Source organism: Pseudomonas aegrilactucae (genome assembly GCF_019168305.1).
GTDB classification, from domain to species: domain Bacteria; phylum Pseudomonadota; class Gammaproteobacteria; order Pseudomonadales; family Pseudomonadaceae; genus Aquipseudomonas; species Aquipseudomonas aegrilactucae.
Window position 1 is genome coordinate 1 of sequence record NZ_JAHTBI010000049.1, and the last position, 97,256, is coordinate 97,256.

A 97,256-nucleotide genomic window follows, 5' to 3' on the forward strand; every position below is an offset into this window, starting at 1 on the left:
GGGTTTATGGATCGCATACTGTGAAACAGCACACTCTGTGGCCGACCACGCTGTTCATAGGCCATGTCCAAGGCCTTGATCACCAGGTCCGCATCGGGCTTCGCTGAAAACGCCCAGCCCACCACGCGGCGGGCGAATAGATCGATGACGGCAGCCAAATAGTGCCAGCGACCTTGAGCCCAGATATAAGTGATGTCACCGCACCAAACTTCGTTTGGTGCCGATACGGTGAACGCTCGATCCAGCACGTTCGGGATATCTGGTCGCTCGACCGTCGCCTTTTTGTAGGCATGTGAACCGGGTTGCTTACTGATTAGCTTCATTTCGCTCATCAACTTGCGCACCTTGAAGCGCCCAATTTCTATGCCGTCCTCGCGCATCATGAACATGATGTTTCGGCTGCCCGCCGCGCTGCGGCTTTGGGTGAACAGTTCGTTCACTCGACTGCGTAAAACCAGCCGCTCAACGTCGGGAATTCGACGCTTGCGGCAGTACGCGTAATAGCAGGATCGGGTGACTTCAAATACCGAGCACAACAGATCAACAGGCTCTTCAGAGCGGAGCTGATCGATTAACGCGAACGCTCGTGTTCCTCGGCCATCAAGAGCGCGGTGGCCTTTTTTAGGATCGATTTTTCCCGCTCCAACCGATTGATTCGGGCTTCTAATTCCTGGATTTTTTGCTGCTCGGGCGTCAGCGCCTTGCTGGTCGGAGTGATACCGCCTCGCTCTTGCTGGAGCTGGTTGACCCATCGACGCAGGGCCGACTCCACCAGCCCAAGTGAACGGGCGGCATCGATATGGCTATAGCCCTGGTCGAGCACCAGGCTGGCAGCTTCGCGCTTGAATTCTGGGGTAAAGGTACGACGTTGCTTGGTCATCAGACACCTCTCTATGGCGAGCATTCTCGCCTAAATGGGTGTCCGGAATCATTAGACCACTACAGTTTGCGACATCTCTTTTCGTACAGAACCTAGGGCTCAAATCGCGTGCCACAGGCATGACACATCCAGGTACGGCGCCAGGCTTCCAACTTGTCATATTGCGCGACATTGAATCGCCAGTGACGAACAAAACCGATCACACCGATGGCGATGAATGCCACGCCGATGAAGAATCGGCTCCAATCAACCCCCCATGACGTGTTCATGAGTTTGAGGCCGTCGTAAAGAATGATGGAACCCACGCCTGCAAGAATCACCGGGCCAAGCAAACGCTTGCCAGGGGGAGGGGAGACACTGGCGGCCAAGTGGGTCTGGTGTCTACCGGTCGTCTCTACCGTCACATTGTGCCCGAATCCGGATTGCGCCTGATGGGTTGCTCTAATCTGAGAAGTACCGGCTGCATGGATAACGGACAGAAGCTGGACATTCTGACCGTGACAGTGTGGGCAGGCGATAGCATTTTGACTTACCACAATCCATTCCTTTGAAATGACAGAGGGCGCATTCTAAAGCACCTCTGAACATCCATGCACTTGGTGGCATTTTGCCCGCGTCGCCTCGACGGCCACGTTTTCTTTTCCGACTTCAACCAAGTCGCCTGGATGAGTTGAGGCACCAGCTACGCTGAAGCTTGAAGCTAGGAGTCCTGACATGGCAGATAAATATGTTGGAAAAATCGTTGGCGTTGGCACAGATAACCTGGAGTACGTGATCAACGTCTACCAGGACGAGGTCGTGGAGCGCTCTTCAAGCGGAATGGTTCGACATGAAGGAATAAAGCACTTCGAAGTACGATCGGGTGGTGACGTGAAGCGGATTTCGGAAACGGTGTACGAGATCGTGGCTACGGGTGTGAGGATCACTGTTCATGAAGGTGAAAACTGAGGACGCCTGCCTTCCATGCGCGCGCGTGGCGTGCAGCGCCGCAGGTGTTGATGGTCGGGGAAGAAGCAACCTCTTCCCCGAACCCTCACTTGCTACGCAGCAACCGCACGCTTCACATCAAGCTTGAAGGTCTCGAGCGTCTTCCCGCTCTGCAGGTCTTCCAGCACGATCTGCACATCGGTGTAGTACTCGATCTCCACCGTTTCCGTGGTGGTGATCACGGTTTGGAGGCCGCCTGCGTTCATGACGCTGTTGATGTTCATGCCATAGAAATGATGCCCTTTGTAGGTCGGGTTGTAGTTGACGGCGGCGTCACCCGAAAGGGTGATCTGGTACACCACTTTCACCTTGAGCTTGCCTTTGCTCGCAGACAGCGTTGCCTTGACAGCCTGGCCTGGCTGGAGGGTAGTGTTTACACCGGCACTGGAGCCCAGCTCCACAGTCTCGCTTTGCGATCCGCCTTTTTGCCAGGCTTGGGTGTAGTTCAGGGACGTCGAACCTGATATGCCCGTTCCCAGAAAGCCAATGGAGTAGTCAATCGATTGACCTACTTCAACAGATGAGGTGTCTGACCAATTGCTCTCTGACGTTACAGAAACATTCTGTGTGATGCCGCAGTTGAATTCGGCGGGCACTGATGAGTTGTTTTTGAAAGTGTTGGTATTGAGCATGACAGGGACAGTGTTGTCGCCAATGACGTCTGCGCTTCTGACAGAGAATCGGCTTTGAACTTCTGGCCAGTTGTAAGTTTTATACAGATCACCCCACGGGGTAGGGCTGCGCACGTACGCATCGTTCGGTGATTTGCCCATATAAGCGGCAACAGCCCTCTTCAGCGAGGCATCCTGGATATTGAATGTATTTCGCTCTGGATCGGTGATGATGTGCTGTACTTCGCCCGAAGCAGTAACAGTCGATGCACCTTCAGATGGCCCAGCGGTGATGCTAATCGAAATAGCCATGCTTACTTCCCTGTAGTGGTGTATTGATCAAGGCAGCACTGTTAGCCGCCCCTCGAGCATAGGCCAGAAGTCTATAGGTGCAAGAATAATTTACAGGGTGGATGATGTTGCACGTAACTAAATGTTTTTCCGGGCTGAATGCTCACAAGTAGTCTTTTTTATTGCACGGGATTTGTAGGCTTGCGCTTACGTTTATTGGTGTTCAAGTCGTATTTTTAAAGCGTATTAACGTTTCGCAGCACCCAAGGCGGGCAACGCAGTAGCTTCGCGACACAAGCTGTCCGCTGCCGCCCTCGCTTGTATCCGCCTGCTCGGCTGCCAGTCCGTGAGTACGCCGCGCCGTCCGCCGCTACATTGAGTCTGCGGGACACGTTGTCTTCGGCTGTCCTTTTCCTATCCTGTACGCGATACGGCGCAAGAAAAGTACAAAGACTTCGAGGGTTCTGTTAAATCGGTCAGGGGCATGTGCATCAGGGCCTATATGGAATCGGTGCCTCAAAGCCCTGCCAAAGAGTTCGTCATGCGGTCTATGGCGTGCTGTTGGCTCTGATCGCGGTAGGCACGTGGCGCTCGACGTTATCACGCGCAAAGAAAAGCCCGCTGGGGAGGGCGGGCTGAAAGTTTCAAAAGGAGTGAGTGAACTATGCACGTACGTTCGTGAAAGGTTTGTGAAAGCGTGTGTGCTCGGGATCGATGGGTGACAGCAATACCGTCGAGAACGCGATAATCAAGGGCCCTGGCGCGATCTATCAGGGGTGATGGCTGATTGATGTCAATGTCCCCTCCAAGGCGTGCACTTAAAATCGACGCAATTATCGATTGGCGTTGCGTGCCGAGGAGCTGCGGGAATGTTTGGTGGAAAATGGCGGGAGCAGGTCAGCGCACAAGCGCGTGAGCTGGACGATCTGCGACAGCACAATCAGGCCCTGTTGCGGGAAAACCAGCAACTGGCCGAGTTGCTGGCCCAGACCCAGGGTGAGCAGGCCCAACTCAACAGCTACAGCCGTTATCAATGCGAGTTGCACAGCAAGCTGGGCATGTTCGACGAGTCGATGAAGCAGACCCGCGAAGGCGTGGTCAGCCAGGCCGAAACCCTGCGTGGCGAAGTCGATCACCTCAAGTCCAACAGCGGCGTGTTCAGCCAGACATCCGAACTACTGTCCTCGTTCTCTACCTCGCTCACGCACATGGCGGGGCAGGGCGTAAGCAGCGTCGAGAGCGTCACCCACCTGCAGGCGCGCGTCAGCGAGATCAGCAGTATCGTGGGCCTGATCAAGGCCATCTCCGATCAGACCAACCTGCTGGCGCTCAACGCCGCCATCGAAGCGGCGCGCGCCGGTGAGCAGGGTCGCGGGTTTGCGGTGGTGGCCGATGAGGTGCGCGCCCTGGCCCAGCGTACCCATCAGGCCACCCAGGACATCAGCGTGCTGGTGGACGCGATCAATGTCGACACCACGGCGGCCAGCACCTCGATCGGCAACCTGTCCAGCGAGGCCACGCGCTTGGCCGGTGACGTGTCGTCGTCGGCGCAGACCCTGGATGAGCTGGTGGTGATGGGCGATCACATGACTGCGCTGATCGAGAGCATGGCGCTCAGCTCGTTCTGCGAGGCGGTCAAGCTTGATCACTTGCTGTTCAAGTTGATGGTGTACCTGCGGCTGTTCAATCAGGACACCAACCTTGAACTGGCGGACCACAAGCATTGCCGCCTGGGCAAGTGGTATCTGATGCCGGAAACCCAGCAGATCTATCAGCACGACCGCGCCTTCGCTCAGCTCGACGACCCGCACCGCCTCTGTCACGAATCGGCCAGCCAGGCGCTGCAGCAGGCGCAGCGCAGCGAATGGAGTGGCGTGGTGGCTTCGCTCGACGCCATGGAGACGGCCAGCCTGAAGGTCAATCAGGTGCTGGTAACACTCGCCCACCGTGGGGGCTGACCCTGCGTACTCCCCAGCCTTCGGGGCACGCTGGTGATATGATCCCGCCATCTCAAGGGTCACGGAGTGCCAAATGAACGAGGGAATGGATGAGCGCGACGTGGTTCGTCGCTGGTGCGCCGTCTGTGCGGTCATCATCGCGCTATTCGGCACAGGCGTGGCACTGTATGTCTTCACCGGCCCTGCAGGCATGTTCTCCGGGCTTCGTCCTGTACTGGCGGCGATCGTGCTGGCGCTCACCAACCTGTTATGCCTGCCCTTGGTCCTGGGTTACTGGATAGCGGCGTTTCGGCCCAAGGGTGCACGCACCTTGCTCATCCTTCAGGGGGGCGGGATGGGTGTGTTTCTGGTCTGGTACGGATTCATGCTTACTTGAAACAGGAACGTCCGGCACCCGGCCGGACGTTCCTGTGCTGCGCGCAGCGACTCAGTGGCGGCGATGCTTGCGTTTGCGCTTGTGCTTGCTGCCGGAGTCATGTCGGCTGTCATCGGCCAGGTGGTTGCCGACCGCACCGCCAGCAGCGCCGCCCAGGCCTGCGCCGATGGTCGAGCCGGTGGAGCCGCCCAGCTTGTTGCCGATCAGCGAACCGCCTGCCGAACCGATGCCGCCACCCAGTGCGGCCTCGGTGCGATTGCCTTTGCGTGCGCCGACGGCGCTGCCTGCCGCGCCACCCAGGCCGGCGCCGATCGCGGCACCGGTGCTGCCACCGATCTGCTGGCCGACGACGTTGCCCAGTGCGCCACCAAGCCCGCCACCGATGGCAGTAGTGCCGTCACCGGCCATGGCAGTCAGGGGCAGCAGGATACCTAGAGCGAGGGTAGGCAAGGTGAAACGCATGGTGTGAACCTCAAGAAAGGGGGGGCAGCCGGTAGTGGGGCAGGGGGGCGAACTCAGCGGTAGTCGCCGCGATAGCGATCATTGCGCCCGCGGTCATCACGCTCGTGACGGTGGTCGCGGTCGCGCGCATGGCGATGATCACGGTCGCGATCACGCCAGCCGCCATCGTCACGTTCGTGATGGTGGTAGCAGCCGGCGGTGGCCAGCATCAGCGCCACCAGGGCGCACTGCGAGAGACGAGTCAGCACGTTCATGTCATTGATCCGCAAGGTGGTTTTACTATGGCGCAAGTATGACCACGGCTTTTTGGTTTGGTTTCCGTTGAGGTCATTTTAAGAACCGATGCCTGCTACCTTGTACGGAATCACCGCTAAACTTGTACAAGGAAATATTTAGGTGCAAGTATTGTGAAGGTAGCGTCGTAGCCCCAACCTGGGATGCGGCCCAAGGAGCACGGCATGCGCCCCACACCGTTCGCGTTATGCAGGCTGTTGCTGCTGTGCACACTGGCAGGCGGGCAGGCCGTGGGCGCCTGGCAGGAGGCATTGCCCGACGCTCGCCTGATCGGCAGTGGCGAGCTCAAGGTCTGGGGCTTGAGCCTCTACAGTGCGCGGCTGTGGAGCGCTGGCCCCGGTTTTGATCAAAAGAAGCCCTTTGCGCTGGAAATCACCTATCACCGCGCGGTCAGCCGCGAACGTCTGGTCAGTATCAGCCTCGAAGAAATCCAGCGCCTGTCGGGCGACAGCGTGTCGACGGCGCAGCTTCGCCAGTGGCAGGCGCAGATGCAGCAGGCGTTTGTGGATGTGCAGGCGGGCGAGCGCATTACCGGCGTCTACCTGCCAGGCCAGGGTTGTCGGTTCTATGTGGGGCAGCGCTTGCAGCACACGGTGCGTGACGAGGCATTTGCGCGTGCGTTCTTCGCCCTCTGGCTGGACCCGCGCAGCCGCAACCCTGAACTGCGTCAGCAATTACTTGGAGGCTCCTCATGAAGCGTTGGTGCATGCTGCTGTGCCTGGTGCTGGCCGGTTGCGGGAATGTCGAGGTTGAGACCTATCGCAATCAATCCCCCGCGTTCGACCTGCGTCAGTACTTCAATGGCCGGGTCGATGGCTGGGGCATCGTGCAGAAACGTTCGGGCGAGGTGATCAAGCGTTTTCACGTGGTGATCGATGGGCGCAGCGACGGTGAAAACGTGGTGCTGGAGGAGCATTTCACCTACAGCGATGGTACCCGCCAGGAACGGACCTGGACCATCCGTCCGGAGGGGCCGGGGCGCTGGCGCGGCAATGCGGGCGATGTGGTGGAAGAGGCCCGCGGGCAAAGTGCAGGCTTTGCGCTGCGCTGGCAGTACGTGCTGAGTGTGCCGGTGGACGGCAAGACCTGGGATATTCGCTTCGACGACTGGATGTACCTGCTGGATGAAAACACCCTGGCCAACCGCTCCTACATGACCAAGTTCGGTTTCGAGGTCGGCCAGGTCACGCTGTTTTTCCGCAAGCAGGTGCAATGAGTCCTCCCAGTTGATGCAGCAATGGCAGCAGCAGCGCCCACACTGCGGCGAGGATCAGCAGGCTGGGCCAGGTACCCAGTGGCAGCCCCACGCCCGCCAGATTCACCCCTCCCCAATACGACAGCGGCCCGCCCAGCGCACCGCTCAGGCTGGCCAGCCACCACGGGCGGGCGCTCCAGGCCAGGCTGTGGCGCAAGGTGCTGGCAAACAGCGGCCACAGCAATGCCAGCCACCCTGGCAGCAGGTAGCGCGGGCCTGCAAAGTCGAATACGCCCAGGATCAGCAGCAGGCTGTCGGTCAGCCAGCCACACAGGCTCACCGCCATGATCAGGCGAAGCTCGCCCGGCTGCGCCAGCCATGTCAGGTGGCTCACCAGGCAGGCGGCGGCCAGCCACAGCAGCCAGGGATGATGCGCGCCCAGCACGCAGGCAAGCCAGCCCAGCTGAAACAGCAGCGCATTGCCCAGCAGGCGTGCCGCGCGTGCGCGTTGCACGATCAGCCCAGTTGACCCAGTAACGGCGCGGGGCGTGCCTCGGACTTGGCCAGCAGCAACTGCGCGGTACCGATAGCGCGCTCCATGAAGCCGCCTTCGCAGTAGCACAGGTAGAACTCCCACAGCCGATAGAAGCTGTCGTCATAGCCCAGTGCCTGCAGGGGCTGGCGTGCCTTCTGCAGGTTGTGGTGCCAGCAGCGCAGGGTGCGCGCGTAGTGCAGGCCGAAGTCCTCCATGTGGTGCAGATTCAGGTCGGTGTCACGCCCCAGTACGTGCAGCAGTACGCTGACCGAGGGCAGGGCGCCGCCGGGGAAGATATAGCGTTGGATGAAGTCCACCGAGCGGCAGGCCTGGGCGTAGCGTTGCTCGCGGATGGTGATGCTCTGCAGCAGCATCAGCCCGTCGGGTTTGAGCAGCCGCGCACATTGCTTGAAGTAGGTGCTCAGGTAGCGGTGGCCCACCGCCTCGATCATCTCGATGGACACCAGCTTGTCGAACTGCCCTTCTAGGTCGCGATAGTCTTCCAGCAGCAGGGTGATGCGGTCCTGCAGGCCCTCGGCCTCGACGCGCTGGCGTGCGTAGGCGTACTGTTCGGCCGACACGGTGGTGGTGGTCACACGGCAGCCGTAATGGCGCGCCGCATACATGGCCAGGCCGCCCCAGCCGGTGCCGATCTCCAGCAGGTGGTCGGTGGCGCTCAGGTCGAGTTTCTGGCAGATGCGCTGCAGCTTGTACTGCTGCGCCTGTTCCAGGCTGTCCTCGGGGGTGCGAAACATGGCGGCCGAGTACATCATGCTCGGGTCCAGCAACTGCTCGAACAGCGTGTTGCCCAGGTCATAGTGCGCGGCGATGTTGCGCCGCGAGCCGCGCCGGGTATTGCGGTTGAGCCAGTGCGCCGCGTACAGCAGCGGTCGTCCCAGGCGCGCCAGGCCGCCCTCCAGGCCATCCAGCACGTCCAGGTTGCTGACCAGTACGCGCACCACCGCGGTAAGGTCGGGGCTGGTCCAGTAGCCCTGGATATAGGCTTCGCCTGCGCCGATGGAGCCATTGGTCGCGATCATGGCCCAGACGGCCTCGTCGACAATCTGGATCTGCCCTTGCACCGGCGCTCCGGCGCTGCCGAAGTGGTGCACGCACGCGGGTTCGATCACCACCAGTGCGCCGTGACGCAGGTGGTTGAGCCGGCCCATCACGGCGCGCTTGAGCAGTGCCAGGCCGATGCCGGTTCTGGGCGCGGCGGTGCTTTTGGCCGGGACGGCCTCAGGGCTTTTCATGGGTTGGTTCCTTAGCTGTCGGTCGTCCGGTGATCGGTTTGGCCAGGCGCCACGCGCCATGGGCGGGGAAGTGGTTGAACAGGCGGTGGCGCTTGAGCAGCAGGCGCAGGGCCTGCCAATAGATGGCCAGCAACGTCTTGCCGGTCATCCACGGGAAACTCAGCAGGTAGCGGTAGAGGGTGTGGCGGCTCAGCTCGATGCGGTTCAGTTGCAACGTGGCGCTGAACACGCGATGGTCCGCCTGCCAGTCCTCCATGCGCACACGCAGGCGTTCGGCGGGCGCGCTGAAATGCATCCGGTATTCAAGGTCCGGCGGCAGAAAGGGCGAGACGTGGAACGCCTTGGCCACACTGAAATGCCAGGGCGCGGCGGCCGTAGCGGGCAGCACGTAGTGATAACGTTGCCGCCAGGGTGTGTTGGTCACTTCGCAGAGGATCGCCGCCAGCCGGCCATCGCCCTCGAAACAGTAGAAGAAGCTCACCGGGTTGAACGACAGCCCCCAGCTGCGGGGTTGGGTCAGCACGCACACCGGGCCCGACGGACGCTGCCCCAGGGCCTGCTCGACCTGATCGCCGACCGCCTCCTTGAGCGCTTTGCCCTTGCCGGTGAGCGAGGGCAGGTAATCCTGTTCGCGAAAGGCGAAGGGTTGGTAACGACCGCTGCCGGCCAGCACGGAAAGCGCCGACAGCTGGGCCTGTTCGTCCAGGTCCAGGTACAGCAGGCCCATGCGGTAGGCAAAGCCGTGGCCGCCCTTGGCATGCCGACGATGGCTCACCCAGCCCTGGTAGAGGGCGCTGTTCACAGCTGCTCACCGAACGCGGCTGCGACGCGCAGTGCGCTGGTCACGCCATCCTCGTGGAAGCCATTGCCCCAGTAGGCGCCGCAATAATAGGTGTGCTGCACGCCGTACAACTCGTCCTGGCGCGCCTGGGCGCGCACGCCGGCAAGGCTGAATTGCGGGTGTGCATAGGTGTAGCGGCCCAGAATCCTGGCCGGATCGATCGCGTCGGTCTGGTTGAGGCTGACGCAAAAGGTCTGCGGTGCGTCGATGCCTTGCAGGATGTTCATGTTGTAGGTCACCGCCGCCGGTTGCGTGCTCAGCCCTCCCAGGCGGTAGTTCCAGCTGGCCCAGGCCAGCGGCCGGCGCGGCAGCAACCGGGTATCGGTGTGCAGTACCACGTCGTTGTCGGCGTAGGCCAATGCCCCCAGGATTTCCCGTTCTGCGGCGCTGGGGTCGTGCAGCACAAGCAAGGCCTGGTCGCTGTGGCAGGCGAACACCACCTTGTCGTAACGCTCCATGCCGGCGCGGCTGAATACACTGACACCGTCAGCGTCGCGGCTTACGCCCAGTACCGGGCAATTGAGGCGAATCGCCTCGGCGAACGGGGCGCACAGCGGAGCCACATAGCTGCGCGATCCACCCCGCACCACGCGCCATTGCGGCCGGTTGTTGACCGACAGCAGGCCATGGTGTTTGAAGAAACGCACAAAAAACTGCAACGGGAACCCCAGCATCTGTGCCAGTGGCATCGACCAGATGGCCGCGCCCATCGGCACGATGTAGTGGTCGATGAAGCGCTGGCCATAGCGGTTCATGTGCAGGTAATCGCCCAGTGTCAGCACATCGCTGACGCGCGCCTGCTCAAGGTCGCGCAGCGCCTGGCGGTTGAAGCGCAGGATGTCGTACAGCATGCCCCAGAACGGCGGTGACAGCAGGTTGCGGCGCTGTGCGAACAGGCTGTTGAGGGTGTTGCCGTTGTATTCGTGGGCGGTGGCCGGGTCGTGTACCGAGAAGCTCATTTCAGTCGGGTCCGAGGCCACGCCCAGGTGCTCGAGCAAGCGGATGAAGTTCGGATACGTCCAGTCGTTGAATACGATGAAGCCGGTGTCGACGGCGTAATGCTGCTCACCCAGTTGAACGTCGACGGTGTGGGTGTGGCCGCCGAGGCGGTCGCTGGCCTCGTACAGCGTGATGCTGTGCTGGCGTTGCAACAGGTGGGCACAGGTGAGCCCGGAAACACCGCTCCCTATGATCGCGATCTTCATGGGGTCTATTCCTTGCTCGGTGAGCGTGACATGCGCTTGACCAGGGCCAGTTGCAGGCGCTGGGGCAGCCAGGCGGCAAGGCGCAGGCTGGCGATGAACACGCGGGGGAAGGCGATTTCGAAAGGCCGGCAGTCCAGCCGCTGGGCAATATGGCGCGCCGCTTTTTCGGCCGGCCAGCGCATGGGCATGGCGAAGTCGTTGCGCTGCGTCAGCGGGGTGTCGACAAAGCCCGGGCTGACCAGGGTGACGGCGATGCCGTCTTGGGCCAGGTCGATGCGCAGTGACTCGAACAGGTAGCGCACGGCAGCCTTGGACGCGCCATAGGCGCCTGCGCGGGGGAGCGCCAGGAAGGTCACGGCACTGGCCACGGCCACCAGATGCGGTTGCTCACCGCGGCGCAGCAGAGGCAGTGCGGCTTCCACGCAGTAGCTGGCGCTGAACAGGTTGGACGCCATCACGCGCTCGACCATGGCGGCTTCGAACGCCTGGCTGTCCAGGTATTCGCAGTTGCCGGCATTGAGAATCACCTGGTCGAGCGCGCCCCAGGCCTGCTCGATGTGTTCACCCATGGCCCGCACTTGCCCGGCGTCGCGCAAATCACCGGCCAGAACCAGTACCTGGCCGGCGTAGCGTTGCGACAGTGCCTGCAGGGCCTGTGCGTTGCGTGCACTCACTGCGACGCGGTGCCCCTGGGACAGCAGCACCTCGGCCAGTGCCGCGCCGATCCCGCTGCTTGCGCCAGTCAGCCAGATGCGCTTCATGCCAGCCTGCGCTTGAGCCAGCGAATAGCGCTGCCCATCAATGGCATCTGCTCGTACAGCAGCGCGCCAGCGTCGAAGTAGTCGTGGTGCAGGTAGACCTTGTCCCGCCACATCAGGCAGGAACAGCCGCGCACCTGAATCGGTTGCCCCCCGTTCAGTCGCGGGTGGCGATAGTGCATCGTCCAGCGCAGGTAGCCCAGCCCCTGGCCGACCTGGTCGTAGCCATGGAAATCGAAATGCAGGGCCTGGACGTTGGCGTACAGTTGGTCAAAGTAGGTACGCAGGGCACTCAGGCCCTGTACCTGATGCAGTGGGTCGCGAAACTGGATATCGTCGCTGTACAGCTCGCCGAGGCGCTCGAGATTGCTCGCGTCGAGCTCGCTGAACCGCTGTGCAAAGCGTTCTAGGTAATCTGACATGACCTGCACCCATGACCCTATTGGTCATTTAATTGTACATAATGTTGTATTTGTACAAGATATTTGCAGGTTAGAGGGAAATTTGTACAAGTCAATGCGCGCTCGCGGATTTCGCATGCGCCGAGGAGGATAGAGGCAGGAATGTCAGGCAGCAGAAATCGCCTGGATGGCTTCAGGGCAAGTCGGGCGATTGATCAGATGAAGTGCGAGGGAGGGTGCAAGGGGGATGGTGCCTCGAACCGGAGTCGAACCGGTACACCTTTCGGCGGCGCATTTTAAGTGCGATGTGTCTACCAATTTCACCATCGAGGCGGTGCAGCAGACTGCCGATTAGACATGAAAAGACAGAACAAATCAATAGCTTAAGCCCTTGGCCTGGGCCTCGACGCGGGCTGCTCATTTGGTCATGTAGCGTCTCAGCCATCGGCGTGGGATAAACACCGAGACCACGGCCAGCAGGGCTGCCAGCAGGCTGCAGGCCAGCAGCGCAGCCAGCCCCAGGCGATGCTCGAGCAGGCCACCGATCACGGCCCCGCAAAACATGCCGGCCCAGGGCACCAGTTGCACACGCCAGCCCGGGCGGCGTTCGCCCAGCAACCAGCGCCCCAGGCCGCGGCCAAAGCGAGACAGGGCGCCGGTGACGTAGGTTAGCCCGATGGGCAGCCCGTTGACCTCTTCGACCGCGGCATTGAGCATGCCCATGGCAATGATCGCGGCAAACAGCGCGGCCAGTTGCGCGTGGCTGTCGACCAGGCCTGCCGTCAACAGCAGGGCTGCGGCCAGCAGCAGCAAGGGCCAGGCGCGCCGGGCGCTGAGCCAGGCGACGATAACGCCCAGGGCATTGCCGGCGATAAAAGCGCCGATCAGCAGCGCCAGCCGTAGCGCCAGGGCCCAGTGGCCGTCGCCCAGGGCCACGGCCATGCGCGTGGTATTGCCGCTCATGAATGAGACAAAATCGCCGGTGGCGAGAAAGCCGATCGCATCGGTCATGCCGGCCAGTACCGACAGCGCGGCGACAAAGAACAGCCCGACCTGGCCGCGGCGTTTGTAGACCAGGGTGGACAGTGGGCCCCGATAGCCGTGGGTGCGCTCTGGCAGCATGTGCTGGGCTACGGCTCGAGGCTGCTGGCGACGCAGCGCAACTCGTCGATCGACGCCTGCAGGCCGCTGATGCTGCGCTGGATGTCCAGGGCATCCTGGCTGTGTACCGAGTGCTGCAGGTAGCGCGCGTGCCCGGCCAACTCCAACGCCACCCGTTCAAGGTCCGCAGCGGTGTGCTGCAAGTCGTCGTGAATGCCTTTCATCCGCAGGTCTGTGGTCAAAATCGTTCCCTCTTGTAATACACCTGGCGACTATAACAAGTTGAATTCCAGGCGGGGGAAGGAAAAGGCGTGCTCAACTGTCGGAACGCTTGCGCCTCTCGCGGGTCAACCGATTTGCCAGCGTTGACACGACGACACCGCTGAGCCACTGTTCTGCGCGTCATGGATCCAATGTGCGTCACGCCCGTCGTACCCGCACAGCCAGTTTGGTTCTTTCAGGGAATTGCCCGAGTTCCAGACTGTCTACCCTTCTATCGTCTTCTGCCGTGCCTGTGGTGTGTCATGGAATCTTCCGAGCGCTCCGACCTTCACTCCCTGCACGTCAGCCGCTATGAGCAACTGGTGCGCACGGTGGCGGACTACGCCATCTACATGCTTGACCTGGACGGTCATGTGGTGTCGTGGAATGTGGGCGCCGAACGCATCAAGGGTTACAGCGCCGATGAGGTCATCGGTCGGCATTTTTCGATGTTTTTCACCCCTCAGGATTGCGCCGACGGTCGGCCGGCGTGGCTGCTCAATCGCGCCTTGAGCACCGGCGGGGTGCAGGATGAAGGCTGGCGTCAGCGCAAGGACGGCACGCAGTTCTGGGCGCTGGCAGCGCTGGATGTCATTCGCGACGAGCAAGGCGCTGTCGTGGGGCTGGCAAAAATCACCCGCGACATCACCGACCGCCGCGAGGCGGCTCTGCAGCTGGATGCAATGCGCGCGCAGCTGTTCCAGGCGCAGAAGCTCGAAGCACTGGGCCAGTTGACCGGTGGCATGGCCCATGACTTCAACAACCTGCTGACCATTATCATCGGCTCGGCCAGGCTGGCCATGAATTCCAAGGACCCGCAGCGCACCCAGCGCCTGCTGCAGCATATCGTCGAGGCCGGCGAGCGGGGCAGCCAGGTGACGCAACAACTGCTGGGCTTTGCCCGACGCAAGGCACTCAGTGTCAGCCGGGTAAATGTCGAGGAACTGATCAGTTCCAGCCAGGCGTTGCTGTCGCAGGCGCTACCCGATGGCGTCGAGCTGGTCGTGCAGGTTGAACCCGACCTGTGCGCCGTCGAGGTGGATGCCAGCCAGTTGCAGATGGTGCTGCTCAACCTGATCTTCAATGCCCGCGACGCTATAGACAGCCCCGGGCGCATCGAGCTGCACGCGCGTAATCACCGGTTGCAGGGCGAGTGGGAAGGGCTGCAGGGCGATTTCGTGCTGATCAGCGTCAGCGACACCGGTCGTGGCATCGACCCCGCGGTGTTGCCGCGGATCTTCGAGCCGTTCTTCACCACCAAGGGCTTTGGCAAAGGCACCGGGCTCGGGCTGAGCCAGGTGTATGGTTTCGCCAGGCAGAGCGATGGCTGCATCAGGGTCGACAGCGAGCCGGGGCGCGGTACGTGCATGACCTTATGCCTGCCGATCGTGCCGAGCGCCGATTCCTACAACCAACATAACGGGTGATTGCATCGTGGAGCAGCTCAAACGTCTGGCAACGGGTATCGAGGGTCTGGATGAGCTGCTCAGGGGCGGCCTGATCGCAGGCTCATCCTATATCGTTCAGGGGCGCCCCGGTTCGGGCAAGACCATCATGGCCAACCAGTTGGCCTTCAACCATGTTGCCAGCGGGGGGCGGGTGCTGGTGGCGACGCTGTTGAGCGAGTCCCACGAGCGCCTGTTCCAGTACCTGTCGACCCTGAGTTTTTTCGAGGCCAGCACCATCGGCAACCAGATCCAGTTCCTGAGTGCATTCGACACGCTCGACAGCGAAGGGCTGGAAGCCGTGGTCAAGCTGCTGCGCGGTGAAATCGGCCGGCACAGTGCCACCTTGCTGATTATCGATGGCCTGCTCACCGCCCGCTCACGGGCCGAAACCGTGCTCGATACGAAAAAATTCATCGCTGAGTTGCAAGGCCATGCCGCCTTTGCCGGCTGTACCTTGCTGCTGCTCACCAGCTCGCGGCTGGACGAAAGCAGCCCCGAGCACACCATGGTCGATGGCGTGATCGAGCTTGGCGAGGACCTGCATGGTTCGCGTTCGGTGCGGCGTATCCAGTTGCTCAAGACGCGCGGTAGCGCCGCGCTTTCAGGGCGACACGAGTGTGAGATCACTGATCAGGGCTTGAAGGTCTACCCGCGCCTGGAGTCTCTCTACAGTCGCCCATCGAACCTGGGCAGTGAAGTGCTGACTCGTGTCGGCTCCGGCCTTGCCAGCCTCGACAGGCTGCTGGGCGGTGGCTTTCCCGGTGCCTCGGTGTCGCTGGTGATGGGGCCTTCAGGTATCGGCAAGACGTCCCTGGGGCTGAGCTTCCTGACCGGGGCCACGGCCGACGCGCCAGGCCTGCATTTCGGCTTTTACGAAACGCCGCAGCGCCTGCGCATCAAGGCGCAGGCCATTGGCATCGACCTGCCGGCGCTGGAGCGCAGTGGTGCGGTGCACCTGGCCTGGCAACCCACTACCGAGGGGCTGCTCGATGGCGTGGGCGCGCGGCTGCTGCAGCAGGTGCGTAAACACCGTATCAAGCGGGTGGTGATCGACAGCCTTGGCGCGATTGCCCGCGTCGCCACCAGCCAGGCGCGGCTCAACGAGTTCTTTCGGGCCCTGATGGGTGAATTGCGCGCCGCCGATGTAACGGTGCTGGCAACCTGGGAGATGCGTGACCTGTTCGGCTCCGAAATCAATGCCCCGGCCCCCGAGTTGTCGAGCATTGTCGACAACCTGATGCTGATGCGATTCGTCGAGATGGACTCGGCGCTCAAGCGCCTGCTGTCGATTCTCAAGGTGCGCGACAGCGACTACGACCCGGCCTTGCTGGAACTGGTGATCAGCTCGAGCGGCATTGACCTGAACAAGGCGTTTGGCCAGAGCACGGCGGTGATGTCGGGCACCCCATCGCCGGTGGACAAGTCATGAGCGCCGCAGGTCGGCTGCCATGAGCAGGATTCTGTTGGTGGATGACGAGTATCTGATTAGCGATATCCTGGGCTTTGCCCTGGAGGATGCGGGGTACGATGTCGAGAAAGCATCCAATGGCAAAAAGGCACTGCAACTGCTGAAGGAAGACCAGACGCTGCTGAAGGAAAACAAGGTGGTGCTGGTTATCACCGATTACATGATGCCGGTGATGAATGGGGAGGAGCTTGCCACTCAGGTTCGCGACGATGCCACCTTGAAGCACTTGCCGATTATTCTCATGAGTGGGGCGCAGGCTGACATTGGCAAGGACAAGCCGGCGTTGTTCAACGAGGTCGTTGCCAAGCCGTTCGATCTGAATGCGATGGTGGACACGGTCAGGAAGTTAATCGGTCCACCGCAGACGCCCCTGCAGACACCTGACCTGCACTAAGTCGGTGGTCAGAGACCAAGCGCATCCGTGCGACTCGATTCGGATTCATTTACCGCGGCTCGTCTCCTTTCTCCGGTGCCGGGCTACCAGCCTGGATACGCTTGTAGATCTCTTCACGGTGCACCTGTACATCTTTGGGCGCATCGATACCGATCCTCACTTGCATCCCCTTGACCCCTAGAATGGTGACCTTGATGTCATCATTGATGACGATGCTTTCGCCAACTTTGCGGGTGAGTATCAGCATGTACTTCTCCTTGGTAACTTGAATTGCCTGGCAGGCGGTCGCTGCACAGGCCGGGTGCGCGCGGTGGCACAGCCCTCTTTCCCTTTATTAAAGACGCATTCGGTGGAAAATAATTCCCCGATTACAAGATTCTGTTTTGGGTCTTTAGTCGCAGGTTCCGACTGGGCAGATGGGCATTTACGCACAACCGGTAATGCCCATGGACGCAAGCATAGGGGGCTTGAACGCATATGGGAAATTTCTCTGCTTGATGGGGTATATGTCTTTTGTCTATTGACCGATTGCATTGAAAAAGTAGGGTTATTTATAGTGCAAGTTAATGGTTATTGTTCGTATTCTCGCGTTGGAGCGCCATCAGAAAGCGCGCCAATGCCACTTCGGCCAGCTCCATGCGCTGGCGCGGGCGTGGCCGGGGCAACAGTGCCAGTTCGCCCAGCACGAAGCGTTCGAGCAATGCCGGGTGAATGTAGCTGCGCCGGCACACTGCGGGCGTGTTGCCCAGGCGGCGGGCAACCTGCTTGACCATGTCGACGATCTGCCGACGGGCTTCGGTTTCCGGCTGCCATTGCAGCTCGCGTAGCAGGTCCAGCGCCAGCGCGCTGCCGGCCCAGGTGCGGTAGTCCTTGGCGGTGAAGTCGGCACCGGTGAGTTGCTGCAGGTAGCCGTTGATATCTGCCGAGCCGATGGCATGGCACTGGCCTTCGGCGTCCTGCCACTGGAACAGGTGCTGGCCGGGCAGTTCCAGGCAGCGTTTGATGATGCGGGCCAGGCGCCTGTCCTTCAAGGTCACCTGATGCTCGATGCCGCTCTTGCCGCGAAAGCGAAAGCGGATCGCGCTGCCTTCGACCTGCACATGCCGGTTGCGCAGGGTGGTCAGCCCGTAGGAGCGATTGTCGCGGGCATACTGGCGGTTGCCTACGCGAATCAGCGTGGTGTCGAGCAGGCTGACCACCAGCGCCATGACTTTCTCGCGATCAAGGCCCGGGCGCGCCAGGTGTTCGTCAAGTTGCTTGCGCAGGCGGGGCAGGCGTTCGGCAAAGTCGAGCATACGTGCGTACTTGTGGCTGTCGCGTGATTCGCGCCAGTCGCGATGGTAGCGGTACTGCTTGCGCCCGCGCGCGTCCCGGCCGGTGGCCTGCAGATGGCCTTGCGGGTCGGCACAGATCCACACCTCGGTATAGGCCGGTGGAATCGCCAGCGCCTTGATGCGTGCCAGCGTAGTCGGGTCGGTGACCTTGTGTCCGCTGGCGTCAAGATAGGCAAAGTGTTTGCGCAGGCGGCGTCGGTGAAACCCTGGCTGTGTGTCGTCCACGTAGTGCAGGCTGCTGGGCAGTGCTGGCAGGTCGTCGATCATGCTGGGCGCTTGCGAGTGGGCTCTGACGTTGGACCGCAGCGGCCCGCGCAAGTTAGCCCAGCAACGCCACGGATTTGATCTGCGCCCACAGCTGCTGCCCCGGGTGCAACTGCAACTGATCGCACGAATAACGCGTGACCCTGGCCAGCAAGGCGGTGCCGTCGGCGTCCAGGCTGACCATCATCTGGGCCGGGTTGTCGCTGGTGCGCAGCCCGCACACCTGCACTGGCAAGCGATTGAGAATGCTCGTGCGGCTGTCCTCGACCAGGCTCAGGCTGACGTCGCGTGCCTGGACCTTGACCCGCAGGCGCTCACCCGGCGCCACCGCCTCGTGGGTCAGGCGCAGTGTCAACGCGCTGCCGGGCAGGTGCAGGTCGAGCAACTGATAGGCGCTGTCGTAGTCGCCTACACGGCCTTCGATGACCACCCCGGCATCTTCCTGCAGGGCCAGCGGCAGGTCGAGTCGGGCCAGGGTCTGGCTGATCGGGCCGCTGGCCTGCACCGTGCCCTGTTCGAGCACCACCAGGTGGTCGGCCAGGCGCGCCACTTCCTCCTGTGCGTGGCTGACATAGATCAGCGGGATCTGCAGTTCGTCATGCAGGCGTTCGAGGTACGGCAGGATCTCGCGCTTGCGCGGCCCGTCGAGGGCGGCCAGCGGCTCGTCCATCAGCAGCACCCGCGGGCTGGTCAGCAACGCACGGGCAATGCCTACGCGCTGGCGCTCGCCACCGGACAATGTGTCGGGCCGGCGTTCGAGCAGGTGACGGATACCCAGCAGTTCGCACGCGTGCTCCAGGCCGACCTGGCGTTGCGCAGCGGGGATGCGCCGCCAGCCGAAGGTCAGGTTGGCCTGCACATTCAGGTGCGGGAACAGGCTGGCTTCCTGAAACACATAGCCGATCGGGCGCTGGTGCGGCGGCATGAAGTACTGGCGTGCGGAGTCTTGCCATACCTCGCCATTGACCTCGATGTAAGCCTTGTCGGCACGTTCCAGGCCTGCCAGGCAGCGCAGGCAGGTGGTCTTGCCCGAGCCTGAATGGCCGAACAGGGCGCTCACGCCCCGCCCGGGCAGTTGCAGGTCGACGTCCAGCCGGAAATCGCTGAAGGCCACCTGCAGGCGCGCCTGGATCCCTGTACTCATCGATCAGCTCCAGCCCGGCTTGCCGCGCCGGCTGGCGTACAGCGCCAGCAGCACGAGGAACGAGAACACCAGCATGGCGCCGGCCAGCCAGTGCGCCTGCAGGTATTCCATGGCTTCGACATGGTCGAAGATCTGTACCGACACCACGCGGGTCTTGTCGGGAATGTTGCCGCCAATCATCAACACCACACCGAACTCGCCGACGGTGTGGGCAAAACCCAGGATGCTGGCGGTGATGAAGCCGGGGCGTGCCAGTGGCAGCACCACGCTGAAAAAAGTGTCCCAGGGGCTGGCCCGCAAGGTGGCCGCGACTTCCAGCGGGCGCTCGCCGATGGCACTGAAGGCATTTTGCAGGGGCTGCACCACAAACGGCATGGAGTACACCACCGAGCCGATCACCAGGCCGCTGAAGCTGAACACCACGGTGCCCAGGCCCAGCGCCTGGGTAGCCTGGCCGATCCAGCCATGCGGGCCGAGGGCCAGCAGCAGATAGAAGCCGATGACCGTCGGTGGCAGCACCAGCGGCAGTGCCACGAGCGCGCCGATCGGCCCGCGCAGCCAGGAGCGCGTGCGCGCCAGCCACCAGGCGATCGGGGTGCCTATCAGCAGCAGGATCAACGTGGTCAGCGACGCCAGCTTGAACGTCAGCCAGATGGCGTCGAGGTCGCTGGCGTCCAGGGGCATCAGCGTTCGTAGCCGTACGACTTGATCACGGCGGCGGCTTTGGGGCCCTTGAGGTAGTCAACCAGTGCCTTGGCCGCTTTGCTGTCCTTGCCCTTTTCGAGGATCACCGCGTCCTGCTTGATCGGGTCGTGCAGGTTGGCCGGCACGATCCACGCCGAGCCGTTGCTGACCTTGCCGTCCTTGTAGATCTGCGAGAGGGCGACAAAACCCAGTTCGGCATTGCCAGTGGAGACGAACTGGAACGCCTGGGTGATGTTCTGCCCTTCGACGATCTTGGCCCTGGTCGCCTCGGTCAACTTCAGCTTGTCCAGCACTTGAGTCGCTGCCAGGCCGTAAGGCGCAGCCTTGGGGTTGGCGATCGACAGGTGCTGGTACTGGTTCTTCTTCAGGACTTGGCCCTTGTCATCGACATAGCCTTCTTTGGGCGACCACAGCGCCAGGGTGCCGATGGCGTAGGTGAAGCGCGAGCCCTTGACGGTGTCGCCTTCGTTCTCGAGCTTTTCGGGCGTGCTGGCGTCGGCCGACAGGAACACCTCGAACGGCGCGCCATGCTTGATTTGCGCGTAGAACTGCCCGGTGGCGCCGAAGGACGCAACCAGCGTGTGGCCGGTATCTTTCTCGAAGTCCTGGGCAATGGCCTGGATCGGCGCGGTGAAGTTGGCCGCGACGGCGACCTGGACCTCATCGGCCCATGCGCTGTTGAGTGTCAGCAGGCTGAACAGGGCGGTCAAGGCAAAGCGAGGGGCGCGCATACTCATCAAACAGCTCCATGGGCGTGGGATAATCGTTATGTACTGGAATATATAGCGATTGCCCGACAAACGGGAAGAGCTGTTTCAGCGCGCCAGCAGCGCAAGGGTAGTTTGAGCCAGGTGCCGGGTCAGCTCGGCGGCCGGCAGCTCGCGGCCCAGGCGCAGGGCCTGGCCTGACCAGAGATTGCTGAAATCGCTGTTGCCCTGGGGTTCACTGATTGCGCGGATCGGCATCAAGGCTCCGCCCGCCAGGGGGAACGCCGGCGCCAGCGGGCTCATCGGCCCCAGCTCGCGCATGATCCGGGTGCTGATGCCGCGCGCCGGGCGCCCGGTAAACAGGTTGGTCAGGGCGGTTTCGCTGGCCTGGGCGCTGCGCAGTGCCTGGCGGTGCGCGGACGAGATCTTCGCCTCCGGGCAGAACAGGTAGGCGGTACCCAGTTGCACCGCCGAGGCACCCAGCGCGAAGGCGGCGGCAATGCCACGTGCATCGCCGATGCCGCCGGCCGCGATCACCGGCAGGCGGACCGCATCGGCGACCTGCGGTACCAGTGCCAGGGTGCCGATCTGGGTATTGAGGTCGTCGCTCAGGAACATGCCGCGATGGCCACCTGCCTCGTAGCCCATGGCGATGATCGCATCGCAGCCATGCTGCTCCAGCCATACGGCTTCGGCTACCGTGGTGGCGCTGGACAGTACCTTGGCACCGCTGGCCTTGACCCGTGCCAGCAGGTCGGGGTGTGGCAGGCCGAAGTGAAAGCTGACCACGGCGGGCCTGAATGCTTCGATCAGCGCGCAACCGGCTTCGTCGAACGGCGCACGGTTGGACACCGGCGTGGCGGCGTCGACGTCTGCGCCGACTTGCTCGTAGTAGGGGCGCAATGCCTGCTTCCAGCGCGCGGCACGCTCGGCATCCGCGGCTGGCGGCTGGTGGCAGAAGAAATTCACGTTCAGCGGGCCACGGCTTGCCTGCTGGAAGGCTTCCAGCTCCAGGCGCAGTTGCTCGGCGTTGAGCATCGCGCCGGGCAGCGCACCCAGGCCACCTGCATTGCTCACGGCGATGGCCATGGCCGAACCGCTGGCACCCGCCATGGGCGCCTGCAGGATCGGCACCTCGATGCCCAGCAGGTCAAGGATTCGGTGGTCCGGCCATTGGCTCATCGGGGTGCTCCTGTGCGGTGTGCGTGGGGTTACAGCGCCTTGCTGACCTTGATGTCGGTGATCTTGTCGAGATCATCGCCGTGCAGCTTGCGCAGGGCGTCGTTGACCTGTTCAGGGGTATCGCTGCTCAGTTGCGCGAAGTCGAAACGACGCTCGCCGTCGAGTTTGTACTTGATGACGTACTTGGTGGTCTGGCTCATGGCTTATCTCAGTTTCGACGACGAGCGGCGGATGATCTTGACGGTATGGGTGAAGGTCGGCTTGGTCACGGCTGACAGTGCGCGCGGGCCCACGGTATCGATAGTGATGTTCCAGAATCCGTCGCTGGGCACGGTGATCTTCGCCGGGAAGTCGACAAAGGCGCCGCCGTGGTACGTGTGCCGGCCGCCGTTCTTGAAGCTGCGGAAGTTGGCATCGTTCATCAGCCGGATATTGCAGCGCTGGGAGCAGTGGATGACGACAATATCGTCTTCATTGAGGTGCTCGCGCTGGTGTACGAATTTCATGTCGCTCTCCGCAAGGGATCTTTTGGCAAATCAAAACGATAGCACGATGTCGGTTACACTGTCGGCCTTAGTGCCTGGCCAAGGATAAAACTGCCAATCAAGGGAGCAAAACGGCCCTGGCACGGTCAGATGATCTTTATGGAGGGGTAGCGATGAAATGGGTTGTACCAGCGCTGGCAGTTGCGCTGACCGGTTGTGCCAATGTCGCCGACATCGAACAGAGCCCGGAGACCATGAGCGTGATCTCGGGCAAGTCGCCGCGCGAGTTTGCCAGCTGCGTTCAGGAGCGCCTGGCCGACAGCCGCGGGCCGCTGACCATCGAGGAGCAGGGCAACGGGCTGCGCGTGATCGTGCCGCAGAAACTGTCCGACAAGTCGCCCGCGGCGGTGCTGGAGATCAGCCAGCGCTCCAGCGGCAGTGCCATCAAGGTGCATGAGCGGTTGAGCAATTTTCCGTTGCGCCCAGGCGATGTGAAGGGCGCTGCTACCTGGTGTATTTCCAAGTAGTGGTCTGACGCTGCGTAACGATTCAGGGAGTTTTCCTACATTTTTCACCGTCGAGCCCGCGTTGTCGTGCTGGACGAATAGGCCTACTATTCGTGGGCTTATGCGTTATAAGCCTAAGCTTATAGCTGGAAAAATGGAGCCCCGTGATGATCCCACTGGATCGAGTCCTGCTGAGCAGCCTGCTGGTTTTCGTCGCGCAGCTCGCTACGGCCGCCGATGGCCAGAAAATCTTCACCCAGGGTGGGCAAAATCCTGCCGCCCTGGCGTGCATGGGTTGCCATGGCCCGGACGGGCTGGGGCTGGCGGCTGCCGGCTTCCCGCGCCTGGCCGGCCTGCCCGCGGCCTACCTGAGCAAACAGCTCGCAGACTTTCGTGACGGCAGCCGCAGGCAGCCGATCATGCAGCCGCTGGCCCAGGCCCTGAGCGACGCCGAGATCAGTGCGATCAGCGCGACCCTTGCCGCCATGCCGGTTGCAGCTACCCCCGATGCCCGTCGCCAGCAGATGGCAACCGACCCTGTGCAGTCCCTGGCGCTTTACGGTGACTGGAGCCGTGGCATCCCAGGCTGCGTACAGTGTCATGGGCCGGGCGGTGTCGGCGTCGGTGAACATTTCCCGCCGCTGGCTCACCAGCCGGCCGGGTACCTGGCCGGCCAACTCAACGCCTGGCGTGACGGCAGCCGTCGCAACGACCCCAATCAGCTGATGGTGGGCATCGCCAAGGCCTTGAGTGAGGATGAGGTCAATGGCGTGGCCGAGTACTTCTCCAGGCAGGAGGTGGCCCAATGATCCGCCTGTTGTCTATCGCCATGGCCATGAGCGTTGGCTATGCCCCGGCGGCGCCTGTCGCGATGGAAGATCAGTCTCAGCTCAAGGTTGCGCCCCAGGGTACGCCCGCACGTTTCAGGCCCCCGGCCGAGCGCGAGCTGCCAGACAATGCTTACGGAAAAATGGTGCGCGAAGGCTATGCGCTGTTCGTCGACACCCGGCGTCTGGCGCCTGACTATGTGGGTAACGGCCTCAATTGCAGCAACTGCCACCTGGATCAGGGCCGCCTGGCGCACTCGGCGCCGCTGTGGGCGGCTTACCCGATGTACCCGGCCTATCGAAGGAAGAACAACAAGGTCAACACCTTTGCCGAGCGTATCCAGGGCTGTTTCCAGTTCAGCATGAACGGCACGCCACCGGCCGCCGACAGCCCTGAGATGACGGCCTTGTCGGTGTATGCCTACTGGTTGGCGAGCAAGGCACCACTGGGCGTAGAGAGCCCCGGACGTGGCTACCCGGAGGTTGACCGGCCTGCGCAAGGGTACGACCTCAAGCGTGGCGCGCAGCTCTACCAGCAGCAGTGTGCGATCTGCCATGGTGACAATGGCCAGGGTCAGAAGGTAGCCCAGGACTACGTGATGCCGCCTCTGTGGGGCAAGGATTCGTACAACTGGGGCGCCGGGATGCACCGGATCAACACGGCAGCCTCGTTCATCAAGCACAATATGCCACTGGGCAAGCCTGGCAGCCTGAGCGACCAGCAAGCCTGGGACGTGGCCGCCTACGTCAATGCCCATGAACGGCCTCAAGACCCGCGCCTGGTGGACGGGTCGGTGGAAAAGACCCGGCTCAGGTTCCACGCCGACGATGGCGTGAACCTGTACGGGCAGACGATTGACGGGGTGCTGATCGGGCAGGGCACTGCGCCCTGAGGTGAGCGCCGTTCGGCAGAGGGAGGGGCCTGCAATGGCATTATTTGCAGGTTGCGGGAACTAACTACACTGAGTTTTCTCTATCATCCAATCGGCCAAGCTCGGGCGGGGCATTGTAAGGTGACCGCCGCCTGATTAGACTGCGCCGAATTCGTACAGCACAGCCCTTGTTAAGGACGTTTATGATCAAGAAATGCTTGTTCCCGGCAGCCGGTTACGGCACCCGCTTCCTGCCAGCAACCAAAGCCATGCCCAAGGAAATGCTGCCAGTGGTGAACAAGCCACTGATCCAGTACGGCGTTGAAGAAGCGCTGGACGCTGGGTTGAACGAAATCTCCATCGTCACCGGTCGCGGCAAGCGCGCACTGGAAGACCATTTTGACATCAGCTACGAGCTGGAAAACCAGATCAAGGGCACCGACAAGGAAAAGTACCTGGTCGGTATCCGCAAGCTGCTCGACGAGTGCTCGTTCTCCTACACCCGTCAGACCGAAATGAAAGGCCTGGGCCACGCGATCCTGACCGGCCGCCCATTGATCGGCGATGAGCCGTTTGCCGTGGTGCTGGCGGATGACCTGTGCGTCAACCTCGAAGGCGATGGCGTGCTCAAGCAGATGGTAAAGCTGTACAAGCAGTACCGCTGCACCATCGTGGCGATCATGGAAGTGGATCCACAGGAAACCAGCAAGTACGGTGTGATCGCCGGTGACCTGATTGGCGATGACCTGTACCGTGTGCGTAACATGGTCGAGAAGCCAAAGCCTGAAGATGCTCCGTCGAACCTGGCGATCATCGGCCGCTACATCATGACCCCGGACATCTTCAAGCTGATCGAAGAGACCGAGCCGGGCAAGGGCGGTGAGATCCAGATCACCGACGCACTGATGAAGCAGGCCCAGGATGGCTGCGTGATTGCCTACAAGTTCAAGGGCAAGCGTTTCGACTGCGGCGGCGCCGAGGGTTACATCGACGCGACCAACTTCTGCTTCGAGAACTTCTACAAGACTGGCAAGGCTTACTGAGTTCGCTCAGCCTGTCGCGTCACAAAGCCACCTTCGGGTGGCTTTTTTGTTGTGCGCCAGGCATGGCGCGTTGCGCGTTAGCGCAACCCGTTTGGCTGTGGTGGCTGAATGGGTGACTTGGAGGTGAAAGCCCTCTACACACCCGGCAAGGGGAAGTGTTAGCCAGAGGCAAGGGTGTCGCAGGCGACTGCGAATCTGAAGGAAGCCCGAGGCAAAATGCTGGCCTGACGAACAGGAAGCGGATTAGGCGGCGCAGCGGGGTGAGGCGGGAACAATCGCTAAAGCCCGATACTTGCACGGAACGCTGTGACGTAAACCGTACGCACGGTGGTGTGAGAGGACGGCGGGTGTGAACCCGCCTCCTACTCGATTATGGCCGTGCCCGGCGTTATGCTGGCGGCCTGCCAAGGAGACTGATAATGGCCTACGATTTTGATCTGTTCGTGATTGGCGCCGGTTCCGGCGGTGTGCGCGCTGCGCGCTTCGCTGCCGGCTTCGGGGCAAACGTGGCGGTGGTCGAAAGCCGCTACCTGGGCGGTACCTGCGTCAATGTCGGTTGCGTACCGAAAAAGCTGCTGGTGTACGGCGCGCATTTTGCCGATGACTTCGAGCAGGCGGCAGGCTACGGCTGGTCGCTGGAAGACGCGCAGTTCGACTGGGGGCAACTGATCGCCAACAAGAACCGCGAGATCGAGCGGCTCAACGGCATCTACCGCAACCTGCTGGTCAACAGTGGCGTGACCCTGCTCGAAGGCCACGGTCGCCTCACCGGGCCTCATGAGGTGGAGGTCGACGGCACGCGCTACAGCGCCAGGAACATCCTCATCGCCACTGGTGGCTGGCCGCAGATCCCGGAGATCCCCGGGCGCGAGCTGGCGATCAGTTCCAACGAGGCGTTCTACCTCAAGACATTGCCCAAGCGGGTACTGGTGGTGGGCGGCGGCTACATCGCGGTGGAGTTTGCCGGGATCTTCCAGGGTCTGGGGGCTGCGACCACCTTGCTCTACCGTGGCGACCTGTTCCTGCGTGGCTTTGATGGTGCAGTGCGTACGCACCTGAAGGAAGAGCTGGAAAAACGCGGCCTGGACCTGCAGTTCAACAGTGATATCCAGCGCATCGACCAGCAGGCCGATGGCAGCCTTAAGGCCACCCTCAAGGATGGACGCGAGCTGGTTGCAGATTGTGTGTTCTACGCCACCGGGCGTCGGCCGATGCTCGACAACCTGGGGCTGGAAAACACCGAGGTGCAGTTGGACACGCGCGGCTTTGTGCAGGTCAACGACCAGTACCAGACCGACGAGCCGTCGATCCTGGCCATTGGTGACGTGATTGGCCGGGTGCAGCTTACGCCGGTGGCACTGGCCGAAGGCATGGCCGTGGCCCGTCGGCTGTTCAAGCCGGAGCAGTACCGCCCGGTGGACTACCAGAACATCCCGACCGCTGTGTTCAGCCAGCCGCCGATCGGCACTGTGGGGTTGACCGAAGAGCAGGCCCTGGAGGCGGGGCACAAGGTGCAGGTCTTCGAAAGCCGTTTCCGGCCGATGAAGCTGACCCTGACCGAGGTGCAGGAAAAGACCCTGATGAAGCTGGTGGTCGATGCCGACACCGACCGCGTGCTGGGTTGCCACATGGTCGGCCCGGATGCGGGCGAGATCATCCAGGGCCTGGGCATCGCGCTCAAGGCCGGGGCCACCAAGCAGCAGTTCGACGAGACCATTGGCGTGCACCCGACAGCGGCCGAAGAGTTCGTGACCCTGCGTACGCCTACGCGCTAAGCGGTGTACCCATCGCGGGTCAAGCCCGTTCCCACCGTGTGTGGGGGCGGGCTTGACCCGCGATTGCATCAACATAAATCTTCTATCGATACTTGGCTTTATAGCCAAAACCAATCATCAGCATCAGCTTTGCCAATGAGCGCTATCGGCGATGAATGGTTAGGATTCTCCCATCAAGTTTTTCAACCCCTGAAGGAGAGTCACAGATGCCTATCATCAACAGCCAGGTCAAACCGTTCAACGCTACCGCCTACCACAATGGTGAATTCGTTCCAGTTTCCGACGCAGACCTGAAAGGCAAATGGTCCGTGGTGTTCTTCTACCCGGCCGACTTCACTTTCGTCTGCCCGACCGAGCTGGGCGACCTGGCCGACAACTACGCCGAATTCAAGAAGCTGGGCGTGGAAATCTACGGCGTCTCGACCGACACCCACTTCACCCACAAAGCCTGGCACGACACCTCGGACACCATCGGCAAGATCCAGTACCCGCTGATCGGCGACCCGACCCACGTTATCGCGCGCAACTTCGATGTGCTGATCGAAGAAGCCGGTCTGGCCGATCGCGGCACCTTCGTGATCAACCCGGAAGGTCAGATCAAGATCGTCGAACTCAACGACGGTGGTGTGGGTCGTGACGCCAGCGAGCTGCTGCGCAAGGTCAAGGCTGCCCAGTACGTCGCTGCTCACCCAGGCGAAGTCTGCCCGGCCAAGTGGAAAGAAGGCGAAGCCACTCTGGCGCCATCGCTGGATCTGGTCGGCAAGATCTAAGACCGTGAACCTGTCGAGGGCGGGCCACCGCACCTGATGGTTGTCCCGCCCCGCAAAACGCCCGGGCGAATCTGCCCGGGCGTTGTTTTTTCTACCGTTTGAAAAAAGGAATCGCCCGTATGTTGGACGCCACGCTTAAAGCTCAGTTGAAAACCTACCTGGAGCGGGTCACTCAGCCGATCGAGATCGTTGCCTCCCTGGACGACGGTGCGAAGTCCCGCGAACTGCACGACCTGCTGCGGGAAATCGCCAGCCTGTCGAACCTGATTACCCTGCGCGAGGACGGCGTCGATGCGCGTCGCCCGTCGTTCTCGCTCAACCGCCCCGGCGCCGATATCAGCCTGCGCTTTGCCGGCATCCCCATGGGGCACGAATTCACCTCGCTGGTACTGGCGCTGCTGCAAGTCGGCGGTCATCCCTCCAAGGCGAGCGCCGAGCTGATCGAACAGATCGCCGGGCTCAAGGGTGAGTTCAACTTCGAAACCTACTTCTCGCTGTCGTGCCAGAACTGCCCGGACGTGGTCCAGGCGTTGAACCTGATGGCGGTGCTCAACCCCAATGTGCGCCATGTTGCCATCGACGGCGCGTTGTTCCAGGCTGAGGTCGAGGCACGCCAGGTGATGGCGGTGCCCAGCGTCTACCTCAATGGCGCGGTGTTCGGTCAGGGCCGCATGGGCCTGGAAGAGATCGTCGCCAAGCTCGACACCGGCACCCGCGAGCGCCAGGCCGAGAAACTCAATGCCAAGGATGCTTTCGACGTGCTGGTGGTCGGCGGTGGCCCTGCCGGCGCGGCAGCGGCGATCTATGCTGCACGCAAAGGCATCCGTACCGGCGTGGCGGCCGAACGCTTCGGCGGCCAGGTGCTCGACACCATGGCCATCGAGAACTTCATTTCGGTGCAGGAAACCGAAGGGCCGAAGTTGGCCATGGCGCTGGAAGAGCACGTCAAGCAGTACGACGTCGACATCATGAACCTGCAGCGCGCCGATGCGCTGGTGCCTGGCCTGGACGGCGCCCTGCACGAAGTACGCCTGGCCAGTGGCGCCACCCTCAAGGCCAGGACCGTGATCCTGGCCACCGGTGCGCGCTGGCGTGAAATGAACGTACCCGGTGAAAAAGAGTACCGCAGCCGTGGGGTGGCGTACTGCCCGCACTGCGATGGGCCGCTGTTCAAGGGCAAGCGCACCGCCGTGATCGGCGGGGGCAACTCGGGGGTCGAGGCCGCCATCGACCTGGCCGGCATTGTCGCCCATGTGACGCTGATCGAGTTCGACAGTCAGTTGCGTGCCGATGCGGTACTGCAGCGCAAGCTGCACAGCCTGCCTAACGTGACGGTGATCACCCGTGCGCTGACCACCGAGGTGCTGGGCGATGGCCAGAAGGTCAGCGGGCTGCGTTACAAGGACCGCAGCACCGATACGCTGCATGACATCGGGCTGGAAGGCATCTTTGTGCAGATCGGCCTGTTGCCCAACACCGACTGGCTCAAGGGTACGGTGGAGCTGTCGCCGCGTGGCGAGATCATTGTCGATGCACGTGGCCAGACCAACGTGCCAGGTGTGTTCGCAGCGGGTGACGTGACCACGGTGCCGTACAAGCAGATCGTGATTGCGGTAGGTGAGGGCGCCAAGGCGTCGCTGGCGGCGTTCGACCACTTGATCCGTACCTCGGCGCCGGCCTGACGAAGCGTCGTCGGCTGTACAAGCCGGCGTTGCCGGCGAATGGCCGCACAGCAACCCGAAAGCCCTGACAGGTCAACCTGTCAGGGCTTTTTCATTGCTTATTCAAATAATGAACCGCCTTTGTCCAGCTGCTGGTCAACCAGTGACTTGCCGAGCGCGATCGACGCGCGCTGGGCGTTTTCCAGGTCAGCCAGAAACAGGGGGGCGTGAGCGCAGAGTCGTCGGGTGCTGTGCTTTTCAGGGCTGGTGATGCGACAGCCTACCTCGAACGGCAGGGGGATGCCGGCATGCGGCACGACGTTGGCGGTGACGGTGTAGTTGCGATGGACACATTGAAGGGATTGCATGAGCACTACCTCGCTGTGGTTGCTTCAACCGGTAACGGGTCCGGTATAGCACATCGAGGCGGCGAAGGGGCACGCGCCGACGAGCGCGCACCCTGCGCCAGGCTTCAGAGTTCAGTCGGCTGAATGATCTCGACCCAGTAATCGTCCGGGTCCTTGATGAATGCCAGGTGCTTCATGCGGCCATCGCTCAAGCGTTTCTGGAAGGTGACGCCCAGTTGCTCGAAGCGCTCGCAGGCTGCGCGAATGTCCGGCACCGCGATGCAGATGTGGCCAAAGCCGCGCGGGTCGGTGTTGCCGTTGTGGTAGGCGAAGGCCGGGTCGTTTTCGGTGCCGTGGTTATGGGTCAGCTCGAGGATGCCCGGGATCGACTTCATCCACTCGGTACGTTTGGCCGCGTCGGCCGGGATCTGCGCCTTGTCGACCAGTGCCAGGAAGTACAGGCTGAACTCGGCTTCGGCAAAATCACGCTTTTCCACCAGGCTGAAGCCCAGTACACGGGTGTAGAAATCCAGGGACTTGGCGACGTCCTTGACCCGCAGCATGGTGTGGTTGAACACGAAGTTGTGGGTCGCGGCATCCGGTTGCGCGGTGACGCCGGGAAGGGTGTCGAAATCTTGCAGGCTCATGGGCACTCCGCAGATAGGGCTGACGATCGGCACGCCAGCAAAACAGTAGAGGGCAATGATACGGAACTGAAGCGATTGCGCAAACGATTTGCGCCCCGTCGGCCGAGCCAGACGGGGCGCAAGAATTAGAAGCCCGCCGAAGCGGGCGTATGGGGCGCTAATCCTTTAGCAGCCTTTATCCTGAGCCAGCCGATGTGAAAAAAGTGTGAAGTTATTGTCAGTGTTTCAACCAGCTGTCAACGGTCTGCGCACCGTACTCCTGTTTCCAGGCCTTGAGCCCATGGTGGTTGCCGCCCTTGGTTTCGATACGCTCGCCGGTGTGCGGGTTTTCATAGACTTTGACCACCCGCGCACGGCGCGTCTTGGGCACGCTCTGCGGGCGTCGAGCGCTAGCGCCAGGGTCGAGAATATCGATGATTTCGCGCAGGCCCTTGTCGTACTTTTTCATCAGGGCGACAAGTTTCTGCTCGAATTCGATTTCACGCTTGAGGCCGGAATCTTTTTTCAGTGCCTCCAGTTGTAAGAGCTGTTCCTGAAGGGCTTTTTCAGCAGCACGAAACTCTGCAAGTCTGGACACTGTCGTTTCTCCTGGTGGTCGGTAGTGGTCGCGTGCGGGCCGACATTGCGAATGCCGTTATGCCCGTCGCGGTCACCGATAGGTAACTACTACACAGTGACAGGAGTGTAGCCAATACCCCCGGCTGAAACATCACTCTTTTATAACCATGTACTACGGAACTTTCTTACTTGTACATGCTCCTCCCACTACAGCATTAATACGGGCACTCGACAGCAACTACGAGGAACTCGCTCGCGACATGAACGAGCGCCGGGAAATCGTCAGCTACAACTTCGCGCTGCTGTAGCGGTACGCTTTGCCAGGCGCGTGCCAACCGGTCGACAATGGCCCCGCGCACGCTGGAGGACTACTGCGATGAAACACCTGCTGTTGATCGGGATCGGGCCGGGCAACCCCCGGCAGATCACCCTGGAAGCCATCGATGGCCTGAACCGTGCCGACGTGTTCTTCGTGCTTGACAAGGGGGCGGCCAAGGATGACCTGCTCAGGGTGCGCAAGGAGGTGCTCGAGCGCCACGTGGCGCGGCCTTGCCGTGTGGTGCAGGTCCAGGACCCGCAGCGCGATGGCCGCGCGGTGGACTACGTGGGCGCTGTGCACCACTGGCACTCCCAGCGGGCCGCGCTGTACGGTCGCCTGCTGCATGATGAGCTGGCGGACGGGCAGTGCGGCGCGTTTCTGTTGTGGGGCGAGCCTGGGCTGTATGACAGCACGCTGCGCATTCTTGAGCGGGTCGTACCACAGGCGTTCAGCCTGGAGGTCATTCCCGGTATCAGCAGTGTGCAGGCGCTGGCTGCCCGCCACTGTATTCCCCTCAATCGAATTGGCGAGCCGTTGACGATCCTGCCCGGTCGACGGCTGGCCGAGGCGTCGCGTATCGACAATCTGGTGGTGATGCTCGATGGCCATTGTGCGTTTGCCGACCTGGACGACCCGCAATTGCACATCTACTGGGGGGCCTATCTGGGCACCGCCGACGAGATACTGATCCAGGGGCCGCTGCAGGCGGTCAAGGCGCAGATCCTTGCGCAGCGCGAGCAGGCCCGTGCGCGCAAGGGGTGGATCATGGACACGTACCTGCTGCGTCGCCGGTAAGGCGGTTCTTGGCCTCGATCCACTGCGCCATGTACTGGGTGCTCTTGTGCTGATGGTGGCGCAACATGGCCCCGGTGAAGTTGTACAGGCGCTGTTCGGCCAGGTGCTCCAGCGTGTGCTCCATGCGTTCGACCAGCGCGCTGCCATGCCAGCGCCGGTCGTAGCGCGCCGTGAGCAACTGGCGCGCGTCGCGCTGGGCCTGTTCCCAGCGCGGTTGCTCGCTGTACAGGCGCGCGGCCGCATCGGCCAGGCCTTCGGCGGTGTCGGCGACAAGGCCAGGCCAGGGCAGGGTGCCATGCATCGCTTCGGCGCCGATCGGCGTGGTGACGCTGGGCGTGCCGCAGAGCATGGCGTCGGTGAGCTTGCCCTTGATGCCAGCGCCGAAGCGCAGCGGGGCCAGGCACACGCGGGCCTCGCTCATCACCTGCAGTGCGTCTTCGGCCCAGTTCATCACATGGAAACCCTCGGCGGCGTTATGCAGCGCGGTGGCCTTGGGCGGTGTGTAGGCGCCGTAGATGTGCAACTGCGCCTTGGGCAGACGACGACGGATCATCGGCCACAGGCTGTGCTTCATCCACAGCACCGCGTCCCAGTTGGGCGCATGGCGGAAGTTGCCGATGCTCAAGAAGTGCTGGCGCTGTTCGAACCCCTTGAAGTCACCCGTGGGCGGCTCCAGCATCAGCGGGCACCAGTGCAGCAGCGCGTCGGGCACGCCGAAGCCGTTGACCAGCAGGTCGATCTCGACATCCGAGATCATCAGGCTCAGGTCGCTGCGGTAGATCGACGCCAGTTCGCGCTGGGCCAGGTCGGCACTGGCCATCTGACGATACAGGTCGGGCCCCGAGGTGGTGAACAGCGCGCGAAAGTCATTGCTGTCCAGGCCTTCGGCCAGGCGTCGGCGCAGCAGTTGCTGGCGTGCGTCGCGCAGGCTTTGCAGGTCGGAGGTTTCGAGCACGCGCAGGGCGCCGGGGCAGTGCTTCTCCACGCGCCAGCCGAACTGCTCTTCCATCATGAAACGGTCGAACAGCACCACATCGGGCGCCAGTTGCGTGATGAAGTGGTCGAAGCTGCTGTTGTTCAGCGCGATGGCCTGTTCGGTGATGCCCAGGCTTGCCAGGTCGGCCTTGTGCTCGCCAACGGCTGCCGGGCTGCTGAACGTGATGCGCCAGCCGCGCTCAAGGAAGCTTTCCAGCAACTGCATCATGTGCCCGCCGGCGGCCGAGGAGCGGGGTTCGGGCCAGACGTAGCCGATGACCAGGACGTGTAGGGCGGGTGCGTGCATGGGTGCGGGGGCCTTTGGGCGCAAAAGGGCGTATTAAACCAGAATCCTCTCTGCCTGTTCGGGTGCCTTCGCCGCAAGGCCGGCGGCTACAGGATCGCTTTGATCTTGTCGCGCAACTGATCGATGCTGAACGGCTTGCCGATTGAATGCATGCCGTCAGGCACATCAAGGGTGTCGGCATAGCCACTGGCAAACAGGATCGGCAGCAACGGGCGCAGTTCGCGGGCCTTGACGGCCAGCTCCGTTCCTTTCATGTCCGGCAAGCCAACATCGGTCATCATCAGGGCCAGGCGTTGCGTCGGCGTACCCAGCACGTCGAGCGCTTCTTCGGCATCCTTGGCCTGTACCACGGTGTAACCCAGTTCTTCGAGCACATCCACCATCAGCATGCGCACAATGGCGTCGTCTTCGACGACCAGAAGAGGGTCATGACTTGGCATGGCGTTAATCCTGTAAAAATGGGTGACACATTATCTGTAAGCAGCGCGCGGCTCGAAGTTCCCTGCACCGCAAAAAAACACGCCAGCCCAACAGCATAGCGGGCGTACGCATTCGAGGGAACGTTTGGTGCATCCCTGCCTCAAATACTGGCGCAATGCCGGCCAAGGCCTGCCGAGCAGGATAAACTCGGGGATGAACTGGCGGAAAACTGCAACAGTCACTCGAAAATCCGTCACACTCTTTCGTTCGTTTACTTGCTCGGGCCCTTTGAAATGAGTCAACCAGCCTCGACCGATCAGCAGAGCTTTCGCAAGCTGCTGAGCCGCAATATCGGCCTGCCCCTGGGCGTCGGTCTGATCAGTGCGGTGGTATTCGTCGCCGTGATTGCCTACCTGCTTTCGGTGATCCAGTGGGTTGCCCACACTGATCGGGTGATCAATAACGCCAACGAGGCGGTCAAGCTTTCCATTGACATGGAAACCGGCATGCGCGGTTACCTGCTGACCGGCGAAGAGCACTTTCTGGACCCCTATGAAGTGGCCAAGCCTCGGATTCAGGCCGAGCTGGAAACCCTCAAGCAACTGGTCGCCGACAACCCGCAGCAGGTCGATCGGCTGAGCCGTCTGCAAGCGCTGCAGGCTGCCTGGAACAATTTCGGCAAGGAAATGATCGCGCTGCGCCGCGCCAACTCCGACTACCGCACGCCTATCCAGCTGGGCCAGGGCAAGCGCCTGACCGACGAGATCCGCAAGGAATTCGACGCCTTCGTCGCGATGGAGCAGCAACTGCGCATCGCGCGCAACGCGCAGGTCAGCAACACCACGCTGCTGTCCATTTCGCTGTACCTGGCGTTCGTGGTGCTGCTCAGCGCGCTGCTGGCCTATATCGGTCGGCGTGATCTGCTCAACCTGTCCAGCAATTACGCCGCCAATCTCCAGGCCCAGCAGCGTGCCACCGAGCGCCTGGAGCAGCAGGCCTGGCTGCGGGCCGGGCAAACCCGTCTGGCCGAGCAGGTGCTGGGCCAACTGACCCTGCCCATGCTGGGCAACAACATCCTGCAGTTCTTTGCTCACCACCTGGGCAGCGTGGTAGCGGCGGTGTATGTGCGTGACGAGCATGGCAGCCTGCTACGGGTCGCCAGCTATGGCTTCTCCCGTGAACAACAGGCCCAGGAGCAACGGGTGGGCGCCCAGGAGGGCATTCTCGCGCAGGCCGTCATGCAGGGCCGCCTGATGCGCCTGGACGACGTGCCGGCCGACTACTTCAAGGTCAGCTCCGGGCTGGGCGAGGGTACCCCGCGCACGGTGCTGATCATCCCGGCGGTCAACGACGGGCAGGTCAATGGCGTGATCGAACTGGGCTTTTTGCGCGCCGTGCAGCCGCGCGACGCCGAGTTCCTGGAGCGCGTGGCCGACAACCTCGGTACCTCGATCGAAAGCGCGCGCTACCGCCAGCGCCTGCAGGAAGTGCTGGCCGAGACCCAGCAGCTCAACGAAGAGTTGCAGGTACAGCAGGAAGAGCTCAAGACCGCCAACGAAGAGCTCGAAGAGCAGTCGCGGGTACTCAAGGAGTCCCAGGCCCACCTGGAAACCCAGCAGGCCGAACTCGAACAGACCAACGAGCAACTGGCCGAGCGCACCGACGCGCTGGCCGAACAGCGTGACGCCGTCAACCTGAAGAACGCCGAACTGAACCAGGCGCAGCGCGAACTCGAAGCACGCGCCGAAGAGCTGCAACGCTCCAGCAAGTACAAGTCCGAGTTCCTCGCCAACATGTCCCATGAGCTGCGCACGCCGCTCAACAGTTCGCTGATCCTGGCCAAGCTGCTGGCCGAGAACCCGCAGGACAACCTCACGAGCGAGCAGGTCAAGTTCGCCGAGTCGATCTACTCGGCCGGCAACGACCTGCTCAACCTGATCAACGATATTCTCGACATTGCCAAGGTCGAGGCCGGCAAGCTTGATGTGCGCGCCGAAACCACCCACATCAGCCGCCTGGCCGACGGCCTGCGCACGATGTTCGAACCGCTGGCCCAGCAGAAGCGCCTGAGCTTCAATGTCACGATCCAGCCGCAGGTGCCCCCCACCCTGTACACCGACCGTCAGCGCCTGGAGCAGATCCTCAAGAACCTGCTGTCCAACGCGCTGAAATTCACCGAGCAGGGTCAGGTCGACCTGACCATCAGCCATCAGGTTGGCACCGGCATCGTGTTCTCGGTGCGCGACAGCGGCATCGGCATTGCCGCCGACCAGCAACAGAGCATCTTCGAAGCCTTCCACCAGGCCGATGGCACCACGAACCGTCGCTACGGCGGTACCGGCCTTGGGCTGTCCATCTCGCGTGACCTGGCGCAGTTGCTGGGCGGCCAGATCAGCGTCGACAGCAGCCTGGGGCAGGGCAGTGTGTTCAGCCTGGTCCTGCCGCAACTGTACGAGCCGATCGTGCACCAGCAACCGTTGGCGATGGCCGTGCGTGCGCCCGCGCCGCTGCCCGTTGCACCGCCGGTGCCTGCACTGCCAGCGCTGGAGGCACCGGGCAGGGTGCCTGCGTTCGCCGACGATCGCCAACTGGCCCCCTTCAGCAATCGCTGCATCCTGGTCATCGAGGACGAACCCAACTTCGCGCGCATTCTCTTCGACCTCGCCCATGAGCTGGGTTACAGCTGTCTGGTTGCCCAGGCGGCCGACGAGGGCTTCGAACTGGCGGCCAGCTACATCCCCGATGCGATCCTGCTGGACATGCGCCTGCCCGACCATTCCGGGCTCACCGTGCTGCAACGGCTCAAGGAACAGGCCAGTACCCGGCATATTCCGGTGCATATCATTTCGGTCGAGGACCGTGTCGAGGCGGCCATGCACATGGGCGCGATCGGCTACGCGGTCAAGCCCGCCAGCCGTGAAGAGCTCAAGGCGGTGTTTGCACGCCTGGAAGACAAGCTGACGCAGAAGCTCAAGCACATCCTGCTGGTGGAGGACGACGACCTGCAGCGCGAAAGCATTGCGCGCCTGATCGGCGACGAAGACATCCAGATCACCGCCGTGGGCATGGCCCAGGAGGCGCTGGACCTGCTGCGCGAAAATATCTACGACTGCATGATCATCGACCTCAAGCTGCCCGACATGCTCGGTAACGAGCTGCTCAAGCGCATGACTGCCGACGACATCCGTTCTTTCCCGCCGGTGATCGTCTATACCGGGCGCAACCTGACCCGCGACGAAGAAGCCGACCTGCTCAAGTACTCGCGCTCGATCATCATCAAGGGCGCACGCTCCCCGGAGCGCCTGCTCGACGAAGTCACGCTGTTCCTGCACAAAGTCGAGTCGACGCTGTCCCATGAGCGTCAGCGCATGCTCAAGACCGCGCGCAGCCGCGACAAGGTGTTCGAGGGGCGCAAGGTGCTGTTGGTGGACGACGATGTGCGTAACATCTTCGCCCTCACCAGTGCGCTTGAGCACAAGGGCGCCATCGTGGAAATCGGGCGCAACGGCCGCGAGGCACTCGAGAAGCTCGAGCAGATCAGCGACATCGATCTGGTGCTGATGGACGTGATGATGCCCGAGATGGACGGCTATGAAGCCACCCGCCTGATCCGCAAGGACCCGCGCTGGCGCAAGCTGCCGATCATCGCGGTCACCGCCAAGGCCATGAAGGATGACCAGGAACGTTGCCTGCAGGCGGGTGCCAACGACTACCTGGCCAAACCGATAGAGCTGGACCGGCTGTTCTCGTTGATTCGGGTATGGCTGCCGCAACTGGAGCGAATTTGAGTATCGAGCGCAACACCGACATTGAGATCCGGCTGCTGATCGAGGCGATCTACCTCAAGTACAGCTATGATTTTCGCGATTATTCCGGCGCTTCGATCAAGCGCCGGGTGCTGCATGCCGTGCGCCAGTTCGATTGCGCCACGGTATCGGCGCTGCAGGAGCGGGTGCTGCACGACCCGAGCGTGTTCATGCAGCTGCTGCAGTACCTGACCATTCCGGTCAGCGAGATGTTTCGCGATCCGGGGCATTTCCTGGCGTTGCGCCAGGAGGTGGTGCCGCATTTGCGCACCTGGCCGTCGATCAAGATCTGGATCGCCGGCTGCAGCACCGGCGAAGAGGTCTACTCGATGGCGATCCTGCTACGCGAGGAAGGCCTGCTCGAGCGCACCATCATCTACGCCACCGACATCAACCCAAGTTCGCTGGAAAAGGCCAAGCAGGGTATCTACTCGATGCAGAGCATGCGCGACTACACCGAGAACTATCAGAAGGCCGGTGGGCGCCGGGCGTTCAGCGACTACTACACCGCCGCCTATGGCAACGCGATCATCGACAGCAGCCTGCGCGAGAACGTGACCTTCGCCGACCACAGCCTGGCCACCGACAGCGTGTTCTCCGAGACCCAGCTGGTGTCGTGCCGCAACGTGCTCATCTATTTCAACAAGACCCTGCAGGACCGGGCCTTCGGGTTGTTTCACGAGTCGCTGTGCCATCGCGGCTTCCTGGTACTGGGCAGCAAGGAAACCCTGGACTTTTCCGCGTACGCCGATCGATTCGATGCATTGGTCAAGCCTGAACGGATCTACCGCAAATCATGAGCGGCGTCGACGCGATTGTGCTCGGGGCCTCGGCGGGTGGAGTTTCGGCCCTGCTTGCAGTGTTTGCCGGCCTGCCGGCCGACTTTGCCATCCCGTTGCTGTGTGTGCTGCACTTGCCGGACGACCGGCACAGCCAGTTGGCCGAGGTGTTCAGCCGGCGCCTGCAGCGTCCGGTACAGGAAGCCCGGGACAAGGAAAGCATCGTGCAGGGGATGATCTACGTGGCCGGGCCGGGTTATCACCTGTCGGTAGAGCGCGACCGCAGCCTGTCATTGAGCCAGGAAGATCGTGTGCATTTTTCCCGGCCATCGATCGACTTTCTTTTCGAGTCGGCGGCCGACGTCTACGGCACGGGTCTGGCGGGCGTGCTGCTGACCGGTGCCAACGAGGACGGCGCGCGCGGTTTGGCGCAGATCAAGCAAGGCGGCGGCATCACCATCGTGCAAGACCCCCACGAAGCACAGGTTGCGGTCATGCCTGAAGCGGCGCTGGCGCTGCATCGCCCCGACCACATACTCCCTTTGAACGGCATCGGGCAATTGCTCGCCAAGCTGGAACCACGTGCATGCTAAGCCATATCCAAGCAAACCTGCTGATCGTTGACGACCTGCCAGAGAACCTGCTGGCACTGGAGGCGCTGATCAAGGCCCCGGACCGCAGCGTGTACAAGGCGCAGTCGGCCGACGAAGCCCTGTCATTGCTGCTTGAGCACGAGTTCGCCCTGGCCATCCTGGACGTGCAGATGCCCGGCATGAACGGTTTCGAGCTGGCCGAGATGATGCGCGGCACCGAAAAGACCAAGAACATTCCCATCGTCTTCGTCAGCGCCGCAGGGCGCGAGATGAACTACGCGTTCAAGGGCTACGAGAGCGGCGCAGTGGACTTCCTGCACAAGCCGCTGGACACCCATGCGGTGAAGAGCAAGGTGGCAGTGTTCATCGACCTCTATCGCCAGCGCAAGGCCCTTGGTCAGCAACTCGACGCTCTGCAGCAGAGCCGTCAGGAACAGGAATTGCTGCTGGCGCAGTTGCAGGTCACGCGTGGGGAGCTGGAACATGCGGTACGCATGCGTGACGACTTCATGTCGATCGTCTCGCACGAGGTGCGCACGCCGCTCAACGGGTTGATCCTGGAGACCCAGCTACGCAAGCTGCACCTGGCGCGCAACAATGCCGATGCCTTTACCCTGGACAAGATGCATGCCATGGTCGAGCGCGACGAGCGCCAGATCAACAGCCTGATCCGCCTGATCGAAGACATGCTCGACGTTTCGCGCATTCGCACCGGCAAGCTGTCGATTCGCCCCGCCTCCTTCGATTTGGGTCAACTGGTGGCCGGGCTGGTGGAGAACTTCGCCGCGCAGGCGGCGGCGGTCGACTCGAGCATCAGTCTGCAGGCGGGACCTGCGCTGGTCGGGTACTGGGACGAATTTCGCATCGAGCAGGTGATTGCCAACCTGCTGACCAATGCCCTGCGCTACGGCGCCAAGAGCCCGGTGCAGGTGCGCGTGTTCCAAGAGCAGGGCATGGCCTGTGTGCAGGTGCGCGACCAGGGCATCGGTATCAGTGCCGAGAACCAGCAGCGCATCTTCCAGCAGTTCGAGCGTGTCTCGTCCAGCCAGAGCAGCGCAGGCCTGGGCCTTGGCTTGTATATTTCCGAGCAGATCGTGCTGGCCCACGGCGGCAGCATTGCCGTGCACAGTGCCGAAGGCGAAGGCGCAACGTTCGTCGTGCGCCTGCCGTTGGTGCGTCATGTCCAGGAAAGTGATGTGCAGCAGGCAACCTCTGCGTAAGCCTGGGGTCGTAAGACGATCCTATTCCGAACAAATACGAGTTGAAGGCGTTGGCATGAGTGAAGATGCGCAAGATGTAGTGCTGGTCGTCGAGGACGACGAGAGCATTCGCATGATCCTTAGGGACTATCTTCAAGGCGAGGGCTACCACGTGCTGGTGGCCGAAGATGGCGAGCAGGCATTCAAGATACTGGCCAGCAAGCCGCACCTGGACCTTATCGTCACCGACTTTCGCTTGCCCGGCGGCATTTCCGGGGTGCAGATTGCCGAGCCTGCGGTCAAGCTGCGCCCTGACCTGAAGGTGATTTTCATCAGTGGCTACCCGGCGGAGATACTCGAGTCTGGCAGCCCGATTGCGCGCAAGGCGCCGATCCTGGCCAAGCCCTTCGACCTGTACACGCTGGGTGAGCAGATACAGGAAATGTTGAAGTAGCGCGCTTCAGGCCACTGCGTTCAGCGCGCCCACATGCAGGGTCCGCTCGATGGCGCCCAGCAGCATGTTTTCCATCATTGCCAGGCGCTGCGGCTGCGCCAGCGGCGACGCCTGCAGCCATCCCGGCAGGCTGTTGAGCAGCGTAGCGATCACGTGGGCTGCCGCTTCGCGGCTGGCCGACGGCAGCGCCGCCTGCGGTGCAATCAATTGCAGCAGGCGGGTTTCATAGTGCTGGCGCAGGTCGGCGATGTGGGCCTGCTGCGCCTCGCTCAGGCAGCACAGGTCGCGCTCGGCCAGGCGAAATTGCAAGGGGCGCTCGGCATGCAGCGCCCAGTGCGCCTGGATCACCCGTGACAGCGTGTTGGCCTGGGCACTCGTGCGTGCAGGGGGGGGCAGGCTCGCCAGCAGTTCCTCGAACAGCTCCTCGATCAAATCGAACAGCAGGTGCTGCTTGCTCGGGAAGTGGTGATACAGCGACCCTGCCGTCAACCCCAGGTGGCTGGCCAGCTCGCGCATGCTGACCTGGCCGAACCCCTTGACCGCAAAGAGCTCCAGTGCCTTGTCCCGGCGTTCCTCGAAGTTGGCGCAAGTCACTGGCATGTTCAAGCCTCAGTAGGTGAAGAAACCACGGCCGCTCTTGCGTCCCAGGTAGCCGGCAGCAACCATTTCCTTGAGCAGCGCGGCAGGGCGGTACTTGCTGTCGTTGAAGCCGTCGTGGAACGACTCGATGATCGCCAGCAGGGTGTCCAGGCCAATCAGGTCGGCCAGGGCCAGCGGGCCGATCGGCTGGTTGCAGCCCAGGCGCATGCCGGTGTCGATGTCTTCGGCGCTGGCCAGGCCTTCCTGCAGCACCATGATCGCTTCGTTGATCATCGGTACCAGGATGCGGTTGACCACGAAGCCTGGGCGGTTGCCGGCGCTGATGGCGGTCTTGCCGACCCGTTCGGTCAGGGCCTGGGCCGCGGCATGGGTGGCGTCGCTGGTCTGCAGGCCACGGATGATCTCGACCAGCGCCATCATCGGTACCGGGTTGAAGAAATGCACGCCGATGAAGCGTTCGGGCTGGCTGACCGAGGCGCCGAGCTGGGTGATCGACAGCGACGAGGTATTGGTGGCGATCACGCAGGCATCACTGACGCTGGCGGCGACCTGTTGCAGGATCTTGACCTTCAGGTCGAGGTTTTCGGTGGCGGCCTCGATCACCAGTTGCGCGCCCTTGAGGCGCGTATAGTCGGTGCTGGTGGTGATGCGCGTGAGCGCCGCTTCGGCCTGTGCGGCCTGCAGGGTCTGCTTGCCGACCTGGCGCTCGAGGTTCTTGCGCAGGGTCGCCAGGCCACGCTCAAGTGCGGCCTCGGACACGTCGATCAGGGTAACCTGGTAGCCCGCCACTGCGCACACCTGGGCAATCCCGTTGCCCATGGTGCCGGCGCCGATGACGGCGATGTTTTCGATAGTCACTGGGTAGGCTCCCGCTCAAACGCGTTCGAAGACGACGGCGATCCCCTGACCGCCGCCAATGCACATGGTGGCCAGCGCATAGCGGCCCTGGATACGCTGCAATTCATGAATGGCCTTGGTGGCGATGATCGCTCCGGTGGCACCCACTGGGTGCCCGAGGGAAATGCCCGAGCCGTTCGGGTTGACCTTTTCGGGGTCAAAGCCCAGTTCTTGTGAAACGGCGCAGGCCTGGGCAGCGAAGGCCTCGTTGGACTCGATCACGTCCAGGTCGGCAACGCTCAGGCCGGCCTTTTCCAGCACCTTGCGGGTGGCTGGTACCGGGCCCAGGCCCATCAGCTCGGGTTCCACGCCGGCATGCGCGTAGGCCACCAGGCGCGCCAGTGGGCGCAGGCCCAGGCGCTTGACCAGGTCGCCGGTCGCCAGCACCAGGGCGCCGGCACCGTCGTTCAGGCCGCTGGCATTGCCGGCGGTGACGGTACCGTCTTTCTTGAAGGCGGCTTTCATGCCGGCCAGTTGTTCGGCGCTGACGTCGCCGCGCACGTGTTCGTCCACCGCGAAGCGTACCGGGCCTTTGCGGCCGGGAATCTCGATCGGCACGATCTGGCTGTCGAAGCGGCCTTCGGCGATGGCGCGGGCGGCGCGCTGCTGGCTGGTCAGGGCCACGGCGTCCTGCATCTGGCGCGTGATGCCGTTGCGTTCGGCAACGTTCTCGGCGGTGATGCCCATGTGAAAGCCGGCGAACGGGTCTTGCAGAATGCCGAGCATGTAGTCGACCCCGTGCAGGTCACCCATTCGCGCACCCCAGCGGGCCTGGGGCAGCAGGTAGGGACCGCGGCTCATGGATTCGGCGCCGGCGGCGAGCACGGCTTCAGCGTCGCCCAGCAGCAGGCTTTGCGCGGCCGAGACGATGGCTTGCAGGCCCGAACCGCACAGGCGGTTGACGTTGAAGGCCGGGGTTTCCCTGGGGATGCCGGCATTCATCGCAGCGACACGGCCCAGGTAGGCGTCACGCGGTTCGGTGGGGATCACGTTGCCCATCACCACGTGGCCTATCTGCTCGGGGGCGATACCGGAGCGCTCGATGGCGGCGCGGGTCACCTGGGTGGCGAGGTCGGCCAGGGGCAGGTCCTTGAGGGCACCGCCGAAGGTGCCGATGGCCGAACGAACGGCGCTGACTACATAGATCTCTTGGGTGTTCATGTGCGACTCCAGTGTGCGAAAGCGTGGCGGGGCGTTGTGCGGCTCTGCCAGAATGGCGCCCAGGCCACGCTCGGGATGGGTTCGAGTCTAGGCAAAGGGCGCGCCTTGGCCTATGCCCTAACTGCCCAGCGGCACTGGCACTTTTTGCCATATTTCTACGCTTCATAGCGGAATCAGTCATGCGGGAAAACGATTCGGTCGCGGTCTACTTCGTCCACACCATGTTGCATGCCCTGCGCGATCAGCCGGCGCGGGCTGCGGCGTTGCTGGTGCAGGCGGGGATCGACCCGGGGGTGATGCAGGTGGCGGGCGCGCGGGTGCCGGCCAAGGCCTTTGCGCGGCTGTGGCTGTTGCTCATCGAGGCGCTGGACGACGAATTTTTCAACCTTGACGGGCATGGCATGCCACCGGGCAGTTTTGCCTTGATCTGCCGTGGCCTGATCCAGGAGCCGACGCTGGAGAAGGCGCTGCGCCAGTGCCTGAACAACTTCGGGCTGTTCCTGCGCGAAGTGCGTGGGCGGTTGACGGTGCGCGGGCAGCGCGCGGTGATCAGCCTGGAGTCGCGCATCGAGGATGCGCAGACGCGGGTGTACGCCGAAGAGACCTTCCTGGTGCTGGTGGTCAGCCTGTTGTGCTGGCTGGGCGGGCGACGCATTGCGATCGACCGGACCGAGCTGCGTGATACGCGCGCGGCGCTGGACGACGATGTGCTGCTGTGGGGGCCGAACCTGCACTTGGGGAGTGGGCGCACCGAAGTCGAGTTTGCGGCCGACTTTCTGCGTTTGCCGGTGGTGCAGGACCTGGGCGCGTTGAAGACGTTCTTGCGCAGTGCGCCGCAATGGCTGGTGGTGCGCTATCGCAACCAGAACGGCCTGGCGGCGCGGGTGTACCGCGAGTTGCGTGCTCGCCAGTACGGGCAGTGGCCGACCTTGCCGGCGATGGCGGCGGGCGAGGGCCTGAGCGCGAGCAGTTTTCGCCGGCAGTTGGAGCGTGAGGGGTGTTCGTTCCAGCAGATCAAGGACGAGGTACGTCGTGCGTTGGCGTTCGAGCGCTTGCGTGGCAGCGTGTTGAGCGTGGCGCAGATAGCCGAGCAGACGGGTTTCCAGGAGCCCAGTGCATTTCACCGGGCGTTCAAGAAGTGGACGGGTGAGAGCCCGGGGAGTTACCGGGCGCGGTTGCATCATGGCGTCAGATCGCCGTAGCACCTCGCTGTTCACACAACCCCTGCAGCAGATCACGCAACGCCAATCCATCCTCATCCAATGCAGGCCGTGCATACAGCGCCAATTCCAACCCCGCCACCGGAGCAAAGCCTTCGCCCACATCCAGCACCCGATGCCCGGTTCCCACGCTGCGGCTGGGGATCAGGCTGACCCCAAGCCCCGCGCTCACCGCCGCACTAAGGCTTGTAAGGCTGGTAGTCGAGTAGCTGATGCGCCAGCTGCGCCCGACGGCCTCCAGCGCATTGATCATTTCCTGCCGATACAGCGCCCCCACCGGGAACACCACCAGCGGCACCGGCTCCACCACCTGCGCCAGCGCAGCGCTGCACACCCATGACAGCGGCTCGCTCCAGCGCGCATGGCAGTCGCGCTCCGCGCCCCATTGCTTGACCAGCAGCAGGTCAAGCTCGCCATTGCGGTACAGGCGCAGCAACGGGTTGCTCAGCCCGCTTTCGACCTCCAGGCGCAGCCGCGGGCGCTGCCCGATAAACTGGCTCAGCGGCTCGGTCAGCACTTCGCCGGCCAGGTCTTCCGGCACGCCCAGGCGCAACGCCCGCTCCGGTTGCACGGGGCTCAAGGCCTGGCGCGCTTCCTCATCCAGGCGCAGCAGGCGCCGGGCAAAACCCAGCAGGCGCTCGCCGTCTTCAGTCGGCCAGATCTGGCGCTGGCTGCGGTCCAGCAAGCGCACGCCCAAGCCTTGCTCCAGGCGAATGATCTGCTGGCTGATGGTGGATTGGGTCAGGTGCAGGCGCTCAGCCGCACGGGTGAAGTTGCCGGTTTCGACCACGTTGACAAAGCTGCGCAACAACACGGGATCTAGCATTCGATTACCCACTGGCATGCATGAAATCAATTAATTTCATGCTACACCGCACGCTCGGGATAATCGCCCCTTGATTCAGCCCAGCCAACCTGACGGGAGCGCCTGCTCATGGCCAACGAACAATTCATGCAGCAAGCCCTGGCACTGGCCAGGGACTCCATTGCAACCGGCGGTCGCCCATTCGCGGCGGTGCTGGTGCAGCAAGGGCGGGTGATTGCCGAAGCCGTCAACCAGATCCACCTCACCCAGGACCCCACCGCCCATGCCGAGTTGCAGGCGATTCGCCTTGCCAGCCAGGTGCTCGGCAGCCCACGGCTGGACGGGTGCGAGATCTACGCTACCGGTCACCCTTGCCCCATGTGCCTGGCGGCCATGCACCTGTGCGGCATCGAGCGCGCCTGGTTTGCCTACAGCAACGAAGAGGCCGAGCCCTATGGCCTGTCCACCGCCGCCGTGTACACGCAGATGGCGCGCCCGCCCCAGCAACAGTCCTTGCCACTGCAACGGCTCAAGCCAGCAGGCGAGGGCGACCTGTATGCCGCCTGGCAACAGGTGCACACATGAAGCACGAACAGAGCCGTGGTGCATTGCTGCTGTTGCTGGTGATCGCCATGGCGCTGAACCTGCGGCCGATCCTTACCAGCATCGGCCCGTTGCTCGAAGACATCCGGCGCAGCACCGGGTTGGGCTATCAACAGGCCGCACTGCTCACGGCCTTGCCGGTGCTGTGCATGGGCCTGGTACCGCTGCTGCACCCCTGGCTGCGGCGCTGGTTGAGCGAGCAGGGGGCGATGCTGATCGGGCTGGCCGCCATTGCACTGGCCTGTGGCTGGCGCCTGGTGCTCGACTCGGGCCCGGCACTGGTGGCAAGCGCGGCGCTGGCCGGCCTTGGCGTGGCGTGTATCCAGGCGTTGATGCCGGGGCTGGTCAACCGCTGGTTCCCGCAGCGCCTGGCGATGGCGATGGGGGTGTACTCGGCCGCGCTGATGAGTGGCGGCGGGGTCGCGGCAGTCGTCGGCCCGCGAGTGGCCGAACAGTTTTCACGCTGGCAGGCCGGGCTCGGTGTATGGCTGCTGCCCGCGTTGCTGGCTTTTGCCGTGTGGTGTTGGGTGAGGCCGCGCCTGGAGGCAGCAAGCGGGCGCGGCGGCGTCAGCGGGCACCTGTTCGGCAGTCGGCGGGCGTGGTTGCTGGCGGTATATTTCGGCCTGATCAATGGGGGTTACACCAGCATGGTGGCGTGGCTGCCGGCCTATTATCAGCAGGTGGGCGGCACGGCCCAGGGCGGTGGTGAACTGGTCGGGCTGATGACCCTCTTCCAGGTGGCAGGGGCGCTGGGTTTGCCGTTGCTGTTGCGCCGCCTGGCAGACCGGCGGCCGGGCCTGTGGCTGGCGCTGTCGGTGCAGTTGCTGGGGTTTGTCGGCTTGCTGCTGGCGCCTGCGGTGTCGGCCGTGTGGGTAGCGTTGATCGGCTTCGGCCTGGGGGCCTGCTTCAGTCTGAGCCTGACCCTGACCCTGGAGCACCTGAAGAGCCCGGCCAGCGCCGGTGCGCTGGCAGCGTTCGTACAAGGCGTGGGCTTCATCATCACCGGTATCGTGCCCTACGTGACCGGCTGGCTGCGTGACGTCAGCGGTGATTTCCAGGCCTCCTGGCTGCTGCTGAGCGTCACCGTGGTGATGATGCTGCTGGTCACCTGTCGCTTCGCGCCCGGCGGTTATACCAAGGCGATGGCTGGTGTTGATCCCTCGGGGCAACGGGTCGGCACAGGTGGCGCCACCGGAGTACGGTCGGTACCTGACGCTGGCCAAGGTGTGCAGTGATCGCGGTTGATCGACAGGTGTGCCTGGGGGGGCCGGCAGTGCTAGCCTTGCAGGGTCATCCGCACCGGATCTGCCCATGGCCGCGCACAAGCACAGCATTCGTCAACGCAATGTCGACAGCATTCTTCTGGCGGCGGAGCGGGTCTTTGCCGAAAAGGGCTTCGCTGGCACGGCCATGGCCGACATCGCCGAGGCTGCGCAGTTGCCGCGCAGCAACGTGCACTACTACTTCAGCACCAAGACCGAGTTGTACCAGGCGGTGCTGCTCGGGCTGCTGGAGGTGTGGAAGCAGGATGCGCTGTGCTTCGAACTGTATGACGACCCGCGCATCGTGCTCAGCGCCTATATCCGCGCCAAGATGAACCACTCCTGGACCCGGCCCTACGGTTCCAAGGTGTGGGCCGACGAGATCATCCATGGTGCACCGCACCTGGGCGCAACGCTGGATGAGAGCCTGTACGGCTGGGCCAAGCTCAAGGAACACAAGATTCGCCAGTGGGTGGAGCAGGGGCGCATCCTGCCGGTAGAGCCTTCGGGGCTGCTGTACATGATCTGGGCGTCGACCCAGCACTATGCCGATTTCAGCCACCAGGTGAACCTGCTCAATGCCCACCAGCCCTTGAGCGAGCCGCAGTTCGAGCGCGCGCTGCAGACGGTGACCAGTGTGATCCTGCGTGGGATCGGCCTGGCGCCCTGACGGCTGGCGCAGGCCTGGCCCGGGTCTAGAGCCTGGTGTACTGCATGCTCCAACGCGCCCGATGCGCCTCGCCCTCGCGCAACAGCACCAACCCCGGTCGCCCTGGCAGGTGGTGGGCATTGACCGGGTGGCTCACCGGCTCGAAGCAGAAGAACGGCTGCCCCGGCGGGCAGAACAGCAGGTAATAGCCAAACCCTTCGGCCCGGCAGTCCAGGTGATAGCCGGCATCTTCCTGTTCGATCCGGCACACCCCATCCCAGCCCACGAATGCGTTGTCCACCCGCTCGTCTGGCAGCCCATTGCCCTGGCGCAGGTCCCATTCGGCCGGCAGCTCACTCAGCTGTGTCGATAGCTGTTGCTCATCGCACAGCCATACCTGGCTGGCCTGGGCCGTTACCCGCGTGGCAGGCGTGCGCACAAAGTAAGGGTGCAGCCCCAGGCCGTGCCAGGCCGGCTGCGCATCACGGTGCGTCACGCTCAGCTCGATGCTCAGGCAGCCTTCCTCCAGGCGAATGTGCTGCTCGGCGTTATAGGCAAAGGGCAGCTGGCTTTCCAGGCGCAGCCGTACTGCCTGATCGCTCTGTGCGACCACCTGCCAGGGCTGCTGCCAGGCACTGCCATGCACCGCCAGCGGCGAACCGTCGGTATTGGCCGGCAACGCCATCCAGCCCTCGGGTGTGTCGAAGCCGCCCGAGGCGATCCGGTTGGACCATGGCACCAGCGGGTAGCAGCCCAGTTGCCGTGGCGAGGTTGCCGGCAACGTGGCAGGGCGCAACAGCGCGCGTTCATCGTTCAGCGTGGTCCAGCTCACCAGGCTGCCACCCAGCTCGGGGGCCACAACCACCCGAGTTAGACGGTCCTGAAGCGTTACAGCAGTTTCCATGGCAAGCTTCCTTTACGATATTTACAGATAATTGACCTATAAATCGGCACGTTTCATGTAGATAGAAGTGTTGTCGTACAACTTCGTAAGCTATAGTGGCTGTTCATCCGTAAACCGAGACAACAGTTCGCTATGGACAACCAGATCGTCCAACCCCGTGTTCGTAGAAAGCATCGCAGCCTTGGCCAGGAGCTGGTCACCGAGCTTTCACGGCGCATTCGTGACGGTGAGCTCAAGCGCGGCGCAAAGCTGCCCACCGAGTCACAGATCATGGAAGAACAGGGCGTCAGCCGCACCGTGGTGCGCGAGGCTATCTCCCGCTTGCAGGCCGCCGGCCTGGTGGAAACCCGCCATGGCATCGGCACCTTCGTGCTCGATACCCCTAGCCCGAGCGGCTTTCGGATCGACCCGGCAACCATCGTCACCCTGCGTGACGTACTGGCGATTCTGGAGCTGCGCATCAGCCTTGAAGTCGAGTCTGCCGGCCTTGCGTCTGCGCGGCGCACCGACGAACAGTTGAAGCTGATGCGCGAAGCCCTCGATGCCCTCGAAAGCGGCACGGCCAATGCCAACGATGCGGTAGCGGCCGACTTCCAGTTCCACCAGCAGATCGCCCTGGCCACGGGCAATCGCTACTTCACCGACATCATGCTGCACCTGGGCACCAGCATCATTCCGCGTACGCGGGTCAACTCGGCGCGCCTGACCCATGATGACCAGCAGCATTACGCGGAGCGCCTGAGCCGCGAACATGAAGACATCTACCAGGCCATCGCCCGGCAGGACGCCGAATCGGCGCGTGCCGCCATGCGCCTGCACCTGACCAACAGCCGTGAGCGCCTGCGCCAGGCCTACGAAGAAGCCGAAGCGCAAGCGCTGCACGGCTGATTCGGGTACGGCTGGCTGCGCCCTGCAGCCAGCCGTCATGGCTCAGGCCCGCGCCAGCGGTTCGGCCAGGCCCTTGACCCCCGGGTTCAGCGCGAACACCCCGCCGGCCAATGGCTGATCGGCCAGGTCCACGCCTTGCGGGCGGATCGAGGTCACGAACAGCGTGTCCAGTTGCGGGCCACCAAAGGCGCACATGGTCGGCTTTTTCACCGGCAGTTCCAGGGTGCGGTCCAGCTTGCCTTCGGGGGTGAAGCGCAGCACCAGGCCGGAATCGATCGCGCAGATCCAGTAGCAGCCTTCGGCATCCACGGTGGCGCCATCAGGCCGGCCGGGGTGGTTGTTCATGTCGACGAACACCCGGCGGTTGTGCGGCGTGCCGCTGTCGATGTCGTAGTCGAAGGCCCAGATCAGTTGCACGCCAGGGTGCGAATCGGAGACATACATCGTCTTGCCGTCGGGGCTGAACGCCATGCCGTTGGGCACGGTCAGGTCGTGCAGTTGGGCCTGCAAGGGCAGTACCGGGCCGCCAGGCTGCGGGTCGTAGCGGTACAGCGCACCGACCTTTTCGGCCCCCATGTTGGTTTGCATGGTGCCGGCCCAGAAGCGCCCCTGGCGGTCGCAGCGACCGTCGTTGAAGCGCATTTTCTCGCGGGCGTGTTCGACGCTGGCGCATTGCTCTGCACGCAGGCGGCCATCGGCCTGGGGGGTGAGCTGGAAGAGGCCGGTTTCCTGGGCGCCCAGCCAGTGGCCTTGCGGGCTGCGGGCGATGCAGGCGAGCATTTCGTCGGCCTGCCAGGACGTGGTCTGGCCATCGAGTTGCCAGCGGTGCAGGCGGCCGGCGGGGATATCGACCCAGTACAGGGCGTTTTCTTGAGGGTGCCATACCGGGCTTTCGCCGGTGGCATTGCGTGCGTCGACGATGAGTTCGGCGGTCATGAAAAGGTCTCGGTAGGAGCCGGCCTTGCCGGCGAAGAGGGCGGCGCTGTATCAGATGGGGCTTGGCGTGTGCTTCGCCGGCAAGGTGGGTTCCTGCAGGAACCTGCCTTGCCGGCATTCATGGCTCAATCACCAAATGGCCCGGCCGCGCAGAACGCGCCGCCTTGCAGCACGGCATTCGGGTCATCTGCCGCAGGCTTGGGCAACTGCTCCATCTGGGCACGGAAGCGCTCCGAGCTGTCCTGTGGCTGGAACCCCAGGTGCGCCGCGTAGCGGTTGTTCCACCACAGGTCGCGGTTGGCCGACACGCCGTAGACCACGGTATGCCCGACGTTTTCGGCGAGCAGTGAGCGCTCCACCAGGTGTGCCAGGTCCGGGTAGCTCAGCCAGGTGGACAGCATGCGCAGGTTGCGCGGCTCGGGGAACGAGGAGCCAATGCGCAGGCTCACGGTTTCGATGCCATAGCGGTGGAAGTAGAACGTTGCCAGGTCTTCGCCGTAGGACTTGGACAGCCCGTAGTAGCAGTCCGGGCGGCGCGGGGAGTGCGCATCGATCTGTTCGCTCTGCGGGTAGAACCCGGTGACGTGGTTGGAGCTGGCGAAGATCACCCGCTTGATCCCGTGTTTGCGCGCCGCTTCATAGATATGGAAGGTGCCGCTGATGTTGGCTTCGAGAATCTCTTCGAACGAGCGCTCGGTGGAAATCCCGCCCAGGTGCACGATCACGTCCACATCCTGAGCCAGGGCCAGCACGCCGGCCTTGTCGGCCAGGTTGCAGGTGATCACTTCTTCGTGGTCGCCAGCCGGTGGCGCCATCGGGCTGATGTCGGAGACCCGTACAACATTGGCGTGCGCCTGCAACGCTTCGCGCAGAATCTGCCCAAGGCCCCCGGCGGCGCCGGTCAGCAGCAGGCGGTTGAAGGGTTTGCTCGGGGTGGCGGAGGAGTGTGGTGTCGTCATGGCGGGCGCCTTCAGTTAGAGTTCCGTTATGTGTCGTCAGATGACAAAACCGGGCCGTCTTGAGGACGGCCCGGTTGCTCGGCATTACATGAAGTTGTACTGGATCCCAAGGCGCCAGCGAGCCTGGCGGTCATCAGTGGTGGAGTTGACCTTGACGTCGCCTACCTCCATGAACGGTGCCCACTGCTTGTTGATCTTGTACTTGACGATCATGTTCTGCTCGTAGTCGCTCTTCTTGTTGTCGTAGCGGATGTAGTCGGTATCGAAGTAGATGTACTGGTACTCGAAGGCCCACGGGCCTTTGGGGGTGAAGCCCAGCCAGCCTTCGAGGCGAGTGGTGTTCTGGTTGTCCTTGGCGCGGTCGTCCTTGCTGTGGTCGATCACATCGCGGTCCAGCCGCTTGGCGTCGTGACGCACGCGGGTGGCAACGTACCAGGTGTCGTTGATCTTGTAGTTGTACTTAAGACCGAACTTGTAGCTGGTGGAGTCTTTCCCGCTGTCCATCTGGAACGCCGGGGTCAGCGTCGACTTGGGGCTCAACTTGTAGTTGTAGTCCACGGTGAATTCATGGCCGTTGTTGACCAGGTTGTCATAGGCGACGTCTTCGCGGTCACCCGCGGTCTTGTACTTGATCTCGGCCCCGAAACCCAGGCCGCTGTCCATCCGGTAGTTCATCTTGATGCGGTCGGAGTGGATGCTGTCGTCTTCGGTGAAGCCGTGACGGTAGTTGATGCTGGCCGAGTCTGCGCAGGCATAGAAGGACAGGCCGAGGGTGCTGATGGCAATGAGGCTGCGGAGTGTAGTGTTCATGCGATCTTCTTTTTTTGTTTTTGTTGGGGTCGTTATGAAGCGTGCTGCCAGGGACGGTTGCGGGTAGAGGAGGGCTCCTTGGGGATCAATTTCGACGTACGTTATCGTACAACATTGGGGCTGTCTACGATTTATTCGCACGGTTGTAGGATGATTCTTATAAAGCGCTCAAGAACGGGCTTTGTAGCAGTATTCACGCGGCTTATCTCATGCCAAAAGCTCTCGCAATGCCGCAAAACAAGGGCTTTAGAGGTGCCTGACGAAAGGTTTGCAGGGGGAGCTTTTCAAGTGTTGTACGATGACGTATGATCGATTCCAGAGCGTGACACACCCGCCACAAATCCAATAAGAAGGCTCAGACGTCCATGATCATCACTGCTGTTAACGTCCAGGTTTTTTCCTACCCCACCCGCCGCGCTGTAGACAGTGCCGGCCATGCCCACCCGGGCGACGTCACTCAGGCCAAGATGGCCTTGCTGCGCATCAAGACTGAATGCGGCAACGAAGGTTTTGCCTTCGGTGCGCCTGAGCTGATCCGTCCTTATGTGCTGGACGGCTTTGTGCGCAAGGTGCTGGTTGGCGCCAATGCCTTCGATCGCGAGAAGATCTGGCACGACCTGGTGCACTGGCAGCGCGGTAGCGCCAGCCAGTTGACCGACCGTGCCCTGGCGCTTGTCGAGCAAGCCCTGTGGGATTGGGCCGGGCGCAAGCTGAACGTGCCGGTGCACAAGCTGATCGGCGGCTACCGTGACAAGGTGCCGGCCTACGGTTCGACCATGTGCGGCGACGAGCTGCCTGGCGGCCTGTCCACCCCGGAAGAGTACGGTCGCTTCGCCGAGACCCTGGTAAAGCGCGGCTACAAGGCCATCAAACTGCACACCTGGATGCCACCGGTCTCCTTCGCGCCCAGCGTGAGCATGGATATCAAGGCGTGCGCCGCCGTGCGTGAAGCGGTCGGTCCGGACATCGCGCTGATGCTCGATGGTTACCACTGGTACAGCCGCACCGAAGCCCTGACCATCGGTCGTGCGCTGGAGAAGCTGGACTTCGCCTGGTTCGAAGAGCCGATGATGGAAGACTCGGCCGAATCCTACGCCTGGCTGGCTCGCGAGCTGCAAATCCCGGTGCTGGGCCCGGAAACCCTCGCCGGCAAGCACCTGAGCCGTGCCAGCTGGGTCAAGAACGATGTGTGCGACATCCTGCGTGCCGGGGTGGCCGGTGTCGGCGGTATCGCACCGTGCCTGAAAGTGGCGCACATGGCCGAGTCGTTCGGCATGGATTGCGAGATTCACGGCAACGGCGCCGCCAACCTGGCGGTGGTCGGTGCGATCAAGAACTGCACCTGGTACGAGCGCGGCCTGCTGCACCCGTACCTGAACTACGACGAAGTGCCGGCCTACCTCAAGCGCCTGGTCGATCCGATGGACGAAGACGGTTTCGTGCACCTGTCGGACCTGCCAGGCCTGGGCGAGGAAATCGACTTCGACTTCGTCGAGACCAATACGCTGCACAGCTTCTGATTCGTGCATGGCGGCACGCGCCATAGCGTGCCGCCCGAGAGTCCAATAACTATAAAAAGGCTATCTCACATGAGCGTTCTCCCCAAACTCTGGGCGGGGGTCTTTGCTGCATCGCTGGCAATGACCTCGGTACCTGCCGCTTTCGCCAAAACCCCGGCCGACCAGCTGATCGTCGGCATGAGCATGATCAACCTGCTGTCCCTCGACCCGGCCGCTGCCACCGGGCTGGATGTCTCTGAGGTCAATGCCAACCTGTACGACATGCTGCTGGTGCAGGATGTGAAGCAACCTGACAGGCTGGTGCCTGCCCTGGCCGAAAGCTGGACCGTCAGCGATGACCGCAAGACCCTGACCTTCAACCTGCGCAAGGGCGTGAAGTTCCATTCTGGTAATGATTTGAGCGCCGAAGACGTGGCCTGGTCGCTGCAGCGCGTGATCAAGCTCAACCTGGCCCTGGCCTCCACCTGGAAAGCGTACGGCTTCACCGCCGGCAACGTCGCCCAGCACATGCGTGCCACCGACGAATACACCTTCGTGGTCGAGCTGCCGCGCGTGACCGACCCGATGCTGGTGCTCAACACCCTCGCAACCTCCCCAAGCGCTTTCATCCTTGACCGCAAAGTGGTGCAGCAGCACCAGAAAGGCGATGACATGGGCGGCGCCTGGCTGACCACTCACGCCGCTGGCAGCGGTCCGTTCGTGCTGCAGGACTGGCGCGCCAACGACGTGATCCTGATGAACCGCTTCGACGGTTACTGGGATGGCCCGGCCAAGCTCAAGCGCATCGTCATGCGCAACATGACCGAGTCGCAATCGCTGCGCCTGATGGTTGAACGTGGCGACCTGGACCTGGCCAAGGGCATGGCAGCACCGGATATCGAAGCGCTGGAAAAATCGGACAAGGTCAAGGCCCAGACCGTACAGCGCGGCACCCTCTACTACGTCGCCCTGAGCGTCAAGAACAAGCCATACGACGATGCGCGCGTGCGCAAGGCCGTGCGGTCGCTGATCGATTACCAGGGCATCAACAACACCGTGATGCCGCACTACGGCCAGATCAACCAGCGCCCGTTGCCGTTGGGCCTGCCGGCGCGTCTGGACGATCCGGGCTATACCCTGAACGTGGCCGAAGCGAAAAAACTGCTGGCCGAGGCCGGTTACCCCAACGGCTTCAAGACCACCATTCGCGTGCTCACCGAACCACCGTTCATCAACATCGCCTCCAGCCTGCAGTCGACCCTGGCCCAGGCGGGCATCCAGGCCACCATCGTCACCGGTACCGGCAACCAGGTCTACGGTGCCATGCGTGAACGCACCTTCGACATCCTGGTCGGGCGTGGCGGCGGCGGTGCCGAGCGCCACCCGCATTCGAGCCTGCGTACCCTGGTGTACAACCCGGACAACCGCGACGAGGCCAAGCTGAGCAACTTCCAGGGCTGGCGTACCTCGTTCTACAGCCCCGAGTTGAACAGCCTGATCGAACAGGCCGAAGTCGAACCCGACAAGGCCGTGCAGCTGGCCCAGTACCAGCAGATCCAGAAAACCCTGGACGAGCAGGTGGGGGCGATCCTGCCGGTATCGCAAATGACCGACACCGTGGTGCTGTACCACGATGTCCAGAATTACCAGGGCCACACCGCGGCCACCACCCGTTACAAAGACGTCTACAAGTCGCGTTGAGCGGGCGAGGGGCGTACGCGCCCCTCACGCCTCGGTGATTGGTGAACGCTTTTTCAGGAGCCTGTTATGTTTCTTTCGACTGCCTCTGTGCTGGGCACCCGCGTGTCTGGCACTGCCCGCCGGGCCGGCACGGTCCTGGTGACCCTGCTTGGTCTGCTGGCGCTGACCTTCTTCATTGGTCGGGTGATGCCGCTGGACCCGGTGCTGGCCGTGGTCGGTCCGGACGCCGACAGCTCCACCTACGACCAGGTGTACCGGGCCATGGGCCTGGACAAGCCGATCTGGACCCAGTTCGGCCTGTACCTGAACGACTTGCTGCACGGTGACTTCGGCAACGCGCTGCTCACCGGCCACCCGGTGCTTGAAGACATCAAGCGCGTGTTCCCGGCAACCATCGAACTGGCCACCCTGGCGATTCTGTTCGGCATCCTCATCGGCCTGCCGCTGGGTGTGGTCGCGGCCAGCAACCAGGGCCGCGTGGGCGACCATGTGGCACGGGTGATCACCCTGTTCGGTTATTCCACACCGATCTTCTGGGTCGGCATGATGGGCCTGCTGGTGTTCTACGCCTGGCTGGGCTGGGCGGGCGGGGCAGGGCGTATCGACCTGGCCTACGACGGCATGGTGCCGGACGTCACCGGCCTGCTGCTGATCGACTCGGCACTGGCACGCGACTGGGACGCCTTCTCCAGCGCACTGCGCCACATCGTGCTGCCGTCGTTGATCCTGGGCCTGAACTCGGTGGCCTACATCAGCCGCATGACCCGCAGCTTCATGCTCGAGCAGCTGTCCCAGGAATACATCATCACCGCACGGGTAAAAGGCCTGTCGCGGCGCCAGGTGGTCTGGGGCCATGCCTTTCGCAACATCCTCGTGCAGTTGCTGACCGTGGTGGCCCTGGCCTACGGCTCGCTGCTCGAAGGCGCGGTACTGATCGAGACGGTGTTTGCCTGGCCTGGCTTTGGTCAGTACCTGACCAGCAGCCTGATGCTTGGCGACATGAATGCGGTGATGGGTTGTGTACTGGTGATCGGCCTGATCTTCGTCGCACTCAACCTGATCAGCGATGCCCTGTACAAAGTGTTCGACCCACGGACCCGCTGAGCCACGATGGCCGGCATGAGCACAATCAATAACTATAAAAAGAAGGATGCCCACATGAAGACTGTATTCCCGACACTGCGCATGAGCCTGCTGGGCGCCATCCTGGCGCTGAGCCCGATGGCCGCGGTCAATGCCAAGACCCCCGTTGATCAACTGATCATCGGCATGAGCATGGTCAACCTGTTCTCCATCGACCCGGCCAACGCCCCGGGCCTGGATGCCTCCGGGGTCAACGCCAACCTCTACGACACCCTGATCAAGCGCGACAACGGCAACCCGGAAAAACACCTGCCGCAACTGGCCGAACGCTGGGACATCAGCGAAGACGGCAAGCAGATCACCTTCCACCTGCGCAGCGACGTCAAGTTCCACTCCGGCAACGCCCTGACCGCCGAAGACGTGGCCTGGTCGCTGTACCGCGTGATGAAGCTCAACTTCGGCCTGGCCACCACCTGGAAGGCCTACGGCTACAGCGTCGAGAACATCCAGGGCCTGATCCGCGCCACCGACGCCCACACCCTGGTCGTCGACCTGCCGCAGCCGACCGACCCGCTGCTGGTCATCGACTCGCTGGCGATCTCGCCCAGTGCGGTCATCGTCGACCGCCAGGAAGCCCTCAAGCATGAGAAGAACGGTGACCTGGGCGCCGCCTGGCTGGTCACCAACGAGGCTGGCAGCGGCCCGTTCACCCTGGCCAAATGGACCGCCAACGACTCGCTGGTGATGAACCGTTTCGACGGCTACTGGGGCGACAAGGCGAAGATGAAGCGCGTGCTGGTGCGCCACATGACCGAGTCGCAGTCGCTGCGCCTGATGCTTGAGCGCGGTGACCTGGACCTGGCCTACGGCATTGCCGGGCCCGACATCAAGGCCATCGAAGGCTCGGACAAGCTGCAGATCCAGGCGCTGCAGCGCGGCACCATGTACTACGTGGCCATGAGCATGAAGCAGCCGGAATTCGCCAACAAGAAAGTGCGCGAAGCGGTACGCAACCTGATCGACTACAAAGGCCTGGACGAGCAGGTCATGCCGCACTACGGCAAGCTCAACCAGCAGCCGATGCAGCTCGGCCTGGAGGCTCGCCTGCCCGATCCTGGCTACAAGATGGACGTGGACAAGGCCAAGGCGCTGCTGACCGAAGCCGGTTACCCGAACGGTTTCAAGACCACCATCCGCACCTTGTCCGAGTCGCCGTTCATCGAGATCGCTTCGCGCATGCAGGCCACCCTCAAGCAAGGCGGCATCGATGCGCAGATCATCCAGGGCACCGGCAACCAGGTGTATGGCGCGATGCGCGCACGCAACTTCGAGATGATCGTGGCGCGTGGCGCCGAGCGTTATCCGCACCCGTACTTCAGCCTGCGCACCTTCGCCTACAACCCCGACAACAGCGACAACGCCGGCCTGCCCAACTTCCAGGGCTGGCGCGCGTCGTTCTTCAGTCGCCAGCTCAATGACCTGATCGATCGGGTAGGGGTGGAGCGTGATGCGTCCAAGCGCCTGAGCATGTACCACGAGGCCCAGAAGCTGTACGACGAGCAAGCCGGCCCGATCATGATCGTGTCGCAGATGACCGACACCGCGGTCAGCTCGGTCGATGTCAAGGGCTTCACCGGCGATGACGCCGAGGCGACCCGTTACCTGGGCGTCTACAAGCAACGCTGAACACCGTCGGGGGGGCCTGCGGGCGCCCCCGGTGGCCATGATTTCACACCGAGAGCATGCCGATGATAGCCAACATGTCTTCTACCGAATCTACCGCCAAGCGGCAGGCCGACACCACGCCGGCATCCAGCCTCGAGGCCTTGTACAAGAGCAGCCTGCGGGTGCTGCGCCACCTGCTGCGCAACCCGATGACCCTGGCGGGGTTGCTGGTGGCGTTGCTGCTGATCGTGGTGGCGGCCTTCGCACCCTGGATCGCCACCCACGACCCCGTGGTACAGAACCTGAGCAATGCCCTGCAGGCACCCGGTGCCGCACACTGGTTCGGCACCGATGAATACGGCCGCGACATCTTCAGCCGGCTGGTCTACGGCGCCCGCATCACCCTCTACATCATTGCCCTGGTGACCATCATCGTGGGCCCCATCGGGCTGTTCATCGGCACCGTCTCGGGCTATTTCGGCGGCATCGTCGACACGGTGTTCATGCGCATCACCGACATCTTTATCTCGTTCCCCAGCCTGGTACTGGCGCTGGCGTTCATCGCCGCCCTCGGCCCTGGCCTGGAGCATGCCGTGGTCGCCATCGCGCTGACCTCCTGGCCGCCGATCGCACGCCTGGCACGGGCCGAAACCCTGTCGCTGCGCAAGGCCGATTTCGTGGTTGCCGTGGAACTGCAGGGGGCGTCGTCGACGCGCATCATCCTGCGCCACATCGTGCCGATGTGCATGTCGTCGGTGATCATCCGCCTGACCATGAACATGGCCGGCATCATCCTGACCGCCGCCGCGCTGGGTTTCCTCGGCCTGGGTGCACAGGCGCCGCTGCCGGAGTGGGGTGCAATGATCTCCACCGGCCGTCGCTACATGCTCGAGTGCTGGTGGCTGGTGGCAGTACCGGGTGCAGCGATCATGCTGGTGAGCCTGGCGTTCAACCTGCTGGGCGATGGCCTGCGGGACATTCTCGACCCGCGTAGCGAGTAACTGGAGGCTTTATGTCGACGCTCAAACTCAATGTCGATTCGCTCAATGTGCGCTTCGTCAACGGCAAGAAAGAAATGCACGCGGTGCGCGATGTGTCGTTCACCCTGGGCCGAGAAAAGCTGGCGATCGTGGGTGAGTCCGGTTCGGGCAAGTCCACCGTCGGGCGCAGCCTGCTCAAGCTGCACCCGGGCAGCACGCAGATCACCGCCAAGGCCCTGCAGTTCGGCGATATCGACCTGCTCAGCGCCAGCGAAAAGGCCATGCAGAAGATCCGTGGCCAGCGCATCTCGATGATCATGCAAGACCCCAAGTACTCGCTCAACCCGGTGGTCAAGGTCGGTGACCAGATCGCCGAGGCCTACCTGGCGCATCACAAGGCCAGCCGCAGCGAGGCCCGCGACCGCGTGATGCTGATGCTGGAAAAGGTGCACATTCGCGACCCCAAGCGCGTCTACAACCTGTACCCGCATGAAGTCAGCGGCGGCATGGGCCAGCGCATCATGATCGCCATGATGGTGATCACCAACCCGGAAGTGATCATCGCCGACGAACCGACCTCGGCCCTGGACGTGTCGGTGCGCCAGCAAGTGCTGAACGTGCTCGAAGAGCTGGTGGTGGAGCAGCAGATGGGGCTGATCTTCGTCAGTCACGACCTCAACCTGGTGCGCAACTACTGCGACCGCGTGCTGGTGATGTACGCCGGCCGGGTGGTCGAGTCACTCGCCGCGTGCGACCTGCAATACGCCGAACACCCTTATACCCGTGGCCTGCTGGCGGCCTTGCCGAGCATGGACAACCGCCGCCCGCGCTTGCCGGTGCTGCAACGCGACCCGCTCTGGCTCACCTGCTGAGGTAACTGACCATGTCCATGATCCAAGCACAATCGCTGAACCTGAGTTTCGGCGTGGGCGCAGCCCTCAACCAGGTGCTGCACGACGTCAACCTGAGTGTCGAAGACGGCGAGTCGTTCGGCCTGGTGGGCGAGTCGGGCTCCGGCAAGACCACTGTGCTGCGCTGCCTGGCCGGCCAGTACCGGCACTGGAGCGGGGCGCTGAGCATTGCCGGCGTGCCGTTGCAGCACAAGATCCCCAAGGACCACTTTCGCAAGGTGCAGATGGTCTTCCAGGACCCGTACGGTTCGCTGCACCCGCGCCACACCATCGACACCGCGCTGCGTGAGCCGCTGACCATCCACGGCATGGGCGAGCGTGATGACCGCATCAACGACATCCTGCTCAAGGTGGGCCTCAATGACAGCTTCCGCTACCGTTACCCGCACCAGCTGTCGGGCGGCCAGCGCCAGCGCGTGGCGATTGCCCGTGCGCTGATTCTGGAGCCGCGGGTGCTGCTGCTGGACGAGCCGACCTCGGCGCTGGACGTATCGGTGCAGGCCGAGATTCTCAACCTGCTGTCGGACCTGCGCCAGCGCGAGAAGCTCACCTACCTGATGGTGACCCATGACCTGGGCGTGGTCAGCCACCTGTGCGACAAGGTTGCGGTGATGCAGCAAGGGCGCATTGTCGAGCGCCTGGACAGCCAGGCGCTGAGCCAGGACCTGGCCGAACACGAGTACACGCGCATGCTGGTGCAGGCCAGCCGCGACTTCAGTGCCGAGTCGCCACGCGCTGCGGCGGCGGTGTGAGTTTCAAGCAATGTGATCGTACAACGTAGGTGATTCATGGTTGTTCGATCACGCTTCTAATAAATTTAATTCCTTTTAAAACAACAACATAGCGTCATTTATAAGAATTCTTGACGCTTCGGTTGGTTTTGTTGTTTGTTTAGTTGTACGATGACGTACCACTCAACGGTAACCCCATTGTTCTTTATCCTGAGGTTTGCGAAAAATGACTCCACAAGAACTCAAAAAGGTCCTCTCTTCCGGCCTGCTGTCCTTCCCGATCACCGACTTCCACGCTAACGGCGACTTCAACAAAGAGTCCTATCAGAAGCGTCTGGAATGGCTTGCCCCGTACGGCGCAAGCGCCCTGTTCGCTGCTGGTGGCACGGGTGAATTCTTCTCGCTGGAGCCCAAGGAATACAGCGAGATCATCAAGACTGCAGTCGATACCTGCAAAGGTCAGGTGCCAATCCTCGCCGGCGCCGGCGGCCCAACCCGCCAGGCCATTGCCTACGCTCAAGAAGCCGAGCGCCTGGGCGCTGCCGGTATCCTGCTGATGCCGCACTATCTGACCGAGGCCAGCCAGCAAGGCTTGGTCAATCACGTTGAAGAAGTCTGCAAATCGGTTGATTTCGGCGTTGTCGTCTACAACCGCAACGTCTGCCGCCTGACCGCCGACAGCCTGGAGCAGTTGGTAGAGAAGTGCCCGAACCTGATCGGCTTCAAAGACGGTATCGGCGAAATCGAACCCATGGTCGCCATCCGCCGCCGTCTGGGCGATCGCCTGACCTACCTGGGCGGCCTGCCGACGGCTGAAGTTTACGCAGCGGCCTACAAGGCTCTGGGCGTACCGGTCTACTCCTCGGCGGTGTTCAACTTCATCCCGAAAACCGCCATCGAGTTCTACGAAGCCATCGCCCGTGAAGACCACGAGACCGTTGGCCGCCTGATTGACGATTTCTTCCTGCCTTACCTGGAAATCCGCAACCGTTGCGAAGGCTACGGCGTCAGCATCATCAAGGCCGGTGCTCGCCTGGTTGGTCACGACGCAGGCCCGGTACGTGCACCACTGACCGACCTGCTGCCGGACGAAGTCGCGCAGTTGAAAGCGCTGATCGACAAGCTCGGTCCACAGTAAGACTCTGGCTTGCGGCGCCCTTTGCGGGCGCCGCAGTCTTCACGCCTAAAGGAGAAACAGAGTGAGCAACGTACAACGTTTCGAGAACTACATCGGTGGCCAGTGGCTGGCGGGCGATGAGTACACCAGCAATGTCAACCCCTCGGACCTGAGCGATGTGATCGGCGAATACGCCAAGGCCAGCGCCGAGCAGGTCGACAGCGCCATCCGCGCTGCCCGTGGCGCGTTCGCCGAATGGTCGGTGTTCCCGATCCAGGCCCGCAGCGATGCGCTGGACAAGGTCGGCAACGAGATCCTCGCGCGCCGCGAAGAGCTCGGCACCTTGCTGGCCCGCGAAGAAGGCAAGACCCTGCCAGAAGGCATCGGTGAAGTGACCCGTGCCGGCAACATCTTCAAGTTCTTCGCCGCCGAGTGCCTGCGCCTGGCCGGTGAAGTGCTGCCCTCGGTACGCCCTGGCGTGACCGTGGAAGTGACCCGCGAGCCACTGGGCGTGATCGGCCTGATCACCCCATGGAACTTCCCGATCGCCATCCCGGCGTGGAAGATCGCCCCGGCCCTGGCCTACGGCAACTGCGTGGTGTTCAAGCCGGCCGACCTGGTACCGGGCTGTGCCTGGGCACTGGCCGAGATCATTTCGCGCGCAGGCTTCCCGGCCGGCGTGTTCAACCTGGTGATGGGCAGCGGCCGCGTGGTCGGCGATGCGATGGTGCAGGACGCGCGCGTGGACGGCATCAGCTTCACCGGTTCGGTGGGCGTAGGGCGCAGCATCGCGGCCGCCTGTGTGGCGCGTCAGGCCAAGGTGCAGCTGGAAATGGGCGGCAAGAACCCGCAGGTCGTGCTGGATGACGCCGACCTCAAGGTGGCTGTCGAACTGGCCGTGCAGAGTGCGTTCTACTCCACCGGCCAGCGTTGCACCGCCTCCAGCCGCCTGATCGTCACTGCCGGCATCTACCCGCGCTTCGTCGAGGCGATGGTCGAGCGCATGAAGTCGATCCGCGTGGGCCCGGCCCTGCAGGCCGGTACCGACATCGGCCCGGTGGTATCCAAGGCACAGCTGGCGCAGGACCTGGAATACATCCGCATCGGCCAGGCCGAAGGTGCACGCCTGGTCTCGGGTGGTGAAGTGGTCAAGGGCGAAACCGAAGGCTACTTCCTGGCGCCGACCCTGTTCGTCGACTGCACGCCTGACATGCGCATCAGCCGCGAAGAGATCTTTGGCCCGGTGGCCAGCGTGGTCAAGGTGGCCGACTACGAGGCCGCACTGGCCATGGCCAACGACACCGAGTTCGGTCTGTCGGCAGGCATCGCCACCACCTCGCTCAAGTACGCCAACCACTTCAAGCGCCACTCCCAGGCCGGCATGGTGATGGTCAACCTGCCTACCGCCGGGGTCGACTACCACGTGCCGTTTGGCGGTCGCAAAGGCTCCTCGTATGGCTCGCGCGAGCAGGGCACCTACGCCCGCGAGTTCTATACCACGGTCAAGACCACCTACATCGGTTGATCGCGCGCGGCCTGTCCGTACCGGGCAGGCCGCAAAGCGTGAGAGGGATTGCGATGCACTTGATCCATCATCAGGACACCCCACGCCATATTCGCCTGCACGCCCTGGACAACGTCGCGGTGGTGGTGAACGAGCAGGGCGTAGGGGCGGGCGGCTGCTTTGTCGACGGCCTGGTGGCCGTCGAGGCCATCCCGCAGAGCCACAAGGTGGCGCTTGAAGACATCGCGCAAGGGCAACCGGTGCTGCGCTACGGTACGGTGATCGGCTATGCGCTGGTGCCGATCGCACGTGGGCGCTGGGTGACCGAGCAACTGCTGAGCCTGCCTGACGCGCCGGCGCTGGACAGCCTGCCGATGGCCACTGATATACCTGAGCCGTTGCCGGCACTGGATGGCTATACCTTCGACGGGTTCCGCAATGCCGATGGCAGCGTGGGTACCCGCAATATTCTGGGTGTGAGCACCACCGTGCAATGCGTCACCGGTGTGCTCGACCACTGCGTGGAGCGCGCCCGTCGCGAGCTGCTGCCACGCTACCCCCATGTCGACGACGTGGTGGCGCTGACCCACAGCTATGGCTGTGGCGTAGCGATCACCGCGCCCGACGCAATCATTCCGATCCGCACCCTGCACAACCTGGCGCGCAACCCCAACCTGGGTGGCCAGGCGCTGGTGATCGGCCTGGGCTGCGAGAAGCTGCAGCCTGCGCAATTGATGCCGGGCGATGCGCTGACCGCTGGCCAGGACGAGGCCGACTGGCTGTTCCGCCTGCAGGACAGCGGCACCGGCTTCAACGGCATGGTCGAGCAGATCCTGCAGATGATCGAAGCGCGCCTGCAGGTACTCGACCAGCGCCGCCGTGAGCCGGTACCGGCGGCCGAGCTGGTGGTGGGCATGCAGTGCGGTGGCAGCGACGCGTTTTCCGGCATCACCGCCAACCCCGCGCTGGGCGTGGCCGCCGACCTGCTGGTGCGTGCCGGTGCCACCGTGATGTTCTCGGAGAACACCGAGGTGCGCGATGGCATTCACCTGTTGACCGCGCGTGCCGCCACGCCTCATGTGGCGCAGGCCCTGGTGCGCGAGATGGACTGGTACGACCGCTACCTGGCCCGTGGCCAGGCCGACCGCAGCGCCAACACCACGCCCGGCAACAAGAAGGGCGGGTTGAACAACATCGTCGAGAAGGCCATGGGCTCGATCGCCAAGTCCGGCAGCAGCGCGATTGCCGGTGTGGTCGCGCCGGGCGCGCGGGTCACCGGCCGTGGCCTGCAGTACTGCGCCACCCCGGCCAGCGATTTTGTCTGCGGCACCTTGCAACTGGCGGCCGGGATGAACCTGCACATCTTCACCACCGGGCGCGGTACGCCGTACGGTCTGGCCATGGCCCCGGTGATCAAGGTGGCCACGCGCACGCAACTGGCCGAGCGCTGGCCCGACCTGATCGACGTCGACGCCGGCCGCGTGACCAACGGCCAACTGAGCCTGGAGCAACTGGGCTGGGAAATCTTCCAGCTGTACCTGGACGTGGCCAGCGGCAAGGTGCGCACCTGGGCCGAGCGCCACCGCCTGCATAACGACCTGACGCTGTTCAACCCGGCGCCCGTCACCTGACCGAGGAGCTTCACCATGCCCCATTGCATTATCGATTGCCCCGCCGAACTGGCCCGACGCGTCGGCGAGCAGACCCTGCTGGCCGCCGTGCACGATGCCATCGATGCCAGCGGGCTGTTCAAGCCGGGTGATATCAAGGCGCGCCTGAACGGTTTCGAACATTACCGCTGCGGCGCCACCCAGGATGAGTTCGTGCACGTGGCACTGTACCTGTTCGCCGGGCGCAGCGCCGAGCAGCGCCGCAGCCTCGCTTCGGCTACCCTGGCGGCGCTGGTCGCCTTGCTGCCGGAAGTGGAGGCGTTGTCCATGGATGTGAGGGAAATGCCGCGTGAGACGTTCGTCAACCGCAGCCAATACCTCGAGCAAGCCGCGCTCGGTGCCTGAGCCTTCGGGCCCGGGTACACAGGCGTGGCGTGATGACTGGCAAAAACAAGGAAAATAAAAACATGCCGTATGCAAACCCTGCTGTTGTTCTGCCCAAGACCCCCTTGGCGCGCGCGGTACTTGGCGCTCTGGCCATGGGCTGCAGCCTGCCGCTGTGGGCGCTGGATGCGCCCACCAAGGTGCAAGTGCCGACCCTGGCCTATGATGATCGACAGATCATTCTGGTCTGGGAAAAACCGGCCGATCATGCCGATATCGACGACTACCGGGTCTACCTCAACGGCAAGCTGCTGGGCTCCAGCAACGTCAACAATGGCCAGGTGTCACCGGCCAAGCCTTACATCGACCGCTTCTACGAGCAGGACACCGAGAATTTCCATCACCGCATCGGTATCCACAGCTACACCGCCCAGAACCTTGCGCCCGACACCGAATACCGCTTCACCGTGCGCTCGGTAGGCAGCGACGGCAAGGAGTCGGCCGACAGCCCCGTGGTGGTGCAGCGCACCACCCCTGTGCCGGCATTGTTCGACGTGAAGAAGCACGGTGCCAAGGGCGACGGCACCACCCTCGACACTGCGGCCATCCAGAGCGCCATCGACGCCTGCAGCGTGGGCTGCAAGGTGTTGCTGCCAGCCGGTACCTACAAAAGCGGTGCGCTGTACCTCAAGAGCAACATGACCCTGGAAATCGCCGAGGGCGCGACCCTGCTCGGCTCCGAGCGTCCAGAGGACTACCCGCGTGACGGCTACATCCAGTACCCATACTCCACCACGGTGCGCCCGGCCTCGCTGATCAACGCACTGCCGCGTGACCCACGCAAGCATCAGGCATTCGAGAACATCCGCATCGTCGGCAAGGGCACCATCGACGGCAACGGCTGGAAGCGCAGCGCCGATGTACAGGATGAGCGTGGCCAGTCGCTGCCGGTGTACCTGGCCAGCGACAATACCCGCTACATGCAGGACGGCATCCTGGCCAAGGCCCAGGTCGAGCGCGCCGTGGCCGAGGGCATGAACGTCAAGGATGCATACGGGCAGATGCGCTCGTCGCTGATTACCCTGCGCGACGTGAAGAACGTGTTCTACGGCGGCTTCACCGTGCTCAACCCGGCGTACCACGGCATCATGAACCTGGAAACCGAGAACGTGGTGATGGCCAACACCACGCACAAGACCTACGACGCCAACAACGGTGACGGCATCGAGTTTGCCAACAGCCGCGGCGCCATGGTGTTCAACAACTTCTTCGACACCGGTGATGACTGCGTCAACTTCGCGGCGGGTACCGGCGCCGATGCGGTGCACCAGAAGACCCAGGAAGACGCGTGGATCTTCAACAACTACTTCCGCAAGGGGCATGGCATGGTTGTCGCCGGCAGCCATACCGGGGCGTGGATCCAGAACATCCTGGCCGAGGACAATGTGTCTGATGGCACCGATGCCGGGTTGCGCATGAAGAGCACCAACTTCATGGGCGGCGGGGCGCGCAATGTGATATTCCGCGATTCGGCGCTTCGCAACACGGTCAAGCAGGCGTTCATCTTCACCCTCGACTACAACGACCCGAATGCCAAGCTCGACTACAAGCGCTCGACCATACCGGGGCAGTTCCGTGATGTGCGGGTCAGTGACGTGAGTGTGGAGAATGCGCAGATGGCCGCCATCGAAGTGAAGGGTGACAGCCAGCACGATGCGTACCACCAGGGGCTGGCGTTCGAACGTGTGCGCTTCAGTGGTCCGGCCAAGGTCAAGATCGATGGCCTGAAGGACTCGCGCTTCGACAACATCCGCTTCAGCGAGACGGGTGGGGCGAACCCGTGGCAGGTCAGTGGCAGCCAGGGCCTGGCGTTCCAGGACGTGGAGCCTGCACCGCAGTAACGGCGCGTTTCGCCGGCAAGGCCAGCCCCTGCATGTCCTGTAGGCGCGGGCCTGGCCGGCGAAGCACGTACCGCCGGTCTCAAGCCTTCAGCGAAGCCTCGGGCGCCTCGGCCGGCACTGGCCGGCCGATCGCCTGTTCGACCCGCCGCGCCACCAGCGGGTCATCGGCGAAGGGTATCAGGCTCGCCTGGTCATCCACCTCGTCACTGTGGCGCTTGAGGCACGCGCTGGTGATCAGGTAGAAGAACACCAGCCCAGCTACCCAATACCCGCCATGGAGCCACTCATTCATCATGATGCCCTCAGGCCAGCTGCGCGTTGTTCAGCGCCAGTTTCGGGTCGGCTACGCGCACCGTGCGCCAGGTGTTCCAGGCCATCAACAGCATCCCGCTGAGGAAGCACACGCCCCCGGCAAACCGCACCACAAAGCCCGGGTGACTGGCGACCAGCGACTCCACGAACGAATAGGTCAGGGTGCCGTCGTCGTTGGTCGCCCGCCACATCAGGCCCTGGGTAATGCCGTTGACCCACATCGAGGCGATGTACAGCACGGTTCCGATGGTGGCCAGCCAGAAGTGCAGGTTGATCAGGCCGATGCTGTACATTTTCTCGCGCCCGAACACCTTCGGAATCATGTGGTACAGCGCACCGAAGGTGATCATCGCCACCCAGCCCAGGGCACCGGCGTGCACGTGGCCGATGGTCCAGTCGGTGTAGTGGGAGAGGGCGTTGACGGTCTTGATCGCCATCATCGGGCCTTCGAAGGTCGACATGCCGTAGAACGCCAGCGACAGCACCAGAAAGCGCAGGATCGGATCGCTGCGCAGCTTATGCCAGGCGCCCGAGAGGGTCATCATGCCGTTGATCATGCCGCCCCAGCTGGGCGCCAGCAGGATCAGCGACATCGCCATGCCCAGCGACTGCGCCCAGTCGGGCAGGGCGGTGTAGTGCAGGTGGTGGGGGCCGGCCCAGATGTACAGGGTGATCAGCGCCCAGAAGTGCACGATCGACAGGCGATACGAGTACACCGGCTTGCCCACCTGCTTGGGCACGAAGTAATACATCATGCCCAGAAAGCCTGTGGTCAGGAAAAAGCCCACGGCGTTGTGCCCGTACCACCACTGCACCATCGCATCGGTGGCGCCGGCGTATACCGGGTACGACTTGAACCAGCTGACCGGGATCGACAGGTGGTTGACCACGTGCAGCATGGCGATCACCACGATGAACGCACCGAAGAACCAGTTGCCCACGTAGATGTGGGTGCCCTTGCGCCGCAGCAGGGTGCCAAAGAACACCACGCCATAGGCCACCCACACGATCGCCATCCACACCGCGCCGGTGAACTCGATCTCGGCGTATTCCTTGGTGGTGGTCAGCCCCAGCGGCAGGCTCACCAGCATGATCACGATGGTCGCCTGCCAGCCCCAGAAGGTGAAGCCGGTCAGCCAGTCGCTGTACAGCCGCACCTGGCAGGTGCGCTGCACCGCATAGTAGCTGGCGGCAAATTGCGCGCTGCCGGCAAAGCCGAAGATCACCAGGCTGGTGTGCAACGGCCGCAGGCGGCCGAACGTGGTCCAGGGCAGGTCCAGGTTGAGGTCCGGCCAGACCAGTTGCGAGGCGATCCACACGCCCATGGCCATGCCGACGATGCCCCATACCACCGTCATGACGACGAATTGGCGCACCACCTTGTAGTTATAGGCCTGCGCCTGTTGATGTGTACTCATGGCTGTTTATCCGCAGTTCCTTCACGTCCCGGCCCACCTTGGGCCCTGGCACAGGCGCAGACTCTAGGAAGCCCGTCGCAGACAAAACAGACTCAGAAATAGGGCATATATACGGATCAGATAAAGCCCCCGCATTTGCTGGGTGAAATGACTGCTGATCTGTAAATGGTGCGCTGTTAAGTCGCTGTTACACCTGCTTTTTGACGCTGACCGGGTGACGTTCTGTCGCAGCGTGCAAGCGATGGAATTATCTTGACATCACGGCGAATCGCAGTAGAGAATTTCACAAACTTTGCGCGCAAAGTTTTGTAGCGAGGCCGTCCTGGCCTGGCTGCCTGACCTGCGCGATTCGACACGACACTTAACACGCCATGGGCTACCGGGACGCACGCACAGGCCGATCCCGTGCAGGCATTCGGCACCGGAAAATATAATAACGAAGGGAGCAACAGATGAAGCTTTCCAAAGAATTGGTCCTTCAGGCAAAAGCGACGTTCGGCACACCCACCTATCTGTACGACGAGGCTGTGCTTCGCAGCAGTTTCAACGAGCTGCGCGATGCGTTGCCCGACTGCGTGGACATCTTCTACGCGCTCAAGGTCAACCCGAACCTGTCGCTGGTCAAACTGATCCGCTCCTACGGTGGCAACACCGAGGTCTGTTCGCTGGGCGAGCTGGAAATCGCGCTCAAAGCCGGTGTTGCCCCTCACGACATCATCTTCCTGGGGCCTTACAAAAAACCCGAAGAGCACCGCCGTGCACTGGAAGTGGGTGTGTATGCGATCGTCGTCGAGTCCGAGACCGAGCTGCGCGCACTGTCGGCCCTGGCCGCGACGCTGGGCTGCAGCGCGCCGGTGGCCATCCGCATCAACCCGAATTTCTCCGCCTCCGGCTCGCCGTGGAAGATGGGCGGCGCCCGACCCATTTCGGTATCGAGGAAGATACCGCCGTCGCCAACTTCGGCCAGTACCTGGCGCTGCCCAACCTGAACATCAAGGGCATTCACGTCTACAACGGCACCAAGATCCTCGACGCCCAGTCGGTGTACGACAACGCCAGCTACATCCTCGACCTCTACCGCAACCTCACCCTGCGTTACGACCTGGACCTGAGCATGGTCGACGTCGGTGGCGGCCTGGGCATCAAGTACTACGAGAACGAAAAGGAACTCGACACCCAGCACCTCAAGCAACTGCTGGCACCGCTGTTTGCGAGCTTCCATCGCCAGTTCCCCAGGACCCGCATCATTCTGGAATCCGGCCGTTTCGTCGCCGGCAAATGCGGCGCCTTGCTGGTGACCGTCGACAACATCAAGCACAACCATGGCAAGACCTTCGCCGTGACCGATGGCGGCACCAACTGCCACGGCGCGGCGGCCGGCAGTGGCCAGGTGCTCAAGCGCAACTTCCGTATCGTGCACGCCACCGGCAGCACCGGCGCACCACTGTGCGAATACCATATCTCCGGGCCACTGTGCAGCCCGGACGACCTGCTTGGCCGTGACGTGCGCATCGAGACCTTGAACGAGGGCGACCTGCTGGCGGTCACCGCCTCCGGTGCCTATGGCCCGACGGCTTCGCCGACGTTGTTCCACAGCCATGGGCACCCGGCGGAGGTGATCGTCAGCCACGGCCGGCTTTTCCTGGCCAAGCCCCGCCAGACCGCGCTGGAAATTCGCGACAGCCACACCGACGTGGCGCTCGATGACATGCTCGCCGCGCCTGCCGGCACTCCGGCATCCCAAGGCACCCAGGTCGCTGGCGTTCAAGGCGCAACCCAGGCACGCCTGGTCGAGATCCTGCGTGCGGTGCTCAAGCTGCCGGCCAGCACCGAGGTACGCGCCGACTCGCACCTGCGCGATCAGTTGGGCCTGGACTCGCTGACATCGATGGAGCTGCTGGTCAGCCTGGAGGATGAAATCGAAGGCTTCTTCGTCAACCCCGACACCATTGCCCCCGGGCATTTCAATACGGTCAGCACGCTGGCGCACTACATCGATGCCCATCGCCAGGTGGCTGCCTGTGGTGCCCTGCACGGGCAGCCCGAGGTCCAGTATGAGCCCGTCTAGCATGCTTCTGCAGCACGTACTCGAGGCCAGCAATGGCCTGTATCCACGCAAGGCGGCGGTGATCTACGCCGATGAAACCTACACCTATGCCGACATCGACGATGCCAGTTCGCGGCTGGCCTCGGGCTTGCAGGCCGGCGGCCTGCAACGTCAGGAACGGGTAGTGCTGTGCCTGGGCAATCGGGTCGAAACCGTCTGCGCGTTCTGGGGTGTGCTCAAGGCCGGTGGCGTGGTGGTCAATGTCGGCCTGGACACCTCGGCCGAAAGGCTCGATTACATCGTGCGCGATGCCGAAGCCTCGGTGCTGATCACCACCTCGGAAAAATTCGCCAGCCTGTCGGTAGACACACCGAGCCTGCCGCACCTGCGCAGCATCGTGCTGCTGGACGGTGAAGCCGACTCCGCCGTGACCCAGACCTTCGAAGCCGTGCTTGGCCAGGGCGTCAGTGCCCCGGTGGCCTGCGGCACACTGGACCTGGACCTGGCGGCGATCATCTACACCTCCGGCTCCACCGGCGCGCCCAAAGGTGTGATGCTGACCCACCGCAACATGCTTGCGGCGCTGTCTTCGCTGCACACCTACCTGGGCTACAACGACAGCGACAACGTACTCTGTTCGCTGCCGTTGTCCTTCGACTACGGCCTGTATCAGATGATCATGGCCCTGAGTGCTGGCGCTACCCTGGTGCTGGAAAAGGAATTCACCTGGCCGATCTTCCTGATCAAGAAAATCCGCCAGTACAGCATCAGCGTCATCCCGTTCGTGCCGACCATGCTGATGTTGCTGCACGAATACGCCAGCAAGCGCAGCGAAAGGTTCCCCGACGTGCGCATGGTCACCAACACCGGCGCGGCGCTCAAGCCCTCGCACATCGCGCAGATGAAGGTGCTGTTCCCGCAGGCGCAGATCTTCTCGATGTACGGCCTGACCGAGTGCAAGCGCTGCACTTACCTGCCTCCCGAGGACATCGACAGCAAGCCGGGCAGCGTAGGCATTGCCATTCCCAATACCGAACTGTGGCTGATCGACGAGGAAGGCCAGCGTATCGACCAGGCGCATCAGGTCGGCCAGTTGGTGATTCGCGGCTCCACGGTCATGGCCGGTTACTGGCGCAACCCGCAGGCCACCGCCCAGAAGCTCAAGCCTGGCGTGTATCCGGGTGAAAGCGTGCTGTATACCGGCGACTACTGCCACCTGGACGAAGACGGCTACCTGTACTTCGAAGGGCGCATGGACCACGTCATCAAGTCCCGCGGGATGAAGGTCAGCCCGTCTGAAGTCGAGGACTTCTTCTACGCCATGGCCGGCATCGAGGCGGCGGCCGTGGTGGGCGTGGAGGATGCCGCGGTGGGCGAGGGTCTGTGGGCCTTCGTCACCCTCAGCCAGGGCATCAACCTGAGTGCCGAACAACTGCTCGAGCGCTGTCGAGCCGGGCTCGAACCGCACAAGGTGCCGTTGGCCATCAGTATCGAGATCACCCTGCCGCGTACGGCCAACGGCAAATTCGACCTCAAGCAACTGCAAAACACCGCACGTTCGGCCCAACTGGCCGCTGCCGGCTGATTGACGTGGCCCTTTCCGATTAAAAGCTCATGCAGGAGTGTTCACATGCGTCTTGGCAATAAAGGCAGGGACCAGACTCTGGACGTCAACGGGCAGACGTTTGCCCTGCGGGTCTGGGGCGAGGAGGGTGGTCATCCGGTGCTGGCCCTGCATGGCTGGCTGGACAACGCCGCCTCCTTCGAGCACTTGGCGCCGCAGTTGCAGAACTGTTTCGTGGTCGCCCCGGATTTCGCCGGGCATGGGCGCTCGGATCACCGGCGAGGCGACAGTGGCTACTACCTGTGGGAGCACGCCGACGACATGAACAGCCTGGTCGAGCACTTGGGCTGGAAGCGCTTTTCAGTGATCGGCCACTCCATGGGCAGTGGCGTGGCGTCGGTCCTTGGGGCGATGAACAAGTCCATCGACAGCATGATCTTCCTTGACGGCATGGGCGCGCCCTTCACGATTGGCGAAGAGGATACGGTCGAGCACCTGAAGAAGGCCCACCGGCTCATGCGCCTGGCCCTGCGTACGCGGCTGCACGGTTTCTCGGCGCCCGACAGCGTGCAGTTCGCCAGTGTCGAGGCGGCCGTCAACGAACGGCGCAGCAGTATCGATGGGCTGCTTTCGCCGGCGTCGGCGCGCTTGCTGGCCCTGCGCGACCTGCTCAGCGTGGCTGATGGCTATCGCTGGCGTCACGACCCGCGCCTGGTGTTGCCCGAACCGATGCAACTGACAGAGCGCCAGGCCTGTGACTTCCTGCGCCAGATCAGTTGCCCGTTGCACGTGATGCTGGGACGCCAGGGGCTGTTTGCCGGCCCGGCGTTCGACAAACGTAAAAAGGCCCTGCCCTGGGCCACCCGTGTGCACTGGCATGAGGGCGGGCACCATTTTCATCTCGAGGCGCCGAACGATGAGCTGATCGCACAGGTCAATACGGCGTTGGCGCAAGCCGAACAGGGTCCTCAGCAACGATTAGTCAATGAGTAACGGAGTACGCGCGTGAAACAGTTCTGGATTGCACCGTCGATGCTGGCGGCCGATTTTGCCCGCCTTGGCGAGGAAGCCGAACGGGTGCTGGCGGCCGGTGCCGATGTCATCCACCTCGATGTGATGGATAACCACTATGTGCCCAACCTGACCATGGGGCCGCAGTTCTGCAGTGCCCTGCGCAAGCACGGCATCAGTGCTCCGATCGATGTGCACCTGATGGTCACGCCGGTGGACGCGATGATCCAGGCGTTTGCCGAGGCGGGCGCCGACTACATTTCGATCCACCCCGAAGCCACCGTTCACCTCGACCGCTCGCTGCAACTGATCAAGGACCTGGGCTGCAAGGCAGGCCTGGCGTTCAACCCGGCCACGGGGCTGGAGGCGTGCGAGTATGTACTCGACACACTCGACCTGCTGTTGCTGATGTCGGTCAATCCGGGCTTTGGCGGGCAGTCGTTCATCCCCTCGGTCTTGCCCAAGATCGAGGCAGCGCGCAAGCTGATCGATGCCAGTGGTCGTGACATCCGCCTGGAAGTGGATGGCGGCGTCAACCTTCACACGATCGGCCAGGTCGCAGCGGCCGGTGCCGACATGTTCGTCGCGGGGACGGCGATTTTTGCCCAGCCAGACTACCGCGCTACGATCCACGCCTTGCGCAGCACGATTGCCGACGCCGCTTCACGGCGCCAGGCATGAACCGCCGCATTGATTTTCGCGAACCAGCATGAGTTACCCGTCCTTGCACAATAATACGTTTATCAAGGCCTTGCTGCGCCAACCCACGGCGCATACGCCCGCCTGGCGGATGCGCCAGGCAGGCCGCTACCTGCCCGACCCTGCAGCGCGGGTCGACGCGGTGCATCACCACAGCCGTGTCGTGGGAGGTGTGCATGCTTGATCCCACGTTCGACTTCGACAAGATGCTGTGTTTTTCGCTGTACTCGACCGCCAATGCCATGGTGCGCGACTATGCCGAGCCGCTCAAGCGCCGTGGCGTGACCTACCCGCAGTTGCTGGTGATGGCCGGGTTGTGGGGCCAGGACGATGTGTCCATCAGCGCCTTGAGCGAACTGACCCTGTTTGACCTGGGCACGCTGACGCCGATCGTCAAACGCCTGGCCGATGCGGGGTTCATCACCGTGTACCTGGACCCCAGCGACCGGCGCCGACGCAACCTGCTGCTGACCGACAAGGGCCGCGAGTTGAAGGCCGAGGCGGCGCAAGTCTTCAGCAACATGGCGTGCAAAATCGACCTGGGCGAGGGCGAGGTTGCGCAGGTGTTGAACGTGTGCCATCGGATCCGCACGCGCTTGCGTTGAGCCTTCGCCGGCCTTGCCGGCGAAAGCGGCCTGTCTGACACCACGCGCCGTCAGGCGCCACGCTCTCGATCTGCCCCGGCCAACCGCTCGGGCGTATTGAAGTTGCTCAACCGCTCATCTCCCTCGGCGCAGTCCAGTGCCACCAGCGGGTGCGCCAGCAAGGCACGCAGCAGGCTGCGCTCACCCGCCTGCCAGGCCGCCTGCAGGTTGGCCCGCAGCGCACACGGCATCAGGCTGAACATCGGCTGCCAGTGTTCGCCCTGGCGCACCATCACCGGCTGCCCCTGAGCCCCGGCAAGCGCCAGCAGTTCGTCGAGCAACGCACGCTCAACCCGCGGCGCGTCGCACGCCAGCACCAGCAGCCAATCGTGCCGCGCCACGGCAAGCCCCGCCAGCACCCCTGCCAACGGGCCGGGAAAGCCGGGCTCGGCATCGCCCACCAACTGATCGGCAAAGGGTCGATAGGCGGCCTGGTTGCGGTTGCAGGAAATGATCAGGTCATCGCTGAGCGCACGCACCACAGCATGCACATGCGCGATCAGGGGTTGGCCCTGCCAGTTCAGCAGGCCCTTGTCCTGCCCGCCCATACGTCGGCCCTGGCCCCCGGCGAGCAACAGGACGGAGCAGGGCAGAGCGGCAGTGGCAGTCATTGCGAGGTTCCAGGCCAGAAGCGGGCTAGCACCATCCCATGACCGCCGCCTGCCTGTCCATCAATGCTGTTCGAGCATCGCCGTGTCGGCGTCCGCGGCCTTTCGGCGTGTACCGCTCAGGCGCATCACCACCACGAAGAACACCGGCACGAACACGATCGCCAGGGTGGCGCTGAGCATGCCGCCAATCACCCCGGTACCGATCGCCTGCTGGCTGGCAGAGCTTGCACCGGTGGCAATCGCCAGGGGGACCACGCCCAGGATGAACGCCAGCGAGGTCATCACGATAGGCCGCAGGCGCAGACGTGCGGCCTGCACGGTGGCCTCGACCAGCTCATGCCCTTCATCCACCAGGTGCTTGGCGAACTCGATGATCAGGATCGCGTTCTTCGCCGACAGACCGATCAGGGTGATCAGGCCGACCTTGAAGAACACATCGTTGGGCATGCCGCGCAGGGTCACTGCCAGTACCGCACCCAGTACCCCGAGTGGTACCACCAGCAGCACCGACGTAGGGATCGACCAGCTCTCGTACAGCGCCGCCAGGCACAGGAATACCACCAGCAGCGACAGACCCATGAGGATCGGCGCCTGTGAGCCCGACAACTGCTCCTGCAACGACAGCCCCGTCCATTCCAGGCCAAAGCCCAGCGGCAGGCCATCGACCAGGCGCTGTACCTCGGCCATGGCCGCGCCCGAGCTGTAGCCGGGGGCCGGCTCGCCCGACACCGAAATGGCCGGGTAGCCGTTGTAGCGGGTCAGTTGCACTGGCCCCGACACCCACTGCGCACGGGCGAACGCCGACAGCGGGACCATCTTGCCGCTGCTGTTGCGCACATGAATCTTGAGCAGGTCCTCGACCTGGCTGCGCTGGTCACCTTCGGCCTGCACCACCACGCGCTGCATGCGGCCCTGGTTGGGGAAGTCGTTGACATAGCTGGAGCCGATGGCGGTGTTGAGCACCGTGCCGATATCGGCGAACGAGACGCCCAGGGCATTGGCCTGCTTGCGGTCCACCTCAAGCTGCACCTGCGGGCTTTCGGCCAGGGCGCCCTCGCGCACGTTGACCAGTACCGGGCTTTTTTCCGCGGCGGCCAGCAACTGGTCACGCGCGGCCATCAGGCCGGCATGGCCCACACCGGCCCGGTCCTGCAGGCGGAACTCGAAACCGGTCGAGGTGCCCAGGCCGTCCACCGGCGGTGGCAGTACCGAATAGGCAATCGCGTTCTTGAACTGGCTGAACGCCATCGTCGCCCGGTCGGCGATGGCGGCGGCGCTGTCTTTCGCACCGCGCTCGGACCAGTCCTTGAGCGTGGTGAACACCAGCGCGGCGTTCTGCCCGCTGCCCGAGAAGCTGAAGCCCAGGATCACCGTGGTGTTGCCCACGCCAGGCTCACCTGCGTTGTTGGCCTCGATCTGCTCGGCCACCTGCACGGTACGGTTGCGGCTGGCGCCCGGCGGCAGTTGCACGTCGGTGATGGTGTAGCCCTGGTCTTCGGTAGGCAGGAACGAGGAAGGCAACTGGCTGAAGCTGAAACCCAGCGCCACCAGCAGCAGGCCATACACCAGCAGGTAGCGGCCGCTGCGTTGCAGCGCATGCAGCACCCAGCGCTGATAACCGTTGCTCATGCCTTCGAAGCGGCGGTTGAACCAGCCGAAAAAGCCGCGTTTGACGTGATGCTCGCCTTTGGCAATGGGCTTGAGCATCGTGGCGCACAACGCCGGGGTCAGGCTCAGGGCCAGGAACGCCGAGAACAGGATCGACACCGCCATAGACGCCGAGAACTGCTGGTAGATCACCCCCACCGAGCCCTGCATGAAGGCCATCGGCACGAACACGGCCACCAGCACCACGGTGATGCCGACGATCGCCCCGCTGATCTGGCTCATCGCCTTGCGGGTGGCCTGCTTGGGCGGCAGGCCTTCTTCAGCCATGATCCGTTCGACGTTTTCCACCACCACGATGGCATCGTCGACCAGGATGCCGATCGCCAGCACCATGCCGAACAGGGTCAGCACGTTGATCGAAAAGCCCAGCGCAAGCATTACCGCGAAGGTGCCCATCAATGCCACCGGCACTACCAGGGTCGGGATCAGCGTGTAGCGGATGTTCTGCAGGAACACGAACATCACCAGGAATACCAGCACCATGGCCTCCACCAGGGTGCTGATGACCTGCTTGATCGACACCTTGACGAACGGCGAGGTGTCGTACGGAATGTCGTACGTGGCGCCCGGTGGGAAGTAGCGCGACAGCTCGTCCATCTTCGCCTTTACCAGGGTGGCGGTCTGCATGGCGTTGGCGCCTGGCGCCAGTTGCACGCTGAAGGCGGTCGACGGCTTGCCGTTCAGACGTGTGCCGTACTGGTATTCCTGGCTGCCGATCTCGACGCGGGCCACATCGCCCACGGTCACCCGCGAGCCGTCGGTATTGGCGCGCAGCACGATGTCGGCGAACTCCTGTGGCGTCGACAGTTGCCCTTTGACCAGCACGTTGGCGGTGATCTCCTGGGTCGGGCTGCCCGGCAGGTCGCCGATGCTGCCGGGGGCCACCTGGGCGTTCTGACCGGCAATCGCCGTGTTCACGTCTTCGGGAGTGAGGTTGAAGCCGATCAGCTTCTGCGGGTCGATCCAGATGCGCATGGCGCGCTCCGAACCGTACAACTGTGCCTTGCCCACGCCCGGCACGCGGCGAACCTCGTTCATCACGTTGCGCGCCAGGAAGTCGCTCAGCGCGGTTTCGTCGAGGCGGTCGTCGTCGGCGGTCAGGGTCACCAGCATGAGAAAGCCGGTGGACACCTTCTCCACCTGCAGGCCCTGCTGGGTGACAGCGCGTGGCAGGCGCGACTCGACGATCTTCAGGCGGTTCTGCACATCCACCTGGGCCAGCTCCGGGTTGGTTCCCGGCTGGAAGGTCGCGGTCACCGTGGCGCTGCCCAGGCTGCTGGTGGACTGGAAATACAGCAGGTGGTCGGCGCCGTTGAGCTCCTGCTCGATCAGGCTGACCACGCTTTCATCCATGGTCTGGGCCGAGGCGCCGGGGTACACCGCGTACACCTCCACCTGCGGCGGGGCCACGTTGGGGTACTGCGCCACCGGCAACTGCGGGATGGCCAGGGCGCCGGCCAGCAGGATGAACAGCGCGACCACCCAGGCAAACACCGGGCGATCAATAAAGAATTGCGGCATGGGTCAGGCCCTCACTGGCCGGTGGCGTTGACGAGGGCAGGGGTGTCCTTGCCGGCGGGGGTGACCTGAACCTGGTCACCGACCTTGATGTGCTGCAGCCCTTCGATCACCACCTGGTCACCGGGGGTCAGGCCTTCGCTGACGATCCAGCGGTCCTGTTGCACGCTGCCCAGCACCACGGCGCGTTCGCTGATGCGCTGCTCGGTATCCACCAGCAGTACCCGCGGCAGGCCTGCGCTGTCGCGCAGGATGGCCTGTTGCGGCACGCTGATGCCTTGCGGCTGGATCGCCTGTTCCAGGCGCACACGGATGAAGCTGCCGGGTAGCAGGTCCAGGTCCGGGTTGGGGAACTCGCTGCGCAGGGTGATCTGCCCGGTGCTCGGGTCGACGCTGATGTCGGAGAACAGCAGCTTGCCCGGCAGCGGGTACGGGGTGCCGTCGTCCTGGATCAGCGTGGCCCGCGCCTGGTCCTGGCCCACTTGCTTCAGCTCGCCGGCACGCAGCGCGCGGCGCAGGGCGTTGATCTCGCGGGTCGACTGGGTCAGGTCGGCATGGATCGGGTCGAGCTGCTGGATGATCGCCAGCGGCGTCGATTCGTTCTGTCCCACCAGCGCACCTTCGGTCACCAGGGCACGGCCCACGCGCCCGGAAATCGGCGCGGTCACGGTGGCGTAGCCCAGGTTCAGGCGTGCACGCTCCAGCGCCGCCTTGGTCGCGGCCACCTCGGCGTCGGCCTGCAGGGCAGCGGCGCGGGCGTTGTCGTGGTCCTGGCGGCTGACGGCGTTGATCGCGATCAGCTCGGCGTAGCGCTGGTCTTGCAGGCGTGCCTGAAAGCGCGCCGCCTCGGCCTTGGCCAGGTTGGCGCGGGCGCTGTCGTAGTCGGCCTTGAACGGCGCCGGGTCGATGCGAAACAGCACATCGCCCTGTTTCACGTCACTGCCTTCGCGGTACACCCGCTGCAGTACCACGCCGGCTACCCGTGCGCGCACTTGGGCAATACGCGGCGCCAGAATGCGTCCCGACAGCTCGGTGCTGATGGCCAGCGGCTGCACGCGTACGGTTTCGACGCTGACGTGGGGCTTGGGCGCCTGCTCCTCGCCGGGTGGCTTGCTGTCACAGGCGCTCAATGCCAGGCTCAGCAGCAGGAGGGGGGCCAGGGTACGCAGACGAGTGGGGCTTGAACTGGGCATGCGGATCTTCCATAAATGACCCGGCAATGCTAAGGCAGCTGTCCTACAGGCAGTTGTTAAGCTATGTAGGGCGAGTGTGAAAAAGTGTGAAGTATTGCGTTGTGCGCGATGAGGTTCTATATCCTGCCTGACTTTCCCGGCCTGTCAAACTGCCCATGCCCAACATTCTCCTGGTCGAAGACGACTGTGCCCTGAGCGAACTGATCGCCAGCTACCTGCAACGCAACGGCTTCAGTGTCAGCGTGATCGCGCGTGGTGACCACGTGCTCGAGCACGTGCGCCGCAGCAAGCCGGACCTCGTGATCCTCGACCTCATGCTGCCGGGCCTGGATGGCCTGCAGGTGTGCCGCTTGCTGCGCGCCGAATCGCTGCTGCTGCCGATCCTCATGCTGACGGCCAGGGACGACAGCCACGATCAGGTGCTGGGCCTGGAAATGGGCGCCGATGACTACGTCAGCAAACCGTGCGAGCCGCGCGTGCTGCTGGCGCGAGTGCGCACCCTGCTGCGGCGCAGCAGCATCAACGAGCCGCACCTGGAGAGCGACCTGATCGTGGTGGGCGGGCTGCGCATCGACCTCACCGAGCGCACCGTGCAATGGCGCGGCCAGGCGGTGGAGCTGTCCAGTGGCGAGTTCGACCTGCTGGTGGTGCTGGCGCGCAACGCCGGCAGCGTGCTCAGCCGCGACTGCATCCTGCAGCAGTTGCGCGGCATCGAGTTCAACGGCACCGACCGTTCGGTGGACGTTGCCATCTCAAAGTTGCGTCGCAAGTTCGATGACAGCGCCGGTGAGGCGCGCAAGATCAAGACGGTGTGGGGCAAGGGCTACCTGTTCAGCCGTGTCGAGTGGGAATTCTGAGGAGCCCCCCGGGCCATGCTGAAAATACTGGTGCGCCTGTACCTGGTGACCATCGTTGCCTATGCCGGGTCGATCTTTCTGATCCCCGAACTGATCCTGCACGTGTTCCACGATCGCTATATCGCCTACAACCAGGACCAGGCTCGCGGCGTGCAGCGCTTGATCATCAACCAGTTTCAGCTTGAGCATCGCGACAGCTGGCCGCGGGTGGCCGAGGTACTCAACAAGGATTTTGCGCCGCTCACGATCGAGCTGCGCCGTCGCGCAGCGCTGGACCTGGACGCTGAAGAGCAGGCGCGCCTGCAGGCGGGCGAATACGTGGTACGCCTGGGGGAGTGGGGCTATTACGAAACCGCCATGGCGCCGCTGGACGGCGAGTGGATGGTGGTGCTGCGCAACCCGCCTGACCCGCTGGACATCTACTTGCTGTCGTGGGGCATTACCGTGCTGATCGGGGCGGCGCTGCTCGGTTGCCTGCTGTTCTGGCTGCGCCCGCACTGGCGCGACCTGCAACGGCTCAAGGCCACCGCGCAGCGCCTGGGCGAGGGCAACCTGTCGGAGCGCACGCAGATTTCGCCGCGTTCCAACATCGGTGCGCTGGCCAAGGTGTTCGACACCATGGCCCAGGACATCGAGCAACTGCTGACCCAGCAGCGCGAACTGCTCAACGCCGTCTCGCACGAGCTGCGTACACCGCTGACACGGCTGGATTTTGGCCTGGTGCTGCTTTACGACGAACTGCCGGCGGCCAGTCGCAAGCGCCTGCTGGAGCTGGTGGGGCATGTGCGCGAGCTGGACGCGCTGGTGCTCGAGCTGCTCTCGTACAACCGTTTGCAGATCGGTCAGGGCGGTGAACGGGTGCAGGTCGGGTTGCCGGAGTATGTCGACAGCATTCTGGGCAGTTATGCCGAGGAGCTGGAGGGGCGAGGGGTGAGCCTTGAGGTGCGCGCCGAGGCGAGCCTGCCGCGTTTTGTGCTGGACCCGCGCCTGACGGCGCGGGCGGTGCAGAACCTGATTCGCAATGCCATGCGCTATTGCGAGCAGCGCATCCTCTTGCGCCTGAGCGTCGATGAGCAAGGGGCATGCGTGTTGACGGTCGAAGATGACGGCATTGGCATACCGGTGCAGGAGCGCGAGCGCATCTTCCAGCCGTTCTATCGCCTGGACCGCAGTCGTGACCGTGCCACGGGTGGTTTTGGCCTGGGGCTTGCGATCAGCCGGCGGGTGATCGAGGGGCAGGGCGGCACGTTGACGGTGGGGCAATCGGCGCTGGGTGGGGCGCAGTTTCGGATCTGGTTGCCGCGTGGGCGCTAGGGCGCACGCACACGCAAACGGCTACGCGTGGCTCACGGCTAGGGGCCGTGGAGAGGGGGGAGCGCCCTCAAATCGGTCATTCCACGCGATAACCGGTTGTTTTTTAGTTATTTTTTATCGTTGGGGCTTCCCTGGCGAGCAGAAACTTGATAAATTTCCGCTCATTCCTGCCGAGGCTTTTCATGGGCCTCCAGTTGCATCACAGGGGCGTCGCCAAGCGGTAAGGCAGCAGGTTTTGATCCTGCCATGCGTTGGTTCGAATCCAGCCGCCCCTGCCATTTTTTCTGCATGATTCCAGATTGTCGTGTGTCAACTGCGCCACTGTGCGGCAGCCACGCCACGCCATACCCCTCGATCGCCATGCGCATCAGCAACATGGCCATGTCCGCCTCGTAGCAACGCTCCAGCACGCTGGGGGTCGGCCCGTTGCGGATCACGATGTCGGCCACCCGCGCCAGGAAGGTGGTGGCGGTGTAGGCCAGGTGCGGGATCGGCTTGCCCTCACTGCCCGGTAGCCGGTGCAACGGCTGCCCGTTGCGGTCCGGGGCGCGACATCGGTGTTTCGCCAGCGCTCATCGACACCCTGTGTGGCGTGCTGCGCCTGGATGCGCAAGAGCGTCGCCACCTCTACCTGCTGACGTTCCAGCACCCGCCCGCCGAGGTGGGTGAAGACGCTGGAGCACACCTCGCTCACCATCGACGCCGACAAGCACCTGGGCCTGGTGTACTACACACCCGGTGCAGGCGAGGGCGCGGCAATGTTCGAACAGTGGTTGCAGGTGCAGGCAGGCGACGTAACGCCTTGAGCGGCAACGCTGGATTCAGCGGGCGAACAGGTCCGCGGCCCCGGCGCCCGGTAGTGGCTGCAGCCGCTCGGCGCCCTGGTGCCTGACGTTGCCGACGGCGGTGCTGACCGGATACCACTCGTGAGCTATTGCAGCATAGGCGTGATCGGCAGGGGCGCAGTGTCAGTTGGTCGGGACCTTGGGCGTGCCCAGCACGTTGCCGTTCAGCAGGATGATGTCGGCATGCCGGTCGCTCGAGAAGTTGGCGATGCAGTCCTGCAGGTGGACGTGTTCCAGCTGTTGGCGCTTCATCTGCTGCGCGGCCTCTATGAAAAATTCGCCCAGGGCCCGCAAGGTCGCCGGGGTGGCCAGGATGGAGATCTCGTCCAGCGTGATCGCCTGGGCACTGCCAACGGCGGTGCCCTGGAGGGTGAAGCGTTTGAGTTCAGGCATGGGTCGGGTCTGGGTAAGTGTTCAATCGATAGTTGCAGGCTTCTGCCCACAGTGGCAGCAATGCACGGCGGTCGGTTTCGTCTGGTCGCTAGCCAAGCTGTGCCAGCAGGCGGTTGATTTCGCGTGCGGCCGCGGGGTTGATGGGGTCCAGTTCGGCATGCGCCTGGAGGTTGATAACGTGCTCGATCTCGCTGAAGCGCGCCGCGCCGAGGTGCAGTTTCCAGGCACGCAAACAATCAAACCGGGTCGAAAACCCGGTTATCTGCACAAACGTCAGATAGGGCATCTCCTTGATGCCATCCATCAGTGACATCACGTAACGATCCCAGCGTGAGGTGGCGTTCAACCAGGCGTCTTCCCATTCATGCCCGCGCGACTCCACGTTCAGGCCCAACGGCTCGATGATTGAAAGCGTATCCAGCAGCGCCGGGGTCACGGGCCTCTTGAAATCTTCGGTATCCAGCCAGTACAAGCGCGCCGCCACCGATAGAATGACGCTGGCTGCCGAGCTGACCTCGGGACTGATACCCAGCAGTACCTGGTGGAACCATTCGATCTTGTGCTGAAGGTGCGGGGGCACGTGGCGAGCCTGCAGATCGGCGAAAAAGTCCCGCCGCGTCTGCTCGGCCCGCGCCGGCGAAAAGTCAGCGTACCGGTAGTAGTTGTCGCCGCCATCGAGCAGGTGCGGTATGGCGTTACGGGCGGTCTGCTTGACGCATTCGATGGTCGCGGCGGGGTACTCGGCAAAGAGTTCGCCGGCAAAGCAGTCGGTGCTGATCAGAAAAATGATGTTGTCGAAGCGTGAAGTCATTTCATCGTCTTGCTGGCCTGGCTGGGCACACTGCCCAACCTCCTGAGCCTGTCGCGACGACCAGTGTAGTGCAGCAGTGCATCGGGTTGAGCGACACCGCCTCAAAATAACCCGGCATGCACCTCATGCCGCCGCCCGGCAATCGCCTCCAGCAGTTCACGCGTGTACGGGTGCGCGGGCCGGGCCAGCAGCCCTTCGGCGGCGCCTTGTTCCATGACCTGCCCCTGACGCAGCACCACCACCTGATGCGCCAGGCTCGCCACCACCGCCAGGTCGTGGGACACCAGTACATAGGCCACACCCAGTTCGGCCTGCAGCTCGCGCAGCAGCTCGAGAATCTGCGCCTGTACCGACACGTCCAGCGCCGACACCGGCTCGTCCAGCAGCAGTACATCAGGCTTGAGCGCCAGCGCCCGGGCGATTGCCACCCGCTGGCGCTGGCCGCCCGACAGCTCGCGGGGCAGCCGGTCCAGGTAGCTGGCAGGCAGCTGCACCTGCTCCATCAACTGGCGCGCCGCCTGTTCCAGTGCGCGGCCTTTGAGCAGGCCGAACGACACCAGTGGCTCAACCACGCTCTGCAAGATGCTGAAGCGCGGGTCGAGCGCGGCAAACGGGTTCTGCTGTACCAGTTGCATGCGCTGGCGCAGCGGCCTGAACTGGCGCCAGCTGAGGCCGGTGAGGTCCTGGCCGTCGAAACGCACACGCCCCTCGCTGGGCTGCTCCAGGCCCAGGGCAATGCGCAGGCTGGTGCTCTTGCCCGAGCCGGACTCACCCACGATCGCCAGCGTCTGCCCCGCATACAGCTCCAGGCTCAGGCCCTGCAACGCCTGGAAACGCTGGTCGCGGCCGGCATGGCGCGGCAGGGCGAAGTGCTTGCCGACGTTTTCGAAGCTCAGCAGCGGCGTCAGCCCGTGGGTGTCCACTGGCTGCGGGCGCTGGCTGTGGCCGAAGGCCGGCGCGGCCGCCAGCAGGGCCTGGGTATACGGATGCGACGGCGCCGCCAGCACCTGGCGCGCCGGGCCTTGCTCGACCCCTTCGCCATTTTTCATCACCAGCACGCGGTCGGCGCGGTCGGCCGCCACGCCCAGGTCATGGGTGATGATCAGCAGCGAGATGCCACGTGCCTTCACCAGTTGTTCCAGGTGATCGAGGATGCGCTTCTGCACGGTCACGTCCAGTGCACTGGTGGGCTCGTCGGCGATGATCAGCTGCGGCTGGCCCGCCAGCGCGATGGCGATCAGCACCCGTTGGCGCATGCCGCCCGACAGTTCATGCGGGTACTGATTGGCGCGCAGCACGGGGTTGTCCAGGCCGACCTGTTCAAGCAGTTCGAGCACGTCGGCATCCAGGCCGGGGTAGCGCCGGCCGTGCAGCTGGATCAGGCTTTCGCCGATCTGCTTGCCGATGCTCAAGGTCGGGTTGAGGCTGACGGCCGGGTCTTGCGGCACCAGGCCGATGACCCGCCCGCGCAACTGGCGCTTGAGCTTTTCACTGGCATGACGCAGGTCGTGCCCGGCCACCTGCAGGCTGCCGCCATCGATCCGTGCGGTGCCCGGCAGCAGGCCGAGCAGGGCGCTGGCCAGGGTGCTCTTGCCCGAGCCGGACTCACCGACGATCACCAGGGTTTCGCCGGCGTCCAGGTGCAGGCTCAGCCCGCGCACCGCCTCGGTGACCCGGCCGGCAGTGTGGTAGCTGACGTGCAGGTCGCGTACTTCGATCAGACGGCTCATGCTTTTACCTCTTCGACGGTGCGCGCAATGTGGTTGAGGCTGAACACCACCAGCACCAGGAACAGCCCCGGCAACAGCGAGACCCACGGTGCGGTGATCAGAAAATGCCGGCCGTTGGCGATCAGCGTGCCCCATTCGGCGGCCGGTGGTGCGGCGCCAAAGCCCAGGAAACTCAAGCCGGCCGTGGCCAGGATCGCCGCACCGATATCCAGCGTGGCCAGTACCGCCACCGGGCCCCAGGCATTGGGCAGCACATGCCGCAGCAGCGTGCGCCCCCAGCTGGCGCCGCCCAGGCGCGCGGCCTCGACGTAGGGCAGGGTCTTGATGCGCAATACCTCGGCGCGGGTGGTGCGGGCAAAGCCCGGGATGATGCCCACGCCCACGGCAATTGCCACCGGCACCGTGCCGAAGCCGATGGCGGTGACGATGGCCAGTGCCAGCAGCAGGCCGGGCAGGGCCAGCAGCACATCCACCAGGCGCATCACGCAGGCGTCCAGGCGCCCGCCGACGAAGCCCGAGACGACCCCCAGCGCCAGCCCGCACACCAGCGCCAGGCCCACGGCCAGCAGCGCCGCCTGCACCGACAGGCGTGCGCCGTAGAGCACCCGCGTGTAGAGGTCGCGGCCCAGTTCGTCGGTGCCGAACCAGTGGGTTGCGCTTGGCGCCAGCAGTTTGGCCGAGGGCTGTGTGGCATACGGGTCGAAGTGGCTGAACAGGCCGGGCAGCAACGCCGCCACCAGGGTGAACAGCACCACCGCCACGGCCAGCACGAAACCGGGCCGGCGCAGCAGCGGGGCAGCCTGGTCCAGCAGGCGTTGCAGGCGCCGGCGCGGGTGCCAGTGTGCGGTAGCGGGGGCAGGCTTGAACGGGCGGGCAGGGCTGCGGTCGAGGGCAGTCATCTCAGGTCACCTTGGGCGTGTGGGCGATGCGCGGGTCCAGAATCGGGTAGAGCAGGTCGACCAGCAGGTTGACCAGCACGAAGGCGGCGGCCGACACCGTGACCACTGCCAGCACCACGGGAATGTCCTGGCGCAGTACGGCCTCCTGTACCAGCCGGCCGACGCCGTTGCGGGCGAAGATGGTTTCCACCAGCACCGCGCCAGACACCGTATTGCCGACCTGCAGGCCGATCAGCGTCAGCAGCGGCAGCGCCGCGTTGCGCAGGCCGTGACGGGCCTGCACCTGCGCACGGCTCAGGCCCTTGGCGTAGGCGGTGACGATGTAGGGCTCGCGCCACACATCCTGGAAACCGCGCTGCAGCACCTGGGCATACACTGCCGCGCTGGGGATCGCCAGGGTCACCGCCGGCAGCACCAGGCTGGCGACGCCGTCGCTGCCGGTGGCCGGGAACCAGCCCAGGCCGAAGGCGAACACCTGGATCAGCAGCAACCCCATCCAGAACACCGGTACCGAAAAGCCCAGCGCCGGCAGGCGCGACAGCGCGACCTTCAGCGGCTGCCAGCGCACGTAGGCGGCCAGGTACGCCAGGCCCACACCGCCCAGCAGCGACAGCACGATCGCCAGCCCCGCCAGGGCCAGGGTCTGAGGCAGGCGCAGGGCCAGGATCTCGGTCACCGGGCGCCCCAGCGTCAGCGACTGGCCGAGGTCGCCGTGCAGCACGCCCCACAGCAGTTGCCCGTAGCGCTCCAGCAAGCCCTGGTCCAGGCCATAGTAGCTGCGCGCCCTGGCCAGTTGCTCAGGCGACAGCGCGTCGATTTCCATGCCTGAGGCACTGAGCATGATGCTCAGCGGGTCGCCCGGCAGCAGGTAGAGGATGAAGTAGGTGATGCTGTAGGCGCCCCACAACACCAGCGCGGCCTGGGCGATGCGGCCGAGCAGGTAGCGGCTCATGGCTTGACCTCGATGTCATTGAGGAAGGCGAAGCCCTCGGCACTCCAGCGAAAGTTCTGCACCCGCGGCGAGGTCGCCGCCTGCCACACCCGCTCATACACCGGGATTGCCGCGCCCTGGTCGATCAGCAGGTCCTGCAACTGGCCGTAGGCACGGGCGCGTTGCTCGGCGCCGGTGGCGGTCAGCCCGGCATCGAACAGGGTCTGCGCCTGGACCAGGGTGGTGGGGGTGTAGGTGTTGGTGGCCAGGGTCGAGCTGTTGGCGCTGCGCGGGTCGAGGATGGTCTGCAGCACGATCGGGTCGGCGCGGGTCATGTAGGTAAAGGTCAGGTCGTAGTTGCCCGAGGCGTTGGCGGCCGCCCACTCGGCGGTGGTCTGCACGCGCAGCTTGAGCTCGATGCCGACCTTGCGCAGCTGGTCCTGGATCAGCACGTCGCCGGCGGTTTCCTTGCCGGCCAGGTTATACACCAGGCTCAGGCGCTGGCCGCCCTTGTAGCGGTAGGTGTCGGCGCCGACCCGCCAGCCGGCGGCGTCGAGCAACTGCGCGGCACCTTGCGGGTCGTAGGCCAGCTTGTTGCCCTGGCTGCGAAAATACGGCGTGGTCACGTCGTACACCCCGTCCACCACCGGGAACTGCGGGTTGTACACGGTGGCGGCGTAGCTCTTGCGGTCGATGGCCTTCTGCAAGGCCTGGCGCACTGCGTGGTCGGCGAGGATGCGGTTGTTGCGCGTGTTGGGGTAGAGGTTCCAGGCCGGGCCGGGCAGCGAACGGCTCTGGATGGTCGCCTGGTTGCGTTGCAGCAGTTGCAGGTCGACGTCGGAGAACGGCACACGCGGCCACAGGATGTCGACCTTGCCTTGCAGGAACAGGCCGTTGCGCACGCTTTCTTCCGGGATGTAGCTGACTTCGATGGCGTTCAGGTGCGCATCGCCCTTGTTCTGCACATTGGCCGATGCCCAGGCGTAGCCTTCGCGGCGCACCAGGCGCAGGCCGGCCTCGGGGGTGTAGTGGTCGAGCACGAAGGGGCCGGTGCCGATCACGGCCCCCAGCGAGCGCTCCTTGGCGCTCTTGCCATAGGAGGCCGGGGCGAGGATCGCCAGGTTGGTGGTCGAGGTGGCTTGCAGAAAGCCGGCGTTGGGTCGGGCCAGTACCAGCTTGACCGTGTGCGCATCGATCACCTCGGCGTGATCGTAGCCGGCCAGGTACGTGGCGCCGAAGGTGCTCGGCAGCTCGGCGGCGAACGCCTTGTTGCTGTCGAAGGCGGTCTTGACCGCCTGCGCGTCGAACGGCTCGCCGTTGCTGAAGGTCACGTCGCTGCGCAGGTGGAAGGTGTATTCGCGCGCATCGGCGCTGATCTCCCAGCGCTCGGCCAGCCAGGGGATGATCTGGCCGTTCTGCGGGTCCTGGTCGGTCAGCGACTCGACCACGTTGCGCAGCACCACGCGGTGCTCCAGCCAGTACACCTGGAAGGGGTCGATGCTGACCAGCTGGGTGTTGTCGCCGAAAAAGGCGATCTTCAGCGTGCCGGCCGCCGCAGCGTCCGGTTGCGAGGGCGAGCAGCCCGGCAGGCTCAGGCCCAGGGCCAGCAGCAGGGCGGTGCTGGCCAGCGTTCGTTGCAGTCTCATGCGCAGTTCCTCGTGCAGGGCGCCGCGCCGCCTCCTGGCAGCGCGGCCGGGCGGGTCAGAAGTCGTAGGCGAGTTTGCTGTACCAGTAGCCGCCACCGGGGTAGAACGGCGGGTTGCCGTAGGGCGCCAGCCCCAGCGGGCTGTACACCGCGTGCCTGTCGGGGCGCACGTCGAACAGGTTGGTGGCGCCGATGCTCACTGTCAGCTGGTCGAAGAAGGTGTAGGCGATGTCCAGGTCGGTGATCCACTTGGCGCCGAAGCTGCGATCGCCGCTGGGGTTGACGGCCAGCGTCTTGACGCTGCCGAAGCGGGTGGTCTGCAGGTTCACCGCCAGGTCGTCGACCTTCCAGTTGGCGCCCAGGATCCATTTGGTTTCGGGGCTGGCGACGGTGAGGTCGCCTTCGCGGTCGCGGCCCACCAGGGTGATGCCGGAGTTGGCCAGGGCGGCCGGGGTGTCGCGCACCGACTGGATGCTGGTCTTGTTCCAGTTGAAGCCCAGGCTCCAGCGCACATCGCCCCAGTTGCCCAATGGCGTGCTGTGGTCGGCGACGATGTCCAGGCCCTTGGTGCGGGTGTCGTAGGCGTTGGTGTAATAGTTGACCCAGGTGCCGGGTGCCACGCCCTGGCTTTGCAGGATGCGGGTGATCACACCATTGCCCTGGTCGTAGATATTGCTGGTCAGGGTGATGCGGTCGTCGATATCGATCAGGTAGGCATCGGCGGTGATGCTGGTGCGCGGCGCCGGTTGCCAGGTCAGGCCGAGGCCGAGGTTGCGTGATTTTTCCGGTTTGAGCGCATCGCCGCCCAGCGCCTGGGCCAGGCTGCTGTCGGAGGGGGTGAGGCGGGTGACGGCGGGCACCACGTTGCCGTTGACGTCGGTAGAGACGCGGTTGTCGGCCACGGTGTAGCCGATCTGGGTCAGCGACGGCGCCCTGAAACCGGTGCCGACGGTGCCGCGCACGGCCACGGTGTCGGTCAGTTCGTAGCGCGAGTTGAGCTTGAGGCCGAAGGTATTGCCCGAGTCGTCATCATAGTGTTCGACGCGCCCGGCCAGGTCCAGGAACCAGCGTTCGGTGAGGTCCAGGCCCAGGTCCAGGTAGGCCGCGTAGTTGTTGCGCACCAGGTTGACCTCGTCTTCAGGGCGCAGGGTCACGGCAGCCTGGGCGCCGGAGGCCGCCGGGTAGGTGCCGGTGATGTACGCCTCGCGATCGCCGGCAAAGGTGCTGAAGCGCTCCCAGCGGTGCTCCAGGCCAGCCGATACCTGCACCGGCGAGGTCAGGCCGAACAGGCTGTCGTAGCGCCGGGTGAGGTCCAGGTTGTTGACCCATTGATCGAAGCGGAAGGTGGCCAGGTTGTCGAAGCGGGTCGGCGAGGCGGTGCCCAGCGACGGGTTGATGTTGAGGTCGCTGGAGTGGTGGATGGTGTTGCGTCCGTAGGTGGTGCTCAGGTCCCAGTTCCACTCGCCGCGCTCGCCCTTGCCGCCGAACAGGAACTGATAGTCGCGGTCCTTGATGTTGTTCAACGGGTAGTAGCCGTCGGGGAACACCTCGGGCACCGAGGCCCTGCCGGTGGGCAGGCGAAAGTAGTTGTAGGCTTCGGCCTCGCGTTCGCCGTAGGTCGCATGGGAATAGAGGGTGAGCGCATCCAGTGGCAGTTCGGCGTTGTAGGCCAGGTTGAAGGCCTTGAGCTCGGGGTCGCCGTTCTTGATCGCCACGCGGTCCCAGGCGGCTTCCTTTGCCGGGTCCTGGAAGGCGCGCACGCTGCTGTCGGCCTTGTCGTTCCAGGCCGCGTCGCCGCGCTTGCGCGCATCGGCGGACAGGTGCACGAAGCCGCCCTCGCCGAGTGTGAAGCCCTGGTCGCCGGCCACCTTGATGGTTTCGCCCTGGCCGGAATACAGCTGGCCGTAGCTGGTCTCCAGGTGCCCGCCCGAGGCGCCGCTCTTGAGGATGATGTTGATCACCCCGGCCACCGCATCCGAGCCGTACTGGGCGGCGGCGCTGTCCTTGAGCACTTCGATATGGTCGACCGCGCTGACCGGGATCAGGTCGATGTCCACGGCATTCGCGCCGCTGTTGTCGATCGAGCCGCGCTGGCCGACGGCACCGTTGTGGCGCCGTTTGCCGTTGACCAGCACCAGCGTATAGGCCGGGCCGAGGCTGCGGTTGCTCAGCGGGCGGGTCACCGAATTGTAGCCGGCGATATTGGTGCCGAAGTTGAATGAGGGCAGCAAGCGGGAAATGGCTTCTGAGAGTTCGGCGCGGCCGGTCTTGAGCAGTTGCTCGCTGTTGATCACATCGATCGGGGCAGGGCTGTCTGCCACGGTGCGTTGCTGGCCGCGTACGCCGGTGGAGATCACCGTGACGGTGCCGAGCTGAGCGTCGTTGCTGGCGGCTTCTACGGTGGGCGTCAGGCCGCCCAGCAGCAGGGCGGCGCTGACGGCGCCCAGCGGGAAGGTCTTGAGTGGGGTTGGCAAGGTGTCTGGCATGGCGGGCGAAGTCCGTCGGAGCTGGCACTGGCCCTGGGTACGGGTGCAGGTGGATAGCCTGGCGATTAAGAGATGAGCGGGGTAACGAGGTCGTCTGTGATGGATAGTATTTTCATAAGAACGGCAGTGGAAATTCTATTTTGGAATATGAATATTATGCTTTTTATGGATTATTGGTATTTTTGAATATGCAAAAAGCTGATAACAAGTGGCGATGCACTGCCAACCCTTCCAAACGTGAAGAGGCGGGCCAGAAGGCCCGCCTCTTTGGCGTCAAGGGTTATCGCTTGTAATCATCCCCCTCACGATCGAGCTGGCGAATCAACGCATCCCAGTGTCGCTGCAGCCCCGGATGGTCGCCCTTCTGGAACACCGCTGTCTGTTGTCGCACCTTCTCGATCGCTGCAGGCGACGCATACAGCAGGTCGGCATTGCCGCCCGCCTGCGCGGCAATCTGGATATTGCACGCACGCTCCAGCCCATGCAGTTCACGAAATGCATGCTCGACACTCGCGCCACCCGTCAACAACCCATGGTTGCGCAGGATCAGGATGTTGCCCTGGCCCAGGTTCGCCACCAGCCGCTCCTGTTCATCCAGGTCCAGCGCCACGCCCTCGTAGGTGTGGTAAGCCACGCGGCTGTAGTACGCCAACGCATGTTGCGACAACGCCAGCAGCCCGTTCTTCTGCGCCGACACCGCCGCGCCGTCGCGGGTATGGGTGTGCAGCACCGCCTGCAAGTCCGGGCGCGCACGGTGGATGGCGCTGTGAATCACGTAGCCCGCCTGGTTGATGCCCAGCCCCAGCGGGTCGTCGATCAACGTGCCGTCCACATCCACCTTGACCAGGTTGGAGGCCGTGATCTCATCGAACAGCAGGCCATAGGCGTTGATCAGAAAGTGCTCGTCAGGGCCGGGCACCCGCGCCGAGAAGTGCGTGTAGATATGGTCGGTCCAGCGAAACAGCGCCGCCAGGCGGTAGGCGGCGGCCAGCTTGACACGTACCTCCCACTCCTGGGCACTGACCCGCTGGCGCAGGCTGTTGTCATCGGATGCGACGGGCAAAACGGACAATGCGGTCATTGCAGGGCTCCCCACGCGCCAGGCGGCGCGTTCACAGGTTCAAAAGGATCAGTAACCGCGCTCAGGTTCCACCAGGTTGCGCAGCGGCAAGCCCTGCTGGTAGCGGTTGAAGTTGGCGAGAAAGTCTTCGGCGAAACCGCGAATGCCTTCGGTGGAGATCGCACAGGTGTGCGGCGAGATGAACACGCGCGGGTCGCTGTACAGCGGATGCCCGGCCGGCAGCGGTTCAGGCTCGGTGACATCCAGGGTGGCGCGCCCGACCCAGCCCGCCTCCAGCGCCTGGAGCAGTGCCTGCTGGTCGAGCAGGCCGCCACGGGCGATGTTGATCAGGTGCAGGCCGGGCTTGGCGCTGGCCAGTACCTGGCGGTCGATCAGGCCACGCGTCTGCGCGGTGAGGGGGGCGGCGATCACCAGGTGATCGGCCTGGGCGAACAGCTGGTGCAGGTCTTCGGCCACCTGCACCTGTGGCAGATCGCCTGGGGGCTGGCCTGGTCGGCCGAGGGCGACTACGCGCATGCCCAGTGCCAGCGCCTTGTTCGCCAGGCTGCGGCCGATGCTGCCCAGCCCGAGAATGCCCAGGGTACGGCCGTGTACCGGCTGCAGCGCAGTGAAGCGCCAGTCGTCATCCTTGACCCAGATGTGCGGCAGTTGCTTGGCCGCGGCGAAGATGGCTGCCAGCGCGAACTCGGCCACGTGCTCGGCATTGCTGCCCTTGCCGCTGGTGACCGGTGGCCCCTGGAACAGCCAGTCGGGGTAGAAGTCGATACCCGACGACACCAGTTGCACCCAGCGCAGCGACCACGGCCAGCCGCGCGGCGCCTGATCGACGCGGCGCCCGCGCACGTTGACCGGGCGCAGGATCACCACGTCGGCACGCTCGGCGTTGAACTGCTCAGGGCCCAGGTCCAGTACCCGGTGGGCCGGCAGATGCTGGCGCAGAAAGTCGTTGCTCTGCGCGTCCAGTTGGCTGGCGATCACGCTGACGCTGCTCATAGCGGCGCGTCCTGGTTCAGGGCCGAGCGGCCGGTGGCGTGGAACACCACGTCGTCCTGCGGGGTATGGATGCGGCTGCACAGCACATCGCGGTAGTGGCGCTCCAGCGGGTTGTGCCGCGACAGGCCCGGGTTGCCGGTGGCCTCGATGGCCAGTTCCACGGCCTGGATCGCGTTCTGCGTGACCAGTTGCTTGAGTTGGCCGGCATTGTGCGCCTGCACCAGGCCCGCGGCCGCCGAATCGAGCAGGTTGCGGTTGGCGAACAGCAGGGTGTCGATGCGCCCGACCCGTTCATGAAAGCGTGGCAGGCTGGCCAGCGGCTGGCCGAGGTTGGACGGCACCCGCTCGCGCAGGAACGTCACCAGCCAGTCGCGGGCGGCCTGGGCCACCGCGTCATAGAGGCTCGCCAGCAGCACGGCCATCCACACCAGGCCTTCGCCATCCAGTTCGGCGCGCGGCGCGCTGGCCGGGCTGACCGCCACCGCATGGTCCAGCGCCAGCAGCACATCGTCGAACTCGACACGGTGGCTGCAGGTGGCGCGCATGCCCAGGTGGTCCCATTCATCGACGATGCGGATGCCGGGGCTGTCCTTGTGCACCAGGAAACCGCCTACCAGCGGGTCGGCATCGTCACTGCGTGCCCACACCAGGTACCAGGTCAGGCCATGGCTGCCGGTGGAGTAGAGCTTGGTGCCGGACAGCCGCCAGCCCTCGGCGGTGCGCCGTGCGACGGTTGCGGGCAGGCCGCCGCGTGCCGGCGTACCCAGTTCGGGCTCGACGCGAAAGGCGTTGATCAGCGCGCCGTGCTCCACCGCCTCGCGTGCCAGGCGCTGGCGCAGGTGCAAGGGCCAGCGCTGGTCGTCCTGCAGGCGAAAATGCTGCAGGTACTGCATCACCAGGATCAGCGCGGTGGACGGCTCGCCCTTGGCCACGGCGGCCACCACCTTGCGCGCCGTGGCAAGGTCGGCGCCGCCGCCGCCCAGTGCACGGGGCACGGTCAGCGCGAGCAGGCCGTGGCGCTGCAGCAGGGCGAAGTTGGCCGCCGGGAAGGCGCCGCTGCGGTCATGGCCGGCGGCGCTGGCCGCCAGCTCGCGGGTGATGTTCGACAGCACCGGGTCCAGGTCGGGCAGGGCGGGGGCCGGCGCGGTTGGCCGGTGCAGCGGAACAGCGTGGGCAGAAGGCTGGCTCATCAGGCACTCATCACGGAAAACCCAGGGAACGCCCGTGCTGGGCGTTGGTGTCCCGCCCTGGACAGCAGCTCCATGCTGGCGGGGCTTATGACCGTAAGCTTGAGCGTATGGGCTGTAAAATTCTTTATGGTTATAAGCTAATGGCGATAATGAAAAATTAATCGCATATTAGTTTATGACTAAAATGCATTTCACTGATTATCGGCTTGTCGGTAGAGTCGCCCTACAATCGCTTTTGAGGAGTGTCTGCAATGCCCCCATTTACACGTATCCTGGCGCTGGGCGCCGCCTTGCTGCTGGCAGGTGAGGCCCTGGCCGGCCCACGTATCGAGCTGCGCATCGGTGACCAGAAGGGCAACATGCGCGCCCAGCTGGAGGCGGCCGATGCGTTGCGCGACCTGCCGTATGACATTCGCTGGGCGGAGTTCCCGGCCGCTGCACCGTTGGCCGAGGCGCTGAATGCCGGGGCGGTGGATGCCGGCATCATTGGTGATGCGCCGTTGCTGTTTGCGCTGGCTTCTGGTGCACAGGTCAAGGCGATTGCGGTGGACAAGTCCGATGCCTATGGCACCGCGGTGCTGGTCGACCCGAAGTCGCCGTTGCACGCGGTGGCGGACCTCAAGGGCAAGCGCATTGCCACCGGGCGTGGTTCGATCGGTCATTATGTGGCGCTCAAGGCCTTGGCTGGTGCGGGGTTGAGCGAGAAAGACGTGGCGTTTCGTTTCCTTGGGCCGGTGGATGCCAAGATGGCTTTGGCCAATGGTTCGGTGGATGCCTGGGCTACCTGGGAGCCTTACACCGCGCTGGCCGAGCTGAGTGGCCAGGGCCGCGTGCTGGTCAATGGGCGTGGTTTGTCCAGCGGCAACAGTTTTCTGGCGGCGACCGACAAGGCGCTGGCCGACCCGGCGCGCCGAGCTGCGTTGCAGGACTACCTGGTGCGCCTGGCTGGGGCACAGGTGTGGGCCAACCAGAACCTGGACAGCTACTCGCGCACCCTGGCGCAGATCATTGGTTTTCCCGAGGATGCGGCGCGTCTGCAGTTCGAGCGTCGGCAGTTGCGTTGGCAGGTGGTGGATGCCGAGACCATTGTGCAGCAGCAGGAGACGGCGGATTTCTACCGGGCGCATGGGTTGATTGCCAAGCCGCTGGACGTTACCCCGACCTTTGCCGACGGCTTCGTGCTGCCGGGCGTTGCCAGGGTCACCCAGACCCCTTGACTGTCACCTTGTGGCCCCACTGAAAACCTGCTGTCGAACCACCAAGGCTTACAACTCAAATCTCACAGGCCATGGTGCGTTGCAGCAAATGTGGGAGCCGCTTGGCCTGAGCCAGACGAGCGCCGCGCGGGCGGCGCTCGATTTCATGGGCGCTGGAGATGTGTTGGCTGGCACACAGGCCCCATCGCAATCTGCTGCCAGGCTAC

General features: G+C 63.6%; 96 protein-coding genes, 2 tRNA genes and 3 pseudogenes. 51 read left to right on the plus strand and 50 right to left on the minus strand.

Translation table 11 applies throughout. The features are described 5' to 3' along the window. A pseudogene (locus tag KUO17_RS14290) lies at positions 1 to 880 on the minus strand (IS3 family transposase); the annotation flags it as partial. A 92-nt stretch (positions 881 to 972) separates the two neighbouring features. Continuing rightward, positions 973 to 1,248, minus strand: coding sequence for a hypothetical protein (locus KUO17_RS14295; RefSeq protein WP_217976199.1), 276 nt, complete (start codon positions 1,246 to 1,248; stop codon positions 973 to 975). A gap of 346 nt (positions 1,249 to 1,594) precedes the next feature. Between KUO17_RS14295 and KUO17_RS14300 the strand changes: the two genes are divergently transcribed. Beyond that, positions 1,595 to 1,828 carry a hypothetical protein gene (locus tag KUO17_RS14300; RefSeq protein WP_217976200.1) on the plus strand — a complete coding sequence of 78 codons (234 nt, stop codon included), beginning with the start codon at positions 1,595 to 1,597 and terminating at the stop codon, positions 1,826 to 1,828. A 92-nt stretch (positions 1,829 to 1,920) separates the two neighbouring features. Here KUO17_RS14300 and KUO17_RS14305 read toward each other — a convergent pair whose 3' ends face one another. Continuing rightward, on the minus strand, positions 1,921 to 2,790 hold the full coding sequence (locus KUO17_RS14305; protein ID WP_217976201.1) for a hypothetical protein: 870 nt from the start codon (positions 2,788 to 2,790) through the stop codon (positions 1,921 to 1,923). A 1,265-nt stretch (positions 2,791 to 4,055) separates the two neighbouring features. Here KUO17_RS14305 and KUO17_RS27200 point away from each other — a divergent pair. The 3 genes and pseudogenes from KUO17_RS27200 to KUO17_RS14315 all read left to right on the plus strand — a co-directional run. Further along, a pseudogene (locus tag KUO17_RS27200) lies at positions 4,056 to 4,331 on the plus strand (methyl-accepting chemotaxis protein); the annotation flags it as partial. A gap of 45 nt (positions 4,332 to 4,376) precedes the next feature. Beyond that, positions 4,377 to 4,727: a CZB domain-containing protein gene (locus tag KUO17_RS27205; RefSeq protein WP_425274861.1), complete on the plus strand. Its 351-nt coding sequence runs from the start codon at positions 4,377 to 4,379 to the stop codon at positions 4,725 to 4,727. A 73-nt stretch (positions 4,728 to 4,800) separates the two neighbouring features. Further along, positions 4,801 to 5,103: a hypothetical protein gene (locus KUO17_RS14315; protein WP_217976203.1), complete on the plus strand. Its 303-nt coding sequence runs from the start codon at positions 4,801 to 4,803 to the stop codon at positions 5,101 to 5,103. A 51-nt stretch (positions 5,104 to 5,154) separates the two neighbouring features. Here KUO17_RS14315 and KUO17_RS14320 read toward each other — a convergent pair whose 3' ends face one another. Both KUO17_RS14320 and KUO17_RS14325 read right to left on the minus strand, forming a co-directional pair. Further along, on the minus strand, positions 5,155 to 5,565 hold the full coding sequence (locus tag KUO17_RS14320) for a bacteriocin (RefSeq protein ID WP_217976204.1): 411 nt from the start codon (positions 5,563 to 5,565) through the stop codon (positions 5,155 to 5,157). A gap of 53 nt (positions 5,566 to 5,618) precedes the next feature. Then, positions 5,619 to 5,819 carry a hypothetical protein gene (locus tag KUO17_RS14325; RefSeq protein ID WP_425274859.1) on the minus strand — a complete coding sequence of 67 codons (201 nt, stop codon included), beginning with the start codon at positions 5,817 to 5,819 and terminating at the stop codon, positions 5,619 to 5,621. 204 nt (positions 5,820 to 6,023) lie between these two features. Between KUO17_RS14325 and KUO17_RS14330 the strand changes: the two genes are divergently transcribed. Further along, positions 6,024 to 6,554: a chalcone isomerase family protein gene (locus tag KUO17_RS14330; RefSeq protein ID WP_217976205.1), complete on the plus strand. Its 531-nt coding sequence runs from the start codon at positions 6,024 to 6,026 to the stop codon at positions 6,552 to 6,554. Then, a complete protein-coding gene (locus KUO17_RS14335; RefSeq protein ID WP_217976206.1) occupies positions 6,551 to 7,075 on the plus strand; it encodes a DUF3833 domain-containing protein in 525 nt (174 codons plus the stop codon). Before KUO17_RS14330 ends, KUO17_RS14335 begins: the two co-directional genes overlap by 4 nt. On the opposite strand, the gene KUO17_RS14340 is transcribed toward KUO17_RS14335, so the two are convergent. The 9 genes from KUO17_RS14340 to KUO17_RS14380 all read right to left on the minus strand — a co-directional run bounded on the left by KUO17_RS14340 (position 7,044) and on the right by KUO17_RS14380 (position 13,372). Further along, on the minus strand, positions 7,044 to 7,568 hold the full coding sequence (locus KUO17_RS14340; protein ID WP_217976207.1) for a DUF2878 domain-containing protein: 525 nt from the start codon (positions 7,566 to 7,568) through the stop codon (positions 7,044 to 7,046). The genes KUO17_RS14335 and KUO17_RS14340 overlap by 32 nt on opposite strands. 2 nt (positions 7,569 to 7,570) lie before the next feature. After that, a complete protein-coding gene (locus KUO17_RS14345; protein ID WP_217976208.1) occupies positions 7,571 to 8,842 on the minus strand; it encodes an SAM-dependent methyltransferase in 1,272 nt (423 codons plus the stop codon). Continuing rightward, positions 8,829 to 9,644: a DUF1365 domain-containing protein gene (locus tag KUO17_RS14350; RefSeq protein ID WP_217976209.1), complete on the minus strand. Its 816-nt coding sequence runs from the start codon at positions 9,642 to 9,644 to the stop codon at positions 8,829 to 8,831. Before KUO17_RS14350 ends, KUO17_RS14345 begins: the two co-directional genes overlap by 14 nt. Further along, entirely contained in the window at positions 9,641 to 10,888 is a 1,248-nt protein-coding gene (locus tag KUO17_RS14355; protein ID WP_217976210.1) for an NAD(P)/FAD-dependent oxidoreductase, read from the minus strand. The genes KUO17_RS14350 and KUO17_RS14355 overlap by 4 nt, the downstream gene beginning before the upstream one ends. Before the next feature lie 5 nt (positions 10,889 to 10,893). Beyond that, positions 10,894 to 11,649, minus strand: coding sequence for an SDR family NAD(P)-dependent oxidoreductase (locus KUO17_RS14360; RefSeq protein WP_217976211.1), 756 nt, complete (start codon positions 11,647 to 11,649; stop codon positions 10,894 to 10,896). Next, positions 11,646 to 12,068, minus strand: a complete 423-nt coding sequence (locus KUO17_RS14365) for a nuclear transport factor 2 family protein (protein WP_217976212.1) — start codon at positions 12,066 to 12,068, stop codon at positions 11,646 to 11,648. Before KUO17_RS14365 ends, KUO17_RS14360 begins: the two co-directional genes overlap by 4 nt. 227 nt (positions 12,069 to 12,295) lie before the next feature. Further along, positions 12,296 to 12,380 (minus strand) — tRNA-Leu (locus KUO17_RS14370). 84 nt (positions 12,381 to 12,464) lie between these two features. Next, a complete protein-coding gene (locus KUO17_RS14375; RefSeq protein WP_217976213.1) occupies positions 12,465 to 13,169 on the minus strand; it encodes a YoaK family protein in 705 nt (234 codons plus the stop codon). A gap of 8 nt (positions 13,170 to 13,177) precedes the next feature. Continuing rightward, the gene (locus KUO17_RS14380) at positions 13,178 to 13,372 is read right to left on the minus strand and encodes a hypothetical protein (protein ID WP_217976214.1); all 195 of its coding nucleotides are present in this window, start codon (positions 13,370 to 13,372) and stop codon (positions 13,178 to 13,180) included. Positions 13,373 to 13,672: 300 nt separating this feature from the next. Here KUO17_RS14380 and KUO17_RS14385 point away from each other — a divergent pair, with 300 nt between their 5' ends. Genes KUO17_RS14385 through KUO17_RS14395 form a run of 3 tightly spaced genes read left to right on the plus strand, consistent with a single transcriptional unit; the run spans position 13,673 to position 16,719 of the window. Then, on the plus strand, positions 13,673 to 14,836 hold the full coding sequence (locus KUO17_RS14385; RefSeq protein WP_217976215.1) for a two-component system sensor histidine kinase NtrB: 1,164 nt from the start codon (positions 13,673 to 13,675) through the stop codon (positions 14,834 to 14,836). A gap of 4 nt (positions 14,837 to 14,840) precedes the next feature. Further along, on the plus strand, positions 14,841 to 16,286 hold the full coding sequence (locus tag KUO17_RS14390) for an ATPase domain-containing protein (protein ID WP_217976290.1): 1,446 nt from the start codon (positions 14,841 to 14,843) through the stop codon (positions 16,284 to 16,286). Positions 16,287 to 16,305: 19 nt separating this feature from the next. Continuing rightward, complete coding sequence (locus tag KUO17_RS14395; protein WP_217976216.1) at positions 16,306 to 16,719, plus strand: response regulator; 414 nt, start codon at positions 16,306 to 16,308, stop codon at positions 16,717 to 16,719. A 49-nt stretch (positions 16,720 to 16,768) separates the two neighbouring features. On the opposite strand, the gene csrA is transcribed toward KUO17_RS14395, so the two are convergent. The 8 genes from csrA to KUO17_RS14435 all read right to left on the minus strand — a co-directional run bounded on the left by csrA (position 16,769) and on the right by KUO17_RS14435 (position 22,561). Then, positions 16,769 to 16,966, minus strand: a complete 198-nt coding sequence (gene csrA, locus KUO17_RS14400; protein ID WP_217976217.1) for a carbon storage regulator CsrA — start codon at positions 16,964 to 16,966, stop codon at positions 16,769 to 16,771. A gap of 316 nt (positions 16,967 to 17,282) precedes the next feature. Further along, complete coding sequence (locus tag KUO17_RS14405; protein ID WP_217976291.1) at positions 17,283 to 18,317, minus strand: DNA topoisomerase IB; 1,035 nt, start codon at positions 18,315 to 18,317, stop codon at positions 17,283 to 17,285. 55 nt (positions 18,318 to 18,372) lie between these two features. Further along, positions 18,373 to 19,461, minus strand: a complete 1,089-nt coding sequence (gene modC / locus KUO17_RS14410) for a molybdenum ABC transporter ATP-binding protein (RefSeq protein WP_217976218.1) — start codon at positions 19,459 to 19,461, stop codon at positions 18,373 to 18,375. Between the two features lie 3 nt (positions 19,462 to 19,464). Continuing rightward, positions 19,465 to 20,145 (minus strand): molybdate ABC transporter permease subunit, encoded by a 681-nt coding sequence (gene modB, locus KUO17_RS14415; protein ID WP_217976219.1) that lies wholly within the window; start codon positions 20,143 to 20,145, stop codon positions 19,465 to 19,467. Beyond that, entirely contained in the window at positions 20,145 to 20,897 is a 753-nt protein-coding gene (gene modA, locus KUO17_RS14420) for a molybdate ABC transporter substrate-binding protein (RefSeq protein ID WP_425274862.1), read from the minus strand. The genes modB and modA overlap by 1 nt, the downstream gene beginning before the upstream one ends. Before the next feature lie 84 nt (positions 20,898 to 20,981). Further along, complete coding sequence (locus tag KUO17_RS14425) at positions 20,982 to 22,055, minus strand: NAD(P)H-dependent flavin oxidoreductase (protein ID WP_217976221.1); 1,074 nt, start codon at positions 22,053 to 22,055, stop codon at positions 20,982 to 20,984. A gap of 29 nt (positions 22,056 to 22,084) precedes the next feature. Next, the gene (locus tag KUO17_RS14430; protein WP_217976222.1) at positions 22,085 to 22,255 is read right to left on the minus strand and encodes a hypothetical protein; all 171 of its coding nucleotides are present in this window, start codon (positions 22,253 to 22,255) and stop codon (positions 22,085 to 22,087) included. 3 nt (positions 22,256 to 22,258) lie between these two features. After that, positions 22,259 to 22,561 carry a DUF1883 domain-containing protein gene (locus tag KUO17_RS14435; RefSeq protein WP_217976223.1) on the minus strand — a complete coding sequence of 101 codons (303 nt, stop codon included), beginning with the start codon at positions 22,559 to 22,561 and terminating at the stop codon, positions 22,259 to 22,261. Positions 22,562 to 22,713: 152 nt separating this feature from the next. Between KUO17_RS14435 and KUO17_RS14440 the strand changes: the two genes are divergently transcribed. The 7 genes from KUO17_RS14440 to ahpF all read left to right on the plus strand — a co-directional run bounded on the left by KUO17_RS14440 (position 22,714) and on the right by ahpF (position 30,015). Continuing rightward, on the plus strand, positions 22,714 to 23,067 hold the full coding sequence (locus KUO17_RS14440) for a hypothetical protein (RefSeq protein WP_217976224.1): 354 nt from the start codon (positions 22,714 to 22,716) through the stop codon (positions 23,065 to 23,067). Between the two features lie 146 nt (positions 23,068 to 23,213). After that, a complete protein-coding gene (locus tag KUO17_RS14445; protein WP_217976225.1) occupies positions 23,214 to 23,855 on the plus strand; it encodes a c-type cytochrome in 642 nt (213 codons plus the stop codon). After that, entirely contained in the window at positions 23,852 to 24,766 is a 915-nt protein-coding gene (locus tag KUO17_RS14450; RefSeq protein WP_217976226.1) for a c-type cytochrome, read from the plus strand. The genes KUO17_RS14445 and KUO17_RS14450 overlap by 4 nt, the downstream gene beginning before the upstream one ends. A 182-nt stretch (positions 24,767 to 24,948) precedes the next feature. Then, positions 24,949 to 25,788 carry a UTP--glucose-1-phosphate uridylyltransferase GalU gene (gene galU, locus KUO17_RS14455; RefSeq protein WP_217976227.1) on the plus strand — a complete coding sequence of 280 codons (840 nt, stop codon included), beginning with the start codon at positions 24,949 to 24,951 and terminating at the stop codon, positions 25,786 to 25,788. Between the two features lie 419 nt (positions 25,789 to 26,207). After that, the gene (gorA, locus tag KUO17_RS14460; protein ID WP_217976228.1) at positions 26,208 to 27,563 is read left to right on the plus strand and encodes a glutathione-disulfide reductase; all 1,356 of its coding nucleotides are present in this window, start codon (positions 26,208 to 26,210) and stop codon (positions 27,561 to 27,563) included. 206 nt (positions 27,564 to 27,769) lie between these two features. After that, entirely contained in the window at positions 27,770 to 28,333 is a 564-nt protein-coding gene (ahpC, locus tag KUO17_RS14465; RefSeq protein WP_217976229.1) for an alkyl hydroperoxide reductase subunit C, read from the plus strand. Between the two features lie 119 nt (positions 28,334 to 28,452). Further along, positions 28,453 to 30,015, plus strand: coding sequence for an alkyl hydroperoxide reductase subunit F (gene ahpF / locus KUO17_RS14470; RefSeq protein WP_217976230.1), 1,563 nt, complete (start codon positions 28,453 to 28,455; stop codon positions 30,013 to 30,015). A 98-nt stretch (positions 30,016 to 30,113) separates the two neighbouring features. Here the strand turns inward: ahpF and KUO17_RS14475 are convergent, their stop codons facing one another. The 3 genes from KUO17_RS14475 to KUO17_RS14485 all read right to left on the minus strand — a co-directional run bounded on the left by KUO17_RS14475 (position 30,114) and on the right by KUO17_RS14485 (position 31,565). Then, positions 30,114 to 30,362 carry a hypothetical protein gene (locus tag KUO17_RS14475; protein ID WP_217976231.1) on the minus strand — a complete coding sequence of 83 codons (249 nt, stop codon included), beginning with the start codon at positions 30,360 to 30,362 and terminating at the stop codon, positions 30,114 to 30,116. Positions 30,363 to 30,466: 104 nt separating this feature from the next. After that, positions 30,467 to 30,988, minus strand: a complete 522-nt coding sequence (gloA, locus tag KUO17_RS14480) for a lactoylglutathione lyase (RefSeq protein ID WP_217976232.1) — start codon at positions 30,986 to 30,988, stop codon at positions 30,467 to 30,469. 217 nt (positions 30,989 to 31,205) lie between these two features. Next, entirely contained in the window at positions 31,206 to 31,565 is a 360-nt protein-coding gene (locus KUO17_RS14485) for a histone-like nucleoid-structuring protein, MvaT/MvaU family (protein WP_217976233.1), read from the minus strand. Between the two features lie 357 nt (positions 31,566 to 31,922). On the opposite strand from KUO17_RS14485, the gene cobF reads away from it, so the two are divergent. Beyond that, positions 31,923 to 32,660, plus strand: a complete 738-nt coding sequence (cobF, locus tag KUO17_RS14490) for a precorrin-6A synthase (deacetylating) (protein WP_217976234.1) — start codon at positions 31,923 to 31,925, stop codon at positions 32,658 to 32,660. Here cobF and KUO17_RS14495 read toward each other — a convergent pair. Together KUO17_RS14495 and KUO17_RS14500 are read right to left on the minus strand one after the other, a co-directional pair. After that, the gene (locus tag KUO17_RS14495) at positions 32,629 to 33,942 is read right to left on the minus strand and encodes a glycosyltransferase (RefSeq protein ID WP_217976235.1); all 1,314 of its coding nucleotides are present in this window, start codon (positions 33,940 to 33,942) and stop codon (positions 32,629 to 32,631) included. The genes cobF and KUO17_RS14495 overlap by 32 nt on opposite strands. Positions 33,943 to 34,028: 86 nt before the next feature. Further along, positions 34,029 to 34,382 carry a response regulator gene (locus KUO17_RS14500; protein ID WP_217976236.1) on the minus strand — a complete coding sequence of 118 codons (354 nt, stop codon included), beginning with the start codon at positions 34,380 to 34,382 and terminating at the stop codon, positions 34,029 to 34,031. Positions 34,383 to 34,655: 273 nt separating this feature from the next. Here KUO17_RS14500 and KUO17_RS14505 point away from each other — a divergent pair, with 273 nt between their 5' ends. Genes KUO17_RS14505 through KUO17_RS14525 form a run of 5 tightly spaced genes read left to right on the plus strand, consistent with a single transcriptional unit; the run spans position 34,656 to position 41,193 of the window. Further along, positions 34,656 to 38,150 (plus strand): response regulator, encoded by a 3,495-nt coding sequence (locus tag KUO17_RS14505; RefSeq protein ID WP_217976237.1) that lies wholly within the window; start codon positions 34,656 to 34,658, stop codon positions 38,148 to 38,150. Then, positions 38,147 to 38,968 carry a CheR family methyltransferase gene (locus KUO17_RS14510; RefSeq protein ID WP_217976238.1) on the plus strand — a complete coding sequence of 274 codons (822 nt, stop codon included), beginning with the start codon at positions 38,147 to 38,149 and terminating at the stop codon, positions 38,966 to 38,968. Before KUO17_RS14505 ends, KUO17_RS14510 begins: the two co-directional genes overlap by 4 nt. Continuing rightward, positions 38,965 to 39,540, plus strand: a complete 576-nt coding sequence (locus KUO17_RS14515) for a chemotaxis protein CheB (RefSeq protein ID WP_217976239.1) — start codon at positions 38,965 to 38,967, stop codon at positions 39,538 to 39,540. The genes KUO17_RS14510 and KUO17_RS14515 overlap by 4 nt, the downstream gene beginning before the upstream one ends. Beyond that, a complete protein-coding gene (locus KUO17_RS14520) occupies positions 39,534 to 40,760 on the plus strand; it encodes a hybrid sensor histidine kinase/response regulator (RefSeq protein WP_217976240.1) in 1,227 nt (408 codons plus the stop codon). The genes KUO17_RS14515 and KUO17_RS14520 overlap by 7 nt, the downstream gene beginning before the upstream one ends. Positions 40,761 to 40,815: 55 nt before the next feature. Then, entirely contained in the window at positions 40,816 to 41,193 is a 378-nt protein-coding gene (locus KUO17_RS14525) for a response regulator (protein ID WP_217976241.1), read from the plus strand. A 6-nt stretch (positions 41,194 to 41,199) separates the two neighbouring features. Here KUO17_RS14525 and KUO17_RS14530 read toward each other — a convergent pair whose 3' ends face one another. The 3 genes from KUO17_RS14530 to KUO17_RS14540 are packed head-to-tail and all read right to left on the minus strand — an operon-like array spanning position 41,200 to position 43,851. Further along, positions 41,200 to 41,793: a TetR/AcrR family transcriptional regulator gene (locus tag KUO17_RS14530; RefSeq protein ID WP_217976242.1), complete on the minus strand. Its 594-nt coding sequence runs from the start codon at positions 41,791 to 41,793 to the stop codon at positions 41,200 to 41,202. Between the two features lie 9 nt (positions 41,794 to 41,802). After that, complete coding sequence (locus KUO17_RS14535) at positions 41,803 to 42,651, minus strand: 3-hydroxybutyryl-CoA dehydrogenase (RefSeq protein WP_217976243.1); 849 nt, start codon at positions 42,649 to 42,651, stop codon at positions 41,803 to 41,805. A 15-nt stretch (positions 42,652 to 42,666) separates the two neighbouring features. Next, on the minus strand, positions 42,667 to 43,851 hold the full coding sequence (locus tag KUO17_RS14540) for an acetyl-CoA C-acyltransferase family protein (protein ID WP_217976244.1): 1,185 nt from the start codon (positions 43,849 to 43,851) through the stop codon (positions 42,667 to 42,669). A gap of 179 nt (positions 43,852 to 44,030) precedes the next feature. Between KUO17_RS14540 and KUO17_RS14545 the strand changes: the two genes are divergently transcribed. Further along, positions 44,031 to 45,053, plus strand: a complete 1,023-nt coding sequence (locus KUO17_RS14545; RefSeq protein ID WP_217976245.1) for an AraC family transcriptional regulator — start codon at positions 44,031 to 44,033, stop codon at positions 45,051 to 45,053. On the opposite strand, the gene KUO17_RS14550 is transcribed toward KUO17_RS14545, so the two are convergent. Next, positions 45,040 to 45,897 carry a LysR substrate-binding domain-containing protein gene (locus tag KUO17_RS14550; RefSeq protein WP_217976246.1) on the minus strand — a complete coding sequence of 286 codons (858 nt, stop codon included), beginning with the start codon at positions 45,895 to 45,897 and terminating at the stop codon, positions 45,040 to 45,042. The genes KUO17_RS14545 and KUO17_RS14550 overlap by 14 nt on opposite strands. A 108-nt stretch (positions 45,898 to 46,005) precedes the next feature. Here KUO17_RS14550 and KUO17_RS14555 point away from each other — a divergent pair, with 108 nt between their 5' ends. The 3 genes from KUO17_RS14555 (at position 46,006) to KUO17_RS14565 (ending at position 48,411) form a co-directional block, all read left to right on the plus strand. Next, a complete protein-coding gene (locus KUO17_RS14555; RefSeq protein ID WP_217976247.1) occupies positions 46,006 to 46,461 on the plus strand; it encodes a nucleoside deaminase in 456 nt (151 codons plus the stop codon). Continuing rightward, positions 46,458 to 47,714, plus strand: a complete 1,257-nt coding sequence (locus KUO17_RS14560) for a CynX/NimT family MFS transporter (RefSeq protein ID WP_217976248.1) — start codon at positions 46,458 to 46,460, stop codon at positions 47,712 to 47,714. The genes KUO17_RS14555 and KUO17_RS14560 overlap by 4 nt, the downstream gene beginning before the upstream one ends. A gap of 76 nt (positions 47,715 to 47,790) precedes the next feature. Beyond that, positions 47,791 to 48,411 (plus strand): TetR/AcrR family transcriptional regulator, encoded by a 621-nt coding sequence (locus tag KUO17_RS14565; protein WP_217976249.1) that lies wholly within the window; start codon positions 47,791 to 47,793, stop codon positions 48,409 to 48,411. 25 nt (positions 48,412 to 48,436) lie between these two features. Here the strand turns inward: KUO17_RS14565 and KUO17_RS14570 are convergent, their stop codons facing one another. Further along, positions 48,437 to 49,294, minus strand: a complete 858-nt coding sequence (locus KUO17_RS14570) for an aldose 1-epimerase (RefSeq protein WP_217976250.1) — start codon at positions 49,292 to 49,294, stop codon at positions 48,437 to 48,439. Between the two features lie 132 nt (positions 49,295 to 49,426). Here KUO17_RS14570 and KUO17_RS14575 point away from each other — a divergent pair, with 132 nt between their 5' ends. After that, on the plus strand, positions 49,427 to 50,182 hold the full coding sequence (locus KUO17_RS14575; RefSeq protein WP_217976251.1) for a FadR/GntR family transcriptional regulator: 756 nt from the start codon (positions 49,427 to 49,429) through the stop codon (positions 50,180 to 50,182). 42 nt (positions 50,183 to 50,224) lie between these two features. On the opposite strand, the gene KUO17_RS14580 is transcribed toward KUO17_RS14575, so the two are convergent. The 3 genes from KUO17_RS14580 to KUO17_RS14590 form a co-directional block, all read right to left on the minus strand. Further along, on the minus strand, positions 50,225 to 51,118 hold the full coding sequence (locus tag KUO17_RS14580) for an SMP-30/gluconolactonase/LRE family protein (RefSeq protein ID WP_217976252.1): 894 nt from the start codon (positions 51,116 to 51,118) through the stop codon (positions 50,225 to 50,227). A gap of 125 nt (positions 51,119 to 51,243) precedes the next feature. Next, positions 51,244 to 52,077 (minus strand): NAD-dependent epimerase/dehydratase family protein, encoded by an 834-nt coding sequence (locus KUO17_RS14585; RefSeq protein ID WP_217976253.1) that lies wholly within the window; start codon positions 52,075 to 52,077, stop codon positions 51,244 to 51,246. Positions 52,078 to 52,161: 84 nt separating this feature from the next. Beyond that, positions 52,162 to 52,887, minus strand: coding sequence for an oligogalacturonate-specific porin KdgM family protein (locus tag KUO17_RS14590; protein WP_217976254.1), 726 nt, complete (start codon positions 52,885 to 52,887; stop codon positions 52,162 to 52,164). Between the two features lie 365 nt (positions 52,888 to 53,252). Here KUO17_RS14590 and KUO17_RS14595 point away from each other — a divergent pair, with 365 nt between their 5' ends. The 12 genes from KUO17_RS14595 (at position 53,253) to KUO17_RS14650 (ending at position 67,973) form a co-directional block, all read left to right on the plus strand. Beyond that, positions 53,253 to 54,407: a mandelate racemase family protein gene (locus tag KUO17_RS14595; protein WP_217976255.1), complete on the plus strand. Its 1,155-nt coding sequence runs from the start codon at positions 53,253 to 53,255 to the stop codon at positions 54,405 to 54,407. A gap of 69 nt (positions 54,408 to 54,476) precedes the next feature. Continuing rightward, positions 54,477 to 56,087, plus strand: coding sequence for an ABC transporter substrate-binding protein (locus tag KUO17_RS14600; protein WP_163942029.1), 1,611 nt, complete (start codon positions 54,477 to 54,479; stop codon positions 56,085 to 56,087). 66 nt (positions 56,088 to 56,153) lie between these two features. After that, positions 56,154 to 57,191 carry an ABC transporter permease gene (locus KUO17_RS14605; protein ID WP_163972277.1) on the plus strand — a complete coding sequence of 346 codons (1,038 nt, stop codon included), beginning with the start codon at positions 56,154 to 56,156 and terminating at the stop codon, positions 57,189 to 57,191. 54 nt (positions 57,192 to 57,245) lie between these two features. Beyond that, on the plus strand, positions 57,246 to 58,856 hold the full coding sequence (locus KUO17_RS14610) for an ABC transporter substrate-binding protein (RefSeq protein WP_217976256.1): 1,611 nt from the start codon (positions 57,246 to 57,248) through the stop codon (positions 58,854 to 58,856). Positions 58,857 to 58,918: 62 nt separating this feature from the next. Continuing rightward, positions 58,919 to 59,836 (plus strand): ABC transporter permease, encoded by a 918-nt coding sequence (locus KUO17_RS14615; RefSeq protein WP_163972276.1) that lies wholly within the window; start codon positions 58,919 to 58,921, stop codon positions 59,834 to 59,836. A gap of 11 nt (positions 59,837 to 59,847) precedes the next feature. After that, positions 59,848 to 60,687: an ABC transporter ATP-binding protein gene (locus tag KUO17_RS14620; RefSeq protein ID WP_163944071.1), complete on the plus strand. Its 840-nt coding sequence runs from the start codon at positions 59,848 to 59,850 to the stop codon at positions 60,685 to 60,687. An 11-nt stretch (positions 60,688 to 60,698) separates the two neighbouring features. Continuing rightward, a complete protein-coding gene (locus tag KUO17_RS14625) occupies positions 60,699 to 61,478 on the plus strand; it encodes an ABC transporter ATP-binding protein (protein ID WP_217976257.1) in 780 nt (259 codons plus the stop codon). Between the two features lie 205 nt (positions 61,479 to 61,683). Then, positions 61,684 to 62,595: a 5-dehydro-4-deoxyglucarate dehydratase gene (kdgD, locus tag KUO17_RS14630; protein WP_217976258.1), complete on the plus strand. Its 912-nt coding sequence runs from the start codon at positions 61,684 to 61,686 to the stop codon at positions 62,593 to 62,595. A 61-nt stretch (positions 62,596 to 62,656) separates the two neighbouring features. Then, positions 62,657 to 64,099, plus strand: a complete 1,443-nt coding sequence (locus KUO17_RS14635) for an aldehyde dehydrogenase family protein (protein ID WP_217976259.1) — start codon at positions 62,657 to 62,659, stop codon at positions 64,097 to 64,099. Between the two features lie 53 nt (positions 64,100 to 64,152). Further along, a complete protein-coding gene (gene garD / locus KUO17_RS14640; RefSeq protein ID WP_217976260.1) occupies positions 64,153 to 65,709 on the plus strand; it encodes a galactarate dehydratase in 1,557 nt (518 codons plus the stop codon). 15 nt (positions 65,710 to 65,724) lie between these two features. Then, positions 65,725 to 66,093, plus strand: a complete 369-nt coding sequence (locus tag KUO17_RS14645) for a 5-carboxymethyl-2-hydroxymuconate Delta-isomerase (protein ID WP_217976261.1) — start codon at positions 65,725 to 65,727, stop codon at positions 66,091 to 66,093. Between the two features lie 62 nt (positions 66,094 to 66,155). Next, a complete protein-coding gene (locus tag KUO17_RS14650) occupies positions 66,156 to 67,973 on the plus strand; it encodes a glycosyl hydrolase family 28 protein (RefSeq protein ID WP_217976262.1) in 1,818 nt (605 codons plus the stop codon). Positions 67,974 to 68,052: 79 nt separating this feature from the next. Here KUO17_RS14650 and KUO17_RS14655 read toward each other — a convergent pair whose 3' ends face one another. Together KUO17_RS14655 and ccoN are read right to left on the minus strand one after the other, a co-directional pair. Further along, positions 68,053 to 68,265 (minus strand): cbb3-type cytochrome c oxidase subunit 3, encoded by a 213-nt coding sequence (locus KUO17_RS14655; protein ID WP_217976263.1) that lies wholly within the window; start codon positions 68,263 to 68,265, stop codon positions 68,053 to 68,055. A gap of 10 nt (positions 68,266 to 68,275) precedes the next feature. Continuing rightward, complete coding sequence (gene ccoN / locus KUO17_RS14660) at positions 68,276 to 69,703, minus strand: cytochrome-c oxidase, cbb3-type subunit I (RefSeq protein ID WP_217976264.1); 1,428 nt, start codon at positions 69,701 to 69,703, stop codon at positions 68,276 to 68,278. A gap of 452 nt (positions 69,704 to 70,155) precedes the next feature. On the opposite strand from ccoN, the pseudogene KUO17_RS27210 reads away from it, so the two are divergent. The 7 genes and pseudogenes from KUO17_RS27210 to KUO17_RS14695 all read left to right on the plus strand — a co-directional run. Further along, positions 70,156 to 71,249: pseudogene (locus tag KUO17_RS27210) on the plus strand (type III PLP-dependent enzyme domain-containing protein); the annotation flags it as partial. A gap of 162 nt (positions 71,250 to 71,411) precedes the next feature. Then, the gene (locus tag KUO17_RS27215) at positions 71,412 to 71,771 is read left to right on the plus strand and encodes an acyl carrier protein (RefSeq protein ID WP_425274863.1); all 360 of its coding nucleotides are present in this window, start codon (positions 71,412 to 71,414) and stop codon (positions 71,769 to 71,771) included. A gap of 1 nt (position 71,772) precedes the next feature. After that, positions 71,773 to 73,335, plus strand: coding sequence for a class I adenylate-forming enzyme family protein (locus KUO17_RS14675; protein WP_255263586.1), 1,563 nt, complete (start codon positions 71,773 to 71,775; stop codon positions 73,333 to 73,335). Positions 73,336 to 73,380: 45 nt separating this feature from the next. Further along, entirely contained in the window at positions 73,381 to 74,307 is a 927-nt protein-coding gene (locus KUO17_RS14680; RefSeq protein WP_217976268.1) for an alpha/beta fold hydrolase, read from the plus strand. Positions 74,308 to 74,319: 12 nt separating this feature from the next. Next, complete coding sequence (gene rpe, locus KUO17_RS14685) at positions 74,320 to 75,006, plus strand: ribulose-phosphate 3-epimerase (protein ID WP_217976269.1); 687 nt, start codon at positions 74,320 to 74,322, stop codon at positions 75,004 to 75,006. A 28-nt stretch (positions 75,007 to 75,034) separates the two neighbouring features. Next, on the plus strand, positions 75,035 to 75,208 hold the full coding sequence (locus tag KUO17_RS14690) for a uroporphyrinogen decarboxylase family protein (RefSeq protein WP_217976270.1): 174 nt from the start codon (positions 75,035 to 75,037) through the stop codon (positions 75,206 to 75,208). Then, positions 75,201 to 75,629, plus strand: coding sequence for a MarR family winged helix-turn-helix transcriptional regulator (locus KUO17_RS14695; RefSeq protein ID WP_217976271.1), 429 nt, complete (start codon positions 75,201 to 75,203; stop codon positions 75,627 to 75,629). The genes KUO17_RS14690 and KUO17_RS14695 overlap by 8 nt, the downstream gene beginning before the upstream one ends. Positions 75,630 to 75,679: 50 nt before the next feature. On the opposite strand, the gene mobA is transcribed toward KUO17_RS14695, so the two are convergent. The 3 genes from mobA to KUO17_RS14710 are packed head-to-tail and all read right to left on the minus strand — an operon-like array spanning position 75,680 to position 80,658. Continuing rightward, the gene (gene mobA / locus KUO17_RS14700) at positions 75,680 to 76,279 is read right to left on the minus strand and encodes a molybdenum cofactor guanylyltransferase MobA (RefSeq protein WP_217976272.1); all 600 of its coding nucleotides are present in this window, start codon (positions 76,277 to 76,279) and stop codon (positions 75,680 to 75,682) included. A 60-nt stretch (positions 76,280 to 76,339) separates the two neighbouring features. Then, on the minus strand, positions 76,340 to 79,468 hold the full coding sequence (locus KUO17_RS14705; RefSeq protein ID WP_217976273.1) for an efflux RND transporter permease subunit: 3,129 nt from the start codon (positions 79,466 to 79,468) through the stop codon (positions 76,340 to 76,342). Between the two features lie 11 nt (positions 79,469 to 79,479). Next, entirely contained in the window at positions 79,480 to 80,658 is a 1,179-nt protein-coding gene (locus tag KUO17_RS14710) for an efflux RND transporter periplasmic adaptor subunit (protein WP_217976274.1), read from the minus strand. A 155-nt stretch (positions 80,659 to 80,813) separates the two neighbouring features. On the opposite strand from KUO17_RS14710, the gene KUO17_RS14715 reads away from it, so the two are divergent. The 4 genes from KUO17_RS14715 to KUO17_RS14730 all read left to right on the plus strand — a co-directional run bounded on the left by KUO17_RS14715 (position 80,814) and on the right by KUO17_RS14730 (position 83,635). Beyond that, on the plus strand, positions 80,814 to 81,515 hold the full coding sequence (locus KUO17_RS14715; RefSeq protein ID WP_217976275.1) for a response regulator: 702 nt from the start codon (positions 80,814 to 80,816) through the stop codon (positions 81,513 to 81,515). A 15-nt stretch (positions 81,516 to 81,530) separates the two neighbouring features. After that, the gene (locus KUO17_RS14720) at positions 81,531 to 82,829 is read left to right on the plus strand and encodes an ATP-binding protein (protein ID WP_217976276.1); all 1,299 of its coding nucleotides are present in this window, start codon (positions 81,531 to 81,533) and stop codon (positions 82,827 to 82,829) included. A 203-nt stretch (positions 82,830 to 83,032) separates the two neighbouring features. Then, a tRNA-Gln gene (locus KUO17_RS14725) sits at positions 83,033 to 83,107 on the plus strand. A 387-nt stretch (positions 83,108 to 83,494) separates the two neighbouring features. Then, positions 83,495 to 83,635, plus strand: a complete 141-nt coding sequence (locus tag KUO17_RS14730) for a hypothetical protein (RefSeq protein WP_217976277.1) — start codon at positions 83,495 to 83,497, stop codon at positions 83,633 to 83,635. Between the two features lie 162 nt (positions 83,636 to 83,797). Here KUO17_RS14730 and KUO17_RS14735 read toward each other — a convergent pair whose 3' ends face one another. The 10 genes from KUO17_RS14735 to KUO17_RS14780 all read right to left on the minus strand — a co-directional run bounded on the left by KUO17_RS14735 (position 83,798) and on the right by KUO17_RS14780 (position 95,833). After that, a complete protein-coding gene (locus KUO17_RS14735; RefSeq protein ID WP_217976278.1) occupies positions 83,798 to 84,067 on the minus strand; it encodes an Imm32 family immunity protein in 270 nt (89 codons plus the stop codon). Between the two features lie 88 nt (positions 84,068 to 84,155). Continuing rightward, positions 84,156 to 84,878: a hypothetical protein gene (locus tag KUO17_RS14740; protein ID WP_217976279.1), complete on the minus strand. Its 723-nt coding sequence runs from the start codon at positions 84,876 to 84,878 to the stop codon at positions 84,156 to 84,158. Positions 84,879 to 84,979: 101 nt separating this feature from the next. Then, positions 84,980 to 86,608, minus strand: a complete 1,629-nt coding sequence (locus tag KUO17_RS14745) for a dipeptide ABC transporter ATP-binding protein (protein ID WP_217976280.1) — start codon at positions 86,606 to 86,608, stop codon at positions 84,980 to 84,982. After that, positions 86,605 to 87,507, minus strand: coding sequence for an ABC transporter permease (locus KUO17_RS14750; protein ID WP_217976281.1), 903 nt, complete (start codon positions 87,505 to 87,507; stop codon positions 86,605 to 86,607). The genes KUO17_RS14745 and KUO17_RS14750 overlap by 4 nt, the downstream gene beginning before the upstream one ends. 1 nt (position 87,508) lies before the next feature. Continuing rightward, positions 87,509 to 88,459 carry an ABC transporter permease gene (locus tag KUO17_RS14755; RefSeq protein WP_217976282.1) on the minus strand — a complete coding sequence of 317 codons (951 nt, stop codon included), beginning with the start codon at positions 88,457 to 88,459 and terminating at the stop codon, positions 87,509 to 87,511. After that, positions 88,456 to 90,084, minus strand: a complete 1,629-nt coding sequence (locus tag KUO17_RS14760; protein ID WP_217976283.1) for an ABC transporter substrate-binding protein — start codon at positions 90,082 to 90,084, stop codon at positions 88,456 to 88,458. Before KUO17_RS14760 ends, KUO17_RS14755 begins: the two co-directional genes overlap by 4 nt. Before the next feature lie 55 nt (positions 90,085 to 90,139). After that, complete coding sequence (locus KUO17_RS14765; protein WP_217976284.1) at positions 90,140 to 92,569, minus strand: TonB-dependent receptor plug domain-containing protein; 2,430 nt, start codon at positions 92,567 to 92,569, stop codon at positions 90,140 to 90,142. Between the two features lie 280 nt (positions 92,570 to 92,849). Further along, on the minus strand, positions 92,850 to 93,650 hold the full coding sequence (locus KUO17_RS14770) for a class II aldolase/adducin family protein (RefSeq protein ID WP_217976285.1): 801 nt from the start codon (positions 93,648 to 93,650) through the stop codon (positions 92,850 to 92,852). A 48-nt stretch (positions 93,651 to 93,698) separates the two neighbouring features. After that, a complete protein-coding gene (locus tag KUO17_RS14775) occupies positions 93,699 to 94,643 on the minus strand; it encodes an NAD(P)-dependent oxidoreductase (protein WP_217976286.1) in 945 nt (314 codons plus the stop codon). Next, entirely contained in the window at positions 94,640 to 95,833 is a 1,194-nt protein-coding gene (locus KUO17_RS14780) for an acyl-CoA dehydrogenase family protein (RefSeq protein ID WP_217976287.1), read from the minus strand. Before KUO17_RS14780 ends, KUO17_RS14775 begins: the two co-directional genes overlap by 4 nt. Positions 95,834 to 96,084: 251 nt before the next feature. Here KUO17_RS14780 and KUO17_RS14785 point away from each other — a divergent pair, with 251 nt between their 5' ends. After that, a complete protein-coding gene (locus KUO17_RS14785) occupies positions 96,085 to 97,050 on the plus strand; it encodes an ABC transporter substrate-binding protein (RefSeq protein WP_217976288.1) in 966 nt (321 codons plus the stop codon). Positions 97,051 to 97,256: the final 206 nt, after the last annotated feature.

Coding starts and splice junctions, on each gene's coding strand:
- KUO17_RS14680 (WP_217976268.1), top strand. CDS start 73,381: ATGCGTCTTGGCAATAAAGGCAGGGACCAGACTCTGGACGTCAACGGG.
- KUO17_RS14330 (WP_217976205.1), top strand. CDS start 6,024: ATGCGCCCCACACCGTTCGCGTTATGCAGGCTGTTGCTGCTGTGCACA.
- KUO17_RS14365 (WP_217976212.1), bottom strand. CDS start 12,068: ATGTCAGATTACCTAGAACGCTTTGCACAGCGGTTCAGCGAGCTCGAC.
- KUO17_RS14690 (WP_217976270.1), top strand. CDS start 75,035: ATGAGTTACCCGTCCTTGCACAATAATACGTTTATCAAGGCCTTGCTG.
- KUO17_RS14750 (WP_217976281.1), bottom strand. CDS start 87,507: ATGACTGCCCTCGACCGCAGCCCTGCCCGCCCGTTCAAGCCTGCCCCC.
- KUO17_RS14615 (WP_163972276.1), top strand. CDS start 58,919: ATGATAGCCAACATGTCTTCTACCGAATCTACCGCCAAGCGGCAGGCC.
- KUO17_RS14555 (WP_217976247.1), top strand. CDS start 46,006: ATGGCCAACGAACAATTCATGCAGCAAGCCCTGGCACTGGCCAGGGAC.
- KUO17_RS14720 (WP_217976276.1), top strand. CDS start 81,531: ATGCTGAAAATACTGGTGCGCCTGTACCTGGTGACCATCGTTGCCTAT.
- KUO17_RS14445 (WP_217976225.1), top strand. CDS start 23,214: ATGATCCCACTGGATCGAGTCCTGCTGAGCAGCCTGCTGGTTTTCGTC.
- KUO17_RS14655 (WP_217976263.1), bottom strand. CDS start 68,265: ATGAATGAGTGGCTCCATGGCGGGTATTGGGTAGCTGGGCTGGTGTTC.
- KUO17_RS14590 (WP_217976254.1), bottom strand. CDS start 52,887: ATGAACACTACACTCCGCAGCCTCATTGCCATCAGCACCCTCGGCCTG.
- KUO17_RS14695 (WP_217976271.1), top strand. CDS start 75,201: ATGCTTGATCCCACGTTCGACTTCGACAAGATGCTGTGTTTTTCGCTG.
- KUO17_RS14425 (WP_217976221.1), bottom strand. CDS start 22,055: ATGAGCCAATGGCCGGACCACCGAATCCTTGACCTGCTGGGCATCGAG.
- KUO17_RS14735 (WP_217976278.1), bottom strand. CDS start 84,067: ATGCCTGAACTCAAACGCTTCACCCTCCAGGGCACCGCCGTTGGCAGT.
- KUO17_RS14505 (WP_217976237.1), top strand. CDS start 34,656: ATGAGTCAACCAGCCTCGACCGATCAGCAGAGCTTTCGCAAGCTGCTG.
- KUO17_RS14580 (WP_217976252.1), bottom strand. CDS start 51,118: ATGACCGCCGAACTCATCGTCGACGCACGCAATGCCACCGGCGAAAGC.
- KUO17_RS14325 (WP_425274859.1), bottom strand. CDS start 5,819: ATGAACGTGCTGACTCGTCTCTCGCAGTGCGCCCTGGTGGCGCTGATG.
- KUO17_RS14320 (WP_217976204.1), bottom strand. CDS start 5,565: ATGCGTTTCACCTTGCCTACCCTCGCTCTAGGTATCCTGCTGCCCCTG.
- KUO17_RS14360 (WP_217976211.1), bottom strand. CDS start 11,649: ATGAAGCGCATCTGGCTGACTGGCGCAAGCAGCGGGATCGGCGCGGCA.
- KUO17_RS14530 (WP_217976242.1), bottom strand. CDS start 41,793: ATGCCAGTGACTTGCGCCAACTTCGAGGAACGCCGGGACAAGGCACTG.
- gloA (WP_217976232.1), bottom strand. CDS start 30,988: ATGAGCCTGCAAGATTTCGACACCCTTCCCGGCGTCACCGCGCAACCG.
- KUO17_RS14645 (WP_217976261.1), top strand. CDS start 65,725: ATGCCCCATTGCATTATCGATTGCCCCGCCGAACTGGCCCGACGCGTC.
- KUO17_RS14600 (WP_163942029.1), top strand. CDS start 54,477: ATGAGCGTTCTCCCCAAACTCTGGGCGGGGGTCTTTGCTGCATCGCTG.
- kdgD (WP_217976258.1), top strand. CDS start 61,684: ATGACTCCACAAGAACTCAAAAAGGTCCTCTCTTCCGGCCTGCTGTCC.
- KUO17_RS14605 (WP_163972277.1), top strand. CDS start 56,154: ATGTTTCTTTCGACTGCCTCTGTGCTGGGCACCCGCGTGTCTGGCACT.
- KUO17_RS14450 (WP_217976226.1), top strand. CDS start 23,852: ATGATCCGCCTGTTGTCTATCGCCATGGCCATGAGCGTTGGCTATGCC.
- cobF (WP_217976234.1), top strand. CDS start 31,923: ATGAAACACCTGCTGTTGATCGGGATCGGGCCGGGCAACCCCCGGCAG.
- KUO17_RS14740 (WP_217976279.1), bottom strand. CDS start 84,878: ATGACTTCACGCTTCGACAACATCATTTTTCTGATCAGCACCGACTGC.
- KUO17_RS14755 (WP_217976282.1), bottom strand. CDS start 88,459: ATGAGCCGCTACCTGCTCGGCCGCATCGCCCAGGCCGCGCTGGTGTTG.
- KUO17_RS14560 (WP_217976248.1), top strand. CDS start 46,458: ATGAAGCACGAACAGAGCCGTGGTGCATTGCTGCTGTTGCTGGTGATC.
- KUO17_RS14315 (WP_217976203.1), top strand. CDS start 4,801: ATGAACGAGGGAATGGATGAGCGCGACGTGGTTCGTCGCTGGTGCGCC.
- KUO17_RS14570 (WP_217976250.1), bottom strand. CDS start 49,294: ATGGAAACTGCTGTAACGCTTCAGGACCGTCTAACTCGGGTGGTTGTG.
- KUO17_RS14675 (WP_255263586.1), top strand. CDS start 71,773: ATGCTTCTGCAGCACGTACTCGAGGCCAGCAATGGCCTGTATCCACGC.
- KUO17_RS14610 (WP_217976256.1), top strand. CDS start 57,246: ATGAAGACTGTATTCCCGACACTGCGCATGAGCCTGCTGGGCGCCATC.
- KUO17_RS14525 (WP_217976241.1), top strand. CDS start 40,816: ATGAGTGAAGATGCGCAAGATGTAGTGCTGGTCGTCGAGGACGACGAG.
- KUO17_RS14760 (WP_217976283.1), bottom strand. CDS start 90,084: ATGAGACTGCAACGAACGCTGGCCAGCACCGCCCTGCTGCTGGCCCTG.
- KUO17_RS14345 (WP_217976208.1), bottom strand. CDS start 8,842: ATGAAAAGCCCTGAGGCCGTCCCGGCCAAAAGCACCGCCGCGCCCAGA.
- KUO17_RS14595 (WP_217976255.1), top strand. CDS start 53,253: ATGATCATCACTGCTGTTAACGTCCAGGTTTTTTCCTACCCCACCCGC.
- KUO17_RS14375 (WP_217976213.1), bottom strand. CDS start 13,169: ATGCTGCCAGAGCGCACCCACGGCTATCGGGGCCCACTGTCCACCCTG.
- KUO17_RS14775 (WP_217976286.1), bottom strand. CDS start 94,643: ATGAGCAGCGTCAGCGTGATCGCCAGCCAACTGGACGCGCAGAGCAAC.
- ahpC (WP_217976229.1), top strand. CDS start 27,770: ATGCCTATCATCAACAGCCAGGTCAAACCGTTCAACGCTACCGCCTAC.
- KUO17_RS14385 (WP_217976215.1), top strand. CDS start 13,673: ATGGAATCTTCCGAGCGCTCCGACCTTCACTCCCTGCACGTCAGCCGC.
- gorA (WP_217976228.1), top strand. CDS start 26,208: ATGGCCTACGATTTTGATCTGTTCGTGATTGGCGCCGGTTCCGGCGGT.
- KUO17_RS14520 (WP_217976240.1), top strand. CDS start 39,534: ATGCTAAGCCATATCCAAGCAAACCTGCTGATCGTTGACGACCTGCCA.
- KUO17_RS14585 (WP_217976253.1), bottom strand. CDS start 52,077: ATGACGACACCACACTCCTCCGCCACCCCGAGCAAACCCTTCAACCGC.
- KUO17_RS14745 (WP_217976280.1), bottom strand. CDS start 86,608: ATGAGCCGTCTGATCGAAGTACGCGACCTGCACGTCAGCTACCACACT.
- KUO17_RS14475 (WP_217976231.1), bottom strand. CDS start 30,362: ATGCAATCCCTTCAATGTGTCCATCGCAACTACACCGTCACCGCCAAC.
- KUO17_RS14540 (WP_217976244.1), bottom strand. CDS start 43,851: ATGAACACCCAAGAGATCTATGTAGTCAGCGCCGTTCGTTCGGCCATC.
- KUO17_RS14780 (WP_217976287.1), bottom strand. CDS start 95,833: ATGAGCCAGCCTTCTGCCCACGCTGTTCCGCTGCACCGGCCAACCGCG.
- modB (WP_217976219.1), bottom strand. CDS start 20,145: ATGCCCCTGGACGCCAGCGACCTCGACGCCATCTGGCTGACGTTCAAG.
- galU (WP_217976227.1), top strand. CDS start 24,949: ATGATCAAGAAATGCTTGTTCCCGGCAGCCGGTTACGGCACCCGCTTC.
- KUO17_RS27215 (WP_425274863.1), top strand. CDS start 71,412: ATGCTCGCCGCGCCTGCCGGCACTCCGGCATCCCAAGGCACCCAGGTC.
- KUO17_RS14575 (WP_217976251.1), top strand. CDS start 49,427: ATGGACAACCAGATCGTCCAACCCCGTGTTCGTAGAAAGCATCGCAGC.
- KUO17_RS14565 (WP_217976249.1), top strand. CDS start 47,791: ATGGCCGCGCACAAGCACAGCATTCGTCAACGCAATGTCGACAGCATT.
- KUO17_RS14715 (WP_217976275.1), top strand. CDS start 80,814: ATGCCCAACATTCTCCTGGTCGAAGACGACTGTGCCCTGAGCGAACTG.
- KUO17_RS14545 (WP_217976245.1), top strand. CDS start 44,031: ATGCGGGAAAACGATTCGGTCGCGGTCTACTTCGTCCACACCATGTTG.
- ccoN (WP_217976264.1), bottom strand. CDS start 69,703: ATGAGTACACATCAACAGGCGCAGGCCTATAACTACAAGGTGGTGCGC.
- KUO17_RS14495 (WP_217976235.1), bottom strand. CDS start 33,942: ATGCACGCACCCGCCCTACACGTCCTGGTCATCGGCTACGTCTGGCCC.
- KUO17_RS14305 (WP_217976201.1), bottom strand. CDS start 2,790: ATGGCTATTTCGATTAGCATCACCGCTGGGCCATCTGAAGGTGCATCG.
- KUO17_RS14625 (WP_217976257.1), top strand. CDS start 60,699: ATGTCCATGATCCAAGCACAATCGCTGAACCTGAGTTTCGGCGTGGGC.
- KUO17_RS14785 (WP_217976288.1), top strand. CDS start 96,085: ATGCCCCCATTTACACGTATCCTGGCGCTGGGCGCCGCCTTGCTGCTG.
- KUO17_RS27205 (WP_425274861.1), top strand. CDS start 4,377: ATGGCGCTCAGCTCGTTCTGCGAGGCGGTCAAGCTTGATCACTTGCTG.
- KUO17_RS14355 (WP_217976210.1), bottom strand. CDS start 10,888: ATGAAGATCGCGATCATAGGGAGCGGTGTTTCCGGGCTCACCTGTGCC.
- modC (WP_217976218.1), bottom strand. CDS start 19,461: ATGAGTACAGGGATCCAGGCGCGCCTGCAGGTGGCCTTCAGCGATTTC.
- KUO17_RS14500 (WP_217976236.1), bottom strand. CDS start 34,382: ATGCCAAGTCATGACCCTCTTCTGGTCGTCGAAGACGACGCCATTGTG.
- KUO17_RS14705 (WP_217976273.1), bottom strand. CDS start 79,468: ATGCCGCAATTCTTTATTGATCGCCCGGTGTTTGCCTGGGTGGTCGCG.
- garD (WP_217976260.1), top strand. CDS start 64,153: ATGCACTTGATCCATCATCAGGACACCCCACGCCATATTCGCCTGCAC.
- KUO17_RS14440 (WP_217976224.1), top strand. CDS start 22,714: ATGAAATGGGTTGTACCAGCGCTGGCAGTTGCGCTGACCGGTTGTGCC.
- KUO17_RS14435 (WP_217976223.1), bottom strand. CDS start 22,561: ATGAAATTCGTACACCAGCGCGAGCACCTCAATGAAGACGATATTGTC.
- KUO17_RS14765 (WP_217976284.1), bottom strand. CDS start 92,569: ATGCCAGACACCTTGCCAACCCCACTCAAGACCTTCCCGCTGGGCGCC.
- KUO17_RS14710 (WP_217976274.1), bottom strand. CDS start 80,658: ATGCCCAGTTCAAGCCCCACTCGTCTGCGTACCCTGGCCCCCCTCCTG.
- KUO17_RS14395 (WP_217976216.1), top strand. CDS start 16,306: ATGAGCAGGATTCTGTTGGTGGATGACGAGTATCTGATTAGCGATATC.
- KUO17_RS14620 (WP_163944071.1), top strand. CDS start 59,848: ATGTCGACGCTCAAACTCAATGTCGATTCGCTCAATGTGCGCTTCGTC.
- KUO17_RS14380 (WP_217976214.1), bottom strand. CDS start 13,372: ATGAAAGGCATTCACGACGACTTGCAGCACACCGCTGCGGACCTTGAA.
- KUO17_RS14550 (WP_217976246.1), bottom strand. CDS start 45,897: ATGCTAGATCCCGTGTTGTTGCGCAGCTTTGTCAACGTGGTCGAAACC.
- KUO17_RS14300 (WP_217976200.1), top strand. CDS start 1,595: ATGGCAGATAAATATGTTGGAAAAATCGTTGGCGTTGGCACAGATAAC.
- KUO17_RS14770 (WP_217976285.1), bottom strand. CDS start 93,650: ATGACCGCATTGTCCGTTTTGCCCGTCGCATCCGATGACAACAGCCTG.
- csrA (WP_217976217.1), bottom strand. CDS start 16,966: ATGCTGATACTCACCCGCAAAGTTGGCGAAAGCATCGTCATCAATGAT.
- modA (WP_425274862.1), bottom strand. CDS start 20,897: ATGCGCGCCCCTCGCTTTGCCTTGACCGCCCTGTTCAGCCTGCTGACA.
- KUO17_RS14335 (WP_217976206.1), top strand. CDS start 6,551: ATGAAGCGTTGGTGCATGCTGCTGTGCCTGGTGCTGGCCGGTTGCGGG.
- ahpF (WP_217976230.1), top strand. CDS start 28,453: ATGTTGGACGCCACGCTTAAAGCTCAGTTGAAAACCTACCTGGAGCGG.
- mobA (WP_217976272.1), bottom strand. CDS start 76,279: ATGACTGCCACTGCCGCTCTGCCCTGCTCCGTCCTGTTGCTCGCCGGG.
- KUO17_RS14515 (WP_217976239.1), top strand. CDS start 38,965: ATGAGCGGCGTCGACGCGATTGTGCTCGGGGCCTCGGCGGGTGGAGTT.
- KUO17_RS14430 (WP_217976222.1), bottom strand. CDS start 22,255: ATGAGCCAGACCACCAAGTACGTCATCAAGTACAAACTCGACGGCGAG.
- KUO17_RS14650 (WP_217976262.1), top strand. CDS start 66,156: ATGCCGTATGCAAACCCTGCTGTTGTTCTGCCCAAGACCCCCTTGGCG.